Genomic DNA, 115,343 nt, shown 5'->3' on the forward strand with positions numbered 1-115,343 from the left:
GCCGAGCACACAGGTTGCGCCATCTTCTCGCGCAACGTTGACGTAGTGAAGTATCTTTTCGTATTGTGGCTGCGTGGTCACGGGGCCGACATGCGTGTCTGTTGACATCGGATTGCCGATTTTGGCTTCGCCAGCCACCTCTACGAGACGTTTGACGAACGCATCGTGGATCGAGCGCTGAACCAGAAGTCGCGAACCGGCAATGCAGGTCTGACCGGTTGCGGCAAAGATACCCGAAATCGCGCCCATCACGGCGGCGTCGAAATCGGCATCCTCGAAGACGATATTGGGGGATTTGCCGCCGAGTTCCAAAGTGACCGGCATGATCTTTTTGGCTGCCGCTTCGTAGATCTTTTGCCCTGCGAAGTCAGATCCAGTGAAGGCGACTTTGCCGACGTCCGGGTGCTCTACCAATGGCGCGCCAACGTCAAGGCCGAAGCCGGTTACGCAGTTCACAACACCATCGGGGAAACCAGCCTCCTTGATGAGTTCCATGAACTCAAGGGTCGAAGCAGAGGTAAACTCCGATGGTTTCACAACCGCTGTATTGCCAGCGGCCAATGCAGGGGCAAGTTTCCAGGCAAGCAGCATCAGCGGCGAGTTCCAGGGCGTTATCATAGCCACCACGCCCAAGGGTTCATACTTGGTGTAGCTAAACATGCCGGGCCGGTCCGAGGGCAGAACCGCGCCTTCGACCTTGTCGGCCAAGCCACCGTAATAGCGATACCATTCTGCCAGATAGCGGGTCTGGGTACCCATCTCTGCGATCAGCTTGCCATTGTCACGCACCTCAAGCTCACCAAGTCGCTCTGCCTCGCGCTCGACGATGTCGGCCAGTTTGACCAGCAGCTTGCCTCGCGCCGTTGGGCGCATTTCGGCCCATGGACCAGTTTCATAAGCCGCCTTGGCGGCAGCAACGGCGTGGGCGACGTCTTCGTGGTTGCCGTTGGCAATCTGTGCCCAGACTTCGCCCGTGTAGGGATTGTCAGTGTCAAAGTATTCGCAGCCCGCTGGTTCGACCCAAGCGCCGTTGATGTAATGCTGATAAGTTTTCATGGGCCTAGTCATCCTCTAGGTCGGGCTGAAACACGATGCGGCCAGTAACCCGGCCATGCTCCAAGTCCTCAACAGCTTGATTGATTTGCGAAAGCGGACGCCGTTCAATCGGTATCTGCTTGATCTTACCCGCACGGACCATGTCGATGAGCGCGCGCAGTTGCGGCGAATTACCGACATGGCTGCCTCGTACGGTCATTGCCTTTTGCGGCAACCAGACCTGAGGCATCTTAAAATCGCCGCCACATTGTCCGACGATAATGTAGCGCCCAGCCTTTGCCATTGCGCGCACGGCAAGCCTGCCGGTGGAAGCACCTCCAAACGTGTCGATCACCCCCATCAGCCGCCCGTCAGCGAGACGCTGCAATTCGGCCACCGCATCCTCACGCATGCTGTTCATCGCTCTCGCAGCGCCCATCTCACATGCCGCCTCCAGCTTTGCGTCGTCGATATCGACAGCGATGATTTTATCGAACCCCATGGCTTGAGCGATTGCAATCGCATTCATGCCGAGGCCGCCGCATCCCATGATCGCCAGCCACTCGCCATCCCGCAGCGCGCCCATCTTTTCCAGCGCGTTGTAGACAGTGATGCCTGAACAGGCATGCGGGACAACATCAGCGGCATCAAGCCCTTCAATATCGACTAGGAATTTCTCATGCTCGACAAGGCAGTGGGTGGCGAAGCCCCCCTTTTGCTTGAGCCCGATGATCCGCATCGCCGAGCAATCGCTTTCGCGATCCTCCTGGCACGCTTCACATTGCCCGCATCCGATCCATGGAAAAATCAGCACCTGCTGACCCGGCGAGACGCTCGTCACATCGGGGCCTACGGCCTCTACTATGCCGGCAATTTCGTGACCAAAGGTCATCGGCAACTGCGCGCCGCGTTCTGCGAAGGTCAGCCGTCCCTCTTCGCCTAGGTCCATATACCCTTTCTGCACATGCAGGTCCGAGTGGCAAAGACCTGACGCCGTAACCCGCACCAGAACCTCCAAACCGGTAGGCTTCGGCAACTCGTTCTTTCTTTTTTCAAATGGCTGCCCCCATTCGATCAGATCGTAACTGGTGTATTCGGTCATGAAGGGTTCTCACAGTAGGGATGGGATAAGCGTGACGATGCCGGGAACAAGGTAGAGCAGCGTGATCGCAATCGCGAAAATGACCACGACGCTCCAAGCACTGCTGTAGGTCTTGCCCATTGGAAGCGAAGGTGAGGCGGCCTTGAGCGCAAAAAGTGCGTAGCCAAACGGTGGCGTCACCGAGCCCAGAGTAACATTGATCAGATAGATCGCCCAGAACCAGATCGGGTCAAACCCGAATGCATCGGCAATCGGTGCATAAATCGGCACGCTCACCAGCATATACGCGATCACGTCGATGAACATGCAGGCCACAAGGGTGATCAGCATGATTGCGAGGAAAGCGGTCAGGCTCGTGAGCTCCTGAGCCAGAAAAAACTTCAAAAAGCCCTGCGAGGCCCCGGTGAATGACAAGATCTGGGCAAAGAGGCTTGAAGCCGCAAAGATCGCCATGATCGAACCGGTGAGCAGTGCCGCCTCCTTCAGACTGTCGAAAAGAAACCGGAGGCTGAGCCTGCGATAGAGCGCCGTCGTGATCAGGGCGCCAACAACGCCACTGGCCGCCGCTTCAGAGGGCGTTGCCACACCCAGTAGAATGAACCCAATGACCGAGAAAATGACCATCAGAAAGGGCACGCATTTCAGCAGAACGAGACCGATACCGTCCTCATACTGATCGGCGCCTGCCTCATCGACAGGGGCAAGGCTTGGATTTCTTTTAATCCGGACCCAAACGTACAAACCAGTCAGGGACGCAATAAGAACCCCCGGCAGAAGCCCTGCGACCAAGAGCCCCGCAATGGATACGTTGACCAACGAACCCAGTATGATCACAACAATTGATGGCGGGATGATCGGAGCAAGGCTTGCCCCAGACAGGATTGTTGTAATGGACAGACCTTCATCATAACCGCGGCGGTTCATCGAAGGCAAAACCGAACGTCCAAGCATCGCTGTCACCGCGACGATGGACCCCGACAAAGCGCCGAAGATCGTGGAGAGTGCGATCACGAGGAAGTACAGGCGACCGCGCAACCGGCCAAAAATTCTGTTGGCGGCGTCAAAGAGGATATCGGTCGATCCAGATCGAAACAGCAGATCGCCCATAAGTACGAACATGGCGACAGTGCTGAGCGACACATTTGAGGTGGCCGTCAGTATGGAATTCGCAACCATGCCGAACCCGTTCGAGCCGAAGAGCAAGACTACGGCGCCAATGCAGATCATGAAAAAGGCGATAAATATGGGTAACCCGGTCGCAAAAGACCCGAGCAACAGCCCCAGCAGAATGAGAAGGGTTTCAGCCCAACTCATGCCTCATCTCTCCCGGCAACCGCTGTTGTCAGGAAAATCAGCGAAACGACCCCGAAACTGAAAGCAATCGGAGACAAAAGGACCCATTTTGGCACCTGGATGACCGTATTCGTAAGAATGCCTGTCGAAAACTGTTTCAATGCAGATGCTGCAACGATCCAGGCGGCAAGGATTGCAACAACTGCGGAAACGAAAGCCAAAACGCGCCCCCAGCGTGCGGCTGCTTTGCTCCCCATCGACTCTACCAGGAAGGTGATAGCAATGTGCTGATTGCGGCGTGTCACTTCGGGAAGAGCCAAAAAATCATGGCGGGCATGATGAAACTAATGACATCGCTGCTCCACTTGGTTGGCATATTCATTGCGTAACGCATGACGATTTCCATCACGAATAGGGTGACGATCCCCGCCAGAAGCAACGCGGAGAGGACTAGCATCCCCTCCGCGACCGTTCTTTCAAATCGTTTTAGCGTGAGCATTTACTGAGAAAGGCCAGCAGCAACGGCTTTTTCGCGAATAGCTGATGCAACGTCTTGGTCGGTCTCCATGGCAAGCCCCCACATCGCCTCGGACATCCAGGCCGAGATGTTTTCGGCTTCGGTGGCATTCATGTTTGTGATCGACATGCCTTGTTCCTGAAGCTGCCCAAGTTCTGTGTCCGCAATTCGCGTCATCTCTTCCAACGCGTAGAGTTCCGTCTCGGCTGCGGCGCGGGTGATTGCCGCCTGTGTATCGGCGTCGAGCGCGTTCCATTTGTCGAGATTCATAAACATCCAGTTCGAGAGTGATCCGAAGTCAGGTTGCAGGACGTGGCTGGCAACCTCGTAAAGCTTGAAATCGACCAGGCCGGTAGCACTCCAGGGCGCGGCGTCTATCACCCCGTTTTGCAGCGACGAGTATATTTCACCGCCGCCGAGTGGAACCGGGCTGCCGCCCAGCTTTTCGATAATACCGATGTAAGAAGCGTTGGCTCGTACTTTCATGCCCTCGAAGGAATGGTCGCGGCCATCAACCGCCTGGTTGGTCACGAACCTGAAACCGCGCTGCCCTAGCGGCATGATCCCGATCACCTTGATGCCAAGGGTCTGGTAGTAGTCATCGAACGCATCAAAGATGCCGTTTTCCCGCCAAGCGGTGGGGTCTACGGCGATCCCATCTCCGGCCATGCCTATCTTTGTGGTACCGGCATGATAAGCCGGGTGGGTAAAGACCATATCAACAATGCCGGTCTGAAGTGGCTCGATCTGCTCAAGCGGGCTGATTGCGTCAGGCCCGACAACGCTGATTTCCGTGGCGCCACCGGTATATTCGCCAACTTTGCTGACGAATGTGTCAACGTTCACCCGGTACGTCGCTTGGTTAGAGGCCCACGAACTCAGTAGTTTCAGCGACTCCGCCATCGCGCCGCCCCCCGTGAGGCAAAGGGAAATCATCGAAACGGCCGCGTATTTTGATAGATTGGCAGTGATCATTTGTTCCTCCCAGAAATGCTGCGCCCTCTGCCTAGCGAAGGCACATTTTCGCAACCCAGTTTACAGGCGAGGCAATGTGACAGAATTATAACGCGGCTATGGTTGCTATAACAAATCTGTAATACCGGTCATGCCGCAAAGCGAAAGGTTTTCGCTAGGCCCGCCTGCAGTAATCGCCCCTCGGTGCGCTCACCCGGCAACCACGTGTCGAGCTGTCTTCGAACCTTCAGAAGGCGCTCGAAATCAATACCCGTGTTGAGCCCCATGCTCTCAAACATATAGGCACAGTCTTCGGTCGCGATGTTTCCTGTGGCGCCCGGTGCAAAGGGACAACCGCCAAGCCCGCCCAGCGCCGCGTCGAAGCGTCTGACGCCCGCCTCGACCGCGGCCATCACGTTGGCAAGGCCCATGCCGCGGGTGTCGTGGAAATGGGCCGCAAGCGGCAGTTGGCCAAGCTGACCCGCAATAGCGGAAAAGATCCTTTGGACCTGGACAGGGTTGGCATATCCGACCGTGTCGGCAATGTTCACCTCGTCAGCGCCCGCGACAGCCAATCGCGTAGCCAAGGCGAGAACTTGGTTCTCGGGAACTTCGCCCTGAATACTACAGCCAAAAGCGGTCGCAATCACAGCCGATAGGACAACTTTGCCCTTAAGCCCGCGCGTATCGCGCTCCCACACAAGCGCCCCAAACTCTGCCGCAGAAGCATCCGTCGTGCGCCGGACATTTGCCATGTTGTGGGCTTCGCTTGCCGAAAGAACGAATGTGATCTTATCTGCACCGAGTTCAAGCGCGCGGATGCCGCCCTTGAGGTTGGGCACGAGGACAGCAGCAGTGAACCCGCCCATGGCTTTGGCACCATCCAGAACCTCAGCCGCGTCTGAAAACTGAGGAATAGATGACGGCGGAACCAGCGACGTCACCTCAATCTCCGAAAACCCGCTCTCCGCCTGCTGGCGGCACCAGGCAAGCTTGGTCTGAGTCGGCAGGAATTGATCAACCATTTGGAGGCCATCGCGAAGGCCAACCTCCCGCAGGGTCACACTGTCAGACATCAGCATGTGGCTTATTTTCCTGTGAACTTCGGATGACGCTTTTCATTAAATGCGCGTACGCCTTCGCGCCGGTCTTCAGTGTTGATGGTGCGGTTGTAGGCTTCAATCTCAAAGGCAAGCCCATCGGCCAATGACATCTGCGCACCGCGATAGATGGCTTGCTTGGCCTGCCGGACAGCGATTGGTGCATTCCGGGCTATATCCTCAGCGGTATTAAGTGCTTCTTCCACGAGTTCTTCAATTGGGAAGACAGCGTTTGCGAGGCCCCAGTCGAGTGCCTCCGCCGCACTAAAGGGTTTGGCTGAGAGGATCACTTCCTTGGCTCGGCGCTCACCGATAGCCCTAGCAAGGGTCTGGGTGCCACCTGCACCGGGAATAATACCAATGCGCGTCTCAGTCTGGGCAAATCGGGCGTTGTCGGAGGCATAGATGAAATCTGCAGCCGCCGCAATTTCGCACCCGCCGGCATAGGCCGCACCGTTCACGGCAGCGATAACCGGCACCGGACAGCCCAAGATCGCGCGGATCATGCGTTCATAGACCAGATGTTGAAGACCCCAATCTGTATCGGACATCCCGTCGCGTTCTTTAAGATCTGCGCCAGCACAGAACGCCTTTTCTCCCGCGCCGGTCATCACGACACATCTGGTGTCTCCGGGATCAAGTGCTAGGTCTTCGTAGAATTGCACCAGATCGCGCGCCATCTGCGTGTTGAAAGCATTGGCTGAGGTTGGCCTGTTTAATGTGACCTGAAGCACGTTGCTACGCGGCGCACTTATTTCGAGGGTCGAGTATTCGGACGTTTTCATTGCTCGGATCCGTTCATCGTTTTGGCCAAGGTCATGGGCTTGAGGCAATCGAACAATTAAAATGTCAGCAGCGATGCCATAAAGAAATTCAATTGTACTGCGAACAGGATGGGCTCATGAGGTGCCTAGCAGATTGGCTGCCGCATCCGCCTTCCACACACCTTCATTGATCATGGCTGCGATTTCGCTGGCAAGAATCTTAATCACGGCATCCGTAGCCCGCGTATTGGAGCGGTCTGGCGGCATCGCCAAAACAAGCTGCCTGCGAATAGGTGGAGAAACGAAAGTCCGGGCCTCAAGAGTGCCCTGTTTCACCTCATCAGTCACAGCAGAAAGCGGTATGAAAGCATGGTAAGAGCCTTCCGCCACCAGTGATTTTAGCACCCAAAAGGCATCGCCGCGAAGCGCTATGTTTAATGAGACGCCGGCCTTGGCGGCAGCGCTGTCCACAACCATTCGAATACCATGTGGTCGACTGGGCAGAACAAGCGGCAAATGCGCCATGTCTTTTACTTGGATGGGGTCCCCGAGGTCCAGCAATGACCCTGGAGGACTGATCAGAGCGATGTCCTCATACAGCAAATCGGTGCAGCGAAGATGCAGATCGGCTGAAGGCCCATAAAGAAATGAAAGGTCCAGATCGCCCCTTTGCAGCCATTCGATTAAATGCCCCGAGTACCCTTCGACGATGCGCAGCGTGACTTTCGGCAGTTCCCGCCGCACCCGTTCCACCAAGCGAACCGCAAAGACGGTATTTACGCTCGGCATCAATCCTATTGCAACATTTCCCTTAACTTCATTTTGGCTGGACCGGATGTCATCAACGGACTGCTCCAATTGGCGGATTAGGCCAGAAACGCGCCCCAGGAGTTTTTCGCCGGGCTCGGTCAGCGTCATGCCCCGGACGTGTCTGGCAAATAGCTGAACACCGATCTCATGTTCCAGCAATTTAATGTGACGCGATAACGCGGGTTGAGCCAGTCTCAGTCGGTCGGACGCAGCGCTCAACGATCCTGTTTCCGCAACACAGATGAATGTCTTGAGCTGTTTTATGTCCATGGCGTACCGTTCGAATTCTTTTATCGTGACTATATTTACTTTCGCATATTTATATCTCCGTCAATGGATCAAACTGCTTCCACCTTCCTCTGACGTGCAGGAGCGACTTGCAATTGGACCAACCTGACGCCTCGAACGCTGGCCGTGTCAGCGCAGCCATGACGGCGTTTGCAACAAGCGTATCGGACGAGGAAATTTCTGGCACCGCATTGCGCATAGCCCGCATATCTTTGTTCGACTGGCTGACTGTTTCGGTCGCCGGGCATAACGAACCAGTCAGCCGAATCATCAGGGACTATGTTGCCGCCGAAGGCGGCATCAATGAGGCCACGGTATTCGGGTTGGAGCAAAAGTTACCGGCACGGGCGGCGGCACTGGCAAACGGAACAATCAGCCACGCCCTGGACTATGACGACACGCATTTTGCCTATCTTGGTCATCCCAGCGTCGCTGTGTTTCCTGCGGCTTTTGCAGTCGCTCAGAAAACTGGGGCGAGCGGAACAGCGTTTCTCACCGCTGCGCTCATCGGAATGGAAGTTGCGACGCGCATCGGCGCCTGGCTGGGACGCTATCATCATTATGTCGGTTTTCATTCGACCGCGACCGCTGGCACCTTTGGTGCGGCGATGGCTTGTGCCCGATTGCTTGGTTTGAATGAACAACAAGCGGGTCATGCCCTTGGGCTTGCGACAACCCGCGCCTCGGGACTGCGTGCGCAGTTCGGGACGATGGGCAAACCCTTTCATGCGGGCATGGCGGCCTCGAACGGAGTTGAAGCGGCACTGCTCGCCCAGAGGGGCTTCGTTTCACGGCCCGATGCGCTGGAAACGGATCAGGGATTTGCGGTCACGCACGCGGGCAATGAGGGTGATACAAGTGAGGCATTGTGCGGGCTGGGACGCTCCTGGATGTTCGAAGGTGTGCTGCACAAGTTTCACGCTTGCTGTCATGGTGTACATGCCTCATTGGAAGCGTTGACAGAGGCCCGCGACACTCTGGGCGTGAAGCCGTGCGAAATAGACAAGATTTCGCTGTTGGTTCCATCGCGCTATCTGAAAGTCTGCAATATCCTGGAGCCACAAACGGGACTTGAGGCCAAGTTTAGCTTTCGTCTCTGTTCGGCAATGATGCTTGCGGGGCACGACACAGCCGCTCTGACCACCTATTCAGACGCAACGTGCCAAGATCCTGAGCTTCTGGCGTTACGAGATTGCGTCGAGGTGACCGGCGTCGACGGGATGGCCGAAACCATAGCCACGGTCCGGATCGCAGCGAAAGATGGCCAAAGCGTTGAAATCACCCATGACATAGATCGTCCGGAGAGTTTCGAAAAACGAGAACAGAAGATCAGGGCGAAGGCCAAGGCTTTGCTGGGTGAACACAGGGTCGCGGATCTTTGGGATATTGTGCAAAGTGCGGCCCCCCCTGCCCTCGACGCATGGTTGCGTGTTCGGGGTGACATCAAACCTGGTGCGCGAGGCCCCTTCACATAAAAACTTGATATAGCAACTATCCATGCATTTTAGTTTTTGAAAGCCCTACCAGATGCAAATTTTGGCTCCAAGGCTTACCCTATCCAGATTTGCGCGAACCGGAGACTCTAATGACACACCCGACAGAGCAAGCGGGCCTGACCCGTCAGCTTGCAGAGTTTGTAGCTCACACCAACTATGATGACCTGCCGTCCGAGGTCGTTGAACAGGCGAAACTCTTTATCCTTGATACCCTTGGCTGTGCCCTTGGCGGGCGCGTTCAGGCCAGCGAAGAGGTCTCCTGGGTCACAGGGTTTGCTGCGGCTCAAAACGCGGGCGGCGAGTCGACCGTTTTCGGTGAGGCCGGGAAAACCAACGCCGTGACGGCGGCGCTGACCAACGGTGCCATGGCGCACACCATCGATTTCGACGATACACACATGCCTTCGATCTCGCATCTGGGGTCATCGCTCGTTGCCACCACATTCGCTTTGGGCGAAGAACTGCAATCTAGCGGCAAAGAGATCATCGAAGCCTTCGTGTTGGGCTTTGATGTGGCAGGGCGCATCGGGCGCTGCACGATGCCATCGCATTATAAGTTCTGGCATCCGACGGCGACCTTCGGAGGCATCGGCGCGGCAGCCGCCGCAGCGAAGCTGCTGAAACTGGATGCTGTCGGCGTCGAAATGACCATCGGCCTCGCCGCTGACGCTGCTGGAGGTCTTCGGTACGGCATCGAGAACGGGGATTTCTCCAAAAGCCTGCATCCGGCCATGGCCGCGATGAAAGCCGTGCTCTTCGCTCAACTGATCAAAGGTGGCGCGACAGGCCCTCTCGGCATTCTCGAATACCCTTCGGGCTTCTTCAACGCCTTCTCGGAAGAACCGAATCCTGCCCCCTTGCTCGACCGGCTGGGGGACTACTACGAGGTCAGCATCGGCGGCCTGAAATCATTGCCCACTATCCAGTGTAGCCATACGGCCGTCGCAAAAACGCTCGATCTGGTGTCCGAACACGGATTGCAGACTGCGGATATCGCCGAAATCAGCATCGTGCAGTCGGAAACCATGCCGGGACAGGGCATGAATTATGCACCGAAAAGTCCTCTGGCTGCGCGCCTCAGCACACCATTTGCTGTGTCCCTGGGCCTCAAAGATGGAGAGGTCACCTTGGATCGCTTCTCGGATGAAACTCTGGCCGACCCGGAAATCAACGACCTGATGCCACGTATCAAGATCGAAGCCAGCATGGAACTGGCCGAGAGATACCCCAACACAGTCGCATCCCTGGTCGACGTGAAAACCCGCGATGGCCGAGTTTTCTCGGGCGAACAGGTTTACGCCAAAGGCGACCCGAACAACCGGATGACGCCTGAAGAAATTGAGGCGAAGTTCCGCGCGCTTGCGGTTGGTGCTCTTGGTGTTGAGCGGGTTGGCCGGGTATCTGCCGACATTCTTTCGTTGGAGACAGCCACGGATCTCCGCGAGGTCACCAAATCCCTCGCTGACACCTGATCGGCAGTCCGGAGAAAGAACAACATGACGAACCCGTTTTCCGACCTGCTGGTTGTATCTGTTGAACAGGCACTGGCGGCACCGCTTTGCACCTCGCGCTTGGTCGACATGGGCGCTCGGGTCATCAAGATCGAACGTGCAGGGGGTGACTTTGCACGGGGCTACGATGCCGCTGTCCATGGCGACAGCTCCTATTTCATCTGGACCAACCACGGTAAGGAGTCGGTTGTACTCGACCTGAAATCGGAAAGAGACGCACAGTTGACGAATCGTTTGCTGGATAAAGCGGATGTGTTCGTTCAAAATCTGGCGCCGGGCGCTATGGCCCGCGCGGGTTTCGGTTCTGAAGAGCTGCGCAAGAAGAACTCAAGGCTCATCACGTGCGACATCTCCGGCTATGGCGAGGACGGACCGGCCAGTTCTCTCAAGGCCTATGACTTTCTGGTTCAGGCAGAAAGCGGGTTGGTGGATGTGTCCGGTGCACCCGATGACCTCGGGCGCATTGGTGTATCAATCTGCGATATCGGTGCGGGAATGACCGCGCATGCGGCGATTGTCGAAGCGCTTTTGTATCGCGAGCGAACTGGCGAGGGCTACGGTGTCAGCGTTTCGCTCTTTGGCGTCGCGTCGGAATGGATGAACGTGCCGCTGATGCAATACGAGTACGGAGGCAAAGCCCCAAAGAGGGTCGGTCTGATGCACCCAACGATCCAACCCTACGCGGCCTTCAAGGTCAACGACGGATCCCAGGTCATCATCGCCATTCAAAATGAGCGTGAGTGGGCGCAGTTTTGTGACAAGGTGTTGGGGCAATCTGAACTGGCCACTGATGCACGGTTCAATAACAACAATGCCCGTGTTGAAAACATGGATGCCTTGCACAAAATAATCGGTGGTGTCACGGAAGGTTTGTCGCGCGACGAGTTCATCCAAGCCCTGTCCGAGGCAGGCATCGCCTATGGTGCCGTCAACTCTGTGGCGGCCCTGGCAGAACACCCAGGTTTGAACCGCGTTCGCGTCGCAACCACAAAAGGCACAGAAGTCACAATGGCAGCACCTCCGATCCGTAGATCCATCAACGCAAGTGAAAGTCTGCCACCACCACCAACGCTGGGGCAGCATACCGAACGCGTCTTTGACGAATTTGGTGTTTGACAGTCTCTGGCTTGCGCGACGGATGTCCGATTTCCGAGGCTTGGCGATGGGTTCTCGCTTACAGCAAGCTTTCGCTTCCCGCCCTATGTTGACCGCGCGACTCCAATCCCACATTGGCCACAAACGCTCCGATGTGAAGTCTCCACGCGTGAGGCCAGTGCTACTGTCCTGGGTAGGACGGTAGGTGCCAAGAGCCTTTGAGAACCGGTGGAGAAGTCGTTTACACTAGGCATCGAACTGACGTACTTGTTTAAGCGCAAGGTCAAACACCTGTCGGCCCAAAGGCGAAAGATGGGTTTTTCTTTCGCCCTCAAACAGCTTTTTACCCAGATGATCTTCCAACTGCTTCAACGTCATCGACACGGCAGATTGCGTGCGACCCAGACGGTCAGCGGCTTCTGCCAAGTTGCCTGTCTGGGCAACCGTGCAAAAGCACCGCAACATTTCGATCTTGATGGACATGTTTCAGTTTTCCTGAAATTCGGTTAATTTATTTTAGTTTGACTGATGTCAACTGCAAAATCCATCCTACTGAAAATCGAGAAACTGCCACCGGGGTTTTATGTGACCAAATTGAATCTGATCGCCGGCGAATGGCTGGCGGGCGAAAGCGAGATCGAAAACCGCAACCCGTCAGACCTAAGCGATCTAGTCGGCACCTATGCGCAGGCCAGTGTAGATCAGCTTGCGGCGACGCTGGATCGGGCGCGCGCAGCACAGGTGGAATGGGCCGCCTACCTGCCTGAGCGCAAGCAAACCGTTCTGATGAACATCGGAAATGAGCTCATGGCCCGTGCCGACGAACTGGGCATGCTGTTGTCGCGCGAGGAAGGCAAACCGCTGGCCGAGGGCAAGGGAGAGGTATACCGCGCCGGCCAGTTCTTTACCTATTATGCCGCCGAATGCCTACGTCAGATCGGTGAGAATGCAGACAGTGTTCGCCCCGGCGTCGAGATCGATGTCCGCCGTGAAGCGGTTGGCGTCGTGGCCATAATCAGCCCTTGGAATTTCCCAACCGCGACGGCGTCTTGGAAAATCGCACCCGCTTTACCGAGCGAAAAGTGACTTACTCGACAGTTAGTTTATCCAGAACTTCAAAGGCGTCCGCTGGAGAGTTTTGCTTGTGCACCGCTGGTGCATAGGCCCGGGCCTTGGATGTTGAAAGCCCCGCCGCCACCAGAGCTTCGGCCATTCCAACTGCGCAGGAGATCCCGTCTATTATCGGCACACCGAACTCGTCGGAAAGCTGCGACATCAAGTCAGCCATTCCCGCACAGCCAAGCACTATGGCCTCGGCATTGTCCTGTTCGATGGCCGCCGCGACCTCGGACCGAACCTGATCAATCGAAACGGGATCATTCTCTTCCAGCTTTAGGACCGGGATATCTGACGCACGTACACTCGCGCATTTTGACTCCAATCCGTATCGTTTGAGATTGTCGGAGATCCCTGCCACGGACCGACTTAGCGTCGTCACGACAGAGAACCGGTGTGCCAACATCGCGGCTGCATGAAACCCAGCTTCACCAATACCGATCACAGGCACGTCAAAAGTGCACCGCATGGCGTCCAAACCTGTGTCGTCGAAGCACGCAATGACGATCGCATCGACCTCGCGGTGCCGTTGTGCCTCCTCAAGCAGTCCCGGCACGCAGATCGCGACATCGTAAAAGCCTTCGATGCTCGGGGGACCAGACTTGGAGTTCGTGGCAATCAGTTCTGTTTCGGGGCGTGCCACCTTGCGGGCCGCCATTTCGGCCTTTCGGGTCATCGACACGGTGGTGTTGGGATTGATAAGCAAAAGTTTCATGCCACGCTCCTACACATCGCCGCCAAGATAGGCGGCCTTGATGCGATCATCGTGAAGCAACTCCTTGGAGTTACCCTCGATGACAACACTGCCCGTACTCAATGCATAGGCACGGTTCGAGATCGACAACGCCATGCGGGAGTTCTGTTCGACAAGAAGAACCGACACACCTTCGTCCCGGTTGATGGCCACAATGGACCGGGCAATGTCCTGAACGAGTTTCGGCGCAATACCCAGTGATGGCTCGTCCAAAAGTAACAGCCGTGGCTTGGCCATCAGGGCGCGTCCGATGACCATCATCTGCTGCTCTCCACCGGACAATGTGCCTGCGGATTGCTTGAATCGTTCCTTAAGGCGCGGGAAGCGCTCCAAAACGCTCTCCAGCGTATCCTCAACACCAGATTTCTTGTCTCTGGTGAACGCACCCATCAAGAGGTTGTCTTTAACGCTCATATAGGGGAATACCCGGCGACCTTCGGGGACCATCGCGATTCCGCCGGCCACCACATCGGCGGGGTTCATGCCGTCGATCTGCTGACCTTCAAAACTCACGCTACCGGCCGCGATCTTAGCCAGCCCTGTAATGGCACGCAGGATTGAGCTTTTGCCGGCACCATTGGCCCCGATTAACGCTACGGTTTCCCCTTGTTCGAGGTCAATCGACACCCCTTTCAGTGCGTAGACATGATCGTAGTAGAGCTCGACATCCCTGAATTCCAACATCTTGCTCATGGTCTAAATCCCAATCTCATCGTCAGCACTGCCCAGATAGGCCTCGATCACCCGCTCATCGTTTTGAATCTCCGAAGGTGTGCCTTCGGCGATCTTTTCTCCGAAGTTGAGGACCACAATTCGATCCGAAATCTTCATCACGGCAGGCATGTCGTGTTCGACAAGCAGCACAGTGACCTCGCGTTCGTCACGAACCTTTCGCACCAGATCGACCATTCTCATGGTTTCGTCGTGGTTCATTCCCGCAAAGGGTTCGTCCAGAAGAAGAACCTTGGGATCTGTTGCCAGCCCGATTGCAATGCCAAGCGCGCGCAGATTGCCCTGTGGCAGATTCGATGCCTGTTCGTCTGCGATGTCGGTCATTCCAAGGAAGTCGATCAGATCATCTGCATAATTTCCAAAGCTTTCGACGTCCTCATGGGCCGCCGTGCTCCCCCAGAAGTATCCGGCAAGCGACGCCTTCGCACGCAAATGCTGGGCAACAATCACACTCTCGCGCACCGTCATGGACTTGAAGATCGTGGTTTCCTGAAATGTGCGCACGATTCCTTTCCGGGCAACGATATGCGGCTTGAGGTTCGAAATGCGCTCACCTTTATAGAGCACTTCACCACTGGTCGTTGGCAGAAAGGAGGCGATCATCTTGAACAGGGTCGACTTGCCAGCCCCATTGGGACCAATGACCGACAGGATGTCTTTTTCATGCACATCGAACGAGATGTTATTGTTGGCTGTAAGGCCACCGAATTTCTTGGTGACATGACGGACTTCAAGAAGCGTGCTCATTTGGCTTTCCCTCCCCGCTTCGGAAGACGCAGGCTCAGGAGGCCATTAGGCAGTACCAGCATCAGAATGATCAGCATGCTGGAATAGATCAGCAATTGGTACTTGCCGAACTCAAACAGCAGATCCCAACCAAAGTAGAGTACCAGCGTGCCAAGCATGGGGCCAAAGACATAGCCAAGCCCGCCGAGGAAACAGTTCAGCATGAAGTTCACGCTGTCGGCCACCTGAAAGCTGGAGGGGTAGACCGACTGCGCAATCGAGCCGAACATGGCGCCGCCGATACCGCCGAAGAAGGATGAAATCGCAAACACGATCACCCGGACATAAGAGATGTTTACCCCAATTGAGCTCGCGAGTTCTTCGTTCTGCTGCATCGAGCGGCACAGATGCCCCAAGCGGGAGTTTACCAGCCGATACATGGCCGCAAATGTCAGCACCATCAGAACCGCCGTTGCATAATAAAAAGCCAGCCGAGAGTTCTCGACGGTAGCGAAGTCAGGAATAAGGGTGAGACCCAAGACCGAGACTTCGCCCGGCAACGGGATTGAGGTGATACCCTGCGCCCCGTTGGTGATTGGCAGCGCCAGGGCCGTCAGTTCAAAAACCTGGGTCAGCACCAGCGTGATCATTGCGAAATAGACGCCACGCAACCGCAGGATCGGTAGACCGATGACAACCGCAAACGCCGATGCGACCAGACCTGCAATCGGCAGGGAAAGCCAAAATGACATTCCTGCTTTGGTGACCAGTATGGCAGAGACATAAGCCCCAAGCAGCGCGAATGCCCCCTGCCCTATGTTGATCCGTCCGATGTAGAACGTCAGCCATACGCCCGCGCTGGCGATGGCCAGCAGTCCAACGGATGTCAGCGTGAAGAGCAGATCGGTTCGACCAATTGTTGTGATTGTCATCGGCACGACGACGAACAAGGCCAAGAGGAATAAACCAAGACCGATCCACTGCGGTAGGGAAAGCTTCAGCATTACTTTAACCCCACGGCTTGCCCATCAGACCCTGAGGGCGGATGGCCAGGAAGATCATCAAAGACACGAAGATCAGCAGATAGGTGATGTCGCCATACTGAGACAGTACCGCGAGACCGATAGCTTCGAGGAAGCCGAGTATGATCCCACCTGCGATTGCACCGGAAATCACCCCTGCTCCACCGATCATGACCATGATGAAGGCCTTGATAGAGGTCGGCTCACCCATACCGAGGTTCACGCCTGTGATCGTAACAAGCAACCCACCAACAAGCCCCGCCAGCATCGCGCCGAGAGCAAAACCGATCATCGAGTAGCGATCGACATTCACGCCCATCAATTGCGCAGCCGTGCGATCCTGGGCCAGGGCACGCAGCGCGCGCCCGGTCTTGGAGTACTGCATGAACAGAATGAAGCCGACGATGGACAGGATTGCGAGAACGCAGATGAGAATCCGGTCATAGGGCATGATCAACCGGAAATCCCAGTTGAAGACCCCGTCGACGATTTTCGGCACACCGCGCTGTTTCTCACCGAAGACCAACAGGATGACGGCGTCCAGAAAGAACGCAAGGCCCGCCGCGAGAAGCATGGTGCTTTCCTCTCGGGAGGAGCGTTTGATCACTGGACCAAACAGGAACTTTTCGACCAGGGCTCCGAGGATGAACAGCGTGGCGCAGGCCAGAAACAAAGCGACCACAAAGGGAAGGCCGAGTTGTCCGTAGAAGGTGTAGGTGACAAACCCGCCGATAACGTACATCTGCCCATGGGCAAAGTTGAGCACGTTCATAAGGGCGAAGATAAGTGTCAGGCCAAGGGCGATCATCGCATATTGCGCGCCCAAATAGACCCCGTTGGCGATTACTTGTTCCATTGTGTTCCAGCTTTTTCTTATCGCTTCGGGCCAGAAGAACCGGCCCGAAGTGCAGTTAGCGATCAGGGAGAACTATAGTTCGTCAGGGAGGTGACTGTCAGTCAACCTCGGCCACGAACATGGTTTCGAAAGCGCCATCGCGGTAGACATTCACAACCAATGGAACGAAGAGCTGGCGCTTTTGACCGAAGGATGTCGTACCGACGTAACGCAGTTTGGCGTCGCCAACGACGAAGGGGTTGGGCGCTTCGAAACTATCCATTGTCTCTTGAAAAACTTCGATGTTGTCGATAGCCGCCGGATTCGCTTTCAGCGTCTCCAGGATGTACTCTAACGCGTAGACCTTGGTGTTGGACTCGTCATTATACTCTCCGAACATATCGGTATAGCGCTGAACGAACTCGCGCATGTCATCGGAGGCAAGCTCGGGCGTGGACGCCCCGCCAACCGACATAAAGCCATTGGCCAGATCACCTGCGCCTTCTCGCAATACCTGCGCATCCTGTGCCGTTTCGGTGGAAATCAGCCCCTCAAATCCCAGTTCACGGGCCGAACGGATAAGCTGAGGCGCGTTGGCTGGCGACACTCCAGACAAGACCAATAGGTCAGGCTGGGTACGCAGGACCGGGGTCAGGACGGGTGTGAAGTCCGTGGTGTCTACTTGGTAGGTGACGTTGTCAGAAACCACCTCAAGCCCCAGCTCTTTGGCCGCAGCCACACCTCCATCCCGCTGGCTGAGAGGGTCGGATTCGTTTGCGGCAACAAACGCAACGCTTTCGACGCCTTCATTCTGCATAAGGTGCTTATAGATAGCCGGGCCAGACTGATAGTTGGCGATCATCCCCAGCACTGCGTTCGAAGCCGGTGCGGAGTATAGCTCTTTCGGAAATGCATAGGGAAAGTACATGATCCCATTGGCCTCAGCCACAGGGCGTACCGCAGCGGCACCATCATCGACGTTTGGCCCAACAACGTAGTGGATACCCTCCTGCGCCATCTTTTCCATACCAGCGATGGCGCGCTTGGGGTCTTTCTGGTCGTCGAACGAGACGATCTCAATGTCGTAGGTTGTATCGCCGATTTTGTAGCCGCCGGTCTCGTTGATCCAGGCCGCACGTGTCTCCATCGAACGTTGGTTCGAGATGCCCCAAGCCGCCGCAGGACCGCTGGTAACACCGACAAAGCCAATCTTGAGCGTCGGATTATCTGCCCAAGCACCGTGGGCTGCAAATGTCGACAGCGCAAGGGTCACTGCGACGGATTTCACTATTGCTCTTCGTTTCATCATTTCTCCTCCGTTGGAAGTCATCCGACGCGTTACAGCCGAATTTCTCAAGCCATCTTGCGTGGCCAGTTGCACTCAGCAAATAATTGTTAACAATCTTTGTCAACATAAAGTTTACCCATCGTTAACATTAATCGCTGTTTTGGTTGACGAGATTTGGCGTTAGTGTGCTGGGTAGACGCGTTCAAAACCAAAGAATCCGGAGGCTAAGACCTTGGCAGTTCAGCAAATTCACGACGTAGACTCGTCGCTGGACGACGAGCGCAAAATCGTCGATCGGATCTACAATGCGGTGATGCAGCAAGATTTGACTCCGATGACAAAGCTGACCGAATCGACGATCTGTGAAAGTTTCGGTGTTGGTAGAATGAAGGCCCGCCGGGCGCTGCTTCTGCTGGCAAGTCAAGGAATTGTGGAGCTTCGTTCAAACCGTGGGGCTTTTGTCGCATGCCCAAACCAGAAAGATGCTGACGAAGTCTTTGAGGCGCGCATTCATATAGAACCCAGCCTGACCGCACAGGTGGCCGAGCGTATCGACGCAAAAGGGTTCATTGCATTAACTGATCACATCAAAGAAGAAAGAGCAGCCCGCAGATCTGATAACCGCCAAGAGATTATCAGACTGTCCGGAGAGTTTCACATTCTTATTGCCAGCGTGTCAGGAAATGGCTTCCTGACTCGAACCCTTCGTGAACTTGTAACGCGGACGTCACTGATCGTAGCCATGTTCGGGTCAGGCAATTCGTCCTGCTGTCGTGAAGACGAGCATGAAGGAATATTGGACGCAATCGAAACCCGAGATGCGGAGCGCGCCTCGGCCCTAGCGAGGGAGCATCTTGAGCATATTAGACTTGATCTCGATTTCTCCAAATCTCATGAGACAGTCCCGGACTTGGTCGGTCTTTTGAGGGCGAAATAGGAGGCCTCCCCTATCGACAATCCAAAGCGCAGACTTCAACGACTAGGCCATTCTCAACCGCCCAGCTTTGCTTCGTTCGATGAGAAACACTCGATCATCAGACAAAAAGAGTGCAGAAATTTTAGCTGTTGTGGGCAGCGACTTTTCCACTTTCGAGACTTTGTGTTGTAGCCGAAGTCAAGTGTGGTGAAAACTTTATTTGATATAGCGTGCTGCGGAGTTGCGTCGGGCACATTCCAGGCATTCGCCAAGATGCTCACCGCTGTGCTTCAGCTTCACCAGAACGGACTTTTGCGCATTGTCGAAATCATATCCAGATCAAAGTACATTCCGTGGACGCAATGAACTTGCATTTTCTATCAACCATGGTCCGCTGTGGGCGGTCGATTCGCTAAGAACTGGTATTGGCTGTTCCAATTGTGCGCCTATGGGCGGTAGCAAATCTTGCGGTTCCAACCGTTATGCCATCACGGTGTCGAACACAGGTTGCGTTGTTTTGGCCAAGTAGTTTTGAGGTATTACAAAATTTACAAGATTCTATGCTTTCGTAAGCTTCTTACACATTTGCTTAACGTGTGGTGAGGAGCCAAATTGTGACAAGCTGCCTACGAAGACTCCAAGCGGCCCAGGTTGATCTGGTTGGAGGTTGCAACGTCTTGCAACGTTTAAAGCCAAAGTGCTGGAATTTCAAAGCCGTAAGGCTGAGAAGTCCTTACCTTGATAAATTCCCGTACAGGTGTATCGTTTTGAAATCGAACAATATGCGTGGGACCTCAATCCCAGCGCTTGAAGACCACGCACCGCTGCGGTGCAAGGGAGGAACAATGCAAAAGTCAATTCTCGGCGCCCTCGCCGCAACCACGCTGCTGTCGCCAGTTGCGGCCATGTCACAAACAGAAGTGCAATTCTGGCACGCCTTCACAGGCCGCTTGGGTGAGCTGGTTGCGGCACAGGTTGAAGAGTTCAACGCAAGTCAAGACGACTATGTTGTCGTGCAAAGCCACAAAGGCAACTACTCGGAAACGCTTAACGCCGGGATCGCGGCATTCCGCGCTGGTGAGCAGCCGCATATCCTTATGGTGTTTGAAGTCGGAACGGCTACTATGATGTCAGCAAAAGGGGCGACTAAGCCTGTTTTTGAGGTGATGGCGCAGAGCGGTGCCACGTTTGATCCAAACGCCTATATCGGCTCGGTCAAAGGTTATTACACGACGACAGATGGTGAAATGCTGTCGCTGCCATTTAACTCTTCGACACCGGTTTTGTGGGTGAACCGGGACGCCTTTGAAGCGGCAGGTGTTGATCCGGACACAGATCTTTCAACCTGGCAGAAAGTGGGCGAAACGCTTGACGCCCTCAAAGCGGGTGGATCTCAGTGCCCATTGGTAACAGCGTGGCAAAGTTGGATCCACCTTGAGAACTTCTCGGCCTATCATGATGTACCATTCGCCAGCCAGGACAACGGGTTTGCCGGGCTTGATACAGAATTGATGCTTAACGGCGAGGCGCAGGTCGCGCATCTGACGGCGATGGGTGAATGGGCGAAAGACGGCAAGTTCATCTATACCGGGCGCCGCAATGAAGGTGGTGCAAACTTCCGGTCTGGCGAATGTGCGTTGTTCACCGAAAGCTCGGCTGGCTATGCAGGGATCAAGGCAGAAGCCGAGTTTGATTTCGACGTACGGCCACTGCCCTATTGGGAAGGTGTCGGAAACAGCCCACAAAACACTATCATCGGTGGTGCATCCCTTTGGGTCATGGAGGGCCATGATGACGCCGAGTATGCTGGCGTAGGAGAATTCCTCAGCTTCCTGTCATCCAGCGACGTGCAGGCGCAATGGCACCAGAACACCGGCTATCTGCCGATCACGGCAGAAGCGGGCGAAGCAACCCGCATTGCCGGGTTCTACGAGGACAACCCCGGCACCGATGTGGCTGTGATCCAGATGACCGCGAAAGAACCGACTGCGAACTCCAAAGGTCTGCGCCTCGGGTCCTTCGACCAAATCCGCGGGATCATCGACGAAGAGCTTGAGGCCATCTGGGCAGGTGACAAAACCGCTCAGGAAGCGATGGACAGTGCAAAAGAACGCGGTGACGCGCTGTTGCGCCGGTTCGAATCGGCCAATAACTAAGGTAATGCGAAAGGTGGGCCAAACGGCCCGCCTTTTCTGCCAAGGTGTCTAATGGACAAACGGGTCAAGTTTCGCGGTTGGATGTTGCCGCTGCTGCTGATTGCGCCACAAGTCGTAGTCTCGGCGGTATTCTTTTTCTATCCGGCAGGACAAGCGATCTGGCAGTCGTTGTTCATCCCTGATCCTTTTGGTTTGTCGATGCAATATGTCGGCCTGGGAAATTTCGAATTCCTGCTGTCAGATCCTTTTTATCGTGCGTCGTTTGTAACTACCGCGATCTTTTCGGTCCTTGTGACGTTGTGTTCCATGATCCCCGCGCTGTTCTTGGCCGTAGTCGCCGATCGGTTGATCAAAGGGTCAGGCGTTTATCGCACTTTGTTGATCTGGCCTTATGCCGTAGCCCCTGCGGTTGCGGGCGTGCTGTGGCTGTTCATGTTCAACACCCGCGTCGGAGTGGTCTCCTGGTACCTCGGGCAAATGGGATACGACTGGAACCACGTGCTGAACGGGACCGAAGCCATGGGCCTTGTTGTGGTTGCATCGGCCTGGGGGCGGATCAGCTATAACTTTCTGTTTTTCTTCGCGGCCCTGCAAGCGGTTCCCAAATCGGTCATTGAGGCTGCTGCCATTGACGGTGCGCATTTCTGGCGGCGGTTCTGGACAATTGTGCTGCCGCTCTTGTCGCCGACAACCTTCTTTCTGCTTGTGGTCAATATCGTCTATTCCTTCTTCGAAACATTTGGAGTGATCCACACGATCACCGGAGGGGGGCCGCAACAGGCAACAACAATCCTTGTCTACAAAGTCTACTCCGACGGCTTCGTCAGTCAGGATCTCGGGTCTTCTTCGGCACAGTCAGTGATCCTGTTGATCGTGGTCGGGCTGCTGACGGTCCTGCAATTCAAGTTCATTGAAAAACGGGTGCATTACTGATGGCACGCGAAATGCAAGGTATGGTCGAAAAACGGGGCACGAGTTTGTGGCTGACCCACGTGTTCATGATCCTGGGCGTTCTGGTAATCTTCTTTCCGATCTGGCTGGCTTTTGTCGCCTCAACCGTGACCCAGTCGGACATCATCCGCCCGCCCATGCCGGTCTGGCCGGGCGATCAGTTTTGGGTCAACTATAAGAATGCGCTGTTTTCAGGCATCAACGTGCCGGTTGGAACGATGCTGTTCAACAGTCTGGTCATGGCGATCGGGATCGCAGTGGGGAAAATCATTATCTCCCTGCTTTCGGCATTTGCGATTGTCTATTTCAAGTTTCCTGGCCGCAACCTCTTCTTCTGGCTGATCTTCCTGACGCTGATGCTACCTGTCGAGGTGCGCATTGTCCCCACTTATGAGGTGGTGGCCGGTTTTGGCATGTTAAATTCATACTCGGGTCTGATTTTTCCGTTGATCGCATCCGCCACGGCGACGTTTTTGTTCCGGCAGTTCTTTTTGACGATCCCGGATGAACTGGCCGAGGCGGCCCGCGTAGATGGTGCCAGCCCAATGCGGTTCTTTTGGGATATCGTGGTCCCGATGAGCCGGACAAACATCGCCGCTCTTTTTGTGATCCTGTTTATCTATGGCTGGAATCAATACCTCTGGCCGCTTTTGATCACGACCGACCCGGAAATGAACACAATCGTCATGGGCATCAAACAGATGTTCCCAAGCGGCGATGACTTTGCGCACTGGCCAACGATCATGGCAACCTCGATCCTTGCGATGATCCCACCAGTCATCGTGGTCGTGGGCATGCAACGGCTGTTTATTCGCGGCCTTGTCGATAGTGAGAAGTAACAGATGGCGACGGTTTCCCTTCAGGATATCAAGAAAAGCTTTGGCGACACCGAGGTCATCCACAGTGTCTCGACCGACATCGCAGACGGTGAATTCATCGTCATTGTCGGGCCATCCGGGTGCGGAAAATCCACATTGCTGCGTATGGTCGCCGGGTTGGAGACCGTTACATCCGGTGACGTTCTGATCGGGGGCGAGCGCGCCAACGATAAGGAACCGATGGACCGCGATATCGCAATGGTGTTTCAGAACTACGCGCTCTACCCGCATATGTCAGTCCGCCAGAACATGGGCTACGGTCTCAAGATCGCCAGGCTGCCAAAGAATGAGATTGACGCGAAGGTGGTTGAAGCCGCCAGATTGCTGCAACTTGAACCGCTATTGGACCGCAAACCCCGAGAGCTCTCGGGCGGGCAGCGTCAGCGCGTTGCGATGGGACGTGCCATTGTGCGCGAACCGGCGGTTTTTCTGTTTGATGAACCGCTGTCGAACCTCGATGCCAAACTGCGCGTTCAGATGCGTCTTGAAATCAAAGAGCTTCAGTCCAAGCTCGGTATTACGGCGCTTTACGTAACCCATGATCAGGTTGAGGCAATGACCATGGCGGATCGGATGATTGTGATGAACGGCGGTGTCGCTGAACAGATCGGCACGCCGCTGGAAGTCTACGAAACCCCGCGGACCCTGTTTGCCGCGCAGTTCATCGGCAGCCCGGCGATGAACATCCTGGACGCCGAAATCAAAAACGGCTGGATTATGTCGGGCGATCAACGCATTGTCGAGGCCACTGGGCCTGACGGTCCCGTCAAACTTGGAATCCGCCCAGAACACCTGAACGCCGACAAGGCCGGAGCGATCCGCGTTCGCGCCAAACTGGCTGAACCGCTAGGCGCAAATACTCTCCTGCATTGCGAACTGGTCGACACAAACGAAAGCTTCACAGCCAGCCTGCCGGGTGTTCATGTCCTGAGTGGTGACAACTCAATCATGCAATTTGCGATCCAGCCTGCCAAATCGCATCTTTTCGACAGCGACACTGGTTTGCGTCGAACGAGCGAGCAATCTTGAATTTCGCTGCGGTTTTCATCGGTCTGCACTTGCTGCAATTACAGCTCTAGCCCAGTTGCGGTCGTTGACAAATTGTGCAGCATCCGGAGCTTTCGATCTTCGCATAGTCTGCACACTGAGATGCACGCTTTGATGGCCCGTTTGGCGCTCCAATTAGCCTAGATCCGTGCGCTATGGAGGATCGTCTTTGGCAAATGAGATGTTTTTCGTAAGCTATAGACTTGTTCGATCTTTTAGATTATTCAATTGCTTAAAGTGCGCGTTTAGTCGGTCTGAGATTTCCTTCTGATAACCAAGCGGCTCGCGGGTCGTTATCGCTGGGCCGCGTGAGATTCTTTCAGGGATCTGCAGACCATCTTGAAGGGCCTTTCTGATCCCTTGGCCCGCGAGCGGGTCGAAAGTACAAGCCGCATCACCAATTGCAATCCAACGTTCGCCGCAAACCTTCGTCGGGCCTGTTGCGTAAGCAGCGCAGGTAATCAATTTCGGCGGTTTTTGAATGTTCACTTGCTGAGAGATCAACTCAGTCTCTCGAAAACGGGCAAGCCATCCATATCCATTGCTCCGCACTCTCTGCGATCGTTCTGATTGCGGGCCCAATTCAGCAATAACATGGCGGTTATCAATGAGAGGTAGGGCATACCACCAACTGGATCCGGACATCTCAATCTTAAGGCGTGTGTCACGACCCATCCCATCTGTCCCTAAATAGGCGAGGGATGCCAATTGACGCCCCTGCATCCTTCGACCTATTCTAAGTTTTCGCGTCAGCCAGGCCATTCGCCCCGAGGCATCGACGATGTAACGGCAACGAATGCTGTGGGTCCTTTTGAATTTAACGATGTCAATCTGCCAATCCGGGGGGCCAGCACTCAGCGAGAGTCTAACGCCAGTTAGAATTCTGGTTCCCGCTGCTTTAGCAAGGTGGGCGAGTTCTCTGTCAAAAAGTGGCCGGGTCAGGTTTATCCCCAAGCCATGGCCAGAATACAAATAGTCGCGTCCGACATGCTCTGCTTCGGCCCAAAGCCCGACCACGCCGTCGCTGTCCAAATGGTGCCCGCTTAGATTCGATAGCGGGTATCCCAGGTTGTGCAGTAACGGTCTTGCCTCAGGTGGAACGTGCTCTCCAATCCGAAGCTCGTCAAAGTTGCCACGTTCCAAAACGACAGTATCCGTTCCCTGCTTCGATAGCGAAATTGCTGCTGCAAGACCAGCAGGGCCAGCACCGATGACCGCGACGTCGCAGTCAATCTTCTTCAATTCAGAAGATCCAAATCGGGATCGCGCTCTGTTTCGATGAAGCGTCTGGTTCCATCCTCAGGTACTATGAAACCTAGCTTGTGCCAGTTCTCTACCATCTGCCGATAGCTGCTGAGCCACGGAGGAACCCAATCGATCCGGTTCGGATTTCCCTCCCGGAAAATGCCGTTGGGCCGTGCTGCAGGCCACCAAGTATGAGATGCATCTTGGTCGCATGCTAAGAAGTCAGCTTGCCAAGGCACCGCCAGCGCTGCGGTCAGATCGCCCGGCTCTAACTCAGGGGCAATTCGAAACGGTTTGACGTAGGTGTCTGCACGCGCCAAGAGATAACCCGCTTCAATTCCGGGAAAGAAGGAAAGACCGATGCTGTCATCTAGGGCTGCCTTGTCCAGCGCTGCAGGCTTGTCTGAATTTCTTATGTTGTCGTAGGTCGGCGGACTTGGGATTTCGTCCCCATGGAGATCGGATTCAAAATCTCCTTTCGCCCAACGGAGTAAGATCCCGTACTGATGGTCGGTGACCGCACTGCTTAGTTGGCGAGGGCCGAAGGGGTTTTCCGGGTCGATGCCCGTGTTCAAAGCAGGCATGTTTCCAAAGTTGTTTGGGTCATTTGGTGTGTAAACCCTGTCGAAAACGCCTTGTCTTGTGGGGCGATCGGACTCGCTGTTACTCTTCAACTTCTTCAAAAGACTGGTATCCAGGAAGTTTCCACCGGGCCTAGCTGCGCTGTGGCCATCCGCAGCGTATCCGTCTACCCACTGCATAAGAACTGGCCGCATCAAAATGGGTAGGATGTGATCTTTAAAAGACAGCTTCTTTGAGACCAGTTGTGGATCCTTTTCGATGGCGACTTGAAATGCTTGATCATACCAAGTGACGACATTTGTGATACCCGGCGCATAGCTCGGTGGTGAGACGACAAGCCAAGCGGATTCAGCTTCATGCATTCCGCGATGAATGCCGCGTTCGACCTCGATCGTAGCTGTCACTGGCCCGTCAGAGACATCATCGTACCAATTGTCATTGTTCGCATAGTGGTTCAACGTGGATCCAACCGGTACTGAACCTGAAGTGCCGCGCCCGCCTAACGCAATTAATCGCCCGTCATCGTCCGTCAAAATATGGCCTAGAGTGACAGGGGTATTCATGAACGCGCCTTCTAGCGTTTTCTGTGGCATGCCTTTTGATATTGCTGTCGTTCCAGAATCTATCACCAAACGACGGCGTTCAGATTGAATATGGGCGTTCCGGAGGCGCACTGGTTGTTCGGGGCGAAAGACCGCTGATGCAGCTTTTTTGTTAATCAGATGCACGGACCACTTGATTTTGACATTATCGGCGTCAGCCGTAACTTCCCGTATGCCTGCGAGCCCGTCCTCGTCATATGTGTAACGAAAGATCCGAAATCGCACAGCTTGCCGTTTGATTTTACCATCGGATTTGAAGGGGCCTTCCGGCGCAACTCCTGGTGCCTCAGGACCAAAGTAGTAGTCAGTTGGGTGGTTGCCTACTCGCGCGATCCCGATAGCGGGATGAATGCGATACTGATATGTTTTCATGCTGTCCCAATCCATCTTTAGTGGCCGACTTGTTGCTTGTGTCTTTAGTGTTCGCCACGCCCATCAAGTGCGGTGTTTGCAGAGTGAACTAGGCGTAACCGACAATAGAGACACGCCCATCAACTTCCATAACGCGCTTCTCGTCGATATCGATGGATGGGCAGGAACGGTTCGGAATCGGAACGATCGATAGTATCAAATCCTGGCCCTCTGCCGCCTCCGCGGCTCTCTTGAGACCGTTTGTTATGTTCACGTGGATTTCGATCGGCCGAGACGACAGGGGCGGTGTCGTATCGTATGCCAACCGCTGCTGTGCCGGGCCGCAATGTCCGGGCGCACCATAGCAGTCACCATGGCCCAAGATATGGAACCTACCGGCAAATCCATTTTCTTCCGTAGGCTCCGTCTCTTCGTTGGCGGAGTTTTGTCCAACAAACACACGCGCTTCGTAGGAAGGACCGATATGGCGAACCCCGCGGACAATCAATTCGAAGCGCTGTTTGCTATGTTCGAATGAACTTGGCTGAAACTGAAATGGTTCTGAGATATAAACTGGCATGACACTAAACTCCTGGAACGATTTCGAGCTCGAACGTCGCGTACTCATATCCGAGAGCGTTGATGTCGAGCATGTCACGCGACGTCGTGTCGAGCCCAGGCAAAGGTTCGTCGAGTCGCGGCGGGTTTGAACCGGGGTTTTCCAATTGCCACAGCCACCAATGCCGGTCGTTTGCACAGTGAATAATCCAGAAACTAGGATCATAGGCTGTGAAGGCCGTGGTCGTTGCATCGCCTCCGATCCAGCCATGGAGTGCGTTATGGACAGAAGGATAATAATTGCGCCAGAAGCTGATATAGTTCTTTTCTTCAAACGCGGCTTTAACGTCTTCGTGCGTAGGAAGGCTGGACGGCGAGCCCACACTTCGTACGCTTTCCCGCCCACCGTCGACCCCAATCGGCTGTCGCGCCAACTCGTCAAAACCCCCTTCAGACGCGGGCAAGAAGGATCTTGGCAAGCCGTTTACAATAGACTCGTCAGAAGCGAAGTCGAACCAGGGCAATGCAACGGTCGGGTCAACCTTCATTAGAGCTCGTTCGAGTTTTAGCAGGTAAGCGCGGTGCCAAGGAAAAAACCAAATCCCGTGGTCGCAAAAGTGTGGTGCCGGCTCACCATGGATTCCGGCAATGTGCTGAAAACTGCTCTCGTCACCCGCGGGCTTTTCACACATTTCCTTCCAAGCATCCAAGAAGCGGTTTAGCTTTCCCTCATCCTTTTCTAACTCCCTCACGCTGGGTCGATACCTTAGCCCCGCAAGTGCTCTCTCCTGTTCCAAAATGTCGCTCATCCCATGCCCCTCCTGCAAATGAAAGAAAAAGTAACGAATGAATATAATCCAACCACGGTAAGATATGGCTGTGTGTGGAGTCAAATTTACCACTTAAAAGCGAGGCTCAGGCTCGGCATTTGCGTTCCTGCAAAGCTCAGAACGAAGGCACCTTGAGGACTATGAGGGGGGCAGTCTTATTAAGTGCCGCCCACTTGCATGGCGCTCGGCAACTCCTAAATGTAAATGGCGTTTACATGGAGGTGATACAATGCGGTTCACTAGAATTTGGGGGCTGTCTTTCCCTTTCATCCTTGCTTTCGCCTCAACACAATTGCTTGCCCAATCCGGCATCCAAGCCACTGGGCGCATCGTCGAGATCGAAGTTCCAGCCCCCGCGCTAGAGGGCAATCTTCTTGAAACACCCAGCATCCAGGCCGCTGCCATCTATCTTCCGCCCAGTTATGACCAACAGCCAGATAGTCATTTCCCGGTGGTCTATCTGCTTCACGGTATCTTTGACGACTACGGTGTCTGGATAGAAAATTTCGACGTACCAGCGATCTTGGATCGTCTCTTTGCAACCGGGCAAGTACCGGAGTTGATCGTGGTCATGCCCAATGGCGGTAATAAATATGGTGGAGGGTTCTACCGTAATTCTCCTGTAAGCGGGAACTGGGCTGACTATATTGCGGGCGATTTGGTCGGGTCCATTGATGCGCAGTTCCGAACCATCCCGGATAGCGCCGGCCGTGCCGTTGTCGGTCATTCCATGGGTGGCTATGGTGCGCTTCATCTCGCCATGACGCGCCCAGGCGTGTTTTCCGTGGTGTGGGCACTTAGCCCTTGTTGCCTTGCCGCCAATGATGACCTGAGCTTTGGCAATGACGCGTGGCAGCGCGCCGCATCGGTCACTCAGCCAGAGGAGATTCAAGACCTTGTCGAGAGCCGCGATTTCTATCCCATCGCGATACTCGGGATTGTAACGGCATTCAGCCCCGATGTAGAGGCAGCACCCATCTATGGGAGCTTTCCATTTAAGGTCGTGCGTGGAGAAGTGATCCTGAACGACACGGTGTTTGACCGATACCTGGATGAAATGCCTGTTCGGCAAGCCCGCGCAGCCCGTGACAGGCTTCGCCAACTCAAAGGCTTGGCACTGGATGTCGGTTTAAATGATCAGTTCTTACACATCCCAACGGGAACCCTTGAGTTATCGCAACAATTTGGCAAAGAACGTATCCCACATCTTTTGGATGTCTATAAAGGAGACCATCGCAAACAGGTCAGCGGCCGGTTAGAGCACATCATTTTTCCCTGGGTTGCTGAGCGACTAGAGATCACGAAATAGACAAGAAGATGCACTTGCAAAAAATGCGAAATCCCAGCTGATTCCGTTGAAAAAGTTGCCCGTCCTTAGCCGTTTTGGCGAGCTGTCGCTTTGATTTCTTTTGGGCGTTGAAGGCTGGTTCGCCGGTTTATCCGATGGCGGGCACCAGCGGCTTGAGTTTGGCCAGTTTCCGGAGGTTTTGGGCGGTAGCTGCGAGGGTAAATTCGTCTTGAACGCCGCATGGCCCCCGTAATCGGAGCCGCCCCAAACTGAGAATGCGTTTGAGGTGGGCGAAGAGCATCTCGACTTTCTTACGGCGCGCCTGAGCCTTTGGATTGAACTCAGAGGCCGTGCATTGGCGTGCAAATTCCCGGACCTCCTCGAACCGCTCGCGGGTGACGGAACGTGCATCGACCTTCGGGCAGCACTTCTCCTTCGCGGGGCAGATACTGCAAACCATCTTGCTGGCGCGGTATTTGCGACGCCCTGTTCGCGGCTGTTTATTGCGGGGGTCCTTGTGGTATTGCCGGGTGCGCTTCAGCTCTTTGCCTTCGGGACAAAGATACCTGTCATTGTCAGGATCCCAGATGAAGTCAGAGCGCGACCACGTTCCATCCTGACGTTTCGATTTGTCGAAGACAGGGATGAACGGCAGGATTTGTCGATCCAGCGCAAGCCAGGCGAGGTTCTCTGCGGAGCCGTAGGCGGTGTCGGCAGCGACCCAGCCCGGCTTCAGCCCGAACCGTTCGCTGGTCCGGTCTATCATGCGGCGTGATGCGCCCACTTCCGCTGTTTTGACGGACCGGGTGGCCTCAACATCGACAATGATCCCATGATCTGTGTCGATCAGGTAATTGTCCGAATAGGCAAAGAACGCAGGACCTTTCCGGGCTGCCGTCCATTGGCTGGAAGGGTCCGCGTGAGCAGTGAACTTGGGCTTCACTTCGCTGGCGGCTCCAAAGGCTTCGTCATCCAATACATCAAGATACTCGCGCACCGCGCGTGGCGCATCAGAAAGAGCGATCTCTCGCGTCGCCCAGTCCTCGGGGTTGCTGGAGTTCTGCTTCTGGACATCCGCGACGATCAGACTGGCATCGACCGCAAAGCCCTGACCACCAACCAACCCTTCCGCCATGCAACGTGCGACAGTCGTCTCGAACACATGCCGCAACAGGTCACTCTCGCGGAAACGTCCGTGGCGGTTCTTGGAAAAGGTTGAGTGATCCGGGATGCCGTCCGTCAGATCGAGGCGGCAGAACCACCTGTAAGCCAAGTTGAGGTGCACTTCCTCGCAAAGTCGACGTTCCGACCTGATGCCGAAGCAATATCCCACCAGCAGCATCCGGATCAGAAGTTCAGGATCAACTGACGGACGACCCGTGTGGCTGTAGAAATCCGCAAGGTGCGCGCGGATGCTGTTTAGGTCGACGAACCGATCAATCGAACGCAGCAGGTGATCCTGCGGAACATGCTCCTCCAACGAGAACTCGTAGAACAAGGCAGCTTGCGCCTCTTGCCTCGGCCCCATCATCGCAAACCCTCCCGCTCGTTGAGAGGATTGAATCAGGCGCTGACGACCCAATCAAGGAAGAGTTTTTCAACGGAATCAGCCCATAACGATCACTCGACAAGGGATCGATTTTCTGCGTTTGCAGCCCGCACTCCGGCCATTCGCCGCTGCTGATCAGTTGATCTGATAGAAGAATGATAGCTTTCGGCTTATGCCGCCCGGCGGGCGCGGGAAGGGTGCCGCGCTCTGAACCTGTGCCTTAGCAGCGCGGTTGACATTCTGGGAACCCGAACTGTTAACGACGTCGACCCAAGCCAGCGTTCCATCCGGATTGATCTCGAAGAAAACCTGTGCGTACCCCCTGTCCTTGACATAGACGACCCGGGATCGATTGAGATGGACCAGTACCTCACCGGCATAGTTTGTTGTGTCAGCGTTGCCCGGTCCGCGCCCACCTGACCGGCTTCCGCTGTTTCTCTGGCGGAAGGCATCGATACCATCGCGCTGATAAGTGCGAAGCGGCGACTCGACCAACTGCGTGGGATTGCGCAGGTTACTGAAATCGTTCAATCCGTCGGGCAAACCTTTCAGCGTGGATGTTGGCCGCTCTTCGCGTAAACGCGGTCGCGGAGAAGTGGCCAAGGCCAGATCAGTCGCACCCGTTTCTTCATCGCTTGCTGCGGCATCGGGTTCGTCAGGCACCGGCTCTGCCGTTTCAAGTGGGATTTCCGGAACGATGGCCGCCTGTTCCAACGGGACAACGGGAACTGCTGCGGCCTCGGACGCCGGAGCGATCTTAGCGGCAGATGCATTGGATGGCGCGACCGCGGTCTCGGCCTGAACGGGTGCTGCGCTGCCGTCAGCCGTGCCAACCGGAGTTTCTGTAACCGTGTCGGGTTCCACCGGCGGTGTTGCAGCCGTTTCCGCACTATCTTCGGGCGGGTCTTCACCCTCTGGCGCGTCGGGTTGAGGCGGTTCCGTTGCCGTCGGTTGCAGGATTTCGGCAGTGCCGGTGTCGGGCGATGGAACTTGTTGCGGGTCGTCCGAGGCCACACGCGCATCGCTGGCCGGTACTTCCGCCGGTTCAGGTTCCGGCGCTGTCTCGAGCGGGGGATCGGGTACTTCTGCGGGTTCGGGTTCCACCGGATCGGCGGGGGTATCCGCCAGATCTTCGAAAGCGCTGCCCAAGGCGACCGTGTCCGCTGTGCTGTCCGTCGCAGGCCGTGCTGCCGGATCAGGCACAACAACGCTCAGGCCAAAAACGTGAACCAGCAGCGACACCAGCAGCGCAATCGTCGCAACAGCCAGCGACCGGCGGATCATTCTAGGGCCTGCTCGGTCACGAGAAACACCGAGGATGCGCCAAGGCGGCGGAGCGTGCCGGTGACCTCAATCAAGCGGACGCCAGAGACATTGCGGTCGGGTACGATCCTGACAGGTTCGGGGCCGTGACCCGTCATGTAAGCCTCCGGATCGGTCGCTGCGCCGCGAAAGCTCAGGCTTCCGTCCTGGTGCAGCACCAACGCGTCGGGCGGTTCCCGCCCCTCAAACTCGGCCGTGTTCACAAGCTCCAGATCGGGGTCGAGCGGTACGGCCAACGTGCCGGTAATCAGGAAGAAGATCAGCATCAGAAAGACGACGTTGATCAGCGGGATGGTCGAGTCGCGTTTGCGGCGGGGGCGGGCGTGGCGGATCATCGACTCACTCCAATACCGTTACGCTCAACTCGTCGCGCCCGCGTAGACGAACCAGAAAATCCACCAACCGCTGCGCAGAGGTGTCGGCATCAAGGCTGACCAGAACCTGCCCGGTCTCGACCTGCCCGGCCAGTTCATCGAGCGAGGCCGGCGCGCCATTCAACGTCAGCCGTTCTGCACCAAGCTGAACAAAGACCCGTTCCGTCGGTTCGCTGGCTGCTGCGCCCCCGGCGGTTGCGCTGCTCAGCTCGATCTCGCTGAAACGCGAGAAAGTCGATGACAGCATGAAGAACAGCAAAAGCAGGAAGATTACGTCGATGAGCGGTGTCATCGACATGGGCCGTCTGACAAAGGGCGCTGCCCTACGCATGCTCGGACGCGACCGAGGAGACCTCGGTTCCCGCCGCCGCGATGGGCTGACCCGGCACCAGCACGGTGCGTAGGGCCTTGTCCGCGAAGACCCGCTCACGCGCGGTGCGGCTTTCGAACCAGGAGAGCAGCATCGAAGTGGGCATGGCCACGGCAAGGCCAACCGCCGTGGTCATCAAGGCGACCCAGATGCCGCCGGCCAACAGAGAGGGATCGACAGAGGAGCCCGCCGTCTGCAAGCTCTGAAACGCTTCGATCATGCCCAGCACCGTGCCAAAGAGCCCTAGCAGCGGGGCGAGCTGCGCAATGGTGTCCAACAAACGAAAGCCTCTCTCAAGCCCGGCAAGCGCCAGACCCGCTTCGGCGTCCAAACGATCATCGAGGCCGGGCGTCTCGGGCGTATCCATTGCGGCGCCGACAATCGGGGCGAGGTAGCTGCGGCTGTCGTCAAGACGCGCACGTGCCATCTGCCGGTCTCCCTTGTCCCAAGCTGCAAGCGCCTCGGACAGAACCCAGTGCCGACCGACCCCACAAGCCGCATATTGCCAGATCTTGTAGATCGTTACCGCCAAGGTCAGCACAGACATTACGATCAGGATCGCGACCACGGGGCCGCCCAGGGCCAGGATCTCGCGCAGGGCTTCAAGCGGGTTCATCCGAGAAGCTCCACTTCAACACGGCTGCTTGGAGACAGCGCCTCATGGCAGACCTTGCTCTCGGCCCCCGCGACAACGCAAGAATTCGCCCCGTTGATCAATGCCTGTCCCACCATGTCGCAGGCCATTCCGGGCAGATCGAACTGGCGCACGCGCGGTCGTCCCGCCGGTAAATCGCGGAAATCGAAGAGTGACAGGCGCACGACGCCACCGGTTGCATCGAATATCACGGTCTCGAACACGGCTTTGTCGATCTCTTCTTCTGTCATGTTTTGCGCAAAGAAGGTCAGGCGGCAGGCGCCGTCAACATCCTTAAGCGCGTTCAGTTCAATAAGAAGGTCCGACGGCTGCTCTGTGGTGACCTGTGCGAGCAACGTCGTCTGAAACGAAGATGCAACGACCAAAAGACCAGCAAGAGCAAGGCGACGAAATAGCATGGTTTGTCTCCCGACCGCAGATTTCTTGAATGTCATAGAACCGCGACGCACCGCGTCTGTCATACCAAAACTATGTCAACTCGTCCCTGCTTTAAAGGGTCATTCGGAACAGCCTTGGCAGCGGCCAAGGTCGGCTTTTGGCCCTGTCCGGACCTTCACCCAAAAGTCTCCATGCTGCGGCGCGGCCCGTCGAACCTGCCGTTCGCTGCGAGCGCAAAATCAACGGCTGCCTGAACTCGCGAAATGTGGACAAACCGGCCATCCGTGTTTTTGCTCCAGACGGCCGCATAGCTCGAAGCGTACGTTCAGAACCAGACTTCGCTTCTCCCGCGTGTTACTGCTCTATCGAGTACGCGATATCTAAAGTTCGCAGCGCTCCTTCTATGATTTCGGTATCAGATAGCTCAGCCAAATCCCGTGCAGTTTGTGCGCCATTGAACGCCATGATCACCGGTTCGCCCGTATACTGATATGGGGATCACGGCTCCAGTTTGTCGGGATATAGCTGCTCGGCGCTCGTTCGCCCTGCGCCGCGCTGGGCATTGGCGCGAAACCGGTGGCCAGAGCGCCCAATGCTGTGTTCACGAAAGAGCGTTGATTCATTTGGCAATCTCAGTTTTTGTTTTCTTGTTTGTTGACCAACTGGGTGCACGAAAGAGAATAGCAATCGCCTCACTTATACTTTCGGACCGGCGAACATCCCGCAAAAGATCGGGCCATTCGGAGAACCAGACTTTGATCGGGTTCTGGCTGTTGAAGTCACGTTTCAGGCCATAGCGTGGGGTTTCTTCCTCGATCTGAAACGTCCCCCAAATCCGATCCCAAATGATAAGGATGCCCCCATAATTCTTGTCGAGATACTTTTCATCGCAACCGTGATGGACCCTGTGATGTGAAGGTGTGTTCAATACGCTTTCGAGTGGTCCCAACTTCCCGATCAGCTCGGTGTGTAGCCACGTCTGGTAAGCCAGAACGGAGATCACCCCAAAGATGATGGCCTCTGGAGGAAAGCCCATAATCGCCAGGGGAATATGCGCGAGGAGCGACCAAACACCTTCCAGCGGTCCAAACCGCACACCTGTGACGATGTTCATATCGCGCGAAGAGTGATGAACTGCGTGTTGCGTCCAAAGCAGCCGCACCTCATGAGCAATCCGGTGTTCCCAGTAGTAGGTAATGTCCGCCAGCAGGACTATCAGCAGCAGGCTCCACCATGTCACAGGGATGCTCCACGGCAGCCCTTCAGAGATGATCCAATAAACGCCATAAGCACCGGTTAGAATGAACGTCTCAACCAATAGGTACGGGATCTGTGTCGATGCGCTTGTCAACATTTCGCCAAGTGTCTTTGCCTTGAACTCGCCCTTAAAGACCATCTCGGCAATCTCAATCAGCAGGATAGCGGCGCCGATGAGGAAGAAAGCACTATCAATCTGAACTGTCAGATTTTCCAGGTTCATTGTGTGCTTCCTTTCAATCCTTGTGACAGAGTGCGCCAGGCCAGTTCTGCAGCTTGTTTCGGCGTTGCTTCACCTGAACGAACAAGGGACCAGGCCGCATAGGTCAGGTTTTCGTATGCTTCGACGATCCATTCTGTCGGCACATTCGGATCGAACGCGCCTTCCTTCTTTGCTTCCTCGACATCACGCCGAAGTTCTTCCAGACTCGCGTCGTAAGCGGCGGCAATCTCGGGGTCCGCTTCCAGCCCTTCGTTGGCTAGGAACCATTGGCGGTTCGCCAGTGGCACAATCGCGAACAGTGAAAGGCGAAATCCCTCTGAATAGCTCGCTGCGTTGGCTGTCGCGTGTTCGACGGCCTCATCCAGTTCGGTCATCGCTATTTTGGCTAATGCCCGCATCAACTCGGGTCGTCCGGGAAAGTGTCGATGCAGTGTGGCGCGGCCAACACCTGCGCGTTGCGCTACATCGCCAAGCGAAGCCGCTTGGCTCTCTGAGAAGACCTCAAAGGCAGCATCGATGATTGCGTCTCGGGTCGCTGGTCGAATCTGGCTCATGAGACATAGATGTCTCATATGGGACATAAATTCAAGATCTCGTGCGGATTTGTCTTCTCCAGAGAATGAGAACGCAAGGAGAGAGATCAAAGAGACGGATTGTTTGGTTTGCATATGTAGTTTTCTGGATGCAGCCAATGGCAGCAATGCAGTAATGCAAGCGCGGCATCGAAGATTCGGCCTCAATGTCGGCTTAGGGCCAGCTCGACGGCCTGGCAATAAATGCTGCCGTTGGTTGAACATGTTTGACAGATACCCTGTGGTCTGAGACGATCCCAACATTCGCAAAGGAGATTCTGACAATGGACCAGCATACTTTCTGATCCCGCCGCGCACTGACCCGAAATGGCAGAATGCGCACCGAAACACTCCTGCGGAGGACTCTGGCAATGGACACACGACGATAGCCCCTTGTGGGCGTTCGTAGTCGTGCATCTGCGCGACTTAAGCTTCTTTTTGTCATGAGGTGCAATATGCCCTTCAAGCCACCAAAAATTACCCGTGAGGGAACCCTTCCTGCTGTGGAGGACACACTGAAATCTACGAAGCCTGTGGAGACCAAAGCCAAACTACCGCGTGACCTGCGCAAGAAAATGCCACGGCGAGCGGCCAAACGGATGAACATGCCCGGGAAAGCGGGCGGTCGTTAGAAACTGGTGCGGGGCGCGTTTTTCGCCCCGCACATTTAACCTGAATGGTCAGCGGCGAAGCACGCGCCCGAGAGCGCATTGCAAACCAGTGTTTGCATAACAGGTCGATGCAGAACGGTTCGCGCGAAACTCTGGTGCCAGTGCTCAATTTATGCAGGTCTACGCTGGCGTTTGCGGCCAAGACAGCCTGTCTGACTTTACACAAGGCGACATCGCCAACTTAAATAACTTCGATACAATCTCTTCCGGCTTTGGTCGCGTGTCCGTCGTTCTTGGTCCTCCGTTTCTTCAACACAGCTGAGGACCAATTCACTTAGGGAGATTCAGAGCAGCTCTACTGTGCCAGATGAGATTGGTTCGAACTTTTCTGACAGCACCGCTGCCAGTCACCTAAGTCTTGTCCTCGACGAGAACCAATCTGCTTCCTATCATCGCGTGCGGGGTAACAGTCGCCGACTTAGTGACTTCGTTTTCCGAGCGGGTTAGGTGAGTGTTGCAGCACTCTCAATAACGTGAGTTGCACTCTCTCTTGCGGTTCATATAGAAACTTGGAATTTAGTCTCGCGAGGCTTGTTTTGTTGTATTGCAGTGTTTTTCATGTCGGTTCGTGGCGCATCGACGTTGCCGCCAGAAGCGCAACCAATGGATTGGTTGAAAGCAAGTTATCCCCACGCGCAGTTCGTGTTCTGGGTGCTCTGGCGCAGGCTCAGGGCGACGTGGTGTCACGTGACGAGCTTTTGACCCATGGGTGGCCGAACGTCACAGTAAGCGACGAAAGTTTAACCCAGGTCATTACCGAGCTTCGAAGAACGTTCCGCCGCGACGGTAGCGGGCAAGCGGTCATTCAAACTGTGGCTAAAGCGGGGTACCGGGTTGCAGCACCGGTGCTTATGGAAGCAGATCCCGACCAGTTTCCATCGACACAGAGCAGCGGCTTCGATTTTGAGGCTTATCGACTGTGCCTGGATGCTCGCATGGTACTTTCGCGTAGTGGACCGGGTTCGACAGAGCGCGCCGAGATGCTTGCGCGTGAGGCCGCCGAACGTGCGCCGGACTTTGCGCTGGCACAGGCCGAGCATGCAATCATGCTTGTGCAGCGGCATCTCTATCGACAAGGCGGATTCGACGGCTTGCTTGAAGCGTTAAATCGCGCGCAAACGGCTGTGCGTCTGCGTTCGGACCTGTCGACTGCGCATTCCGCGCTTGGATATACGTTCGGTGCGTTGAACCGATGGGCTGAGGCGAAACAGTCTTTTGAACACGCGTTGGGTTGCGATCAGAATGACGCCGACGCGCATTACTTGGCGGCGAGAACCCTATTTGCAAGCAGGGACTACGCTGGGGCCACAACGATGGCCGAGCGAGCGGCCGCTTTGGATGTTGAAAACTATCGACCGGTGTATCTCGCGGCCCGCGCAGCTGCGGCCGTTGATCCCATGCGTGCACGACGATTGGGGGAACTCACGCTGAAACGCGTGCGCACGCGGCTAGAAATCGACCCTTTGGAACCGCGCGCGGTCAACACGCTTGGCCCCCTGATGGCACACTTGGGCGAACACGATGTGGCGGCATCTACATTGGAGGCGGAAAGCAGTATTGGCTCGCCAATGGAGTTTTACGATGTAGTGGCACGCGCGCTCATTGGAGACGTGCCTGGGGCAATTCGAACCCTTGAAGCGGTTGTGGATCGTGGATGGTGTCACCCTGCCTGGCTCGCCGCCGAACCCGCGCTCGCCTCGCTAAACTCCGAAAGAGCCTATCGCAGGATCGCATCGCGACTCGGCGCCGCTTAGCCCCTCTCTGAAGCCCCTGACTTGTCCTGCAGCTTTCCGGCGTGCGGGATGTTATAGGCGTGAAGTTAGATTTCAGGTTTCTTTCAGGTTTCTTTCAGGTTCGGTCCGGCGCTTGCGCGTAGTTCTAGCAAATCGTTTCTGATGGGCCTGAGACCAATGCCTTCAGACCGAGTGACGGAACCCAAAGAAAGGGATTGCAATGCCTCTTGCTATTAACAGCGAAGCCCCGAATTTTGTCGCAAATTCGACCGAGGGTATGGTTCATTTTCACAACTGGATTGGCAACAGTTGGTGCGTGCTTTTTTCGCACCCAAAGGACTTTACGCCTGTTTGCACGACAGAACTTGGCGTCGTGGCCAAAATGAAACCCGAGTTTGAGCGCCGCGGGGTGAAGTTGATTGGACTATCCATCGACAAGATCGAAGATCACACTCGTTGGGCAAACGACATCAAGACAGCGACCGGATACGGTCCAAACTACCCTCTGGTCAGTGACCCTGAACTGCAAGTCGCAAAACTCTATAACATGTTGCCCAATGACACTGAGGGGGAAGCCGAGACACGAACGGCGATGGACAATGCAACTGCGCGGACCTTGTTCGTTATCGGACCAGACAAAAGGATTAAGCTAACGATCTCGTACCCAATGACCACAGGACGCGACTTTAACGAGGTCCTGCGTGCAATCGATAGCTTGCAACTGACTGCCCGTCAGCAACTGGCAACTCCCGCCAACTGGAAACAGGGCGAGGACGTTGTGATCGTGCCATCCGTTACCGATGAAGTCGCGCAGGAACGGTTTCCTGACGGGTGGAAGGCCCCGGTTCCATATCTGCGTTTGGTACCGGCTCCCGCTTGATCTGCGCACAAAAGGAGAATTGAAATGACGATCAAATTTTCGCGTCGCGGTTTTGCCAAGGCGTCAATCGGCACGGCTGTGACGCTCACACTCGTGCCGACCTTCGCACAGGCCAATAGTTACGCGCATCCTGAGCTTCTTGTTGATCCCGTTGATTTAATGCGTGGCGGGACGGCGAGCGAGGACGGTTCGACCGAGGCGCCGCTTCTCATCGATATTCGTACAAAAGACGAGTACGACGCGGGCCACATTCCCGACGCGGTATGGCTCGACCCCAATGCTGTCGTCGCAGACCACAGTCCGGTAAGTGGCGCTTTGGGTACCCCAACTGGTATCGCCCAAATTCTGGGGGCATTGGGGATATCTCCACAGCGCCGAGTGGTCTTCTATGATGATCGCGGCGGATTTCATGCAGCGCGCATGTTCTGGTTGTTGGAATACCTGGGACATCGCAATGTTGCGCTAATGAACGGCGGCTTGACGAACTGGACATCAGCAGGTGGCACGCTATCGACGGCACCTGCATTTCAACAGGCTCGTAAGTTCCATCCAGCGATTAGTCCACGCCGCCACGCTTCGGCGGATGACGTGCTGCGACAAAAGGGGGCGAAAGACGCGGTTCTAATCGATGTGCGACCGCCGAATATGTATGCCGAAGGCCATGTCCCGTGGGCGGTGAACATCCCTTGGGCAGAAAACCTCGATGCAAATGGGCATTTCAATTCAGCGGGCGTTCTCATGAACCAATTTGCCAGTCATGGCGTGACGCCCGACACAGACGTCATCATGCATTGCCAAAACGGACTGGCCTCTTCACACAGCTACGTGGCGCTGCGACTGTTGGCGTTCCCGCGCGTGCGAGTTTACCATCGCTCCTGGGCAGAATGGGGAAATGATCCGTCTTTGCCCAAGGCAACATCTTGAATGTGCCGGCACGCTGGGAAACTGACGTGCCGCTTTCCTTTCAATCACAGCGGTACAGTTCAACTTCATCCGCCTGGTAGGCTGTCAACAGCGGTTGCTGCGTCGCTTGATTGGGCGCTGTTTGCCCGATGCAACTACCCGTGTTGCAGTCACAAACTCCATAAGTTCTGCGAGGTGCGCAAACGACTTCCTTGGAGAAAAGAAATGCTGCTTCGGCGAAATTTATCAAGATTCGGTTTGTCCCACGTAGCGCAAGTTCAACCAGCCTCTGATTTTGCGCTCGCAGCAAACTGCAGGTTCGACGGACCGTATCGAAGCATCGGATGGCAAAGCTCAATGACCGGTTGGGCCATCAAATCATCTAATCGTCACGGCAAAACAACTCTGTCCTTTAAAACCTCTCTTGGACTTACGCCAAGCGTTTGCCGGAACATGTAGCTAAACGCGCTCGTCGACTCGTATCCCATGTCGAACGCTACCGAGGTGACGCTTGCACCCGACGCAAGCAACGAGACGGCATGCAAGACCCGTACGTGCCGCAACCATTTCGACGGTGGCATGCCCGTTTCTGCAATGAAAAGTCGTTCGATGGTCTTTCGACTTGCAGGCACATCTGACAACCAAGCCACCACAGAGCGAACGCTGCCTGGGTCATCGAGAGCAGCTTGAGCAGCCCTCTGAAGGCGTGCGTCTTTCGGTAAAACCAGAATGAGCGGAACGTCCTTTGCTGCGAGCATCTCGTGTCTGAGAAGGTTTTGCAGCGCTGCGTTGTGATTGGTCGTGCGCGTATTTGTGGCCTCTGGCATCGCGGCAACAAACAATGCATCCAGAAGCGGTGTCATTGCTACGACCCGGCAGTCTGGGCCAAGCCGCTCCGCCTCGTCGCGATTGACATCGACATAATGCATGACGTTGTTTGACCCGTACCTCATCCAGTGCTTAAGATCCGGGGGAACCCATATCGCCATGGCCGGACTGAGAAGCAGGACGCGGTCTGGAGTTCCCACATACATCGAGCCTGACGCCGCCGAGATGATTTGACCAAAATCGTGACAGTGCCAGTCGTAGCTTTCGCCTGACGCCGGCCTGATCGTCTCACCGAGATATCGGGGCCGATCCTGTTGGATACTTTGGCTGTCCGTCATTGACGAATCCTCGATGAAAATAGCCTCTCTTTCGACAGACAGACATATCACCATTAGCTAGATATCGCCAATCCATCGGGCATTGGGTCCGATGTGTCGCTCTGAACGGAAAAGCTACCATGACCAACCGAACCTTGATGGCCTGGTTCGCCGTGGGCCACTTCGCGAACGACTGGCCAATTGCGTCCCTTTGGCTGATCGTGCCCGCTGCTGGCCTTGCAATGAAGCTTTCGCCCGCTGAGGTCGGTTTGCTCTTCACGCTGTTCAGCGTTGGCGGTGCCTTGGCCTACGTTCCTGCAGGCCTGTTGGCGGATCATATTACTAACCGCGGCCGCCTTCTTTTCGGGACGTTTGTCTGGGTCGGGGTTGGCTACGCCCTTGCGGCGGTGTCTCAGGGCTTTTGGAGCCTGGCAATTCTTCTAGCACTCGCAGGGATGGGGAATGCGGCCTGGCATCCCATAGCAACCGGTGTACTGGCGAGAACAAACGAGAGCACTCGTGCCCATGCCTTGGGTATACATGCGGTTGGCGGCTCCTTCGCAGAAGTCTTGGCTCCATTGACGGTAGGGTTGCTTCTGTCGACCGTCGATTGGCGTGGCGCTCTGGCCGTTTCGGTGCTGCCGGCTGTTTTCGTCGGTCTTTGCTTCCTATGGGTGGTTCAGGCAATCCCTGCTATTGAAAATCCACGTGCACACCGACAGGATCTTACAGAGCTGGTGCGGGCTTGGCGAAGCCGAAACGGGTTGCGCATTGTCGCGACAGTTTCTCTCTACAACATGGCACTGATCGGATTACTGAGCATGATCCCGCTGTACCTGGCGACGGCTCGCGGCTTTGCACCAGGAGCTATCGGGATCGCTTTCGCGGCCATTCTCGTAACGGGCGCGCTGGCCCAGCCGTGGGTTGGATCGGTTTCCGACAGGCTCGGCCGCTTTCCGGTACTCGCAACCGGAAATGGGCTTGCAGCCTTGGCAATTGGAACCTTGATGTTCGAACCTCCGTTCTGGTTCATGATTGCCATGATGGCGCTCGGAGTCGCGGCGCTGGACGCAGTGAGAGCGGCAACGCTGGCAGCTGCTGTTGATCACTCTGATCGCAATGAAAGCACTACTTTGGGTTTCGCGTTTGCTCTTTTGGATGGTGTAGGTGCGTTTGGAGCGGTGCTGGCCGGAGTGGCTGCAGGTATATCCTGGGGCGCCATGTTTGGCCTATCTGCGGCACTCGCATGCAGTGCAGCGGTTCTGAGTGCCAATGGGCTGCGCGGTTCAGCACGATCCAGTAATCTGACCTCAATCGTCCCCATCAAGGGAGAACGCATGACAATCGACGAGGCCAAAGCCGAACATGCGCGGCGATTTTGGTTCCTTTAGGCAAATTACCGGGAACCACAAAGAACGATGCGTCAAGCGACGGACAGGACCAAATCACAGGGAAACCCAGTAATGATTGCATACATTTCAATTGGTGCCGACGACATGACGTTCGCGAAACGTTTTTACTCCACGTTCCTGCCGGATCCTGTATGTTAGCTAGGCGCGTTGAAAGAAGAGGAGGTGAGCCACGCATAAAGTTCTTGCCTTTACGGGCCGTGCGGATCGAGTTGGAAGGTAACCTGTCGCGCCCCACGGCTTGCCAATGCCAAAAATGCGGCAAGCATTGCGGTCACTACGAAGCTTCCTTAGATATTCCCCGGGCGACGCTTAACGTAGAAGGGGAGAACGCAGTTTGATGGTACCGTTCGCCTGAGAAGATCCTGCAGTATTCTGCGGCACCTGTGGGTCGATACTGTTCTGGGACCCGACCCGTTTACAAAGGGGAATCCGCCCCGGTCCTTAGTTTGGTTTATTTGGAAATGGTTCCGTAGGCGTTTCTGGATGTTGAACCAATACCTTTTCCATCGCAATGAGGCGTACGATGTAGCCGTTTGAAAGCCGTCTTTCAACCGGATGAAGAGTTCGATAGCCAAGACAATCATAGAGTAACTGACCGGGCAGTGTAGCAGTCAGTGCGAGGTGGTGGATGCCGTTTGCGCTGGCATCTGTTTCGATCAGCGCCATGATGCGGCTGCCAAGTCCTTTGCGAGCCACGCAAGGATCGACATACACGGCCCGGACAAGCGCTTCGCCAGGCATCAGAGAGCCGGCGGCCACGACGTTAAAGCCGCTCGCTCGATCAGACCAGCCACCGCCAGCGAGGATCGAGCCTGCGCGATCGGCCAGTACATGGTAGTGACCGTCTTCAATCAGATCGCGGGTCAGGATTGGTACTTCCTTCAACGCAAGTCGCATCGCATCCAGATCGTAGTGACCGCAGCTGAGGCCAAGCGTCGCCCGGTCTCGGAGAGCCATCAACGCCTCTAGATCGCCAGGCGCGGCGAGGCGGTGGATCAAAGCTTGTATCATCGGGTGCCTCCTTCACCGCAGAATTTGCCGAAAACGCGCGCCATTTGACAAACGAATTTACTTTCTTGCAAAAATTAGAAACTCTAATGGGGATGGACATCGATGCGTTAAAAAGTATTTCTGGCGGTGACAGAAACCGGAAGTTTCACTGCTGCCGGCCGACAGATCGGGCGCACACAAAGCGCTGTGAGTCAGCAGATCAAGAAGCTCGAGGTAGAGATCGGGCGGGTGGTCTTTGAGCGGGGTGGTGGTTCAGTTCAACTGACCCAGGAAGGGCGGCGGCTTCTCGGTCCGGCGCGTGAGGTGTTGAATGCACATGACAGGGCGCTTGAGGTCTTCGCACTGCACACTGGCGCGGGTCGGGTGGCGCTGGGAATGGCTGAGGTTTTCTTGGCGCCGATCCTTGATCGGCTTTTGCCCGAAATACGGAAGGCAGCACCGGAAGTCGAATTGTCTCTTTGGGCCGAATCTACACCTCAGCTGATCACTGGACTTCGCGACAGCGGGCTTGATCTCGCCCTTCTTGCTGGAAATGCGCCCGGGATGCCGAAAGCCGTACCTTTGTTTGTGCGGGATGCTGTATGGATCGGACCTGAGGTCGTTGATCTGCACAAAGTCGACCCATTGCCGATCATCGCTTGGGGGGAAGGCAGCGACTACACACGAACGATTCAAGGTGCTTTGGAAGGGGCTGGGCGCAGCTATCGTGTTGCGATGAGCACAAAGAGCTTTGGGGGAATGATGGCGGCGGCAAGGGCTGGGATCGGCATAGCGGCAGGATTGGCCGAGAATGCCGAAACTGGCCTGAGGGTACTTGGAAAGACAGATGGGATGCCCCTGCTTCCCGGACTGAATGTATCACTGGCACGCCGAACTGAAGCTCGATCGAGGGCCGTCCGAGAGGTGGAGCGCTTGATTTTCAAGCTTTTTGCCGATGGAACTGGCTGATTTTCACCCAATGCGGACAAGTTGTGTTGACACTAAAACCTGAGCTTGTCCGCGGACTCTTCAAGGACACCAAATCGATACCCGAAATGTGCCTGTTAAGCGGTAGAGCGGCTTTACGGCGCAATTCGGAGTTTGATCGAAATTCCCCTTTCTCCGCTCAGATCTTCTGCTTGATCAAAGCAGAATACCTGCTCTAGCGTTAAGATGTCATGGCAAATGGTCTTCTCCTGGACATTTCAGGTGTTCTATACAACGGCACTCAAGCGATTGCGGGGGCCAAAGAAGCAGTCGCCCGATGTAGAACCAATGAGATCCCAATCCGATTTCTCACAAACACCACTCGCAAACCCAAGCGGCTAATTGTCGAGAGGCTTAATCAGTTCGGCTTCGCAGTCGAAGCAAACGAAGTCATGACGCCTTCTCAGGCTGCATGCGACTGGTTGAATCAAAACGGATATTCTCCCCATCTTTTGGTGCACCCAGATCTTACGGAAGATTTCGACAGAGTTATTAAGGGGAAACCCGTCGCCGTTGTCTTAGGTGATGCAGGGCCGTCCTTCAACTTCGAAAACCTAAATGCAGCGTTTCGTGAACTTGACAAAGGCGCCCCGTTCCTAGCGCTGGCAGCGAACCGCGTTTTTCGTGATGTTGACGGAGCACTTAGTCTTGACGCAGGAGCTTTCGTCCATGGACTTGAATTTGCGTCCCAAGTTGAGGCTCAGGTCTTAGGAAAACCATCGGCGACGTTTTTCCGCGCTGCTTCACACAGCATGGGATTGCCAGTCGCAAAAGTTATCATGATCGGCGATGACGCTGAAAACGACGTGTCTGGTGCGTTAAAAGCCGGTGTTGGCAAAGCCATACTGGTACGCACCGGAAAGTATCGCCCTGGCGAGGAGAAGCAATACGTTCCACCACCTTCCTTCGTGGCAGATGACATTTCAGAGGCAGTTGATTGGGCCATGCCGTTGATTGCAGAGTAGTGGGTGGGAGTTAATGCCCGCTGGGTTGCATGTTGCCGAACCCAATTGGAGTGTCAGGTCTAGGTGCGTATGCAGAAAATTCTCTGCCGCGAGCGCTCGCAGCGAAGATTCTCAAGATACAAGTTGGGCTCATTCCTCACCTCGGATGCAGCGCAGCATGCTGTGATAAAATTTTCTGGTCAACGTCGGGTTGTCGTTGTGGGCGGGCATGGCGGATCGGAGGATCAACCATGGAAACCCCAAACTTACCTGCCATTCGTGCTCTTCGCCCTGCGTGGAACAAGGGTCACATCGTCGGCCAGAAGCGACCACTGAAACCAAAACATGTCTGGGCAATCCGAGTTCGCCTCGAGCTTGCTGAGAACCATCGCGATCTTGCGCTCTTCAATATGGCAATCGACAGTAAGCTCCGCGGCTGCGATTTGGTGAAGATGAAGGTCGCCGATGTCATGTCATCGGGTCAGATCAAGGAACGGGCGTCGGCACTTCAAAGCAAGACGCAGAAACCCGTGCGCTTTGAGATATCCGAAGGCACACGAGCCTCTGTCGAGAAGTGGATGGAAGACGAGCTAATGGTCGGTTCGGAGTACCTTTGGCCCGGCCGATTTCATGAACGCCTGCACATCTCGACACGCCAATATGCACGGATTGTCCGCGATTGGGTCACGTCAATCGGCCTCGAAGCAAGCGCTTACGGAACCCATTCCATGAGGAGAACCAAGGTCACTCAGATCTACAAGAAGACCGGAAACCTTCGCGCTGTTCAGCTTCTTCTTGGCCATACCAAGATGGACAGTACAGTCCGGTATCTCGGCGTCGAACTCGAGGATGCCTTGGCCATCGCCGAAGCCATTGAGATTTAACGCTCACGGGTCGCTCTAGCGGGCGGCCCATAGGAGACATTCCGCAACCCTACTGAATGCCGCGTTCGCAGCCCGCTTTCCAGACATTCGCTGTTAGAGCGAGTTCTAAGGCCGGTCTGGCTGAGCATCATCAAAGAAACGAGCCCTCCAAACGCGCCCTCAAACGAACGCTTTCAGAACAGTTGTTTTGAGGTCGTTGTATTTGCACTTGGCCAGAGCTACGCTTCTTCAAAGACCACCGGAGATCAAACGATGTCAGAGCTTAGCGAACGGCCAAACGTCATCTTGATCCTCGCTGATGACCTGGGATTTGCGGACCTTGGCGTTACGGGTTCTGAAATCAAGACACCCAACATTGATGCACTTGCGCGCGATGGCACAATGCTGTCGGCCATGTACAATTGCGCCAGATGTTGCCCGACCCGCGCGTCGTTGCTGACCGGCTTATATCCTCACAATGCAGGCGTCGGTCACATGGGGGCCAATCTGGGCACACCTGCCTATCAGGGGTTCTTGCGCAATGACAGTGCGACGATTGCAGAACACTTACGCGCCAATGGTTACCGAACGCTGATGTCAGGCAAGTGGCACGTGGCCGGGGACTTCATGGCCCGCGAGGTCGACAGCTGGCGCGTCGGCGATGTGGAGCATCCAACGCCACGCCAACGCGGGTTTGACCGCTTCTATGGCATTGTCGATGGCGTCACACATTTCTTCTCACCCCATTACATGCTCGAAGACGATAGCCGGGTAGAGACCTTTCCCGACGACTTCTACTTCACCGATGCAATCACCGACAAAGCGATCGGCATGATTGAGGAGACGCCAGACGATCAGCCGTTCTTTCTATATCTGGCGCACACCGCGCCGCATTGGCCACTTCACGCCCATGAAGAAGACATCGCTCGCTACGATGGTGTTTATAACTCCGGGTGGGATGCCACGCGCACCGCGCGGCACGAGACAATGAATGCTATGGGACTGTTCCAGACCACTTGGGACATTTCTCCGCGTGATGATCAAGTTCACCCGTGGACCGCGGAGAAGAATACTGACTGGGAAGTTCGAAAAATGGCGACCTATGCGGCGATGGTGGACCGGATGGATCAGTCCATTGGCCGGCTGATTACCGAGCTGAAACGAATGGACAAGTTCGACAACACGTTGATCTTGTTTCTGTCCGACAACGGTGGTTGCGCCGAGTTTATGGCCGAAGATGGGTGGGCCAAGTTCTTCCCGGATACTACCTCTGACGGGCGCAAGATTGAGATGGGCAATCGCCCGGACGTCATGCCCGGAAATGCTCTGACCTATCAAAGCTATGACAAGCCTTGGGCAAACGTGTCGAATGCGCCTTTTCGCCTGTTCAAGCACTACGTGCATGAAGGTGGCATATCGACGCCACTAGTTGCACATTGGCCCAAAGGGTTCACATCCCGCAATACGGTCCATGCTGCCTGTCACGTCGTGGATATCTTGCCCACCATCCTTGAAGCTACTGGATGTACGTATCAGAACGAAGTTGGGGGGCACGAAATTCAACCAATGCAGGGTGAATCCCTTCTTCAAGTGCTTTGTGGAAAAGAATGGGAACGGGAACAACCTATCTTCTTCGAGCATGAAGGAAACGCAGCAGTTCGTCTTGGACATTTCAAACTGGTGCGTCAGTATTCCCAAGACTGGGAGTTATACGATATGGCGGCTGATCGCACGGAACTGAACAATCTGGCCGGTATATCTCCAAAACTTGAGGAGGATTTGAAGGGTCAGTACCAATCATGGGCCGAACGGACCGGAGTATTGGATTGGGGGATTGCGCTCCCGAAACTACTGGACGCCTGGAAGATTGAGACTGCAGAGGGCTAGTCCCAGGCTTATTCTTTTTCCGGCCGATTGTGTTGAAAAACTCAAAAATGCAAGAGGTTCGAGTTTTCTGCGAACCGGCGATCCGTCGATAAAGTCCAAAGCCAATATCGATGACAGTTGTTGAGATGCCCTCTGACGGCCAGAGTCAGATTTTGGCCGAACCCTAAGCTGAATAATCCTACCGGGCTTCTACGAGAAATTTTGGACTCGAATCTGCGCAAAATCGGAGTTTTTCAACAGTATCGGCCCACAGCTGCCGTTCGTCGTGTCTTGGCCCCCTAAAACTGTGCCACAGTTGGCTTAGTTTTGGAGACGGGATTGATGGCGCGGAAACGGTATTCGGACGAAGATATTCTGCGGCTTTTGCGCGAGATTGAGCTGGGCCTGGCATCTGGTTCGGATGTCGCGACGGCGTGCAGAACGGCTGGTGTCAGTGATGCGACCTATTACACATGGCGCAAGCGGTTTGGTGGGATGGGACGATCTGAGATGGCCAATCTGAAGGCGCTGCAGAAAGAGAATGATCGGCTCAAGAAAATCGTGGCTGAGCTTGAACTGGACAAACTCATTCTCAAGGAGAGCCTTGATTATCTAAAGCCAAAGGCCTGACGGCAGACCAGCTTCGTCAGGCCGTGGTCCACACCCGACAAAAGCTGGCAACCTCTGAACGGCGCACCTGTCGCGTGATTGGATTGGCGCGGAGCACGCTGCAATACCGCGCAGCGCCAAAGGATGATGAGGCGTTACGTCTGGCGATGATCCGATTGGCCAAACGGTATGGGCGCTACGGCTACCGCAAGGTCGCCGAGCTGCTGCGTGTCGAAGGCTGGGCAGTCAATCATAAAAAGATCGAACGACTATGGCGCGAAGAAGGCTTGCAGCTCCCACAACGGCACAAGAAACGCAAACGGCTGTACCACAAGGACAGCTCGATCATCCGGCTCCGACCGCAACATCCCAATCACATCTGGAGCATTGACTTTGTCCACGACAAGCTGAGCAACGGACAGAGCTACAAGATGCTGACGGTGCTGGATGAGTATACCCGTGAGGCGCTCTGCGTAGCGGTCAAGCCGAAGATGAACAGCGCAGACGTGCTGGATGCGCTCTACCCACTCTTATTGCGGCACGGGAAGCCCGAACACATCCGTTCCGACAACGGCGCGGAGTTCATCGCAACGGCCCTGCAGACCTGGTTAAGAAAGGTGGGCATTAAGCCGATCCAAATCTACCCGGGATCACCTTGGGAGAATGGATACAACGAGCGCTTCAATGGCACTCTGCGCCGGGAAGTCCTCAACGCAGAATGGTTCCACACCACCAAACAGGCTCAGATCGTCATCAATACCTGGCTTAGACAGTACAATCGTGTCAGACCCCATCAGGCTCTAAACATGCGACCGCCCGTTCCAGAAACCTTGCTCAAAACTGGCCCATAGAATTGGGGCTGGACAGCAGCCCGTATTCTGTTGAAAAACTCTGTCTTGATCGAAGGCCATCTGGCTGATTCAATTCTCTTATTGAATGGGAGTTTGGATGATGATGGGACCAAAACAGGAAACTCAGGCTGAGCTGTTCTATGAGTTCTCCCTGGAGGAACATGTCCCGGACAATCATCTGCTGCGGTCGATTGATCGATTTGTTGACCTGAGTAGTATCCGCAATCATTTGGCGGATTTTTACAGTCATACTGGTCGCCCTTCCGTCGATCCCGAGTTGCTGATCCGCATGCTGCTGGTGGGCTATTGCTTTGGCATCCGGTCGGAACGGCGGTTGTGCGAAGAAGTGCACCTGAACCTTGCGTATCGCTGGTTCTGTCGCCTCGATCTGACTGATCGAGTGCCGGATCACTCTACCTTTTCCAAGAACCGCCATGGTCGGTTCCGCGAGAGTGAACTCTTGCGGCACGTGTTCGAAACGACAGTGGCGCGGTGCATCGCAGAAGGTTTGGTCAGCGGCCAGCGTATGGCGATTGATGCCAGCTTGATTGAGGCAGAAGCGACCAAGCAGTATTCAGCGTCACAAGAAGAATGGGATGCTGCACAGATCGATGCCAAGACCGCACCGCGCGCTGTTCGGGAATATCTGGAAACCCTGGATGAGGCCGCGTTTGGTGCTGCCTCGCCAGTCAAGCCTAAGTTCATTTCATATTCGGACCCTGCCAGCCAATGGACAGCGGCGCACAAGGCACCAGCCTTCTTTGCTTACTCTGATAACTACCTCGTTGATACAGATCACAGCGTGATTGTGGATGTGGAAGCGACCAGATCCATCCGGCAAGCCGAAGTGGGGTCGACAAAGACGATGCTGGACCGGGTGAAGGACAAGTTCGACCTCGTCCCCGACTGGATGATCGCCGATACCGCCTACGGCTCAGGCCCGATGCTCGGCTGGCTCGTGGATCGCAAGATCGATCCTTACATCCCGGTCATCGACAAGGCCGGACGCCCCGACGGCACCTGGACACGCACAGACTTCGAATGGGACGCTGAGCATGATCAATATATCTGCCCAGAGGGTCACGCGCTTAAACAGTTCCGCCGGAATTACTCTGATCCAAACCGGGGGCCGTCGGGCAAGGGCACAGCCCGCTATCGCGCCTTGAAAGAAGTCTGCCAGGTATGTCCGTCCAAACAAAGATGCTGCCCCAACGCTGATGCACGCAAAATCACCCGCGAAGAGCACGAAGATGCGCGCCAGGTCGCCAGAGATCTGGCCAAAACTGAAGAGTACCAGATTGCGATGAAGCTCAGAAAGAAAGTTGAGATGCTCTTCGCCCACCTCAAGCGCATCCTAGGCCTTGGACGGCTCCGATTACGTGGACCGTGCGGCGCAAATGACGAATTCCTCCTCGCCGCCACCGCCCAGAACCTCCGCAAATTGGCGAAAATCTTTCCCGCACCGCAGCAAACGCGAAACGCCTGACCAGAAAGGCGCTCGTGCCGTGCTCAGGTCACCCCATTCTGCGACTGCAACACGTTGTTTTTCAACAGAATCCCCGCTTAGCCGTCATTCGCTGCAATTGCAAAGCCTTAATGCTGTCAGACTTAGCGGCTACAGGGGGGGCCAACAGCGCTCATATCAATTTATAAACGTCTGGCTATGCAAGAGCCGTCCACAGCGGCCGTTCGACCGGAGTCTGTAGCCCGCAGTGCAACACCTAGATTTTCGCCTCTATTGGTAAGGTACAGCGGGTAGTCTAGATACTCAAAGTGAGCCCAGTTTTTCATCAGCGATAATACTATTTGCTGCTCAGGAGGTCGCATTGTCGCGTCGATACGAGGAAGTATATCCGTCGTTGCCGTTGCTCAACAGCGACGAGCGAGATTACACATCTGCCGCCGGGTTGATGTCGGTTCGGTACTTTCAGGCAGAACCAGACAGAATGCCCGAGGACGTGTTTACAGAGCACCACGTTTTGTTGAATCTCCAGTCCAAGCCGCACCGTGTTCAGAATATGCGTGATGGCAAGCTTCATGATTTTGTTTTTCACAAAGATCAGGTGATTGTTACACCCGCCGGAATGCGATCAGGATGGCGATGGTTCGATACCTCGGATGTGATTGTCATAACGATTGATCCAGCAATGGTGGAACGTTATGCGCAGACCGAGTTGTCGATGCTGTTAGACCCACAGCAGTTCCATGACACACCGCTCTTCGAGGACACAGACCTCTGTGCTGCAGGGGTTATTCTGCGCGACGCGCTGGATGGTGACGACATCACTTCAGGCGTAATGTTCGAAGCCATGAGCCGGGTGCTGCTGGTGAAGCTTCTGCAACGCTATGGCAAGCGTCGAGCCGAAGACGCCGCACTGAGCGCCCGTTTCACCTCGACCCACTATGCCCGTGTGCTTGGTTTCATCCGGTCGCGGCTGGACCAGTCGATCTCGGTTGAAGAACTGGCGCGTGAAGCCGGCATGTCGCCCTCTCACTTCAGCCGTGTCTTCAAAGAGACACTGGGCTCCACCCCGATGCAGTACGTTCTGGCCTATAGAATCGAACAGGCCATCAAGATGATGCAGTATGCAAGCCGCCCCTTGGGCGGTATCGCGCTGGATTGCGGATTTGCCGACCAAGCACATTTCTCACGCAGCTTCAAACAGGTCACCGGGCAAACCCCGCGAGCTTACCGCGCGGCCAATTTTAGTTGAGCAGGAAACCGCAAAAGCAGTATCTTTCAAAAGATAGGCAGGTCGCTTCAAGTAAGCTTTGATCCACCGACGTATCTCCAATGTCATCGGGCACAACGCCCAAAACATGACACACAGGAGAGTCCATCATGAAGATGTTCGCACCCGCTATCGCCGTCGCTTTGATGGCTTCCACCGCCGCCATTGCTCAGGTTGAAACCCGTAGTTTGACCTTTATCAACGAAGGCACAACGCTCTCAGGCACGCTGTATCTGCCGGAAGGACACGATGGCTCGGCCCTGCCGGCCGTCGTCGTCACCGGCGCCTGGACGTCTGTCGAAGAACAGATGCCAAGCGTCTATGCCGAAAAGATGGTCGAGCGCGGTTTTGCCGCCTTTACCTTTGATTTCCGCGGTTGGGGCAAGTCGGGTGATCTGCCGCAGAACGTACGCTTTGTCGAAAGCCCCGCGGCCAAGACCTCTGATATCCGAGCGGCTTTTGACTTTGTTGCCACCCTGCCCGAGGTTGATCCATCTCGCATCAATGGTCTCGGCATCTGTGCATCGGCCGGATACATGGTTGATGCCGTCTCGGGCAACGCGCAAGTCCGGCGGATTGGTCTGGTTGCCCCCTGGTTGCAGAATGAAGAGATTGTGCAGGCCGTTTATGGCGGTGCGGAAGGCGTTGCGGGGCTGATCGAAGTCAGCCAGACCGCAGAAGCGGCGGGCGGTGAAATCATTCCAGCCGCAGGTCCTGAAGGGGCCGAAGGCGTTCTGATGCCTATTGGCGGCTACTACTACGAAAAGGATCGCGGCGCGATCCCGGCCTATGACAACAAGTGGAACAATGCAGGCTGGGAAGGGTGGCTGACCTACCATCCCGCCGACAATGCGGCAGGCCTGACGCAACCGCTGGCCATCGTGCATTCCGAGGCGGCAGCAATCCCACAGGGTGTTCGAGCCTTCCTCAAAGACTATGTCGGACAAGCTACGCTTGAGATGCTCGATGAAGTTACTCAGTTCGACTTCTACGACAACCCTGAGGACGTCGCCCGAGCGGCTGACACTATGGCTGCACACTTCAGCGCTGCTGAAGGTGACGAAAGTTGACCCTATGACCGGCCCGAGGGACAACCTCGGGCCCGAACCTTCGCTCCACACTTCGAAAGGACCGGTTTCATGACACGTTTTCTTGCCACCACTGCCCTCACGACCGCACTGCCCGTACTCGCCGCTCAGGCAGATCAGAGTTTACCTCCCGCAGGCGAGCCGCAAAGCGCCCAGATCAGGACACTGGTCTCCTCCATTCCTCTCGCGGTGGACCGGGCGGCTTATGACCTCGCAGAAGCCGCATTCGCCCCTGAGATCGTTATCGATTACACCAGTCTCTGGGGCGGCGAACCGGCGACTATGACCCCATTGGAGCTGATGACGGCATGGCGAGGGATTGTTCCGGGATTTGATGTCACATGGCACGAGCTTGGCCCGGTTAGCGTCGAAATCGACGGTTCATCGGCCGTTGCAACAGCCGCAGTCGATGGACGGCACTGGATCGGAGAAGCGTTGTGGCGTCCGATTGGCACCTATCACTGGGATGTGGCCCAGATCGATGGTGAATGGCGTGTCACGCGCATGGTCTTTGACATGACCCAAGAGATTGGTGATCGCGCATTGGCAGCTGAAGCGATGGAACGTGCCGCCGCCGCGAATTAGAGCAGAGCAAAGTGGGCAAGCGGGCTAAGTATGGACAGGTAAATGATCAAAGATACCGCAGATACCTACGCTCGAGAATCCCACGCACGTTTGACGCGGGCCGAACAAACCGGCCTGCGTCTTGCACTTGCCTGTCGCTCAGCGATTACGGGCGCAGCCTTTGTCTGGTATGTGCTTGCGGCCTTGCTCTTTCCGGAAATCAGCCCACGATTTGTCACAATCGCAGTGTTGCTTGGTTTTACCGCGCTGGGTGTTACGCATCTGGCCATCATCGGCACTGACTATGACCGGCCTTGGATCAAGTATCTGATCTACGCGCTGGACACCCTAGCAATCTGTGCGACCTTTGCACTTGTTCCGATCAGCCGCGCGGCCGATATCCCTCAGATAATAGCGTTTCGGGCATACGGAATTTATTTTCTCTTCCCGCTGCTCGCGATGGCCTGTCTGAGCCTTTCTTGGCGATTGGTTCTCTGGACGGGTGCGATGATCGTACTTGGGTGGTGGACTGCTTTTGCTTGGGCCGTTTCGGGGATGGATAGCTATTTGTCATGGTCCGACATGCCTTCTGCCGCGTCTCGCACAGACTACGAGGATACGTTTCTGGCCATCGACTTCATTGGCCGTGGAAACCGCATAGAAGAAACGGGTATGATCTTCTTTGCCACACTTGCACTCGCCCTTGCGGTCTATCGGGCGCGGGCTGTATTCTTTGCCCAAGTTGCCGCGGATGCCGAGCGGAAGCGTGAAAAGTCAATGCGCGAGCGGGTGTCGGACCTCTTGGGCAAACATGTGCCGGAAGCCATCGCGACAAAGCTCATCGCAGACGATGCACCCTTGAAACCACAACGCAACCGCGGCACGGTGCTTGTGATGGACATAGCCGGGTTCACTGCTTTCTCGGCCCGTCACGATCCTCAAACGGTGATCAAGTCCTTGGATCATTTTTTGGCAGACACAAGCCAAGTGATTTCTAAAAATGGCGGTATTGTACTGACCTACCTAGGTGACGGGTTTCTGGCGACCTTCAACGCGCCCGTTTCGAACGATCATCCTGAACTTGCGGCCATCAACTCCTCGAAAACGCTGCGGGCCGTCGCCAAGAAGCACGGTTTCGACATCCGCATTGGAATAGCAACCGGCGACCTTGTCACTGGCATTGTCGGCGGCGAAAGCCGCCAGTCATTTACTGTCTATGGCGACCCCGTGAACCTAGCATCACGGTTGGAGGCGGCTTGCAAAAAGTTACAAACGCCTATCGCGTTAGACAGCACTACGGCTGAAACCGTGCAGGCTTCACAAGACTTGCGCTTTCTGGGAAAGTCCAAACTCCCAGGGATTGGTGTGCCAGTTGACGTATATGCACCTGTGCGGCTTGAACCCGTTTGATTGCGAGAACGGCCCAGAGCTGCCATTCATCTAACGGTCAAGATGCCGCGGTCGCAGCCCGCTTTGCGGTCATTCGTTGCAAGCGCAAACTTCGGGTTCCATCTAACTCACATATTCTGTTGAAAAACTCTGTCTTGATCGAAGGCCATCTCGCTGATTCAATTCTCTTATTGAATGGGGGGTTGGATGATGATGGGGCCCAGACAGGAAGCTCAGGCTGCGCTGTTCTATGAGTTTTCCCTGGAGGAACATGTCCCGCACGATCACCTGCTGCGGTCGATTGATCGATTTGTTGACCTGAGCAGTATCCGCAATCATTTGGCGGATTTTTACAGCCATACTGGTCGCCCTTCCGTCGATCCCGAGTTGCTGATCCGCATGCTGCTGGTGGGCTATTGCTTTGGCATCCGGTCGGAACGGCGGTTGTGTGAGGAAGTGCACCTGAACCTTGCGTATCGCTGGTTCTGTCGCCTAGATCTGACGGATCGAGTACCGGATCACTCGACCTTTTCCAAGAACCGTCATGGTCGGTTCCGCGAGAGTGAACTCTTGCGGCACGTGTTCGAAACGACAGTGGCGCGGTGCATCGCAGAAGGTTTGGTCAGCGGCCAGCGTATGGCGATTGATGCCAGCTTGATTGAGGCAGAAGCAACCAAGCAGTATTCAGCATCACAAGAGGAATGGGATGCTGCACAGATCGATGCCAAGACCGCACCGCGCGCTGTTCGGGAATATCTGGAAACCCTGGATGAGGCCGCGTTTGGTGCTGCCTCGCCAGTCAAACCTAAGTTCACATCCTATTCTGACCCTGCCAGCCAATGGACAGCGGCGCACAAGGCACCAGCCTTCTTTGCGTACTCTGATAACTACCTCGTTGATACAGATCACAGCGTGATTGTGGATGTGGAAGCGACCAGGTCCATCCGGCAAGCCGAAGTGGGATCGACAAAGACCATGCTGGACCGGGTTAAAAGGCGGTTCGATCTTCACCCTGAGAGGCTGATCGCAGACACGGCCTACGGATCTGCCCCGATGTTGGGCTGGCTTGTTGACCGGGGTATCGACCCGCATATTCCGGTCATCGACAAGACTGGGCGCCCTGATGGCACATGGTCCCGCGCCGACTTTGAGTGGGATGCTGATAACGATCAATACATCTGCCCTGAGGGACATGCGCTGAAACAGTTTCGCCGCAACTACTCGGATCCCAACCGAGGCCCATCCGGAAAAGGGACAGCCCGTTATCGCGCTCTCAAACTGACCTGTCAGGCCTGCCCATCGAAACCAAAGTGCTGCCCGAACGCGGATGTACGAAAGATCACCCGCGAGGAGCACGAAGACGCCCGGCAGCTTGCGCGCGATATTGCCAAGACCAGGCAATACAAAATCTCAATGAAGCTGCGGAAGAAGGTTGAAATGCTGTTTGCCCATCTCAAACGTATCCTTGGGCTTGGCAGGCTTCGATTACGTGGTCCATGTGGCGCGAACGACGAATTTCTCCTCGCAGCCACCGCCCAGAACCTCCGCAAATTGGCCAAGATCTTTCCCGCACCGCAGCAAACGCAAGAAGCCTGATTAGAAAGGCGCTCACGCTATATCCTGAACATCAGTTTCTGCAGTAGCAACACGTTGTTTTTCAACACCATCTCACACATAGCGGGATTTCGCTGCGGCTGCGCCAATAGCCGCTGTCTATTGCTAATGCTAGGAAGCCCTGCGTGCGCGGCGATATAGGTTTCGTTCAATATCTTCGACAAATCGCTGATACTTGAAGCCATGTTTGGTCAAGGGTGTGACGGAAGGCGGATTGAGCTATAAACTTAAAGACCCGAGAGAGGCCGAAATCACATCTGCGCTTTCAATGACAAACGAAGCACATTCGATTACAGCAGCATTGATGCGCGTTGATCGCTTGTTGCCTTACTCCCTATTCAAGCGATCTGAATGGGTCGCGTTAGTGAATCAGCATCTCTCAAGGATCATAGAGAAAGGTGTCGCAAAGACAGTTCAGCTCTCTATCCATTGAGTGGTTCTGTTGAGGCGTCGTTTTCTGAATAAGTAGATCGGATCGTCTTCTCGGTGTCCCGTACACTCTTATGCGTGACCATCGCTGGAAGACTGGCACAATATAAGCTCTTAGGGGTGATTGCGGGACGAGGCGAAATGACACTCTAAGCACTTTCGGTTGCCTGCCTTCTCCGCCTATAGCCAGTATACAGGGGTACCAATTGGCAAACGATTGGAGGTTTGACCCACCAGTTAGATTGGAGGTAGATCCTCGTATGGATAACTACCCAATCTTTTGGACGTTTCGTCGCTGTCCCTACGCTATAAGAGCCCGGCTCGCATTGGCGAGTTCACAAGTTACAGTCGAGTTGCGCGAAATTCTCTTAAGGGACAAACCGCAAGCCTTCTTACAGACATCCCCATCCGGCACTGTGCCTGCGCTTCGACTTCCAGACAAAGTCATAGATGAAAGCCCGAAAATCATGGTTTGGGCGCTCCAACAAATGATCCGCAGCGGCTTGGCATCGAAGGGCTGGGTTTACAGCGGCAGGATGTAATCACGGTTAGTCGAAACCCAGGCATCGGAGTTCGCGACATCTGGACTAAGTTAGGACGGCCCATATCCGACATTTGGGATGGTCTCGGGATGCTGCGGTCGCAGCCCGCATAGCGGACATTGGCGCTTGCTCGCGCTATCAAGAACCTTTTGATGACCGAACCGCGGACTTTCCCGACTTTTGCGTTGAATAAGTGAATGGCTGCTTTCGATCGCAGTTCGGAATAAGCCGCTTGCCGCCCAAGGCAATCATAAGCTCAAATTCGTCCGGAGCTTTTGTTAACGTGGTTATCGATCCGGTTATCAATTCCGAGCCCCCGGTCCCAATGATCTCAAACCAGACTACCCCAGTTCGAGCCTAGCCCCCCTACTCTCGGAACGCCCGGGTGAAGTAGTCGGTCATGGGTTTGACGAGGTAGGACAGTGGTGTGCGTTCGTCGGTTTTGATCATCGCCTCGACCGGCATGCCGGGCAGCAGGGCCTGACCGTTCAGGCGCTCGATCTGTCCCTCATCCGGCACCAGTTCCGCGCGGTAGAAGCTGAACCCCGATTGTTCATCGGTAAAGACATCGGCGGAGACGGTCACAACATGGCCATCGATCTCGGGTGTTTCGCGCTGATTGAACGCCGGAAAACGCAGGGCAACCGGTTGGGTGACATGAAGCTGATCGACATGGTGTCTTGGCCCCCTAAAACTGTGCCACAGTTGGCTTAGTTTTGGAGACGGGATTGATGGCGCGGAAACGGTATTCGGACGAAGATATTCTGCGGCTTTTGCGCGAGATTGAGCTGGGCCTGGCATCTGGTTCGGATGTCGCGACGGCGTGCAGAACGGCTGGTGTCAGTGATGCGACCTATTACACATGGCGCAAGCGGTTTGGTGGGATGGGACGATCTGAGATGGCCAATCTGAAGGCACTGCAGAAAGAGAATGATCGGCTCAAGAAGATCGTGGCCGAGCTTGAACTGGACAAGCTCATTCTCAAGGAGAGCCTTGATTATCTAAAGCCGAAGGCCTGACGGCAGACCAGCTTCGTCAGGCCGTGATGCATACCCGACAAAAGCTGGCAACCTCTGAACGGCGCACCTGTCGCGTGATTGGATTGGCGCGGAGCACGCTGCAATACCGCGCAGCGCCAAAGGATGATGAGGCGTTACGTCTGGCGATGATCCGATTGGCCAAACGGTATGGGCGCTACGGCTACCGCAAGGTCGCCGAGCTGCTGCGTGTCGAAGGCTGGGCAGTCAATCATAAAAAGATCGAACGACTATGGCGCGAAGAAGGCTTGCAGCTCCCACAACGGCACAAGAAACGCAAACGGCTGTACCACAAGGACAGCTCGATCATCCGGCTCCGACCGCAACATCCCAATCACATCTGGAGCATTGACTTTGTCCACGACAAGCTGAGCAACGGACAGAGCTACAAGATGCTGACGGTGCTGGATGAGTATACCCGTGAGGCGCTCTGCGTAGCGGTCAAGCCGAAGATGAACAGCGCAGACGTGCTGGATGCGCTCTACCCACTCTTATTGCGGCACGGGAAGCCCGAACACATCCGTTCCGACAACGGCGCGGAGTTCATCGCAACGGCCCTGCAGACCTGGTTAAGAAAGGTGGGCATTAAGCCGATCCAAATCTACCCGGGATCACCTTGGGAGAATGGATACAACGAGCGCTTCAATGGCACTCTGCGCCGGGAAGTCCTCAACGCAGAATGGTTCCACACCACCAAACAGGCTCAGATCGTCATCAATACCTGGCTTAGACAGTACAATCGTGTCAGACCCCATCAGGCTCTAAACATGCGACCGCCCGTTCCAGAAACCTTGCTCAAAACTGGCCCATAGAATTGGGGCTGGACACAAGGTCACCTCCGGAAAGCCCTGCCAGAGTGTTTTCTGCAACGAACGGAATGTCGCCATTGAGTGTTAGTAACTTTGCGACAACATCATCCAGGTTGTACGTGTCCTCGAGCAGCATCTTGGACAGATGACCGGTTTCGAAGTCTGACGCGTGTCGACCGTAGACAATTTCAATCGTTTTTCGAACCAGATCTTCAACATATGTCCGGTTGAGGGTGCGTTCGAATTCCGCAGGGTTGAGCACGACATCGAAATTGTTGGTCTCTCTGTGTGTGTTACCAACGACAAGATGTTCAACCGAGTCGGCCAGATCCAACGCCAGCGTCGTACGCGTTAGAGTTCCATCCGCAAGATCCCGGAGTTGCGCATTTAACTCCGCCATTCCCGGAGCCCGCCCGAACGTGTTCAAATGGATCTGGGTAATGAATTCGGCGTCCGGCATCGTACTATAACGAGCGACAAACTCATCGGAGTTTATCAGGTCATCCACTAGCCGCGCTTTGTCTAGTCGAGTACCATTCAGATATTCAATGAGCGCTTCCAGTTCAAAAAAATCGGCGTCACGATCCAAAACTGTATCGTAAATCAGTGCAGCATCACTTTGAATTTTTGAGATCGCGTCCTGATCAAGTTGCACGGCATAATGTGTAGAATGGTTCTTGTAAGTGACTTTTCGGATAATATCACCGGTTGGCTCATGGAATTTCTCGGTCACATGCCTTGTTTGCCAAGAATACGTTCGCGTCCAGGTTTCGACACCCAAGGGATCTACCTCATGCGTTACGACGAGACGTTTTTTTCCAACACCTGCAGTGATCCCGTTGTTCCACGTGTAACTCCCGTTATCTAGAACTGAACGATTGAGCGTGTATTCATTGCCATTCTGCGAGATTGTCGTGGTAAGCCCATCCGAACTTGTTGTGGTCACCGATTGGTTTGTCTCAATACCAGCTTCGTCAAAAACGGTTTCGGTCAGAACAGAATGACCATCTGCGCGAAGGACAAGCTCGGAGGTTTTGTCGGCTACTCCGTTCCCGTCGTAGTCATGTGTTTCCGTGGTTACGCGCTGATCTCTTGACACCACTACAGAGCTGGAGGACCGCAGGTCCCCATTCGCATAGCGAGTTTCCGATACGTACTCGCTGCTTCCGTCGGAGTTTAATATGGTCGTGTTTTGCGTAATGCCATCTATGGCTCCGTCACCGTCGGCATCGATTGTTGTCGTGGAAGACAAACCATTCGCAGCCGCCGTGGTCACTTCTTGATAGACAACGTTACCCGAACCCGCTTCTTCGGAAAAGACGGTTACCTTGTTACTTGAGGAGTCGTAGGCCGTTTCGGAAGATCTCGTCAGATCGGAATTTCCATCATTGTCAAAATCGAAGTTGATACCGGATTGATGACCATTTGCGGACACGCTGCTTGCGATTGTTTTTGTAGCTGTTCCGTCTGCATCGAAATCTTCGAATCTTGTGGTTGAATTGCGACTATCGTCGCTGACGGTGACAGCCTCGACGTCAACGTTTCCGTCACCATCAATGTCCGACCTGGTCGTTTCAGTCCAACCATCTTCACTGACAATTCGCGTCTGCGATTCTAGCAGTTGGCCATTCGCAGCAAACCAGTTGATGACTTCGTTCAATCCTCCGGCAGACCCAATCGCTGTTGTCGCGCTGCGGTTGACATTGCCGTCGCCCGTGAAATCAAATTCGACGCTGCGGTTGAGGCCATTCCCACTGACACTGCTAACGATCTCAGCTTCAATATTGGAGTGTTTGTCTACGGTTGTCTGACGACGAAGCGTCTCACCATTGTATCCAAATGATGTTATGTCGTCGGTCGTGTAGTCAAAGCTGCCATTTCCGTCGATGTCCAACTGGGAAACAATATGAAGCCCGTCATGACTTGTGTGCTTCACCAACTGAGCGATTCGTGAGTTCTGGCCGTTAAAGTATTCAACTGACGTGCTGGATGATCCATCAGAGAGCAATTGGGTGTTCTCGCTGGTTGTCCGATCGATTTGGCCATCTCCGTCGAGGTCGAGCTCTTGGTCTATACTCAAGCCATTTGCGCTTTGGTGCTCTGTGGCGGACCAGATTAGTGTCCCGGTCTCACTAAAGATCGAGTCGGAAACCATTGTCGACCCATCATCGGCGACTGATACGGTGGTCACCTGATCATCAGACCCATCGCCGTCAAAGTCACGGTTTGTCTTCCAATTACGTTTGTCAGCGCTGACGACCATCTCATCAGTGCTGAGTGTCGATCCGTCTGCGGCGGTTCTTGTGATGGTTGTTGTTTCCGCGCCCGATGCATTCAGATCATAGACCTGCGTAGTGCTCAGATCATCGTCACCGTCATTGTCCCAGTCTTCGCGTGTGGTCGTGGTCCAGCCATCGCGAGAGGTATCCGTGACCGTGCGGCGGTAGACGGTACCGTCCTCTGTTTTTTCCTCCACCGTTTGGGTAGTTGAGCCGTCCGCGTCGAGCACGGTCGTGCTCTCCATGCTGCGCTCACAGGCGCCATCGCCGTCCGCATCGTATGTCGTTGTGCTCTCCAGCCCTGTATCGCTGGTTTCGGTCACCATCTGGCTTTGGAGCGAGCCATCGCTGTTCAAGTTGGTCTCGGTGACAGTGACGGTGCCATCATCGCCGATGACGCGGTGAACGCGCGTGTCGACCTGCCCGTCCCCATTGATATCCGATGTCTCAAGGATGTCGCGGGCAGTGTCACTGGTCGTGGTAACAGTTTGAGACCGCAAAACTTCGTTGGCCGCTGTGATGTCTTTGACATCCACGGTGACAGTGGTGCTGCCATCCGTGTTGAGGGTCGTGTGCCTTGTGGTCAGAATGTCCGCGCTCTGATCGCCGTCAGCGTCCGAGCGGGTCTCAACCGTCAGCCCGTCATCGCTGACAATTGTCTCACGACGCGACAGCAGCGATCCATCGCTGGAACGTGTGTCTTCTGTTGTCGTTGTCGACCCATCAGCGTTCAGCACAGTTGTCGAGGTCGCATTGCGCTCGAATGTGCCATCCCCGTCCGCATCCTCCGTGGTGGTTGTGACCAACCCGTCATCACTGACCGTGGTGACACCTTGCGAACGCAGGCTGCTATCTCCGTTGCGTATCGTGCTGGTGGTTGTTCGACCGCCATCCGCAGTCAGGACGGTGGCATGAACAGAATTGATGTCCGTATCGCCGTCACCATCCATATCGACCAAAGTACTGACCGTAAGCCCATCAGTGCTGATACTCGTTTGTTGGGAAGAGAGGCTGGTGCCGTCTGCACTGGACCGTTCCATCAGCTCGGTCATGCTGCCGTCTGCATTCTTAATGGAGGCCTGGATCAAATCCTCTGCCCCATCACCATTGGCATCGCTGGTGGTAATCGTAATGCGCCGATTCACATTTTGCGAGATAGATGTCTCGCCTAGCACTGTGGTTTGATCACCCGCATAGCTGGTTGTTGTCTGTAACGTGCTGCCATCGGCATTGGAGACCTGAGACACGACGCTCTTGCCATCCGCAAAACCGTCCCCATCGACGTCAGAGACCGTCGTCACCGTCAATCCATCTGCGCTGGTGGTCACCACTTGACCACTGATGAGGGACCCATCCTGCGCGGTTTCCGTGACAGTTCGTGTTGAGCTGCCATCCGCATTCTCGACCGTGACATCCGAGACCGAACGGTCGGTATCCCCATCCCCATCCGCATCAATATCCGTCGTAACGATCAGACCATCTTCGCTGGAGATCGAAACAGACTGCGCGCTGAACGATCCGTCCGCGTTGCGGGTCCAGCTTGTTGTGGTGCGGTCTCCGGTCGTTCCGTCCACCGTGATACTGCGGCTGAGATCCGTGGCCTGGTATGTGCCGTCCTGATTGTGATCGATCCAGGTCTCGGAACTCACCTGATCACTACCAAGTGTCACTTTTGTCTTGCTGCGGACAGACCCATCTGTGTTGGTCTGCGTCGTCTCTGTCTCGCGGCTGCCATCCGCGTTGATCATCGTGGCCTCAACCGTGGTCAGATCGACGTCACCATCCCCATCCTGATCCACCGCCGAAGACTTGGTCAGCGCATCCTCGGATTGGCTATGGTCGGTTGTACTTCGCAGGCCGCCATCGCCATTCTTCACCGTCAGCGTCGAGTCTGTGGTGCCATCCGCATTGACCACGATGTCCAACTCCTCCTGAACATCCGTATCCCCATCGCCATCCAGATCGCGGGCGATGGTCTTGGTCTGACCATCAGCAGAGACGTTCTCAATCACCGCGCTGCGCAGTGAGCCATCCTGATTGAAGTGCTCAATTGTTTCCGACCGGCTGCCATCCCCGTTGATCACGATGGTATGCGTGATGGTCAGATCCACCGCACCGTCGCCATCCTCGTCGATGGCATCCGTACGTGTCAGCCCGTCAGCCGAGACCGTTTCGGTCGAGCTACGGATGATCCCTCCGTTGGGGTCGCGATCCGTGGTCACGATGGTCATGCTGTCATCGGAATGGGTGGTGCGGATCTCGGTCTGGTCGTACCAGCCGCCGCCAGTAGAATCCCGCTCGATCGTTACCGTATTGCCGTCCGCACTGGTGGTGGTCCTAGTCTCGCTGATCAGAATGCCGGTGGCCAGATCCGCGCCGAGCCTATTGGTGACTGTCTCGCTTTTGCTGCCATCCGGGTTGGCCACCGTCACGATGGTCTGCTGCTGGTCCACAACCCCGTCGCCATTTGTGTCGTAGCTGTTGGTGATCGACGCGCCATCCGCCGCGGTCACCGACGTGATCACGAAGGCAATTGTCCCGTCCGCCGCATAACCCGTCTGCACATGGGTGCGTGTGCCGTCGGCGTCAACGCTCTCGGTCTCTTCGAGACGGTTGCTGGCCGTCTCACTCACCAGCGTTGTATCTGCCACGGTACCGGTGCTGCCATCGGACCACGTAAACGTTGCCTTGCCGGTAATCACCGAGCCATCGGGCAGTTCGATATTGGTCGCATCCGCCGTCAGGCCGATCGAGGTGATCCCCAGCTCCGCCAGCGTCTTGGCCTCCAGCGAGCCGTCCGCTTTGGTCACCAGAACCTTGAAGTCAGCCCAGGCGTCATCATTGGCGTCAAAGACCCCATCGCCATTGCTGTCAAACACCGCCCGCAGCGCCTCGATATCGCTTGTCGCCGTCGGATCCCATTCCGTGAACACATACTCCCGCTTCTCGGAGATCGTCCCATCCCCATCCGCGTCATAAAACAACACGCCGTTTCCGGCTGACGCCCAAGCCGTCCGGTTCAGCAGTCCGTCGCCAGAGGAATCCACAAAAACCGTCGAGTTGTTCAGTTCAGTGAGCTCGACCCCAGTGCCGTCCAGATCCAAGATAAGCGGGCGGTCTTCGCCGCTCAGACCTGTGCCAGAGTTGTGACCACTGCGGCCAGTGTTGCCACCGCCGGATGAAGAGCCACTGCCGCTTCCGCCACCCTTTCCATCCCCGTTACTTTGGTTGGTTTTGGCGTACGCATCTTCTCCGTACAGGGCCCTCGTTCTCTCATCAAATGTCAAATCACCCCAAGCTTTGCCAGTATAAGGGTCGCGCCAGCCATCTTGTCCGGTCGTAACCAAATCTCTGAAAGACTTGGCCCAGTTTCCAACGGCTTGGCCAAAATGCTGACCAATACCGACAAGACCACCATGGCTCAGGCTACCAGGGTCTATTCCTTGGGAGTAGCCTTGAGTTAGTGCAATCACTGGAGATACAGGCGGTACGTATGGCGCAGGTCTAAGAGCAACAGGCGGGCCGTAGCTCAGCGGTGACTCCAGCGTGGAAAACCTGGAATAGTGATCAAACGGCAGCGCAGGTTGCGGCATCGGCGCATCAATCAAAGCTGCTTCTGGGCCCTCTAACGCATGGACATCTCGCGATGCAATTCCTGTTGGTGAGGGAATGGAAAAGCCCGGTTTTGTCCCGTGCGGCTCATTTACCAAACCGCTCGGAGTCGTCGGGTCGGGCCGGTAAGAGCCCGGGCGACCAGGCGCGTCCGAGAATGGTCCTTTTCCATCGTCGGAGAAGTAATCATGTTCCTTGGTTCGATCAAAGTCTCTTCCAATTGTATGTCCCGATGAATCAACCTCAAAATCAAAAAAATCTTCCAGCCCGCTATTATACAAGTTGGATGGATGAGACGGATTCGACGCTTTCGGCAAGACTTCGGCCACAGGGAATGAGAAAACCGGTTCTGCAGGTTGGGGATTGAGGTCCCAATAGTCAGGCAGCGAGCCGCCTCGAGCCAGTTGCGCTTTAAGCAGATCATGGTGCAAACTTGGATGAGCCGTCGGATCATGCAAAGAAAGGTCTACCCAAGGGGTTGTCCCGAAGACTGGAACAAGATCCAACGAATCAGCTAAATATCTCCCGAGAATGTAATTGTCCAAAATCGCATCAATTTGTTGAGCCGGAACACTCTCGTATACCGCATTTAGCTCAAAAGAGTATTCTCTGTCGCTCAATCCGGTGATCGAATAGCCCGTGAACTTGTTGACCATCTCACCATATAGCGCTGATTGACCTTGGATCGCAGCACCGGGAGGGAGAGCCCCCAGATCGATTTTGGCCTTGGGGATTGCCATACCGCCTGTAAAGTTGGGCCGGTTGCCCGCGGATGAAGTTGGTCTTTTACCCATTGTTACTCCCCGTTAAATTGAATGCAATTTTTGAATTTCGGCGTTGTAATAAGTCTTCGCAAAGGCATCGAAAATGCGTCCGTCCTTAACAGACAAAGCAAAACAATATCAGACCTCTCATCTAAAACACTTTGCTCGATATCACTTATGATTTCATCAAGCTCAAAATATCTGTCGATACGCTCGCAATCGAATTGATTTTCCTGACAAATTTCCTTTACGAACAGTGATTTCAAGTCACTTAGTACGGAAGAATAGAACGAAGCGCGGACTTGATCCCCAGAGAGAATAAGATCCGAATACATCTGCCTATCCGCGACATCCATCAACACAAAGGAAGCTGAGTAATCCCCCCTAATTATTGCCTCTTGTGCGTTAGCCAAGAGAAAGAGGGTTGATCCTTTGTTCGCTGTCTCCGAGTACGCTGTCAGAAATTCCAGTATTCCCAAGCTTCCGCTACTTAAAATAAATTTCTGCGTAGCGGTGCACTCAGAGTCTTCAGGGTTTCCCTCAAGCCCTAAAAAGACCTGATAATCAGCGCAAATTGGGCGCCCTTCAAAAACATTACCTTCATTTGTTACATCGCCAAGCCCAGTTGTTGCTATTAAAGTGAGGGCTATACACAGTAATAGTTTTGGAAACGGCATTCTCGAATTCGATAAGTTCATAGCTATCTCGCTGCGCCTCTAAGTCGTTTGCGGTCAAACCGCGCCCAATAAAGTTTGAACGGCCAAATCCTGACCGCCTTCTTTCGATCGGTTAGATCTGGTGGACATCTCGGGTGAGCACACTTCAGTAAACTCTTCGCTCAATACTTTGAGCAACAGTAGGTGATGTCCGATGATACTGGTAGGAGAACGCTTGCATCTTGTTCGGCCCCTGCCGGAGATGTCATTCGGTATCAAAAACTCAAATCCTGATAAGTATCGGCACGTTAAAAGAGCATTGCAGTAGCCTTCTTCTCGGATAACGAGCACACCTCAAACGCAAAATCAAGGCCGGAACTTCGAGCTTTTTGCGACATTCCGACGCGTGAGGATAGCCCAAGCGCGAGGGTGAGACAGCATAATACCGGATCGGTCTTTGCTCATCGGCAAGCTCCCTTCGGCTTCTTGCCACTATCGAAATTGCTACACCCAAAATTGCGCTGACGCGCCTTGCAGACAAACCGTTCAAAAGTAACGCATCTATTGGCGGCGCACACTTTCTTAGACAACAATCAGGCTGCGCAGCCCTTCTTGAGACAACAAGAACGTGCGTACCGCTAGAAGTTTTTCTTTCAGAAAGACAGCGAGTTCGTTCGCCTCCAGCTCCGGACCTATAAATATAGTCAATTTGATAAAATTAGTGCCAGAGACACTGAACTCAGTCAATCGACAATTTTGTCGTTAGTAGAAATAGAAGCTGAAATCACGCAACCGAAGCGAATGTCTGGACTGCGGAGATTCTGTTGAAAAACAACGTGTTGCAGTCGCAGAATGGGGTGACCTGAGCACGGCACGAGCGCCTTTCTGGTCAGGCGTTTCGCGTTTGCTGCGGTGCGGGAAAGATTTTCGCCAATTTGCGGAGGTTCTGGGCGGTGGCGGCGAGGAGGAATTCGTCATTTGCGCCGCACGGTCCACGTAATCGGAGCCGTCCAAGGCCTAGGATGCGCTTGAGGTGGGCGAAGAGCATCTCAACTTTCTTTCTGAGCTTCATCGCAATCTGGTACTCTTCAGTTTTGGCCAGATCTCTGGCGACCTGGCGCGCATCTTCGTGCTCTTCGCGGGTGATTTTGCGTGCATCAGCGTTGGGGCAGCATCTTTGTTTGGACGGACATACCTGGCAGACTTCTTTCAAGGCGCGATAGCGGGCTGTGCCCTTGCCCGACGGCCCCCGGTTTGGATCAGAGTAATTCCGGCGGAACTGTTTAAGCGCGTGACCCTCTGGGCAGATATATTGATCATGCTCAGCGTCCCATTCGAAGTCTGTGCGTGTCCAGGTGCCGTCGGGGCGTCCGGCCTTGTCGATGACCGGGATGTAAGGATCGATCTTGCGATCCACGAGCCAGCCGAGCATCGGGCCTGAGCCGTAGGCGGTATCGGCGATCATCCAGTCGGGGACGAGGTCGAACTTGTCCTTCACCCGGTCCAGCATCGTCTTTGTCGACCCCACTTCGGCTTGCCGGATGGATCTGGTCGCTTCCACATCCACAATCACGCTGTGATCTGTATCAACGAGGTAGTTATCAGAGTAAGCAAAGAAGGCTGGTGCCTTGTGCGCCGCTGTCCATTGGCTGGCAGGGTCCGAATATGAAATGAACTTAGGCTTGACTGGCGAGGCAGCACCAAACGCGGCCTCATCCAGGGTTTCCAGATATTCCCGAACAGCGCGCGGTGCGGTCTTGGCATCGATCTGTGCAGCATCCCATTCTTCTTGTGACGCTGAATACTGCTTGGTCGCTTCTGCCTCAATCAAGCTGGCATCAATCGCCATACGCTGGCCGCTGACCAAACCTTCTGCGATGCACCGCGCCACTGTCGTTTCGAACACGTGCCGCAAGAGTTCACTCGCGGAACCGACCATGGCGGTTCTTGGAAAAGGTAGAGTGATCCGGCACTCGATCAGTCAGATCGAGGCGACAGAACCAGCGATACGCAAGGTTCAGGTGCACTTCTTCGCACAACCGCCGTTCCGACCGGATGCCAAAGCAATAGCCCACCAGCAGCATGCGGATCAGCAACTCGGGATCGACGGAAGGGCGACCAGTATGACTGTAAAAATCCGCCAAATGATTGCGGATACTACTCAGGTCAACAAATCGATCAATCGACCGCAGCAGATGATTGTCCGGGACATGTTCCTCCAGGGAGAACTCATAGAACAGCTCAGCCTGAGTTTCCTGTTTTGGTCCCATCATCATCCAAACTCCCATTCAATAAGAGAATTGAATCAGCCAGATGGCCTTCGATCAAGACAGAGTTTTTCAACAGAATACGGACTTTGCTGCCGTTCAAATCTCTAGGTGCCGTCACCGTACTTTGCGTTCATTCGTGGGAGATCATGTTCCAGCAACCAAGTTCGATATGTCGTGAAAAGAATTTTCAGGGGCGCATCTTTGGTAGCGACTACGTCCATCCCTCGATCATCGTAAACATGCAAGATCAACCCGTTGGATAAGTCCACAACATATGCGCTCATCAAGCCGCGAAAGCTCGGTTCAATGGCCATTTCGGAAGCAATTCCTAGCCACAGAATTTCCGATATGGATTGTCCATCTTTAAGTTTAACAACATCCCAGTGCCGAAAAAGATCGCTTCCAAACTCAGCAATATGATCATCATCTTGTAATGGGGTTTTGCTCAAGTATTTGAATTCAAATTGCTTTATTCCGCAAAACTGGAGTGGTGCTAGGCGCTTCCTATCTGGTTGCTCCATTCCGTAGCTGGACAGCAGAACAAAAACTTCGGGTGAATTCTCAAAGAATGTCTGCGAAACCGCCTTTGACCTTTCGATAGCTTGAATGAAGCGACGCATTGGGCGATCAGTACCAAACTCCTCCCCGCCCAGCTCAAATCGTAGAGATCGGTCGAAAGAGTGAAACAGGCCATGCGGCAGTTCTTGAACGCCGAACTTTTCCTGAATTTTGACCATGAAGTCTTTCATATGAGTTGGCTAACATTCTGTAACACCAAAAACAACGAAACTGACGTCGAAACTGTTTAAGTTTAGGCTCGTCGCGGCGATTCTCTGCATCCTGAACGAATGGCAGTTTTTGGGGTCCGGAATGTCCGGTCTCGTGAGACGATCCGGCTGCTTTGCGGACAAAGCAGCCCCTTACGGCGAAACATCGGGCGGTCGCTTTGTTGCCGCGCACCACCGTCTTGATACGCGGCTTGTAGTGTCACTCGTTTAGAACAATGCCCGAGTAAGCACCATTTAGGTTGAGTGTGACTGTAACTGGCTCATCGTCCCTATTGCGCCAGAACCAACCGTGATCACCAGCGAAGGGCGTTTCAAAGCCGCCTTCGCCTTCAGTTTGTCCTCGCCCCTTCTCGTAGGTCACGTTTTGGTCGCCCGCGTGCGCGTGGAGATCGAAGTTGATACGACCACCTTCAGCCACCCACGCGTAGAACAGGGTCGCGCCCTCCTCCATAGTAGCCTTGATCTCGGTGAACTCTCCCGGTTCAAGCGTGAACGTGATTGTATCCTGCCACGCCTCCTGAGCGTGTGCTGTGCCAACGAACAGGCTGAAGATGTCATCAATTAAGTTCGATGACTGATCCGCACCGTGAAGCTGTTGGTCCTGTTCAGCTTCGTCCGCCAGTTCCTGCTTGATTTCACCCATCTCAGTCAGGCCAAGCACGCGGCCTGCACCCGTTGGGTCGATCCCGTATTCCGCAGGCAGCACAACAGCGACCAGTATTGCCACGGCGCTGACAGCCGCGATGATGGTGGACCGAAGGAGTTGGGCTGAGCTTGGTAACTCTTCGAGGCTCGGTTTCTTTGCGTTAAACATCTGTGCTGTTCCTTATGCGGCCACGAAGTAGCCGGTGAGTTGGTATCCCATCAGCACAAAGCCGATGGTCATCATGACGACATTGACGGAGTAGGCTTGTTCGAAAAACTTGGCGCTCTTGCGCCAGTACCCCATGACGATCAGGATGGCTGCAAGCGCCAGAAGTTGACCGATCTCCACGCCAACATTGAACGCCAGAAGGTTGGGCAGCAGTCCGTCCGGTGCGATCTGGTAGTCCAGTATCTTCGTGGCCAAGCCAGTGCCGTGAAACAGGCCGAAGATGAAAGTCGCCGCCTTGGTGTTGGGCTGGAAACCGAACCACCGCTGGTAGGCCCCAAGGTTGTCGAGCGCCTTGTAGACAACGGACAAACCGATGATGGCATCGACAATGTATGAACTGATGCCCCAGCCAAACCAGACGCCCGCGAGCATCGTGATCGAGTGCCCCAATGCAAAGAGGCTCACGTATACTGCAACGTCTTTTGACCGATAGAGGAAGAAGACGACGCCTAGTAGGAACAGGATATGGTCGTAGCCCGTGACCATGTGTTTGGCCCCGAGATACATGAAGGGGATGATGTGCACACCCCATATTTCTTGGATGTAGCCAGCATCGCCGGGCGTCACATCATGCGCCATGGCTGCACTGGTCGATAGTAGCAACATGGATATTATGAAAAAGGCGAGACGCTTAGAACTGCGCCTGACGCCCTCATTGAGGGTTCTCATGGATTAACTCCGCTTAGTAGTTGGATTGATCAGTAGTGCGCGAGAGCCGCGCAGTGCCGATCAAGCGCGCGGAGGTCGGTCTATGCGGAACTGACGGGTTGGGCCATTGACTGAAGGCAGCCGTACCCGCGCCTCACCTGTGTGCAATTCAGGAGCGGTGCCGGGACCACTGGAGAGAAAAGCTTGGTTGTGATCGTGATCAGCTACATCGTGACTGTGGCCGTGCACCGCCCAAAAGAGGTCTTCTTCGAACCCGTGCGAATGGCCATGATCCTCGACCATTTCCAGATGATCTTGGATCGTCTCAAAAACCGCTGGTGCGTGCGAGAATGATGGCGTTACGGACCAAACCACCAACGATAGACAGAGGGCAGCTAGGCCAACTCTCTGAATGTGCTCGTAAGCCTGTTTCATTACATCTATCTGCCCGGTGAGTGCAGCCTTTATGCGGCTGCCATGATTTTGTTCACTTCTACCGTAGTGTGCGCCACGTGGTCAATTCCACCTATCAGGCTCTTGTATTCGTCTGGTGATCTTGGAACTGTTGAAGCGACCGAAACGATGACTGAATAATATCCCGGGCCAACCTGCCAGATGTGCAGGTCAGTGATCTCGTCAGTATCGCTTTCGATTGCATCACGCACGTCCGACTCAAGATGCCCATCGTCGGGGGTCCGATCCAGTAGGACGCCACCCGTATCGCGGATTAGCCCCCACGACCAACGCGAGATCACAATCGCACCAACAATACCCATCAACGGGTCAGCCCAGAACCACCCGTAGGCACGTCCCAACAGAAGGGCGACAATCGCAAGAACAGAGGTTAGGGCATCCGCCAAAACGTGCAGATAGGCTGCGCGCAAGTTGTTGTCTTGTCCGTGGCCACGACCGTGGTGGTGGTCATGATCGTGGTGATGGTGTCCATGCCCACGATGGTGGTGATGATGGTGGTCATCGCGCAGAAGCCATGCGCTTGCTAAGTTGACGATCAATCCAACGACCGCGACCATAATGGCCTGATTGAAGCTGATTGGTACTGGCTCCACGAGCCGCAGCACACTTTCCCAACCAATCAAGAGAGCGATCAGCACCAGCACTACAGCGCTCGCAAAGCCAGCCAGATCACCAACCTTACCTGTACCGAAGCTAAAACTACGGTTGTTGGCGTTCTTCCTTGCATAGCGATAGGCCAGGACCGCGATCAGCATCGCCCCGGCGTGCGTGGACATGTGCCACCCGTCAGCGATGAGCGCCATTGAACTGAACCAATGCCCTGCTGTGATCTCAACGACCATCATCGTGGCAGTCAGTGCAATCACAAGCCAAACCTTGCGCTCGTTGCGTTGTTGATTTGCGCCAAGAAAGACATGCTCATGGGTGAGCGCCGATACATCTTGATTGCTCATGGCAGGTCCTTTCGGTGTAACCGCGCTTGCTACTTCAAATACGACTTCAAAATATGGATCATCTCTTCCGCGCCCTTTTCACGAGCAGCGCCATCGGCAGCGTCAACAACATGATTGCGAAGATGTTCTTCGAAGACTTCGTTGGTCAGACCCGTCATTGCCCCGCGAATGGATGCGATCTGCCGGAGCACTTCAGCGCAATCGGCCTCTGCTTCCAGTGCGCGCTCAATGCCTTCGACTTGACCTTTAATCCGGCGGAGGCGGGCAATGAGCTTTGAGTTGTCACGGCTGAGGTGGCCCATGAAGATATTCCAAATATAGTATAGAGGATTATATTATAGTAAACTGCGGAAACAAGCGTACTTACTAAGGTACAAAAGCTACCGGATTATGTAATGCAGCCACTTGGCGATGGCGCAGTATCAGTGGACAAGGGGCTCAAACCGGACATGCGGCAGTACGGCAGGCGAAAACACGACCTTGCCCGACGCAAATGACCGCTAAGCGGGACTTAGCTACAATTTGTGTATGGCGCAGCATTGGTCGAACTGGGCTCACCGCGGACCTCGGATGCAGCGCAACATGCTGTGATAAAATTTTCTGGTCAACGTCGGGTTGTCGTTGTGGGCGGGCATGGCGGATCGGAGGATCAACCATGGAAACCCCAAACTTACCTGCCATTCGTGCTCTTCGCCCTGCGTTGAACAAGGGTCACATCGTCGGCCAGAAGCGACCACTGAAACCAAAACATGTCTGGGCAATCCGAGTTCGCCTCAAAGCCTGATAATGTCTTCAGCCCAGCGCCATCTCATTCGTCTGTCCTTGTCAGACTTGCCAACGACCCCGGAAGAAATCCGAGGCCGTATTCTCCTATCACCAGCCAAAATGACCTATTGAAACGTTTAGGTGACGTCGCATGAAACGCCACATCCACATGTAGCGCTCCATTTGACATTACCTACCAACACACGAAAAACCTTTTTGCATCAACACACTCTTATCACATCGGCGCGGTATACTGACCAAAAATTTCAGAGTGAATTACCTTCATTTAGTGAAGCGATCGAAGGCCTCGACGCCCCTCCTTGAAAAGCAAATCGTCACTCGGTTGCTCTAGGTTTTGCTAGAGTCCGAACCAACAATCTGAATAGAAGCGGCGTATCAACGATCAACCGTCCGATACGACAAGCGACGTTACAAACGCCGTAACCGCATTGAGATCATGTTTGGAAGGCTGAAGGATTGGAGACGCGTGGCAATACGATACGACAGGTGCTCGAAGGTCTTCATGTCGGCAATCGCGTTGACTGCACTCGTCATTTACTGGCTATGAGATGCTGTAACGGGGCCTGCGTCACGCACGACCGTTGCCACTTGTCAGACCAGCACGGCGCTGTCGCCATTCCCGTATTGACCCTAGATGGAGGATGACGGGATGAAGCTATTTATCGGATTGGATGTGTCGTTGGCGAAGACCGCAGTGTGCGTGGTAAGCGAGCATGGCCGGATCGTCAAAGAGGCGGAGACTGAAAGTGACCCGGAAGCTCTGGCGCACTGGTTGGACGAACTTGACGGCAGTATCGCAGCGATTGGCCTTGAGGCTGGGCCACTGTCGCAATGGCTGCACAGAGGGCTGACCGAAGCTGGCCTGGAGGCGGTGCTCATGGAAACACGGCAGGTGAAAGGAGCGCTGAAGGCGATGCCGATCAAGACGGATCGGCGCGATGCAGAAGGGATTGCACGCCTTCTTCATCTCGGCTGGTTCCGCCCGGTCCACTGTAAATCCGTCTCTGCTCAGGAAACCCGGGCGGTTCTCGGCGCTCGAAAGGCTATCCAGCAGAACATGATCGCTCTGGAAATGTCGTTGCGCGGACTGCTGCGGAACTTCGGCCTCAAGGTTGGTGCGATCTCCCGCGGCAGGTTCGAGACACGCATTCGGGAATTGGCAGATGGCAATCCGATGCTGGAAACCGCAACAGCGCCAATGCTACGCGCCAGAGCAACGTTGCGACAAGAACTGGCAGCCCTTGAGAAACAGGTACGCCAGCTCGCCCAGGACGATCCAGTGTGCCATCGTTTGATGACAATGCCGGGGATCGGTGCAGTCGTCGCACTGACCTTCCGCGCAGCTGTCGATGATCCAACCCGCTTTCGATCTTCAAAGCGGGTCGGACCGTGGGTTGGCTTGACGCCTTCACGCAACCAGTCCGGAGAACGGGACCTGTCAGGCGGTATCACCAAAGCTGGTGACGTCAATCTGAGGAGGGCGTTGTGCCAGGCCGCAACCGTCATGATGAACCGCGGCCGATCGACATGGCTGAGAACCTGGGGAGCCCAACTCGCGCAGCGGCGCGGACGCAAAATCGCAATGGTCGCCCTCGCACGCCGTATCGCTGTCATACTTCATCGGATTTGGGTCGATGGCACAACCTTCCAATCAGATGCGGCGCCAAACCCTGCCTAACAGGATGACACCCCACCCGTTGCCTGCCTGATCGCAGGCCTTTGAGGTCCCGCAGGGACGTGGTTCCGATGATGCCGTGGTCAGGACAGTCGCCGACTTCAATCAAGCACGCCTATGAGATGGGCACATCGGAATTACATCGAACCAGCATCATGTTGGCAGCCGCCGCGCTGACCACGAACCGAAGCATGTACCCAAAGGATCTCAGCCGTAGGCCGCGACAGAAGCCAGGACCGGCACCAAGAATATCAAAGAACCTCTACGGCGGGTCAATTGTTGTGCGCAAAACCGCTTGACTGGGGTGCCTCCGTTACCGAAGTCCTGACCCTAGACGCACCTATCCTGCGATCTCGGCAAATAGCCTAAAACCAGACGTCGTAGTGCTGGCGAATGGTTCTGTTGCGAAGTTTAGCGAAGTTCAGGGAAATACATCTGACCTGCTTTGTTATGCGAGCAGTTCTCTGAACTGTTGAAAGGAACAGAGCCCGGGCGTGAACCGGCCTTTACGGATCATGTGCGCGACCTCGATGCCCGGGAGAGTCGCTGAAGCCGAAGCAAAAGATTTGAAGCCGAGCATCGGGCGGGTTCGTCTTTTGATGAAACGGTGGTCCTGTTCGACGATGTTATTGAGGTATTTCCGCCTCATCATCTCGATCGGGATCGGACAACCAAAGCCCTTGACCAACTCATTTATCGCCTTGATGCCAGCAGTATTAGCACCGCTTTTGTCAATGACGATCTTCCTCGGAAGCCCGTTGACCTCCAGCATCCTGGCGAAGATCTTTGTCGCAGCCGGTTTGTTTCGTCGCTGCGAAAACATGAAATCAAGCGTTTTGCCGTGCTTGTCGATGGCTCGATAGCGATAGACCCAGTTGCCTTTCACCTTGATGTAAGTCTCGCCCATTCTCCAGGAGCGGTCGCTCGGACCCTTTCGACGGCGAGCGACCTCAGCAATCGCGCTAGAGTATCTTTTCACCCAGCGGTTCAATGTCGTGTGGTCCACCGAAACACCGCGCTCACCCATGATTCTTTCCTGGTCACGGTAGGAAACACCTTATCGGACATAGAAGAATACTGCGAAGAGGATCACATCTTTCGGATACTGCGCGCCTTTGAAAGAGATTATAAGAACAGACTTTCGACTTCAATGCTTGGATATCCATTCACTCGAAGCAATTATGAGCGCCAATAGTCAAAGGTTTGCAGAAAATCCCAGGCAACAAACGTCGGAATCTGCAGGCTCGTCAATCCAGACCCAAAGTTTGCGACACATCCCGCCCGCTGATGTCAGACACCCACTTGGTTAGGGCCATTTTCCTTGCGCTGGCGCATACGAAGGGCGTTCAACTGATCTGCCGCACTGATCGGGCGTGCGTATAAGAACCCTTGATGCGTGGCACAGCCCAGTTCCAACAACAGACGGCGATGTTCTTCGGTTTCGACACCTTCTGCTATGATTTTGATACCTAGGCTCCTGCCTATATCGAGAACGCACGAGAGCAACCTCGAGTTTCTGTCCTCCAACGGTGCTCCAAGCACAAGTTCCTTAGCGATTTTGAGGCGCGATGGGTGCATGTTCATCAGGCTGAAAATTGATGTTTTACCGGTACCGAAATCGTCAATCTCGAGCTCGAAACCAAGCTCTCGGATGTTGTCTATGGTCCAGATCAGTTCAGATGAAGGGGTATCAAGAGCGGTTGTCTCAAGTAGCTCAACGGCGACCGGCACGTCAATACCGTCACGCAGCATGCGTAGGCGATCGATCAAGCCGTCATCCCTTAGATGATCTGCGGACAGATTCAGCGACATGTGGGGGACGGCAATATCCTGCGCCTGCGCATCTTTTAGAAAGGTCGCGCATTTTTCGAATATGATACCGTCAATGATACGCACAAGATCGTTTTCTTCTGCTGTCGGCATGAAGTCCTGCGGGCAAACAATTTCGCCATCTGGTTTGCACCATCGCGCGAGTGCCTCCATGCCGACAATTTCCCCGGTATGGGCATCGACTTGAGACTGAAAAAAAGGCTCGAATTGCCGGAGGTCAATGGCTTCAACAATATCGCTGATGATCTTACGCCGGTTTCGGACACGCTCCTGGATCTTCTCACTTGAAAGCACGGTGCGATTTTTGCCTTTGTGCTTGGCTTCGTAAAGTGCTTCGTCGGCTGCTCCGGTCAGTGTTTCCAACGTTGTTGAGGAGGTGCATTCTTCCCATGCCACCCCAATACTTGCAGTCACCACATCGCTCACGCTGGAACGCTCATGGGGAATTGCCAGCTCTTTCAGCGCCTGGTGAATGCGGTCCGCGAACGCGTTACTATCCCGAAGCGACACATCCCTGAGCAAACAGATGAACTCCTCACCACCATAGCGGGCGACGAGCGTGAAATCGTCATCGACCAGATCGCTCAACATCGTCCCAATCGAAATCAGGCAGCTGTCCCCAGCCTGGTGACCATAATGGTCATTGTAAGGTTTGAACTGGTCGAGATCGATCATAATCAGGGTGATCGACCCCGCGCACTCCTTAGCTTCGGTCAGGTTGCGGACCGCCAACCGGTCGAACGCCCCGCGATTGGTCAGGCCGGTCAGGGGATCGCGATCAGCCTGGCGTTTAAGCGCCAGATTGGCAGCATGTAGTTCTTCGGTGCGTTTTTCAACCGCCTCTGACAGCTCAGACGAGCGCTGGCTTAACTCAGAATTGTCCTTCCTGACTTCAAGGCTTTCACTCTCGAGATCACGGATGGCCAACTCAGCCATGCCTGACATCTTGACAATCTGGGCACCCAAAGCGTCAAGCTCAGTGTTGCACAAGAATTTTGGGGGCCTTGGCACCATGACCTCACCGGACCCGGGCCGCCACTGAGAAGCTGCATTCGCAAGTTGCAGGATGTGGCGGGTCAAAGCGGTATAGGCCAGCGCCACCAGCGCTAAGCCGAACAAAAGGTTCTTGATTGTCGACAGCAGGAAGAATGAGATCATTCGGCGCACAATTGCGGGTGGCACGATCGAGCGGTCAACAACGATGGTCAATTCACCAATGATTTCGGTGCTCCCAACATCAGGGCTCCGCAACACGCGGGTCAACGTAATTTCGTCACTTTTCCCGATCAGCCCGATGTTCGGCAAGGTGGGGGCCAAGATGCGACTCCGCTCTACCATCACGTCGTCGCCGTTCAAAATGGTGGCCGACCGGATTGCACGTTGGGTGAACAGGCCAACCACTGCTTGTTCCGCTGCTTCGTCGTAGAAGTTATAGACTGCGGAGGCAGCGGACGGGGTTATACTGTCAAGAAAGGCTTCAGCCGATTCTTCGACGGCGTTCTTTTGCTGCTGAAGGTCCAGGGACAGCTGGATCAGCGCTGCAAGCAATCCCAATGCCAACGCCAAAAAAAGCGTGATTCTCAGCAAAACCTCGCTGAGCGCTCGCTGCCGTCCCAAGGACCGCATTTGCTGACGTTTGGTGTAAAACATGTAAGCTCAGTTGAACAGCTGCAGCACTGCATTCTGAAGAGCTTCGGCAACCGCTTCGGCGCCCGGCTTGTTGCGCGAAACAAGTATAAAGCCACCGCTAATCACAAGTGCTGTGTCCAGCACTCTCAGTTGCGCTTGTTCACTTTCCGAGAATATCTCACCGATCATATGCCAACCCGCCGGTTCGGTCATCGGAAGAATATCGATGCGGCCGGCAAGCAATTTGCGCAGATTGGCCTCGTCCGTTGCTGCTTCTGACAAAGTCAGCTGCCCGCCGGCCCCCATCTCCCAAAGCTCTGGTGTATAGGTATAGCCCGGCACGACCCCGATGCGCAGCCCGGCCAGATCCTCTAAGTCGGTCCAATCCACGATATCTGAGTCCACACGCGTAAAGAATACTTCTCGCTGTTCCATAACCGGTCCGACATGAATGAAGTACTCTTCGCGCTCTGTGCTGTAATGCCAATAGGACGTCGCATCATACTTGCCGCGCCGTGTCGCTTCGAGCGTGCGTTTCCAGGGCATGTAGTGGAATTCTACATCAAAACCGGCATGTGCGGCAATTTCACGAAGGCTTTGGTTCACTGTCCCGCCATTTGGTAAATCCTTACCGGTGAACGGTGCGAAGCTGCCGGTAGCGATCAATAGAGTTTTTGATTCAGAATGTGCAGCAGCCGCGATTGTCAAACTGGCACCCAGAACCAAAGACAAAATGCGCATTCTCAATGCTCCGCTTCTTGTTGATCTGAATCGACCATAGACGAAGGGATTTGAGATTTGGTTGCAATCGAAAGGTAAATAAAAACCGCTATACTTTTAGCCAGAAAGGGTGTGTCGTAAATTCTGGCGCCCGATTGACTGGCGAGTAGAATTTGACGTTTGTTCCTGTCGAATAGTTTCCGAGCAGGTTTCAGAATGGTCTCAACGAAAAGCTGCCGCTTTCCCAAGGAAGCGGTTTTGTATGCCGTGTATTACAGACCTTCGGCGTTGGCGGGGCCGATGACCGCTAGCCGCCTCTCTTATCAAAGCCTGATAATTTCTTCAGCCCCGCGCCGTCTCATTCGTCTTTCCTTGGTAGACTTGCGAACGGCTCCGGAAGAAATCCGAGGCCGTTTTCTCATATCACCAGCCCAAATAACCTATTGAAACGTTTAGGTCATGTCGCATGAAACGCCACAATCTGTAAAATGACCCATAGTTTGCCCATTCGATAAATACTTTTTCACGCAAATCATAGCCTTAACCAAGACCCATCTTTGAATGTTACTCTTTGGCGTCCATAAAATACACATAGCATGTACATTAAGTCTAAGTACTATTTCTCATGAGATTTGAGCCCTCAGTTTGCGCTGATGGTTGTTTTGATGCCTTACGGCCCACGAAGTCGCCCTCTCGCATCACTGAAAATCAAAGACCAACTGCTGTGAGTTATTCAGCAGCCTGATTTTTCGCCCCATTGATGCTTCTGCTTTCAAAGTAACTTCGGCAGCAGCACGTGCATCTTCTCCGGCATCATGGTGTTTTAATTGAAGCCCTAACACCTTTTTGAGATTGGCCAGACCATGCCCACCATTGTCCCGTAACTCCGGCCAGGCTCGGCGAGCGATGGCAACGCTGTCTGACCATACCGACTTCAACACTTGAAGCCCTGCAAGTCGGCACGCTGCATCAAAGGCTTTCTCATCGTAACGGCTATGTTGAATAAGCGGATACGCTTCAAGAACCGGACGCAGGTCTGGCAATACTTCTGCAAACTTGGGGGCGTTTTTGACAGTTGCACCATCAATGCCATGCAATCGGGTATTGCCCGCAGCGAATGGCGTGCAGGGATCGATGTATGCATTACAAGTTACAATTGAGCTGTCAAACCCAACAAACGCGAGGCCGATTTGACGGATGCTCGCGATATCGTACCCGGCAGTCTCGACGTCCACAGCTATGAACCTAAGATTGTCGCTTAGAGGTTCGGCCTGATTGAAAAAGGTTGATAAAGACAAAGATGCAGCATCGGCCATGATAACGACTTTCACACGCTTGCTGACCAAAAGCCATGGGTTTTTGCCCGGATTCGCCTGGATCAGAACGGGAAGTTGAACGCAGCGTTGTACCGGCCAACAATGCAATTCGTGGTGGGTGACGTTCTGCTGTTGCTACGTGATCCAAAGCAACAGAACCTGCTGGTGCAGTGCGAAGGCATACGGCGTGCACCCAAGGTCATCTACCGCATGGATGAATGGATGGATACGCTGGGCTTTGCCGGAGTGCTGGTCCACCCCGAGGCCACGATCCTTGGACAGCCTGCACAGACTGCGCTTGACGCTCTACCGGGTCAGATAGCCGTGGTCGGAATCATGCGCCATGGTAAGACCATCCCGGAGGCCGGGTCTTGCACACTGAGGCCCGGAGATCGGTTACTGGTGGCTGCAAGATGGGGCAAGCTGGACGATCTGTTCAGACATCACGACCCACTGGTTCTGGCCCGCCATCGCGATCGTTCTGGGAATGGTTCTGCTGAGTGTGTTCGAGGTAGTCCCTGTGACTGTTGCGGTCGTATTTGCGGCGCTGGCCTCAGTTCTGCTGCGCTTGCTGCCTGCCGAAGACGCGTACCGGGCCGTCAAGTTACCCAGACCGCCGTGCCCGGCACCTCGGGTATATTTCGTTGAAAAACTCTTGGTTGATTGAGTGGTAAGTCGCTGATTCAATTCGTCCTGTAGGGAGGAATTGGCGATGATGGGACCGAGGCAGGAAGCGCAGGCGGCGTTGTTCTACGAGTTCTCGCTGGAAGATCATGTCCCGCAAGATCACCTGCTGCGCTCGATTGATCGGTTCGTCGATCTTGGCAGCATCCGGTCGCATCTGGCGGAGTTCTACAGCCATACTGGACGCCCCTCGGTTGACCCCGAGTTGCTTATCCGAATGCTACTCGTGGGCTACTGCTTCGGGATCCGGTCCGAGCGGCGGCTTTGTGAAGAGGTTCATCTGAACCTAGCCTATCGGTGGTTCTGTCGGCTCGATCTGAACGACCGTGTGCCGGATCATTCCACATTCTCGAAGAACCGGCATGGGCGGTTCCGCGAAAGCGAACTGCTGCGCTACCTGTTCGAGATGACCGTGGCACACAGCATTGAGGAAGGCCTCGTCAGCGGTCAGCGTATGGCCATCGATGCAAGCTTGATCGAAGCCGATGCCAACAAGCAGAACTCAACGCCGAAGGAAGAGTGGGACGCCTCAACCGTTGATCCGACCGACGCGCCCCGCGCCGTCCGCGAGTATCTCGACACGCTGGACGAGGCTGCGTTCGGCGCTGCCAGCGAGGTTCAGCCCAAGTTCACATCGCATTCCGATCCGGCGAGCCAATGGACCGCAGCCCGCAAAGGCCCTGCATTCTTTAGCTATTCCGACAACTACCTGATCGATACAGATCACGGAGTTATCATCGACGTCGAAGCCACCAGATCAATCCGTCAGGCTGAGGTCGGATCGACCAAGACCATGTTGAACCGAGTAAAGGAACGGTTCGATCTGCATCCGGAGAGACTAATCGCGGACACCGCCTATGGCACCGGCCCACTTCTGGGCTGGCTGGTTGATCGCAAGATTGCGCCGCATATCCCGGTGTTCGACAAGTCCGGTCGCAATGACGGCACCTGGACCCGCGCCGACTTCGAATGGGATGCTGAGAATGACCAATACATCTGTCCCGAAGGTCACGCCCTCAAGCAGTTCCGCCGCAACTACTCAGACCCCAACCGCGGTCCGACGGGCAAGGGCACCGCTCGCTATCGCGCTCTGAAAGAGGTCTGTCAGGTCTGCCCATCGAAAACCAAGTGCTGCCCCAACGCGGATGCCCGCAAGATCAGCCGCGAAGAAACAGAAGACGCCCGCCAGGTGGCTCGAGACATTGCCAAGACCCGCCAGTACGACATCTCAATGAAGCTCAGAAAGAAGGTGGAAATGCTCTTCGCCCACCTCAAACGCATTCTCGGCCTGGGTCGGCTCCGATTACGTGGCCCATGCGGCGCAAACGACGAATTCCTCCTCGCCGCCACCGCCCAGAACCTCCGCAAACTGGCCAAGATCTTTCCCGCACCGCAGCAAACACGTAAAGCCTGATCAGAAAGGCACTCGCGCTCGGTTCAGCACACCACTTTCTGCGTCCGCAACACGTTGTTTTTCCACAGAATCGGTAGAAATCGGTCATTCGCTGCAATCGCAAAAATTCGCTTTGATTGTGACAGGTCTCGGGCTCCGAGCAGAAATAGAAACGAACTACAGGGCTATGGGAAGCTGAAGCGTAACGCTTGCTCCTTTTTCGACTTGGTTGATCGCGACCACTCCTCCGTGACGCTTCGCGACAGCTGAGACAATCGACAACCCTAAACCGCTACCTTCGGAATATTCCAGCTGCGAAAATCGACTGAAAACGGCTTCGCTTTGGTCGGGTGAAAGGCCGGTTCCGTCATCAGATACGGTTAGTTTGACGTTCCCCGCGTCACAACGCAGTACAACTGATATTTGACTCAGTTTAGCGCCGCCGTGCTTAAGCGCATTGTCCAGCAGGTTTTTGATAGCCTCTGCCAAAAAGATCCGATCTCCCGAGACCAAGATTGTTGGTTCTGGCAATGTGACTTCAAAATCGATCCCTTTTGTGAGGATATGAACGCCCATGTCAGCGCAGGCCTCTTCCACAACCGCACGGAAATCAATCTTGTCCATCTGATCCTGATGCGTAGGTTGCCGCAGTCGTTCCAGTGACAATAGTTGTTCCGCCACTGTAGCCGAATTCTTTGCCGCTGCCACCAGCTCGATTATCCGTTTGTCTTTGTCCTCATCTGTTTTTGCATCGCGCAATGCCTCAGCCATGGACTGGACCGCAGCCGCCGGATTTCGCAATTGATGCGCGGCTTCTGAGATAAACACCTGATGGGCGTTGATGCTGTGCTCGACCTGTCCAAACAGCCGGTTCAAGGTCTGAACAATTCCATGAACCTCGACCGGGACCGGGCGTCTGATTTCGCTCAGGTCGTCAGGTGAGCGTAGGTCGATCGCATCCTGCAAATCCAGCAAGGGCCGCAGCCCTCGCGCGACGCCGAACCAAACAACAAACGCAAGCGTGGCCAGCAGGATACCCATCAGGATCGCAGCACGGATCGACAATTCATTCGCAAAGGCGTTGCGGTCCGCGATGCGTTGCCAGGCTGTAACCGTCGCATCGCCCACCAGATTGTCCAATGTGACCCGCTCGGTCATTTTCAGCACGCGCACCGGTTCATCCCGATACAAAGCCTCGAAAAACTGTGGCTGGTACGCGTCTTGTTCAGAGGGTTTTGCAGCGGCCGGAGGATATGCATACCCTGTGACGTAGATGCCACCGGGTCCGGTCACGTGATAAAAAATCTCTCCACCCGATGCATCGCGGATCAAGCTGCGCGTGGTGGGCGACAAGGCATCGCCTTCCGACACCGCAACATCGCGCGAAATGGCCAGACCAGCGGATAACAAGCTGTCGTCAAAAAGCTCCTGCGCCGTTTGCTGGGCGACCGTGTAGCGCCAGTATCCAAGCAGGATTGCCAGCAGCACCAGAGGCGTCAGGATCAGAATAAACAGCCTGAGTCTGAGCGAACCGTACCGGATCACTTCTGCACCTCAAGCAGATATCCAAGGCCACGGGCGGTCTTGATCCGAATGCCAAGGTTTTGAAGGCGCTTGCGCAGTCTTGACACATGCGGCTCGACGGCTGAATCATCGACATCAGCGCCCACGCCGTAGACGTAGTCGGTCAACTGACTCTTGGGAACGATCCTGCCGCGTCGTTCCAGCAAGCACTCAAGCACGGCCATTTCCCGACGCGGCACATCGAGCACTTGGCCCTTTGCGCTGACCTGCCGCGCGGTGCGGTCGAATTCCAGGTCTCCGATGGTCTCTTGCGTGCCGTAGTCCAGTTGTTTGCGGCGGGATAGGGCGCGGATGCGGGCCTCAAGTTCGTCCATCTCGAACGGTTTCACCAAGTAATCGTCAGCGCCCATATCAAGGCCCGAAACGCGGTCGCTGGTCTCGGTGCGCGCGGTCAGCAGGATGACGGGCGCGCTGTCACCCCGGTTGCGAAGGGACCGCAAAATCTCAAGCCCTGACCGACCCGGCAGGTTGATGTCCAGAACGATCAGATCTGCGCCTTCTTGTTCCAGATATAGATCGGCGGCATCGCCATCTGTCAGCACGTCAGCAGCATGGCCCCGATCCCGCAGGCGATAGGCAATGGCGTTGGCGAGGGTCTCATTATCCTCGACGATGACGATCCGCATTCGGGCTCCTGCAAGTTTCGCGCAAGGTTGGCGCTCCATGATTGCCAGATGGGAGGGGGAATCAACCCCACAGTTCTATTTGCAATCACGGTGGTGCGGAGGGCGCTGACGTGGTTGTCTGGTCAACAGGGAGGAACCAATGGCCATTTCAAACTTCACCCGTCGCGCCGTCGTGGGGCTGATCGCCGCCGCCGGACTCGCGGCACCTGCCGCTGCCGAGGTCGATTTCTCGGGCAAGACCATCGAATGGGTCATTCCGTTCTCGGAAACGGGCGGGTCGGCCAAATGGGCCAACTTCTTTGCGCCACTTCTGTCCGAGGCTTTGCCGGGAGAGCCGACCGTGGTGGTCAAGTTCATGCCGGGTGCCGGTTCGACCAAAGGCGCGAACTGGTTTCAGGAGCAGGGCCATGACGACGGTACGCTGCTGTTCGGCACCTCTGGTTCGACACAGTTCCCCTATCTGCTGAGTGACCCGCGCGTGCGCTATGAATACAACGACTGGATTCCGGTAATGGCGTCGGGAACAGGTGGTGTTGCCTATCTAAACGCCGAAGATGGGGCAAAGTTTGATGGCTCTGCCAATGCGTTGAAAGACACCAACTTCATCTACGGTTCGCAGGGCGCGACACGGCTGGATCTGGTGCCGCTGCTGGCCTGGCAGATGCTGGGCATGAATGTGGAACCGGTATTTGGTATCAAAGGCCGTGGTGATGGTCGCCTGATGTTCGAACGTGGGGAGGCCAACATCGACTATCAGACCTCGTCCGGTTATCTGGGCGGGTCGGCCCCGCTGGTCGAGGCTGGTCAGGCCGTTCCGATGATGACATGGGGCGCGCTGGATGCGGATGGCAATATCGTGCGCGATCCGACCTTCCCGGACATTCCAACCTTCAAAGAGGTTTGCGAGGCCACCGATGGGTGCGAAACCAGTGGTGAGGCTTGGGATGCATGGAAGGCCTTCTTCGTGGCAGGCTTCCCGGTTCAGAAGCTGGCCTTCCTGCCCGGTGACACGCCGCAAGAGGTCGTCGACGCCTATACCGCAGCGTTCCAGGCTGTAACCGAGCGGGGCGATTTTGCTGATATTTCGTCCAAACGCGTGGGCAAGTATCCGGTGTTCGTCGGCGACGGCTCAAAAGCCGCGCTGCAAACGGCGACTAATGTGGACGACAACGCCAAGCAATACGTCCTGAACTGGCTGAAAGAGGCCTATGGTGTCGAGCTGAACTAAGCTGACACGTCGTCGCGCGCCCAACGCAGGGCGCGCGCTTTTCTACATCCAAGACAATTTATGAAAGGCGGCCGCTATGGAGGTTTTCGCCACCGCTCTTCCTGCGCTTGGTGACGCGTGGGGTCTGATCCTGCAACCCATCGTTTTGGGGTATCTCATTCTCGGCGTCGTCATGGGGCTGGCTGTGGGCGTCTTTCCGGGGCTGGGCGGCATCGCTGGTCTGTCGCTGCTGCTGCCTTTCATGTTCGGCATGGACCCAATCCTGGGTCTGGCTTTGATGATTGGGATGGTCGCGGTAGTGCCGACTTCGGACACGTTCGCGTCCGTCCTGATGGGCATTCCCGGCAGCTCGGCCTCGCAGGCGACCGTGCTGGACGGCTTCCCCATGGCGAAAAAGGGCGAGGCCGCGCGGGCCCTTTCGGCGGCCTTTTCCTCGTCCCTGTTCGGCGGGCTTGTCGGCGCGACCTTCCTGACCATGTTCATCCTGATCGCGCGGCCCATCGTTCTGGCCTTCGGCCTGCCCGAGATGTTGATGATCACGATTCTCGGCCTGTCGATGGTCGCCATTCTGGCAGGGCGTATCCCGCTAAAGGGCGTAGCTGCCGCCGGTTTGGGCCTGATGGTCGGCACGATTGGCGAGGCCGACGCGGGCGGCTCGCTGCGCATGGCGACCTATGACATTCCCTATCTGACGGACGGTCTGAAACTGGTCATTGTCGGCCTGGGCATCTTTGCGGTCCCCGAGATCGTCTCGCTGCTGCGGCAGGATCGGTCGATTGCCAAAGGGGCCTCTCTGGGCGCTGGTTGGCTGGACGGCGTCAAAGACTGGTTCGCCAATATCTGGCTGTCGGTTCGGTGCTCGATCATTGGCGTGGTTGTTGGCGTCATCCCCGGGCTTGGTGGCTCGGTCGTCGACTGGATCGCCTATGGCCATTCGGTTCAATCCACCAAGGACAAGAGCAATTTCGGCAAAGGCGAAGTGCGTGGCGTCATCGGCCCGGAAAGCTCGAACAACGCCAAAGAGGGTGGGGGACTGGTACCGACCTTGCTGTTTGGCATTCCCGGTTCCGGCTCGATGGCGATTTTCATTGGCGCGGTGGCGCTGCTGGGGTCTGGCGATATCGAGGTCGGTCCGAGCATGCTCAAAGACAATCTCGACATCACCTATTCGATCGTTTGGCTGCTGGCGCTCGCCAACGTGGTGGGCACGATCCTGTGCATCGCGGCCTCGGGCGGCATCGCCAAGCTGACCACGATCCGCTTTACCTATCTGGCCCCGTTCTTGTTCATGCTGATCAGCTTTGCGGCCTTCCAGTCCGGGCAAAACTTCGAAGACTTGCTCGCCCTGTTCGTCATCGGACTGATCGGCATCTTCCTGCGACGATTCGACTGGTCTCGCCCGGCCTTTCTGATCGGTTTCGTTCTGTCGAACCCGGTAGAGAAATTCACCAATCAGGCGTTCCAGATCGCCTCATTCCGGTTCCGCAAGAGCTTTGGCGAGGGGATGGAATATGTCTTCAGCCCTATCGTCATCGTGCTGATCTTGGTCACGGTTGTTTCGGTCATTCTGGGCATCCGGCAGGCCAAGATGATCATGGCCGAAGGTGACGTGCAGGCCGGGCACAAACGCGCGCCGCTGGTGTTCCTGCTGGTGATCATGGCCTATCTCATCGTCGCTTTGGTCAATGCCAACATGATCCCCAACTACAACATGACCGACAAGATCATCCCGCTGGTGATCGGCAGCGTATCGCTGTTCTGTTGCGTGATCCTTCTGATCCAGATGATGCGACGGCCCGAGGGTGACGCGATCTTCGCCGACAAGGAAATCGCCGGTGAGGACGCCAGTGCGCCCCACGGTCTGTGGTCCACTCTGGCATGGTTCGTCAGTTTGATCGCGGCCACGTGGGTGGTGGGCTTCATCCTCGCCCTGATAGGGTTCCTGATCGCCTTTCTCCGTATCCGCGCCGGGTCCAGCTGGCAGATGACTCTGATCCTGACCGCCTGCGGCATCGGGTTCATGTGCCTGATGGCGGGCGCTCTGAACCGCGATTTCCCGCCAGGTCTGTTGCAGGACATGTTCAGCCTGCCCTGGCCGTTGAAGTGAGGGGTTCAAAATGACTCAAACCGCAATCCCTTATATCTTGATGCGTGGCGGCACGTCGAAAGGCCCGTATTTCCGCCGCTCGGACTTGCCTGAGGGTCTGGACGCGCTGGCCGAGGTGCTGATCGCTGCTCTTGGGTCCGGGCAGTCGCTGAACATCGACGGCATCGGCGGCGGCGCGGCGGTGACCACAAAGGTCGCGATGCTGTCGGTCTGCGAGGATGACTGGGCCGATATCGACTATTTCTTTGCGCAGGTCTCGGTCGAGGACAAGCTGGTCGATTTCAAACCGACTTGCGGCAACATCCTGTCCGGGGTTGCCCCTGCGGCTATCGAGATGGGCCTGTTCAAACCGCAGGGCGATGAAACCGAAATTCGCATTCGGGCCGTCAACACTGGGGCTCGGGTCGTGGCCAAGGTGAATACACCCGGGGGCGAATTGACCTATGAGGGTGATGCGGAGATCGCCGGCGTTCCCGGTCATTCAGCGCCTGTGCAGTTGAGTTTCATGGGCGTGGTGGGCTCGGCCACCGGAGCGTTCCTGCCTACGGGCAACCTGCGCGATGCAGTTCAGGGCGTCGAACTGACCTGCATGGATGTCGCTATGCCGATGGCTATCGCCCGCGCCACAGACTTCGGATTGACGGGCTATGAGAGCGCCAAGGAGCTGGACGCAAACCGCGCGTTCTTTGACCGGATGGAGGCCGTTAGGATCGAAGCAGGGCAGCGGATGGGTATGGGGGATGTGTCCAAATCGGTCACCCCTAAGTTCGGCCTTGTTGCTCCGGCCAGAGAGGGTGGAACGCTCGCAGTGCGGTATTTCATGCCGTGGAAAACCCACCCGACCATGGCGGTCACCGGCGCGCAATGCATGGCGTCTTGCGCTTTGACTCCCGGAACCGTCGCCGACGGTTTGCTGGATCGCCCCACGAACAGCCCGGCTGAAGTCGTTCTGGAACACGCCTCGGGCAATATCGACGTGTTGGTGGATTTTTCCACCACCGACGGGTTCACAGTGAACGCGGCGGGTTTGGTGCGGACCGCGCGCAAGTTGGCGGACGGGCATGTTTATGTGCCTGAGTCTGTTTGGAACGGGAGTTGATCAAGTGCAACCCAAATAGTATACTATTGTATATATAATGGGAGGACACGATGGACAACTACTCGGAATGCCTCGATATCGCGCGTCAGGAACTCATGTTGGCGCAGTCGGCCCTACGGCGGGACATCGCGGACTATCCGACACCGATTGCTGGCTGCGATGAGCAGTTCAACCATCTGCTGGATCAAAGCGAACGGGTCCGCAATGCACTTGCCGCTCTCGACACATGTCATTTTGTGCCGACGCCAAGAAAACTGAACACCGAGCAGGGTATAGAAAGCCGATGAAGGTCCACATTCTTGATGACTGGTTTGATACACTGCAGGGCTTGCCCTGTTTTGGAAAGTTATCCGGCCATGACGTGAAGGTCTGGACGGATCATGTCGAAGATACCGACCAATTGGCCGCGCGTTTGCAGGAGGCTGAAGCGCTTGTGCTGTTTCGCGAACGCACCAAGATCACCCGTGACTTGATTGAAAAACTTCCAAACCTGAAATTGATCAGTCAGCGCAGCGTATACCCGCATGTCGATGTGCAGGCATGCTCGGATAACGGAGTGCTGTTGTGTTCGAACATGCATGGCGGCACGCCGTCTTATGCTGCAGCTGAACTTACTTGGGCGTTAATCATGGCCGGGATGCGTGACTTGCCGGCGCAAATGGCCTCGGCCAAGGCAGGGCACTGGCAGGCTGGTGTAGGCAAGACACTGCGTGGCCGACAGTTGGGGCTCTATGGATTTGGCCGCATTGCCCGCGCTGTTGCGGGCTTTGCCGAGGCATTCGGCATGGATGTGGTCTGGTGGTCGTCCGAGGAAGGCCGAGCACGTGCGCAGGCGGACGGCGCGCAGGTCGCGCCCAGCCGTGAAGCGTTCTTCGCCGACAGTGACGTTGTTTCGGTCCATGTGCGCTTGAAGCCTGACACGCGCGGGATCATCACCGCATCGGATTTAGCGCAAATGCAGCCGGAGGCGCTGTTTGTGAACACCTCGCGGGCCGGGTTGATCGCTCCAGGGGCTTTGCTTGAGGCGCTCGATGCCGGTCGCCCCGGCAAAGCGGCAATAGATGTGTTCGATACCGAGCCTCTGACCGACCCAACCGATCCGCTATTGTCGCATCCCAACCTGATCGCGACCCCGCACATTGGCTTCGTCACCGAGGACGAGTTTGATCTGCAATTTGCAGATATTTTTGATCAAGTGAACGCCTATGCTGGGGGCGCTCCGATCCACATGATCAACCCCGAGGTTTGGACCAACGCAGAATAAGATTTGCGGCGATTGGCGCACCAATGATTACCAACACGATCCTTGTCAGATGGTGGGTGATTACAAAGCCCAAATCCGCACCCGAGACGATGGCCAGCACTGTCATCTCTGCCTGCCCGCCGGGGGCAAAAGCCAAAAATGCCTCGACAGGTTGGCCCAGTCCCAAGGTGGTGACAACGGCGGTGAAAGCGGCTGCCAGGACGGCGAGGACAATGACATAGGCGAAACCCGCTGCCACTACGCGGCGTAGTTCGACCCATGTGACACCTACGAATTTCACACCAATTCCGCAGCCAATGAAAAACTGCGCTGCAAGGATGGCCTCGCGAGGCGGTCGGGTATGAATGAAGTCGCCCAATGACAAGGCCGCCGTAACGATCATTGGCCCCAGGATTGACGCCCCGAACAGGCCGATCCGCTCCCCGCCTTTCCAGCCGACAATGGCGGCCAGAACCATCAGCGCCAATTCATGTATTGGCAGGTTGTGCGCGGGCTCGCCAATCGGATTGGTGAGTTGGGCATCATAGAACACGGTGAGGAACAAGGGGGCCAGCGTCACGATGATCAGCACGCGCGTACCGTGGATCAAGGACAGGGTACGCGGATTGGCCCCCGCCTCAGTGCCAAAGATGATCATGTCTTGCAAACCGCCCGGCATGGCTGCGTAGAAAGCCGTTGTGGAGTCAAAGCCCCAGAATTTACGAAAGAATGGCACACCTACCAGCGCGATCAGCAGGATGAAGAACGGGATCAGCGCAATTGACGCGGCCATTTTCGGGAATTCAGCAAACAGAGCCGGCGTAATCGATGCCCCTACCGCCACGCCCAGTATAGTGCGGGCGGCAACCGAGACCTGTCCAAAGCCTTCCATCGGTGCGTGCGCAAGAGCTGCAATTAAACATGCGCTCATTGGCCCGAACAGAAAAGGTAGCGGCAGGTTTAGCGCCCAAAATACCCCAGTGCCCAACACCGCCAGGCCGAGCGTGACGGCCCGTTTCGTCAGAAGAGAGGGGGTATCGGTTTGGCTGTGCAAGGTAAGCGTTCCAGCTTCGTTGACTTATAGTGTATCCATATGTATACAACTGGACGCAAGATAACAAGAGAGCCTGCGATGACCCTTCAGGACGACCCGTTACAGCCTGGCCCACAAGGCAACTCTGCGTATCAGCGCCTGCTGGACGAGATTCGCGACGGCACTCTTCTGCCCGGCGACCGGCTACGAGAGATTGAGCTGTCGGAACGGTTGGGCGTCAGCCGTACCCCGGTGCGCGAGGCGATAAGGCAGTTGGAGGCCGATGGGCTGGTCACACATGTGCCACGGCAAGGTGCCACCGTGCGCAGTCTGGATTACGCCGAGGTCATGGAACTCTACGAGATGCGCGCGGTGCTTGAAGGGACAGCGGCCCGTCTGGCAGCCCGCGCGGCCTCGGATGTCGAATTGGATGAACTGGACCTTTTGAACGACCGGCTGGCCGAGGCGGGTACTGGTCCCGAAGCGTCCCAAATCAACAAGATCTTTCACGCGACCCTGCTGGATGCGGCCAAGAACCGGTTTCTGGCAAAATCCATGTTGTCCTTGCAAAAGGCGCTGTTGATCCTGGGTCCCTCGCAATTGCTGGATAGCGACCGCGCCGAGGCCGCAGTGGCCGAGCATCGGCGCATCATGGCGGCCTTGAAGGCCCGCGATGGCGCAGCGGCCGAGACAGAGATGCGCGCGCATATTCAAGCTGCGCAGCGGATGCGCATCCGCGCGTTGCAGGACCGCGACCGCTCAATCGACGAAAGCCAGTAGGTAGACAGGATATGGCCACCCCAAAGGAAGCTTACGATATCGCTGTGATCGGTGGCGGCAATGCGGCTCTCTGCGCTGCGATGACCGCAGCCGACGCAGGCGCCCGTGTTTTGATCCTTGAAACGGCGCCAAAACCTTATCGTGGGGGCAACTCGCGCCATACGCGCAACTTTCGCTGCATGCATTCGGGCCCGTTGGGCCCGCTCGTCGAGGCGTATAGCGAAGACGAATACCTCTCGGATCTGCTGAAAGTCACCGGTGGAAAAACCGATGAACATCTTGCCCGGTTGGCGATCCGCACGTCGGAAGAATGCCTTCCCTGGATGCAAGAACACGGGGTCCGGTTTCAGCCGTCGCTTTCCGGCACATTGTCATTGGCACGGACCAATGCGTTTTTCATGGGGGGCGGCAAATCTCTGGTGAATGCCTATTACCGGACGGCGGCAGGTTTGGGTGTAGATGTGCTGTACGATGCCGCCATCACGCATTTGGAACTGAATGGTGATCGGATCGAGTGGGTCGACTATAGCTATGAAGGTCAGTCTCATCGCATCGCGCCCAAGGCGGTCATCGTTGCCTCCGGCGGCTTTCAGGCAGACACCGATTGGCTTACCCGCGCCTGGGGTGAGCCTGCGAAGAACTTCCTGATCCGGGGAACGCCGTACAACCGAGGCGTGGTCCTGTCTGATCTGCTGGACCAAGGAGTAGAAAACGTCGGCGACCCGACCCAATGCCATGCCGTGGCTATTGACGGGCGCGCGCCGAAATTCGACAGCGGCATCGTAACGCGTCTGGACTGCGTGCCGTTCTCGGTCGTTGTCAACAAGAACGCTGAACGTTTCTACGACGAAGGAGAGGATGTCTGGCCCAAACGATATGCGATCTGGGGGCGTCTGGTGGCGGCCCAGCCGGATCAGGTGGGATATGCTATCATCGACGCCAAGTCGCTGAACCTGTTCATGCCGTCCGTGTTCCCTCCGCTAAAGGCGGACACGTTGGACGAATTGGCCGGGAAGATGGACCTGCCTGCGGAGAAATTGAAAGCAACCGTCAGCGCATTCAACGCCGCCTGCGGTGACATCAGTGGGTTTCATCCGACCGAACTGGACGGGGTGGCGACCTCAGGCCTGATCCCACCCAAGACCAATTGGGCGCGCCCCATTACCGAACCGCCATTCTATGGCTATTCGCTGCGCACCGGCGTGACCTTCACCTATCTGGGGCTGAAGGTTGACGAAGCGGCCCAGTGCTCGACCCCAAACGGAAAGATCAAAAACCTGTGGGCCGCAGGCGAGACCATGGCCGGGTCGATCCTTGGGCAAGGCTATCTGGCGGGCTTCGGCATGACCATCGGAACTGTCTTTGGACGCATCGCAGGACGAGAGGCCGCCGCTTATGCAAACTGATCTTATTCAGGAAGCCCGCCGCCAGGCCGAGATCTGCAACGCCTGCCGCTATTGCGAGGGCTATTGCTCGGTCTTCCCGTCGCTGCACGCAGAGCGCGCGTTCTCGGATGGGGACATCACGCAATTGGCCAACCTGTGCCACAACTGCCGGGGCTGTTACTACGCCTGTCAGTACACCGCCCCGCACGCCTTCGATCTGAACTTGCCCAAGGCGCTGGCCGAAGTGCGGCGCGACAGTTGGGAAAGCTTCGCCTGGCCGCAGCCGCTAGCGCGGCGGTTCCACACCCATGGCGGGGCCATCGCCCTAGCGCTTGTGATCGGATTTGCCCTGTTGTTCTGGGCGATCCGCGCGATTGGATCGAGCGGAGGGGAGGGATTTTATGCCGTCCTGTCGCATAACGCGATGGTCGCGATCTTTGCGCCTGCATTCCTGCTGCCTCTGTTCAGTATCGCCTTCAGCCTGAGGCGCTACTGGACCAAGGTTGGCGGCAAACCGATCCAGATGTCTGATCTGATGGCTGCGCTCAAACGTGCGGGCAAGATGCAGGATCTGGCCGCAGGCCATGGCGAAGGCTGCAACTTCGAGGACGAAGACCGGTTCAGTCAGGGCCGACGCCACATCCACCACGCTATCATGTATGGCTTTCTGCTGTGCTTTGCGTCGACCTCGGTGGCGACCGTCATGCACTATGTATTCGGAATGCACGCGCCTTACGGGTTCTGGTCGTTGCCGAAACTATTCGGGATTTCCGGGGGCTGCTGCTGACGGTAGGATGTGGTGCGATGGCGCTGCTCAAGCTAAAGTCAGACTGTGAACTTGGCGATCCGTCGGCTTGGGGCGCGGATATCGGATTTATCCTGTTGCTCGGGTTTGTGGGCCTCAGCGGTTTGGGTCTTTATGCCCTCGGTTCAACGCCTCTGATGCCTGCGCTGCTCGCCTTGCATCTTGGATCGGTTCTGACCTTCTTCCTGCTGACGCCCTACACAAAGATGGCACACGGCTTCTATCGGCTTGCTGCTCTTGTTAGAGATGCGCAACGGAAAAGAGATGTGTCCGTGGTCCGTTAACAGCCGGTCGCGTCTGAGTGAGCAGAAAGAACATGCAATAGGATCAAATATGATTGTGAAGAACTCTGCGTTGCAGCACTTCGCGTGGCGGTCAACGTCCGGAATGGGGCCGCCCCTTGCACGACCGACGGCAGCGACGCACGCTTCGCACGTATCTGGGCCAACCGCAGCATTTGGCACTCTGGGCTCGTTGCAGACCTCTGAGCCATTGCAGCATTGGCACGTTCGCCGAGAAAGATCTTCAGGCAACGGCCCGAACCGGTCATTGAATGGCGCTGTCCGACGCTGCGGCGCGGCTCGTCAAACGAGACTTTCGCTGCGGCGGCGAAATCGGTCAGACGGCGAACTGTAAGTCTGCGAAACAAAGGTGCAATCTGATAGTTGTGGCTCAACTCCCGCTTCCAGGAGCGCCAACTATAGATCTGCGTGGCGAACTCCGGAAAAGTACGCCCAGAAGCTTAGAATGACGGCGGCTGAAGAAATGATCGTCATGGCAGTCCCGGGCACAAAGTGCACAAAGCCACCGAGGTCCATGAAGACGAAATAGCCAATGTCAGTGACCCAGCCGACCACGGCCGTCATAAAAACGAACACAACTGAATGACGCCAGATCATCACACCACCTACGACTGTAAATGCACCAATCCAAAGCAAGTTGAAGCCGTGCTGGTTCAAGACCGCGTCGATCGCAGGGTGGTACTCGCCCGCAAGTAGGGATGGGTCGACCGCATCTGCGATTCCTGCCACAGCCCCTCCCGCATCTTGCGAAATTGTCATGATGCCTGCGAACATGTGGACCAGGCCCCAGATGATCCAAAGCACTGCAGAAATCTTGAGTAGAAGCGTTGTCCGACTATTCATGCGAGCACCCTTTCGTCTGCAACCGATTGGGGTTAGATAAGTTGATGTTGTCCACTTTCGACTTTTTGTGGACTTTGTCAACTAACGTGTTTCTATGCAAGATGCAGAGCTGGCCCTCTTGATTGATCGCTTCATGCGACGCATCCACTTCGGCCTTCAATCCAAGGCACATGCCTTCGACACCGAGAAAGTCGGACCGGGTGGCGGAATTGTTCTTTTGACTCTGTCCGATATGGGCTGTCCGAGCCTGCATGAACTGACCAAACAAGTTGCGCGCGACAAATCCCAGATGACACGCACCATAAGATCGCTCGAGACGAAGGGGCTAGTAGCACGAAAACGATCGCCTGACGACGCACGGGTTTCTTTCGTGTCGTTGACGCAGGATGGCGAACAGGTCGTCGATACGCTTAAGCAAGTCGTCTCCGAGACGATCAGTGAAATCCTTAACCCGATCTCCGAAGCCGAAGAAAACGTGCTGCGCAGTCTGCTGGAGAGAGCTCTTTGTGAAGCGCTACCGAAATAGCCGACGTGCAACGGTCGGACAACATTGACCAATATGTGCCCAAAGCCCATCATGGAGGCGGCGCAGCATCTGGCCATTTGCGGGTCATCCAGACCGGCGGACGCTCCAAAGCGGTCGTTAATCGAATAGGTCAACGCTGCGCTACGCCTCCCAAAAGCAGGCCTTGGACAGTCTAGCGAGATTAAACCAATCCGGATAACTGCAACGCGCAATAGACCAGCCGTTCGCCGCATTATACCGGTTCTTGAGACGGTCAAATCCAGACTATTCTTGCAACTAAGACACTGAAAAGAGCGCACAGCCAGACAAACCTTACAAAGCCACTGCGGGGTGCCAAGTTCCTATCTATGCACACTATCTGCCTCTAAGAATTCGGAGACCTTTTTCTGCAAGAAATGGATTCCAAACATCGCAACTTAAAGTAAATTCGTTGCCATGACGCGTCAGTTTCGAATCGATGAAATAGAGAAGGTTTGGGAACAAATCGCGGGTAACCTTGATGTTGTATCCTTTGATGTGTTGCAGAGTTTAGTTTCGGCTTTCGACGAGCACCCGGCTTTTGAACAATTGAAACCTCTGCTTGACGCGTTTGCGTCCTTTAGTGAAGTGACCCGTGAGCAGTTTCTGGCAGCGATTGTCTTGGCCCCCTAAAACTGTGCCACAGTTGGCTTAGTTTTGGAGACGGGATTGATGGCGCGGAAACGGTATTCGGACGAAGATATTCTGCGGCTTTTGCGCGAGATTGAGCTGGGCCTGGCATCTGGTTCGGATGTCGCGACGGCGTGCAGAACGGCTGGTGTCAGTGATGCGACCTATTACACATGGCGCAAGCGGTTTGGTGGGATGGGACGATCTGAGATGGCCAATCTGAAGGCGCTGCAGAAAGAGAATGATCGGCTCAAGAAAATCGTGGCTGAGCTTGAACTGGACAAACTCATTCTCAAGGAGAGCCTTGATTATCTAAAGCCAAAGGCCTGACGGCAGACCAGCTTCGTCAGGCCGTGGTCCACACCCGACAAAAGCTGGCAACCTCTGAACGGCGCACCTGTCGCGTGATTGGATTGGCGCGGAGCACGCTGCAATACCGCGCAGCGCCAAAGGATGATGAGGCGTTACGTCTGGCGATGATCCGATTGGCCAAACGGTATGGGCGCTACGGCTACCGCAAGGTCGCCGAGCTGCTGCGTGTCGAAGGCTGGGCAGTCAATCATAAAAAGATCGAACGACTATGGCGCGAAGAAGGCTTGCAGCTCCCACAACGGCACAAGAAACGCAAACGGCTGTACCACAAGGACAGCTCGATCATCCGGCTCCGACCGCAACATCCCAATCACATCTGGAGCATTGACTTTGTCCACGACAAGCTGAGCAACGGACAGAGCTACAAGATGCTGACGGTGCTGGATGAGTATACCCGTGAGGCGCTCTGCGTAGCGGTCAAGCCGAAGATGAACAGCGCAGACGTGCTGGATGCGCTCTACCCACTCTTATTGCGGCACGGGAAGCCCGAACACATCCGTTCCGACAACGGCGCGGAGTTCATCGCAACGGCCCTGCAGACCTGGTTAAGAAAGGTGGGCATTAAGCCGATCCAAATCTACCCGGGATCACCTTGGGAGAATGGATACAACGAGCGCTTCAATGGCACTCTGCGCCGGGAAGTCCTCAACGCAGAATGGTTCCACACCACCAAACAGGCTCAGATCGTCATCAATACCTGGCTTAGACAGTACAATCGTGTCAGACCCCATCAGGCTCTAAACATGCGACCGCCCGTTCCAGAAACCTTGCTCAAAACTGGCCCATAGAATTGGGGCTGGACACGCGAACTGCGCAGTGGCAGTCCGGGCGTTGCAGATACGGGCACCGACGCCGCGCTAAGCGCGACGGCAATTGAACCGATCGACAACGCGGCCGTGAAAGCGTGGCGGGATAAGAAGTGAGGGGAGCGCATGAATGAGCGTGATCTCGAACGCAGCGAAGCCCGTGTCGAACAAGAGCGGCAACGATCTGCCAGAGCCGCGCAGGCTGCGGTTACGCGGCTTGGCAATGCGGAATGCGCCGTATGTGGAGAGCTCATATCCCAGGCCCGTCGCCAAGTCGCCCCGTTCGCCGAACGCTGCATCAACTGCCAAAGGGCGCATGAACGGAAGGCTCGTCAACATGCCTAAGAGCTTGCTGACAAAAATCTTGCGCTTCCTGTTTTTCGACGAGGTGCGGCTTTTAGAGGTCTTTTCTGCCCTCAACCTTCTGGCGTGGTTTGAGGTCCTTTTGACCGCGCCTGAGCTTCTGCATTATGGTGCCTATCGTGGCTTCAGCAATGTTGAGGCTGTTGTCTGGGCCTATTGTTTCGGCGCGATCGCTCTGGGCCAAATCATCGCCATGATGGTCTGGCGTTGGCATCCGCTGGAATTTCGTTTCGCTGCGATGGCCTTTGCAGCCGGGGCCTGGACCGTGATCGCCTGGAACTTCTGGGAAGCCGGCATCTCGACCACCGCACATCTCAATTACACGTTGCTCGCCGGGGCATGCGCGATTTCAGGGGCCTTTTTGGCATGGAAAAGTACCTCCTACCAATCCTAGAAGACGGTGGGCCGATTGGTGCGCTCGTTGTTATTCTCGTCCTCGTGACGGGATTTATTCTGCGTCAGAAGGGCTGGCTCACGCAGGACAAATCCAAGGTTGTGTCCAATTCACAGCTTTCCGCGCTCAGCTCGACGGTCGCCGCGATCGACAAACGCCTCGCCACGGTCGAGCGTGATGTCGAAGCCTTACCAACCCGCGAGGAAATCCACGGTTTGCAGCTCGCCCATGAGCGGTTGGCGGGGAGGCTTCTGGTTCTGGAAAACACCACGCAAGCGACAAAGGCAGGCGTCCTGCGCGTTGAGGATTTCCTGATCAACTTGTCGAAGGGACATACGAAATGAGCAATCTCTTTGATGGCTATGAAGACCATTTCAACGCCGATGTGCGGCTGATCATTCTGCGGGCCTTGTCCGAGGAAGAGGACGGGCGGCTGAATTCCACCATGATCACAAAGGTTCTGGAAAGTTTCGCCGTGAACCGCACCCGTGATTATGTCCACACGCAATTGCGCTGGCTTGAAAAGCAGGCTCAAGCCGTGATCGTAACACAGGTCGGATCGGTTCTAGTTGCAGAGCTGACCCAGCAAGGTGAGGATCACCTGAGCCGCAAGACGGTGATCGAAGGTATCAACCAGCCGTCGCGCCGGAAGGCTTAAGAAGATGGCGGTGCGCAAAGGACGAGGGCGGCTTTCCTCGATCGATCTTCTGCCACCCGAGGCCGATCATATCGTGGCCTGGGCGTTTCAGGAGCTGAAAGAGCGCGACCGCACCCAGTTGGAAATCTGGTTCGATTTTAACGACAAGCTGGCCGGGCTTGACCTGGGCCCGATCTCCAAATCCGCCTTCAACCGCCATTCGATCCGACTTGCCTCGATGGCGCGTCGGCATGAAGAGGTGCGCGCCATCACGGCAGCGCTGACAGAACGGCTTGAGCCTGGGCAGACCGACGATCTGACCATCATGGCGGCCGAAACGATCAAGACGCTGATCTTCGAGATGATGGAAGAGGGCAAGGCCAGCTCACCCAAGGCCGCGATGGAACTGGCCCGTGCGCTGCAATCGGCGGTCAATTCCCAGAAGCTGTCCGTCGATCGCAAACGCGCCCTTCAGGCGCAGTTCGAGACCCAAGTAGAAGATGCGATTGAGAAGGTCAGCTCCGAGAAAGGCCTCAGCGCCGAACAGGCCGATTTCTTCCGGCGTGAAGTGCTTGGGGTGAAGTCATGAACGGGCCGAGCGTATCTGAAACCACGAAAGCAGGGCCACCTGTTATCGGGCGTGATCCAGAGGCGCTGCCTGACACTTTCACCCGCGGCGCGGAGATCCCCGGCGATCTCGATCCGCTGGCCGATGGCATCCTGATGCGCCATCAGCAAGAGTGGCTGGCCGACAAGAGCGACCTGAAGCTGGCTGAGAAAGGCCGCAGGACGGGCATCACATTTGCCGAGGCGCTCGACGACACGATCACTGCGGCGTCGGCCCGATCAGCAGGTGGTGACAACGTATTCTATATCGGGGACACCAAGGACAAGGGCCGCGAGTTCATCGGCTATGTTGCCCATTTCGCAAAGATCGTGGCGAAGGAACTGGCCGAGATCGAAGAGTTCCTCTTCGAGGACGAACAGGCAGACGGCACCACGAAACATATCTCTGCCTTCAGAATCAAATTCGCCAGCGGATATCGGATCGAAGCCCTGTCCTCGAACCCGGCCAACATTCGCGGCCTTCAGGGGATTGTGGTCATCGATGAGGCGGCATTCCACAAGGATGTGCGCGAGGTGATCGATGCGGTGAACGCGCTTCTGATCTGGGGCGGCAAGGTGCGCGTGATCTCAACCCACAATGGCGTGCTCAATCCGTTCAACGAGCTGATCCGCGAAGCCAATGCCGGCAAGACCCCGTTCACGGTCCATCACATCCCGTTCGGCAAGGCCGTCGAGAACGGGCTCTATCGCCGTGTCTGCCTGATCAAGGGCAAGGGCTGGACGCAAGAAGCCCAAGACGATTGGGAAGCGCTCATTCGCGGCTCATATGGTCCACGGGTTGCGGCGATGCGCCAGGAACTCGACGCGATACCGGCCGAAGCAGAAGGCGCGGCGCTGACCCGTGTCCAGATCGAGGCCTGCATGGAAGACGGTATTCCGTTCGAACGCTGGACCTGTGCGGATGATTTCCGCAATGCGCCAGCGGCGTTTCGCACGGCTGAGGCTTTGGACTGGTGTCGAAAGCATCTTGAGCCGGTGTTGAAAGCCCTTGATGGCGACAAACGGCATTACCTGGGCGAGGACTTTGCCCGTTCCGGTGATGCCACCGACATCGTGATCAAGGAAATGGGTCATGATCTGGTGAGGCGCGGAAAGCTCACGGTCGAACTGCGCAACGTTCCCTTCGATCAGCAACGCGAGGTGTTCTTCTACATTGCCGATCGGCTTCCCAACTTTGCCAAGGGCGCGGTCGATCGAACCGGCAACGGGGCCTATCTGGCTGAGGTTGCCGCGCAGCGCTACGGCGAGAAGATCATCGAAGTCTCGTTCACGCAGGAATGGTATCGGATCGAGATGCCGCCGTTCATCCAGTCATTCAGCGACGGCACCAATGTGATCCCGCGGCATGACGACATCCTTCAGGACCTTCAGTCGCTGCAATATGTCGATGGCGTTATCCGGGTTCCGCAGAACTTCCGCTTCAAAGGATCTGACGGTTTCAACCGCCACGGCGATAGCGCAGTAGCCGAGGCGCTTGCCTGGTTTGCCAGCCGCCAGGCGGTCAGCACCTATGAATACACATCCGCCCATGCGCCCGATGAAGAGGATGGCTGGGGCGATCGGCGCAGCGATGACGGCGAGAGTTTCAGACGGTCTGGGGGGCTTTGGTAATGGCAACATCCGCAGAAGTCGCCAACGACATGGCCGCCCACGCCGCCTACTGGCAAGGCCGCGATCGAAAAGTCGAAAGGCTTTGCCGCGACGCAAACAGCCTGATCCGTTCGATGCTCGATGGGGAGCAAATAGACGGGCGGCGATATCACGGGGTTTGGCGCAGGCTTCTGGACAGTGAGCGGAAAGACCGCACCAACACGGTTCAAGGGTGGCCGGATTTCGGTAGGGCGCGCTCCTGTATTGAAGCGATCAAACGGGAAGGGTTCACGAAATGAGAGTCGTTTGGCAACCCATGGACACTTACCCCGGCGGCAAGGCCCTTTTCTGGATCGAAGACTGCGCGGGCGAATACGCGGTGTTCGGCGAACTGGATCGTCGCGAAATGTGCGCAGCCGATGGTGGGCTTCTACGCGTCTGGGACGACAATGACTTTGGGTATGCCGAAGCACAATATGTGACCCATTGGGCGGAATGCGCTCCGCCGGTCTCGCCCCATCTGCACTGAGGAAAGAACATGGCTAAGGCTCCAACTCGGAAATCATCGGTGCTTGGCCCTGACGGCAAGCCGTTTCAGGTTGCGGTACTCACCGAAGAACAGGCCCCGCCCACTAGCACGGGCGTGCGCTCGGTCTGGGCCGATAGCGTTGCCGGTGGCCTTGACCCCAGAAAACTTGCCTCGCTCTTGAGGGCGGCGAACGAAGGGGACAATCACGACTTCCTTGTCCTGGCCGAGGAAATGGAAGAGCGCGACGGCCATTACGCTTCGGTGCTGGGCCAGCGCAAGCGCGCCGTGTCTGGTATTGAGCCGATCGTCACACCGGCCAGTGACGACGCCACCGACAAGGAAATCGCAACGGCTGTCGAAGATCTGATCCAGGCGCCGGAATTTGCTGATATGGTGGACGATGCGCTCGACGGGATCGCGAAGGGCTATTCCGCCATTGAGGTCATTTGGGAAACCGGGGCCGATCGCTGGACGCCGGCAGAATACATCCACCGCGACCCGCGTCACTTCCAATTCGACAAGCGTACTGGGCGCGAGCTGCGCATCCGTGATGATGGCAATCAGGATGGGCTTGAGCTCAACCCCTATGGCTGGATCGTGCATCGTCCGAAGCTCAAATCCGGGCTGACCGTGCGCGGCGGCATCGCGCGGATCGCCGCGTGGTGCTTCATGCTGAAATCCTACACGCTTCAGGATTGGGCGGCGTTTTTGGAAGTCTTTGGCATGCCGCTGCGCTTGGGTCGTTATGACGACACCGCCAGCGCCGAAGAGAAGCGCATCCTTTTGCGTGCCGTGCGTGATCTCGGATCAGACGCGGCAGCAATAATCCCGAAGGGCATGGAGATTAGCTTTATTGAGGCCAAGGGTGGTCAGGGCAATGCCGTCTTCGGGGCGATGACCGAATATCTCGACAAGCAAATGTCGAAGGCGATCATCGGCCAGACCATGACCACCGACGAGGGATCAAGCCGCGCCCAGTCGGAAACCCATGACGAGGTGCGCGGTGACATCAAGAAAGCCGACGCCCGCCAGATGGGGACAACGATCAAGCGTGATCTGATCGCGCCCTTCGTGGGCCTAAACTGGGGTTGGGATCGGCTACCGCCGAACTGCAGCTTCCCGGTCGAAGATCCTGAAGACCTCGAAGCCCTGACCAGCTCGCTTGGTACATTGGTGCCGCTGGGGCTGCGCGTGGCTTCAGCCGATGTGAACAAGCGCATGGGGTTCCGGGTGCCGGACGAAGGCGAACCCGTCTTGCAGATGGGCACAGCGGCACTGTCCAACGTGGTGCCTGGGCCGGGATCAGAGCGCGCCTTTCAGTCCCATCGCGCTGCGGCCGCTCGCGAAGAGGATCAACTTGTCGCGGAAGCGCTCGATCAATGGGAGGCGGATGTCGGGCCTGTTGTCGCTCAAATCCTTGCCGCCGCCAAGTCGGCCGAAAGCTATGAGACGTTTCTAGCCAGCCTGGACAACGTGTCGCCTGATGTCGAAGTGCTGGCCGCACGGCTGGCCACGCAGATGATGAAAGCTCGCGGCGACGGCGACATCGATGGCTGATCCCGTCTTCAGCGAAGCACCTGAAGAGGTCACACGGTACTTCGACGCTAAGGGTAATCAGCCGAGCTTTGACTGGCGCGACTTCGCTCCCCACGAACATGCCGTTTCGTTCACCGTCGCGAAATCTGCAGGTTTTGACATCCTGGACGACATTCGCGCCGCGACCCGCGATGCGATCGGCAAGTTTGGCTCTTATGGCGAATTCGTCGATCAACTTGAGCCAACCCTGCGCCAGAAAGGCTGGTGGGGCCGTCAGGTCGTGGATGGACCGAATGGCAAGCAGCTTGTCCAGCTCGGAAGCCTGCGCCGTCTGCGCACGATCTACTGGGCAAACACCACGACAGCACGGGCTGCGGGCGAATGGGAGCGCATCCAGCGCACAAAGCGCGGGCTGCCCTTCCTGATCTATGAGTTGTCCACTGCGGAGAACAAGCGTCTTCATCATCAGGCATGGGTCGGGATCATTCTTCCCGTCGATCACCCATTCTGGACGACGCACTACCCACCCAACGGCTGGCTTTGCCAATGCCGGGTCCGCCAGATTTCCCGGCGCGAGGCTGAGGCGCTTGGCTATGATCCCGAAACACCGGGGCCGCAGGTGGTCACGCGCCCTTGGACGAATAAGGTCACGGGCGAGCGTTTCGACGTGCCAGAAGGGATCGATCCGGGCTGGCAGACCAATCCCGGAGCCACCCGCGCAAACAATCTGCGCCGCTTTCTTGCCGATCGGCTCGACGCTCTGCCCCAGAATGCCCGCCGCGTTGCCGTCCAGGACCTGGTGGGCGCGAAGCACTTTCAGGCTTTGGCGCGGGGTGAACTGCCCTATCGCGGTGCATCTGATCGCAGCCCCGGCAATATCGAGCACGGTCGTATGGCCTTGCCCGTGGCAATCCTGCCCGATCGTGTCCAGGAGTTGATCGGCACCAAGACGCGCACGGTGCTTTTCTCGAACGCCGATGCCCATAAGCAGATCGCCAAACGCGCGCAGATTTCATCCGACGATTATGCCCTCGTGCAACAGATCGTCGAAGAGGGTCAGCTCTTTGAGGACGCGACGTCGGACAAAGAATTCATCCTTCAGCTTCTGGTCGAGGGAAAGCCCTGGGCGGCGATCCTGCACATCACCAAGGACAGGCGGGAGATCTACCTCAAGAGCTTCCGGCGCATCCGTCCGGAGCAATATGGGCCTACCGACCGCCAAATCCCGATGGATTGAATTCCGGCTGCCTCTGTGGTACACATTTCGTGAGGTCGAGCCATACAGAGCCGGGTATATCTCGCGAAGGATGTTGTGACCTTCCGGCCTCGAATTTCCCCCAGAACACCAGATCGCTTCAGAGGCCCCGTGAGCGGCCTTCCTTTCGAATTGGCCCCACCCATACCTGAAAACCCCGGACGAGCCTTCAAACGCTTTCAAAAGGCTTTCAAAAACGCTTGCCGCGTCCTATGACTTGGCCAAGTTCCGACTTCCCCTAGATTCTGGCTGATTGCCTCGGTTTGGTAGCACGCGCTACCCATGCGGGGTCTGGAAGCATGGTTCATGGCATGATCCATGAATACGCATCCGACAGCCCCGCTTTTTGTCTCCCATCTGGCCTCCCGTGATGAGGGTGAAACGCATTTCCTCGAACGCGCCCTAGCCTTCGATACATCCAGCGATGCAGGCAAGGACGGAGCGCCGGACTGGGTACAGATTTTTCCGGCCGGTCCTGAGCTGGCCACCGTCGATGGTCGCGTCTTCAAGATGGGCGATCCTCAGGCTTTCGTGGACGCGCAGCGCGCCTCGAACGCCAAGCCGATCCTTGTCGATTACGATCACCTCTCATCCTTCATGCCGGAAGAGAACGGCGATCAGACCGCCGCGGGCTGGATCGAAGAGCTGGAAGTGCGCGACGGCGAGATTTGGGCGCGTGTCGCCTGGACCGTCCGTGCCGCCAAGCAGATCGCCGATCGGGAATGGCGCTTCCTCAGCCCGGAATTCCGCGTGAACAAGAAAACCGGCGAGATCGCGATGCTGGATGCCGTCGCCCTCGTCAATCGTCCTGCCTTTCAGATGAAGGCCCTCGCGCGTGCACGCGCCACCAAACCCGGAGACACCCCCATGTTGAAAGAAATCGCCAAGGCGCTTGGCCTGTCTGACGACGCCACCGAAGAGCAAATCCTGACCGCCATCCGGCACAAGGATCAGGAACTGGAAACGGCCAAGGCTTCCCAGTCCACGCCGTCCACGAAGGATTTCATGCCGCGTGCCGACTATGATCGTGTGCTGGCCCGTGCCGAAGAAGCCGAAGGAAAACTGACCGAGGCGCAGGAATCGGCTCGCAAGGACGAGGTAGAAACAATGATCGCGTCGGCTGTGAGCGCGGGCAAGATCGCGCCGGCGTCGAAGGATCACTATGTCGCCCTGGCGATGGCCAGCGACGACGGGTTCGAAGAGGTCAAGAAGCTGACCGAAACCCTGCCCAAGATCACCGACCCGTCGAACCTCGATGACAAATCCACCAGCGCCCACGGGCTGAGCGATGAAGATCGCGAGATGTGCGCCACGCTTGGCGTCTCCGAAGAGGACTTCGCCAAACAGCTTGCAGCGCAGAAATCCTGATCGCCGCACCGCCCAGAGCCCGCTCACAAAAGGACCTGATCCATGTCAACCACAACTGAACGCAACACCGAAATGCGCGAAGGCGATGTTTTCGCCTACGAGCTTGCGGCTGCTGTCAAGATCAACAAGGGCACGCTGGTTGTCCTTGACGCAGGCTATGCCAAGCCCGGCTTTGAAAGCGCCGCAGCCATCTGCGTTGGTGTTGCCACCGACACCGCCGATGAGACCGCAGGCGACAGCCATGTCAACGCGCGCTCCGGCACGTTCCTGTTTCGCGGTGCCGCTGGCGCTGACGAGATCACCCGCACCGAAATCGGCAAAGACTGCTTTGTCATCGATGACGAAACCGTTGCCAAAACCGATGGCGGCGGCGCGCGCGCGAAAGCGGGCCGTGTCCGCGCGATTGAAGGGGCGAATGTCTGGATCACGATCTGATCCTTTCCGCCTGACCACCCTTAGCTGAAGAGGACACCCTCATGCCCGTTGCAAAGCGCGTCACACGCGAAATCCTGAACCGGATGACCACCGGCTTCAAAGCCATCTTCCAGGGCGCGTTTGACGCGGCCGAGCCGAAATGGTCGATGATTGCCGAGAAGGTCAATTCCACCACATCCATCGAGACCTATGCCTGGCTGGCGCAAATCCCCGGCATGAAAAAGTGGATCGATGAGCGTCGCATTAAGCGGCTGAACGTCGAAGCCTACACGCTGAAGAACGAGAAATTCGAAGACACCTTCGCCGTCAAGCGCGAAGCCATCGAGGACGATCAGCTCGGCACCTACTCCATGGCTGCAAAGGGTCTGGGCACTGCCGTAGCCGAACATCCCGACGAACTCTGTTTCGAGGCTTTGAAAAAGGGCTTTGAAGTTGCCTGCTACGATGGTCAGAACTTCTTTGACACTGATCACCCTGTGATGGTGGACGGTGAAGAGACTTCAGTTTCTAACATGCAGGATGGCGCAGGTCCAACCTGGTATCTGCTTTGCACCATTAAAGCGGTGAAACCGATCATCTACCAAGAGCGCATCAAGGCCGAGCTGGATGCGCTGGATGATGCCGGAACATCCGATCACGTCTTCATGAAGGATGAATACATCTACGGTGCACGTTCTCGCGGCGCGGCTGGGTATTCCTTCTGGCAACTGGCCTTTGCTTCCAAAGCCCCACTGACGGCTGAGAACTTCAGCGCTGCGCGTACTGCAATGGCCAACCTCAAAGGCGATGAGGGACGTACTTTGAACATTGTGCCCAATCTGCTGGTGATCCCGCCGGACCTTGAAGACAAGGCCGAAGAAATCCTGAAGGTCAAGCGCACCACCGGCGGCAAAGACAACACCAATTACGGCAAAGCCGAAATCCTTATGACCCCCTGGATCAGCTAACGCTGGCCGGTTGTCAGAGCGGGTCGGTTGCGCATTCCCGGCCCGCTTCATTCAGCCGACCACCTCAAGGAGCGAAACACCATGGCCCTCAAAGCCCAGACCAAATCCAAGGACAAATCCGATACCGACGAGAGCGAAGGCCCTTTCGTGCTGATCTCGACCACCCACGGCAAGCCGCGCCGCCGCGCCGGTCTGCGCTTCACGCCCGAAGGCACCCGCGTCGATGTCTCAAAGATCGACGAGAAACAGAAAAAGGCGATCCAGAACGACCCGGTTCTGAAGGTCAAAGAGATCACCGACTAATTCCTGAGCGAAAGGAACGATCGCGAGCCAGAGGGAAACACCGGGAACAAGCGAAAGCCCGCCCCACGGTGCAGTTCTGAGTAGGCGCGGCCCACGCGAGTTGGAGCCTGCAACGTCTGAGGAATGGACGTGACAGCCCGGAGAGACGGGCACCTTTCGGAGAGAATGCGATGTACGCCACCCGCGACGATATCAGATTAATCTACGGAGCCGAGTTCCTCGCGGACATCACGCCCGTGGATGGAGATGATCCTGATTTCGATCCCGATGGGGCAGTCGATCAGGCCCTGGTCGATGCATCAGCCGAGATCGATGGTTATCTCTCCACACGCTACACGCTTCCCCTGGGCACGCAGCCAAAGACGCTGCGGCGCCCTTGCATCGACATCGCCGTTTATGTGCTGGCCAATTCCCACACACGCCTGACCAACACGATCGAAACGCGCTACGAACAGGCCATCGCTTTGCTTACCAAGATCAGCAAAGGCTATGCCGGATTGGGCAAGGATGAACCGAGCGCCGCTGTTCCTGGTTCCGAGAACGGGACCTCTTCCGGCGCTGACTTCACATCTCGGCCGCGGCTCTTTGGACGGGGGCGTAGCTGATGAGTGATCTTGCCGTCGAAATGCAGCTCACCGGGCTAGACCGCGCCACCCAAGCGATCGAGCGTGTGACCGGTTGGGACCGGCTTGAGTTGATGGATGTGATTGGCCGCTTGTGCCAGCTTCAAACCCGGCGGCGCATTCAGTCTGAGAAGATCGGTCCCAATGGTGAGCTGTGGCCCCACAATCGCCGAGGTTCCGCTCCGCTCTATGCGTCGGGTGCTTTGCATGACAGCATCGACTATCAGGCTGGACTTGGACAGGTCACGGTCGGATCGCCGCTGATCTATGCAGCCATTCATCATTTCGGTGGGATCATCAAGGCTAAGAGTGCCAAGACACTCGCCTTCATGAGCGGCAATAGAAAGGTTTTCGCCAAAAGTGTCACCATGCCGGCACGTCCCTATCTGGGGATCAGCCCGCAGAACGCGCAGGAAATCGAAGAGGTAGTTGCCGACTTCATCGCGGAGGTTCTCAAATGAAAATCTCCGATCTTCTGGATGCCATCAAAGCCAATCTGACAGACGCTGAAGCCTTCAAGGATGTGCGCGACATCGATGTGAGCCCCGGCCGCTTCAATGCTGATGAGATCACCCGGCGCAGCTTCAAAGCCCCCGCGCTGCGCGTTGCCTTTCTTGGGGCCCCGCGTACGCAGCCCAAACCTGATGACACGCGCCGTTATGAAGGGGCCTTTGCCGTCTTTGTGATGACAGATGGCAGGAACCGCGCCACCGAAGGCGTTGATCTCGCCCAAGCCGTTGCCGAAGAGATCGAGGTGAACCGCTTCTCAAACGGGCTTGGTGTTGGTCTGCCTGCGAACCTGCGCCTCGATGCGCTCTATTCTGGCGACATCGACGATCACGGGATTTCGCTGCATTCGGTGTCCTGGACGCAAGCACTCACGCTGGGCAAATCCAAAGGGCTCGCTGCTGACGATCCGGGTGCGGTCATCCCTCAAGAGGTCGAAACCGCCGAGGAAATCGACATCACCATTCTGCCGGAGGGGACCTGATGGCAGATGTCGCTCGCATCATTGCCCGCATGCAAGGCCAGATTGCCGAGGATCGCCGCCGTCAGGCCAATATGATCCGATCGGGCCGGGTTGTGGATGTGGACCCGGCCAACCAGCGGGTGAAGGTCGATATCGGTGACGACGACAACGCCTTGCCGACGCCCTGGATCAGATGGACCGAACGCGCCGGCGCGCGGAAGACCTGGAACCCGCCAAGCAAGGGCGAACTGATGACCGTGCTTTCGCCCGCAGGCGAGATCGATGAGAAATCGCTCGCTGTGCATGGTGGCTTCACCGATGAGAATGCCGCGCCCTCAGGCAATGGCGATGCAGCCGTGTTCACGCTGGGCTCGGTCACAGTGACCGTGGTCGCAGGCGGCGCAACAATTCAGGTGGACGGTGTGTCGGTCGAGATCACCGGGAGCGGCGTAACAATGCAGGTGGGCGGTGTGTCAGTCGAGATCACCGAAGGCGGCATGGCCATCACCGGCGGTACCGTAACCCACAACGGCATCAACATCGGTAGCACTCACAAGCATGGCGGGATCAACCCTGGTCCCGCTCAAACCGGAACCCCACTCTGAGGAGAAAACCATGGCTGACCCTGCAACCAAACCCGACCCCAAGCTGGTCAAGCACACCTATGTGCTTCAGTGCCCTTCATGGATTGGGCCGCACCTGAAGAAAAAGAATGAAGAGGTCGAGATGACCGAGGAAGAGGCGAAATACTATGTGCCTCACATCCTGAAGAAGAAGAAATCGGACACGCGCAGCGCGAACAACCTCGCTGATCCTGCGCCTGTCACGAAGCCTGCCAAGGAAAAGAGCTAAGGCGTTATGGCGGGGATGTGTCGGCATACCGGGCGTCGCCTTGAGGAATGGGATCACATTGCCCAATCCCTCGGGGTGATCTTCACAACGCGGCTTGGCACGCGTGTGGAAAGGCGGAGCTTTGGCTCTGAAGGCAAGAACCTCTTGGACAAGCCCGGCAACCGCGAGACCATCCTTGATCACTATGTAGCCATCGCCGAAGCAATCGACGCCTTCGAGCCGCGCGTCGAGTTGAATGGCTTTCGCCTGGTTCACATTGATGAGAATGGTGACGGTCAGCTCGTGGTCGATGTGACCGAGACCGCCACCGGCATCGCGCGCGAATTCGAGGTGCCCGCATGAGCCGTTTCACCCCGATCAACATGGCCGCCCTGCCCACGCTCGATGTCATCAAGAGCTTGAGCTTTGAGGATGAGCTCGCGGAGCTGAAGGAGCGTTTGCTCCGCCGGGCCGAGACCTATGGGCTCGATCTCTCTGACGTCATCCACCTCGAAAGCGATCCGCTGCATGTGATCTATGAGGCCTTTGCCGAGCGTATTGTTCAACTCTATGCTGAAGCCAACGATCAGATCAGGGCCTTGATCCTTGCCGATGCACAAGGCCCGGAACTCGACCACATCGCCGCCACCTATTACGGCATCGTTCGCTTGATCGTCACACCGGCGGATCCCGACGCAGTGCCGCCCGTCGCTGAGGTACTGGAAGGCGACGAGGATTTCCGGGCTCGGATTGCGCTAGCTCCCGAAGCATTTTCCACGGCCGGTCCTGAAGGCGGCTATATCTTTCATGTCTTGGAACTGGACGGGGTGGCGGATATCGCCGATGTCGCGGTCTATTCCGAGGACGACAATGCCACCTATACTGAAGGGCTCCATGCCGATGCCTATACGGTAGGTCTGCGCGCAGCGCCCTTTGACAACCGCGCCACTGGTGATCCCGTTCTGGCTCCGGAAGTTCTGATCGTGACGTTGCCCAAGGCTGCCTATGGCGCCAGCGATCAGGCCTTGCTTGACCGCGCCTGGCACGCAGCCTGTCGCAAGGACGTACGCCCGATCGGTGACAACGTGCGGATCGAGCCTGCACAAAGCAACGGCTATGAGATCGAGGCGAACTTGCTTTTCGATGCCGGCCCATCACCAGAAGCGGTGATCGCTGAAGCGCTTGCCTCCGTCCTGATCTATGTGGCCTCACGCCGGCGCATTGGTGCCCGCGTCCAGCGGATCGGCATCGCCGCAGCAATGAAGGTGCCCGGAGTGCAAGAGATCGATCTCACCAAACCCGCCGCCGACATTCTACCCGGTTCCAAAGGTTACGCAGAACTTCTCGGCGATCCTGTCATCACTGCCGAGGTAGTCGCGGAAGGATGGCGACCTTGATTGAACAACTTGTGCGCCAAGTCCTGCCAAAGAACGCGACCCCTCTGGAGCGTGCAGCGGTGGAAACGCTTTTTGAGCGCATTGAGAACATATCGTTGATGGTTAGTTCCATCTGGAACCCTTGGGATTGTCCCGAAACACTATTGCCTTGGCTTGCTTGGGCGACGTCCGTTGATGTTTGGAACGACGAATGGTCAGTGGCTGAAAAACGCGCTGCAATCGCCGCGTCTCCCACCGTGCATCGGAAAAAGGGCGTCCTTTCTGCGCTGGAAGACGCGCTCGAACCCCACGGATTTCAAGTGGAAATCGAAGAATGGTGGCAAAAGGTTCCCGTGGGCAAACGCGGTAGTTTTGATGTCACGTTGTTTATATCTGACCAAGCGGGGTTGGATCACTCCAAGCTATCGGAAATGCGCGAGATCATTCTGAAGACAAAACCCAAGTCGCGCAGTTTCAACTTGGGCATTGGCGCGCAAATCAATGCCCCCGCTCATGTCGGGGCATTTCAACACACAGCCATCAGGGCCGAGGCGGCGGCGGACGTGCCGCCCCCGCCGGTTCTGACGGCGCAATCTAAATATGCGGTGGTGGCGCACACCCGCCTGCGCGTGGAAATCGGAGGCTGACGACATGGCATCTTACGCAATGCTCACCAACGTGGGGCGCAACAAGGAAGCGGCAGCGCTGGCCAGTGCATCGCCGCTGGCGATTACCGAGATCGCATGGGGCGATGGTGCCCGTATTCCGGCGGGCGGTGAGATTGCGCTTGAGAACGAACAGGGCCGCAAGCCTGTGGCGGCGCAAGGCGTGACGGCCGGCGCGCTGAATACGGCGTTCTTCGAGATCCTGCTGGCCGAGGATGAAGGGCCGTTTGTGATCCGAGAGGCCGGTCTCTTCGATGCGGATGGCGACATGATCGCCGTCGCCCATTATGACCCGCCGGTCAACAAGCCGGTCAATACAGTCTCGGCGCATCTGCGCATCAACGTGGTGTTCTCGGATTTGGAGAACTTGGTCATCCAGATCGACGCCAGCACCGCGTTCGTTTCGGCAGACACGTACACGGCGGAAGATGTTCTGGCGAAGCTACTCACGGTGCATGGTGCCGGGTCCGAATTGGACGCTGACAAGCTCGATGGCCTCAATGCGTCTGCTTTTGTACGGACATTCCGCAAAGTCATCGCCGGAGACGGCCTGACTGGCGGCGGCGGCTTGAGCGCGGACCGCACATTGGCTGTGGACTTCGACAAAGTGCGTGAAGCAGTAAAGCCCCCAACCGTCACAATCCTCACCTCCGGCGCAGACGCCATCTATGTCACACCGGAAGGATGCAAAGCCCTTCATGTCAGAGGCGTTGGTGGCGGCGCGGGAGGTGAATTCCCGGCAACCCATCCAAACTTCTCAATCCGCCTTGGCCTTCCCGGCGGCGGTGGTGCCGGGTTTGAGGCATGGTTAACACCAACCCCTTTTCAGGAGTTCACCTACACAATTGGCGCAGGCGGTTCGCCCGGCGGTTTAAGCGATTTTCAGAGTCCCGTCTTCGGCGGTTCCGGCGGCACCACCCGTTTTGGGGAGATGCACGCGATTGGGGGCAGAAACACCAGTGCTGGAACGACAGCAACTGCATCGGGAGGCCACATCAACTATCGCGGATCGCCGGGGCAGCGTGTCAACTACTCGGGCGGCGACGGCCGTGAATTTCTTCACGCTCCGGGCGGGTCCATCTTCGGGCCATCAGACTCGGTATCTGCGTGGGGCGCCGGGCAATCCGCCACGGTTCCCGGCACCGGCGGCGCTGGCGCCGCCTCTGTGGGGGGATCCGTTTTAGCACAAGGTGGCGCAGACGGCATAATCGTTATCACGGAGTTCTACTGATGAAGACTGTCGCTGAAATCACCGATGGCCATGTGACCAATATCGCGCGGATCAAAGCCGATGCGCCCGTCCCCGAAGGCTGGGTGGAATGCACCGATGCCGCTTGTATCGGCGATCTCTATGACGGTCAGACATTCACGGCCCCTGCTGCGCCTGCCGTTCCGGTGATCCCGTTTGAAGAGGCCAAAGCGCAGGCGATGGCTACGGTGTATGCCACGCATGCGAGCTACCTGCGCCAGGCGACCGACAACGCCACGCCGGAAGAGCGGGACACGTGGCCTGTAAAGACAGCCGCCGCAACAGCCTACTTGGCGAATAACGCCG

Annotated in this window: 107 protein-coding genes and 8 pseudogenes (2 of these 115 cut by a window edge); 68 read left to right on the forward strand and 47 right to left on the reverse strand. The window is 56.0% G+C overall.

The genetic code is table 11. The annotated features are described in order from the left end of the window. From ACR3ES_RS20375 to ACR3ES_RS20415, 9 genes are all read right to left on the reverse strand, one after another. A protein-coding gene (locus ACR3ES_RS20375) for an aldehyde dehydrogenase (protein ID WP_170429212.1) crosses the window boundary here: on the reverse strand, positions 1–1,056 show its 5' portion. It extends 423 nt beyond the left edge of the window; 1,056 of the gene's 1,479 nt are visible here — the first part of the coding sequence; it begins with the start codon at positions 1,054–1,056; its stop codon lies beyond the left edge, outside the window. 4 nt (positions 1,057–1,060) lie between these two features. Beyond that, positions 1,061–2,137 carry an alcohol dehydrogenase gene (locus tag ACR3ES_RS20380; RefSeq protein ID WP_170429210.1) on the reverse strand — a complete coding sequence of 359 codons (1,077 nt, stop codon included), beginning with the start codon at positions 2,135–2,137 and terminating at the stop codon, positions 1,061–1,063. Positions 2,138–2,146: 9 nt separating this feature from the next. Continuing rightward, entirely contained in the window at positions 2,147–3,451 is a 1,305-nt protein-coding gene (locus tag ACR3ES_RS20385; RefSeq protein WP_170429207.1) for a TRAP transporter large permease, read from the reverse strand. Next, entirely contained in the window at positions 3,448–3,750 is a 303-nt protein-coding gene (locus tag ACR3ES_RS20390) for a TRAP transporter small permease subunit (RefSeq protein WP_480634745.1), read from the reverse strand. Before ACR3ES_RS20390 ends, ACR3ES_RS20385 begins: the two co-directional genes overlap by 4 nt. Beyond that, positions 3,732–3,929 carry a hypothetical protein gene (locus ACR3ES_RS20395; protein ID WP_480634746.1) on the reverse strand — a complete coding sequence of 66 codons (198 nt, stop codon included), beginning with the start codon at positions 3,927–3,929 and terminating at the stop codon, positions 3,732–3,734. Before ACR3ES_RS20395 ends, ACR3ES_RS20390 begins: the two co-directional genes overlap by 19 nt. Then, complete coding sequence (locus ACR3ES_RS20400) at positions 3,930–4,922, reverse strand: TRAP transporter substrate-binding protein DctP (protein ID WP_170429201.1); 993 nt, start codon at positions 4,920–4,922, stop codon at positions 3,930–3,932. A gap of 128 nt (positions 4,923–5,050) precedes the next feature. Next, positions 5,051–5,983 carry a hydroxymethylglutaryl-CoA lyase gene (locus ACR3ES_RS20405; protein ID WP_480424334.1) on the reverse strand — a complete coding sequence of 311 codons (933 nt, stop codon included), beginning with the start codon at positions 5,981–5,983 and terminating at the stop codon, positions 5,051–5,053. 5 nt (positions 5,984–5,988) lie between these two features. Further along, complete coding sequence (locus ACR3ES_RS20410) at positions 5,989–6,786, reverse strand: enoyl-CoA hydratase-related protein (RefSeq protein ID WP_170429198.1); 798 nt, start codon at positions 6,784–6,786, stop codon at positions 5,989–5,991. A 114-nt stretch (positions 6,787–6,900) separates the two neighbouring features. Continuing rightward, positions 6,901–7,845: a LysR family transcriptional regulator gene (locus ACR3ES_RS20415; protein ID WP_170429196.1), complete on the reverse strand. Its 945-nt coding sequence runs from the start codon at positions 7,843–7,845 to the stop codon at positions 6,901–6,903. Between the two features lie 113 nt (positions 7,846–7,958). Here ACR3ES_RS20415 and ACR3ES_RS20420 point away from each other — a divergent pair, with 113 nt between their 5' ends. From ACR3ES_RS20420 to ACR3ES_RS20430, 3 genes are all read left to right on the forward strand, one after another. After that, entirely contained in the window at positions 7,959–9,338 is a 1,380-nt protein-coding gene (locus ACR3ES_RS20420; protein WP_480424336.1) for an MmgE/PrpD family protein, read from the forward strand. Positions 9,339–9,448: 110 nt separating this feature from the next. After that, complete coding sequence (locus ACR3ES_RS20425) at positions 9,449–10,831, forward strand: MmgE/PrpD family protein (RefSeq protein ID WP_170429193.1); 1,383 nt, start codon at positions 9,449–9,451, stop codon at positions 10,829–10,831. Positions 10,832–10,855: 24 nt separating this feature from the next. Beyond that, entirely contained in the window at positions 10,856–11,986 is a 1,131-nt protein-coding gene (locus tag ACR3ES_RS20430) for a CaiB/BaiF CoA transferase family protein (RefSeq protein ID WP_170429190.1), read from the forward strand. 225 nt (positions 11,987–12,211) lie between these two features. Here ACR3ES_RS20430 and ACR3ES_RS20435 read toward each other — a convergent pair whose 3' ends face one another. Next, the gene (locus tag ACR3ES_RS20435) at positions 12,212–12,448 is read right to left on the reverse strand and encodes a LysR family transcriptional regulator (protein WP_480424337.1); all 237 of its coding nucleotides are present in this window, start codon (positions 12,446–12,448) and stop codon (positions 12,212–12,214) included. A 45-nt stretch (positions 12,449–12,493) separates the two neighbouring features. On the opposite strand from ACR3ES_RS20435, the pseudogene ACR3ES_RS20440 reads away from it, so the two are divergent. Continuing rightward, positions 12,494–13,036: pseudogene (locus tag ACR3ES_RS20440) on the forward strand (aldehyde dehydrogenase family protein); the annotation flags it as partial. 16 nt (positions 13,037–13,052) lie between these two features. Here the strand turns inward: ACR3ES_RS20440 and ACR3ES_RS20445 are convergent. The 6 genes from ACR3ES_RS20445 to ACR3ES_RS20470 all read right to left on the reverse strand — a co-directional run bounded on the left by ACR3ES_RS20445 (position 13,053) and on the right by ACR3ES_RS20470 (position 18,456). Then, positions 13,053–13,796 carry an aspartate/glutamate racemase family protein gene (locus tag ACR3ES_RS20445; RefSeq protein WP_170437948.1) on the reverse strand — a complete coding sequence of 248 codons (744 nt, stop codon included), beginning with the start codon at positions 13,794–13,796 and terminating at the stop codon, positions 13,053–13,055. Between the two features lie 9 nt (positions 13,797–13,805). Next, complete coding sequence (locus tag ACR3ES_RS20450) at positions 13,806–14,528, reverse strand: ABC transporter ATP-binding protein (RefSeq protein WP_170437946.1); 723 nt, start codon at positions 14,526–14,528, stop codon at positions 13,806–13,808. Positions 14,529–14,531: 3 nt separating this feature from the next. Next, positions 14,532–15,314: an ABC transporter ATP-binding protein gene (locus ACR3ES_RS20455; protein WP_170437944.1), complete on the reverse strand. Its 783-nt coding sequence runs from the start codon at positions 15,312–15,314 to the stop codon at positions 14,532–14,534. After that, positions 15,311–16,297: a branched-chain amino acid ABC transporter permease gene (locus ACR3ES_RS20460; RefSeq protein WP_170437942.1), complete on the reverse strand. Its 987-nt coding sequence runs from the start codon at positions 16,295–16,297 to the stop codon at positions 15,311–15,313. Before ACR3ES_RS20460 ends, ACR3ES_RS20455 begins: the two co-directional genes overlap by 4 nt. A 4-nt stretch (positions 16,298–16,301) precedes the next feature. Continuing rightward, complete coding sequence (locus ACR3ES_RS20465) at positions 16,302–17,171, reverse strand: branched-chain amino acid ABC transporter permease (RefSeq protein ID WP_170437940.1); 870 nt, start codon at positions 17,169–17,171, stop codon at positions 16,302–16,304. Positions 17,172–17,268: 97 nt separating this feature from the next. Further along, positions 17,269–18,456, reverse strand: coding sequence for an ABC transporter substrate-binding protein (locus tag ACR3ES_RS20470; RefSeq protein ID WP_170437939.1), 1,188 nt, complete (start codon positions 18,454–18,456; stop codon positions 17,269–17,271). A gap of 214 nt (positions 18,457–18,670) precedes the next feature. Between ACR3ES_RS20470 and ACR3ES_RS20475 the strand changes: the two genes are divergently transcribed. The 5 genes from ACR3ES_RS20475 (at position 18,671) to ACR3ES_RS20495 (ending at position 24,368) form a co-directional block, all read left to right on the forward strand. Beyond that, the gene (locus ACR3ES_RS20475; protein ID WP_480424341.1) at positions 18,671–19,375 is read left to right on the forward strand and encodes a GntR family transcriptional regulator; all 705 of its coding nucleotides are present in this window, start codon (positions 18,671–18,673) and stop codon (positions 19,373–19,375) included. A gap of 824 nt (positions 19,376–20,199) precedes the next feature. Beyond that, the gene (ugpB, locus tag ACR3ES_RS20480) at positions 20,200–21,510 is read left to right on the forward strand and encodes a sn-glycerol-3-phosphate ABC transporter substrate-binding protein UgpB (RefSeq protein WP_480424343.1); all 1,311 of its coding nucleotides are present in this window, start codon (positions 20,200–20,202) and stop codon (positions 21,508–21,510) included. Positions 21,511–21,561: 51 nt separating this feature from the next. After that, positions 21,562–22,443 (forward strand): sn-glycerol-3-phosphate ABC transporter permease UgpA, encoded by an 882-nt coding sequence (gene ugpA / locus ACR3ES_RS20485; protein ID WP_170437935.1) that lies wholly within the window; start codon positions 21,562–21,564, stop codon positions 22,441–22,443. Positions 22,444–22,463: 20 nt separating this feature from the next. Further along, a complete protein-coding gene (gene ugpE / locus ACR3ES_RS20490) occupies positions 22,464–23,300 on the forward strand; it encodes a sn-glycerol-3-phosphate ABC transporter permease UgpE (RefSeq protein ID WP_170437950.1) in 837 nt (278 codons plus the stop codon). Positions 23,301–23,303: 3 nt separating this feature from the next. Further along, positions 23,304–24,368 carry a sn-glycerol-3-phosphate ABC transporter ATP-binding protein UgpC gene (locus ACR3ES_RS20495; RefSeq protein WP_170437933.1) on the forward strand — a complete coding sequence of 355 codons (1,065 nt, stop codon included), beginning with the start codon at positions 23,304–23,306 and terminating at the stop codon, positions 24,366–24,368. Between the two features lie 213 nt (positions 24,369–24,581). On the opposite strand, the gene ACR3ES_RS20500 is transcribed toward ACR3ES_RS20495, so the two are convergent. From ACR3ES_RS20500 to ACR3ES_RS20515, 4 genes are all read right to left on the reverse strand, one after another. Then, positions 24,582–25,628 carry an FAD-dependent oxidoreductase gene (locus ACR3ES_RS20500; RefSeq protein WP_170437931.1) on the reverse strand — a complete coding sequence of 349 codons (1,047 nt, stop codon included), beginning with the start codon at positions 25,626–25,628 and terminating at the stop codon, positions 24,582–24,584. After that, entirely contained in the window at positions 25,625–27,187 is a 1,563-nt protein-coding gene (locus ACR3ES_RS20505; protein ID WP_170437929.1) for a LodA/GoxA family CTQ-dependent oxidase, read from the reverse strand. The genes ACR3ES_RS20500 and ACR3ES_RS20505 overlap by 4 nt, the downstream gene beginning before the upstream one ends. A gap of 88 nt (positions 27,188–27,275) precedes the next feature. Continuing rightward, positions 27,276–27,746 (reverse strand): hypothetical protein, encoded by a 471-nt coding sequence (locus ACR3ES_RS20510; protein ID WP_170437927.1) that lies wholly within the window; start codon positions 27,744–27,746, stop codon positions 27,276–27,278. 4 nt (positions 27,747–27,750) lie between these two features. Then, positions 27,751–28,533 (reverse strand): tyrosinase family protein, encoded by a 783-nt coding sequence (locus tag ACR3ES_RS20515; protein WP_170437925.1) that lies wholly within the window; start codon positions 28,531–28,533, stop codon positions 27,751–27,753. A gap of 250 nt (positions 28,534–28,783) precedes the next feature. On the opposite strand from ACR3ES_RS20515, the gene ACR3ES_RS20520 reads away from it, so the two are divergent. Then, entirely contained in the window at positions 28,784–29,863 is a 1,080-nt protein-coding gene (locus ACR3ES_RS20520; RefSeq protein ID WP_170437923.1) for an alpha/beta fold hydrolase, read from the forward strand. A gap of 127 nt (positions 29,864–29,990) precedes the next feature. On the opposite strand, the gene ACR3ES_RS20525 is transcribed toward ACR3ES_RS20520, so the two are convergent. From ACR3ES_RS20525 to ACR3ES_RS20560, 8 genes are all read right to left on the reverse strand, one after another. Beyond that, positions 29,991–31,373, reverse strand: coding sequence for an IS1182 family transposase (locus ACR3ES_RS20525; protein WP_170687746.1), 1,383 nt, complete (start codon positions 31,371–31,373; stop codon positions 29,991–29,993). A gap of 153 nt (positions 31,374–31,526) precedes the next feature. Continuing rightward, positions 31,527–32,675, reverse strand: a complete 1,149-nt coding sequence (locus ACR3ES_RS20530; RefSeq protein ID WP_170438317.1) for a TonB family protein — start codon at positions 32,673–32,675, stop codon at positions 31,527–31,529. Continuing rightward, positions 32,672–33,049 (reverse strand): ExbD/TolR family protein, encoded by a 378-nt coding sequence (locus ACR3ES_RS20535; protein WP_170438315.1) that lies wholly within the window; start codon positions 33,047–33,049, stop codon positions 32,672–32,674. The genes ACR3ES_RS20530 and ACR3ES_RS20535 overlap by 4 nt, the downstream gene beginning before the upstream one ends. A gap of 4 nt (positions 33,050–33,053) precedes the next feature. Further along, complete coding sequence (locus ACR3ES_RS20540; protein WP_170438319.1) at positions 33,054–33,380, reverse strand: biopolymer transporter ExbD; 327 nt, start codon at positions 33,378–33,380, stop codon at positions 33,054–33,056. Positions 33,381–33,411: 31 nt separating this feature from the next. Further along, entirely contained in the window at positions 33,412–34,074 is a 663-nt protein-coding gene (locus ACR3ES_RS20545; RefSeq protein ID WP_170438313.1) for a MotA/TolQ/ExbB proton channel family protein, read from the reverse strand. Further along, complete coding sequence (locus tag ACR3ES_RS20550; RefSeq protein WP_480424349.1) at positions 34,071–34,511, reverse strand: hypothetical protein; 441 nt, start codon at positions 34,509–34,511, stop codon at positions 34,071–34,073. The genes ACR3ES_RS20545 and ACR3ES_RS20550 overlap by 4 nt, the downstream gene beginning before the upstream one ends. 599 nt (positions 34,512–35,110) lie before the next feature. Further along, the gene (locus ACR3ES_RS20555) at positions 35,111–35,971 is read right to left on the reverse strand and encodes a sterol desaturase family protein (RefSeq protein WP_170438020.1); all 861 of its coding nucleotides are present in this window, start codon (positions 35,969–35,971) and stop codon (positions 35,111–35,113) included. Further along, positions 35,968–36,525 (reverse strand): TetR/AcrR family transcriptional regulator, encoded by a 558-nt coding sequence (locus ACR3ES_RS20560; RefSeq protein WP_170438018.1) that lies wholly within the window; start codon positions 36,523–36,525, stop codon positions 35,968–35,970. Before ACR3ES_RS20560 ends, ACR3ES_RS20555 begins: the two co-directional genes overlap by 4 nt. Positions 36,526–37,822: 1,297 nt before the next feature. On the opposite strand from ACR3ES_RS20560, the gene ACR3ES_RS20565 reads away from it, so the two are divergent. From ACR3ES_RS20565 to ACR3ES_RS20575, 3 genes are all read left to right on the forward strand, one after another. Continuing rightward, the gene (locus tag ACR3ES_RS20565) at positions 37,823–38,968 is read left to right on the forward strand and encodes a winged helix-turn-helix domain-containing protein (RefSeq protein WP_480493562.1); all 1,146 of its coding nucleotides are present in this window, start codon (positions 37,823–37,825) and stop codon (positions 38,966–38,968) included. Positions 38,969–39,167: 199 nt separating this feature from the next. Continuing rightward, positions 39,168–39,827, forward strand: a complete 660-nt coding sequence (locus ACR3ES_RS20570) for a peroxiredoxin (RefSeq protein WP_170438014.1) — start codon at positions 39,168–39,170, stop codon at positions 39,825–39,827. Positions 39,828–39,851: 24 nt separating this feature from the next. Beyond that, positions 39,852–40,751 carry a sulfurtransferase gene (locus ACR3ES_RS20575; RefSeq protein WP_170438012.1) on the forward strand — a complete coding sequence of 300 codons (900 nt, stop codon included), beginning with the start codon at positions 39,852–39,854 and terminating at the stop codon, positions 40,749–40,751. A 368-nt stretch (positions 40,752–41,119) separates the two neighbouring features. Here the strand turns inward: ACR3ES_RS20575 and ACR3ES_RS20580 are convergent, their stop codons facing one another. After that, positions 41,120–41,896 carry an AraC family transcriptional regulator gene (locus ACR3ES_RS20580; RefSeq protein WP_170438010.1) on the reverse strand — a complete coding sequence of 259 codons (777 nt, stop codon included), beginning with the start codon at positions 41,894–41,896 and terminating at the stop codon, positions 41,120–41,122. Between the two features lie 119 nt (positions 41,897–42,015). Here ACR3ES_RS20580 and ACR3ES_RS20585 point away from each other — a divergent pair, with 119 nt between their 5' ends. Further along, the gene (locus tag ACR3ES_RS20585) at positions 42,016–43,266 is read left to right on the forward strand and encodes an MFS transporter (RefSeq protein WP_170438008.1); all 1,251 of its coding nucleotides are present in this window, start codon (positions 42,016–42,018) and stop codon (positions 43,264–43,266) included. Positions 43,267–43,728: 462 nt separating this feature from the next. Here the strand turns inward: ACR3ES_RS20585 and ACR3ES_RS20590 are convergent, their stop codons facing one another. Further along, positions 43,729–44,298 (reverse strand): GNAT family N-acetyltransferase, encoded by a 570-nt coding sequence (locus tag ACR3ES_RS20590; protein WP_170438006.1) that lies wholly within the window; start codon positions 44,296–44,298, stop codon positions 43,729–43,731. 120 nt (positions 44,299–44,418) lie between these two features. Between ACR3ES_RS20590 and ACR3ES_RS20595 the strand changes: the two genes are divergently transcribed. From ACR3ES_RS20595 to ACR3ES_RS20650, 12 genes and pseudogenes are all read left to right on the forward strand, one after another. Further along, on the forward strand, positions 44,419–45,246 hold the full coding sequence (locus tag ACR3ES_RS20595) for a LysR family transcriptional regulator (protein ID WP_480425524.1): 828 nt from the start codon (positions 44,419–44,421) through the stop codon (positions 45,244–45,246). Between the two features lie 209 nt (positions 45,247–45,455). Further along, positions 45,456–46,229, forward strand: a complete 774-nt coding sequence (locus tag ACR3ES_RS20600) for a TIGR01458 family HAD-type hydrolase (protein WP_170438003.1) — start codon at positions 45,456–45,458, stop codon at positions 46,227–46,229. A gap of 230 nt (positions 46,230–46,459) precedes the next feature. Next, positions 46,460–47,092, forward strand: a complete 633-nt coding sequence (locus ACR3ES_RS20605; protein ID WP_170438001.1) for a tyrosine-type recombinase/integrase — start codon at positions 46,460–46,462, stop codon at positions 47,090–47,092. A 252-nt stretch (positions 47,093–47,344) separates the two neighbouring features. Beyond that, positions 47,345–48,958: an arylsulfatase gene (locus ACR3ES_RS20610; protein WP_170437999.1), complete on the forward strand. Its 1,614-nt coding sequence runs from the start codon at positions 47,345–47,347 to the stop codon at positions 48,956–48,958. A gap of 321 nt (positions 48,959–49,279) precedes the next feature. Then, positions 49,280–50,397 (forward strand): annotated as a pseudogene (locus ACR3ES_RS20615) (IS3 family transposase). A 100-nt stretch (positions 50,398–50,497) separates the two neighbouring features. After that, positions 50,498–51,883 (forward strand): IS1182 family transposase, encoded by a 1,386-nt coding sequence (locus ACR3ES_RS20620; protein ID WP_480424160.1) that lies wholly within the window; start codon positions 50,498–50,500, stop codon positions 51,881–51,883. Between the two features lie 340 nt (positions 51,884–52,223). After that, on the forward strand, positions 52,224–53,111 hold the full coding sequence (locus ACR3ES_RS20625; RefSeq protein ID WP_480424353.1) for a helix-turn-helix domain-containing protein: 888 nt from the start codon (positions 52,224–52,226) through the stop codon (positions 53,109–53,111). 128 nt (positions 53,112–53,239) lie between these two features. Beyond that, positions 53,240–54,199 carry an alpha/beta hydrolase gene (locus ACR3ES_RS20630; RefSeq protein WP_480424355.1) on the forward strand — a complete coding sequence of 320 codons (960 nt, stop codon included), beginning with the start codon at positions 53,240–53,242 and terminating at the stop codon, positions 54,197–54,199. Positions 54,200–54,268: 69 nt separating this feature from the next. Then, positions 54,269–54,802 carry a nuclear transport factor 2 family protein gene (locus ACR3ES_RS20635; protein WP_480424357.1) on the forward strand — a complete coding sequence of 178 codons (534 nt, stop codon included), beginning with the start codon at positions 54,269–54,271 and terminating at the stop codon, positions 54,800–54,802. Positions 54,803–54,844: 42 nt separating this feature from the next. Next, the gene (locus ACR3ES_RS20640) at positions 54,845–56,191 is read left to right on the forward strand and encodes an adenylate/guanylate cyclase domain-containing protein (protein WP_480424359.1); all 1,347 of its coding nucleotides are present in this window, start codon (positions 54,845–54,847) and stop codon (positions 56,189–56,191) included. A gap of 189 nt (positions 56,192–56,380) precedes the next feature. After that, the gene (locus ACR3ES_RS20645) at positions 56,381–57,766 is read left to right on the forward strand and encodes an IS1182 family transposase (protein WP_480424360.1); all 1,386 of its coding nucleotides are present in this window, start codon (positions 56,381–56,383) and stop codon (positions 57,764–57,766) included. A gap of 707 nt (positions 57,767–58,473) precedes the next feature. Beyond that, complete coding sequence (locus ACR3ES_RS20650; protein WP_480424362.1) at positions 58,474–58,755, forward strand: glutathione S-transferase N-terminal domain-containing protein; 282 nt, start codon at positions 58,474–58,476, stop codon at positions 58,753–58,755. Positions 58,756–59,121: 366 nt separating this feature from the next. On the opposite strand, the pseudogene ACR3ES_RS20655 reads toward ACR3ES_RS20650, so the two are convergent. Further along, positions 59,122–59,430 (reverse strand): annotated as a pseudogene (locus ACR3ES_RS20655) (beta-barrel domain-containing protein); the annotation flags it as partial. Between the two features lie 56 nt (positions 59,431–59,486). Between ACR3ES_RS20655 and ACR3ES_RS20660 the strand changes: the two are divergent. Continuing rightward, positions 59,487–60,604: pseudogene (locus ACR3ES_RS20660) on the forward strand (IS3 family transposase). Here ACR3ES_RS20660 and ACR3ES_RS20665 read toward each other — a convergent pair. The 6 genes and pseudogenes from ACR3ES_RS20665 to ACR3ES_RS20690 all read right to left on the reverse strand — a co-directional run bounded on the left by ACR3ES_RS20665 (position 60,588) and on the right by ACR3ES_RS20690 (position 72,513). Beyond that, the gene (locus ACR3ES_RS20665; RefSeq protein WP_480493560.1) at positions 60,588–66,167 is read right to left on the reverse strand and encodes a DUF4214 domain-containing protein; all 5,580 of its coding nucleotides are present in this window, start codon (positions 66,165–66,167) and stop codon (positions 60,588–60,590) included. The pseudogene ACR3ES_RS20660 and the gene ACR3ES_RS20665 sit on opposite strands and share 17 nt — an antisense overlap. A 1,121-nt stretch (positions 66,168–67,288) precedes the next feature. Continuing rightward, a complete protein-coding gene (locus ACR3ES_RS20670) occupies positions 67,289–67,954 on the reverse strand; it encodes a hypothetical protein (protein ID WP_480424366.1) in 666 nt (221 codons plus the stop codon). A gap of 847 nt (positions 67,955–68,801) precedes the next feature. After that, a pseudogene (locus ACR3ES_RS20675) lies at positions 68,802–70,185 on the reverse strand (IS1182 family transposase). A 101-nt stretch (positions 70,186–70,286) separates the two neighbouring features. Next, positions 70,287–70,931 (reverse strand): DUF3885 domain-containing protein, encoded by a 645-nt coding sequence (locus ACR3ES_RS20680; protein WP_480493558.1) that lies wholly within the window; start codon positions 70,929–70,931, stop codon positions 70,287–70,289. A 238-nt stretch (positions 70,932–71,169) separates the two neighbouring features. Then, positions 71,170–71,784 (reverse strand): transmembrane anchor protein, encoded by a 615-nt coding sequence (locus tag ACR3ES_RS20685; RefSeq protein WP_480424369.1) that lies wholly within the window; start codon positions 71,782–71,784, stop codon positions 71,170–71,172. Between the two features lie 12 nt (positions 71,785–71,796). Continuing rightward, positions 71,797–72,513, reverse strand: a complete 717-nt coding sequence (locus ACR3ES_RS20690; protein WP_480424370.1) for a HupE/UreJ family protein — start codon at positions 72,511–72,513, stop codon at positions 71,797–71,799. 141 nt (positions 72,514–72,654) lie between these two features. On the opposite strand from ACR3ES_RS20690, the gene ACR3ES_RS20695 reads away from it, so the two are divergent. Beyond that, on the forward strand, positions 72,655–72,846 hold the full coding sequence (locus tag ACR3ES_RS20695) for a hypothetical protein (protein ID WP_480493557.1): 192 nt from the start codon (positions 72,655–72,657) through the stop codon (positions 72,844–72,846). Between the two features lie 110 nt (positions 72,847–72,956). Here the strand turns inward: ACR3ES_RS20695 and dmeF are convergent, their stop codons facing one another. Beyond that, positions 72,957–73,919: a CDF family Co(II)/Ni(II) efflux transporter DmeF gene (gene dmeF, locus ACR3ES_RS20700; RefSeq protein WP_480424373.1), complete on the reverse strand. Its 963-nt coding sequence runs from the start codon at positions 73,917–73,919 to the stop codon at positions 72,957–72,959. A gap of 29 nt (positions 73,920–73,948) precedes the next feature. Beyond that, positions 73,949–74,221, reverse strand: coding sequence for a metal/formaldehyde-sensitive transcriptional repressor (locus ACR3ES_RS20705; protein WP_480424375.1), 273 nt, complete (start codon positions 74,219–74,221; stop codon positions 73,949–73,951). Between the two features lie 872 nt (positions 74,222–75,093). Here ACR3ES_RS20705 and ACR3ES_RS20710 point away from each other — a divergent pair. Both ACR3ES_RS20710 and ACR3ES_RS20715 read left to right on the forward strand, forming a co-directional pair. Further along, positions 75,094–75,252, forward strand: a pseudogene (locus ACR3ES_RS20710) (transposase); the annotation flags it as partial. Positions 75,253–75,354: 102 nt separating this feature from the next. Further along, on the forward strand, positions 75,355–76,383 hold the full coding sequence (locus ACR3ES_RS20715; RefSeq protein ID WP_171567903.1) for an IS110 family RNA-guided transposase: 1,029 nt from the start codon (positions 75,355–75,357) through the stop codon (positions 76,381–76,383). A 445-nt stretch (positions 76,384–76,828) separates the two neighbouring features. Here the strand turns inward: ACR3ES_RS20715 and ACR3ES_RS20720 are convergent. The 4 genes and pseudogenes from ACR3ES_RS20720 to ACR3ES_RS20735 all read right to left on the reverse strand — a co-directional run bounded on the left by ACR3ES_RS20720 (position 76,829) and on the right by ACR3ES_RS20735 (position 81,875). After that, a pseudogene (locus ACR3ES_RS20720) lies at positions 76,829–77,509 on the reverse strand (IS6 family transposase). A 161-nt stretch (positions 77,510–77,670) separates the two neighbouring features. Then, positions 77,671–79,146 carry a putative bifunctional diguanylate cyclase/phosphodiesterase gene (locus ACR3ES_RS20725; RefSeq protein ID WP_480424378.1) on the reverse strand — a complete coding sequence of 492 codons (1,476 nt, stop codon included), beginning with the start codon at positions 79,144–79,146 and terminating at the stop codon, positions 77,671–77,673. A gap of 720 nt (positions 79,147–79,866) precedes the next feature. Then, positions 79,867–80,580 carry a substrate-binding periplasmic protein gene (locus ACR3ES_RS20730; RefSeq protein WP_480426408.1) on the reverse strand — a complete coding sequence of 238 codons (714 nt, stop codon included), beginning with the start codon at positions 80,578–80,580 and terminating at the stop codon, positions 79,867–79,869. Positions 80,581–81,257: 677 nt separating this feature from the next. Next, positions 81,258–81,875 carry an exonuclease domain-containing protein gene (locus ACR3ES_RS20735; protein WP_480424380.1) on the reverse strand — a complete coding sequence of 206 codons (618 nt, stop codon included), beginning with the start codon at positions 81,873–81,875 and terminating at the stop codon, positions 81,258–81,260. A gap of 102 nt (positions 81,876–81,977) precedes the next feature. Between ACR3ES_RS20735 and ACR3ES_RS20740 the strand changes: the two genes are divergently transcribed. Both ACR3ES_RS20740 and ACR3ES_RS20745 read left to right on the forward strand, forming a co-directional pair. Then, positions 81,978–82,523, forward strand: coding sequence for a TrkA C-terminal domain-containing protein (locus ACR3ES_RS20740; RefSeq protein ID WP_480493555.1), 546 nt, complete (start codon positions 81,978–81,980; stop codon positions 82,521–82,523). A 64-nt stretch (positions 82,524–82,587) separates the two neighbouring features. Next, positions 82,588–83,973, forward strand: a complete 1,386-nt coding sequence (locus ACR3ES_RS20745; protein WP_170437437.1) for an IS1182 family transposase — start codon at positions 82,588–82,590, stop codon at positions 83,971–83,973. A gap of 156 nt (positions 83,974–84,129) precedes the next feature. On the opposite strand, the gene ACR3ES_RS20750 is transcribed toward ACR3ES_RS20745, so the two are convergent. Beyond that, a complete protein-coding gene (locus tag ACR3ES_RS20750) occupies positions 84,130–85,497 on the reverse strand; it encodes a sensor histidine kinase (protein ID WP_480424383.1) in 1,368 nt (455 codons plus the stop codon). Continuing rightward, on the reverse strand, positions 85,494–86,162 hold the full coding sequence (locus tag ACR3ES_RS20755) for a response regulator transcription factor (protein ID WP_170436490.1): 669 nt from the start codon (positions 86,160–86,162) through the stop codon (positions 85,494–85,496). Before ACR3ES_RS20755 ends, ACR3ES_RS20750 begins: the two co-directional genes overlap by 4 nt. 139 nt (positions 86,163–86,301) lie before the next feature. Here ACR3ES_RS20755 and ACR3ES_RS20760 point away from each other — a divergent pair, with 139 nt between their 5' ends. The 5 genes from ACR3ES_RS20760 (at position 86,302) to ACR3ES_RS20780 (ending at position 91,860) form a co-directional block, all read left to right on the forward strand. Next, positions 86,302–87,390 carry a tricarboxylate transporter gene (locus ACR3ES_RS20760; protein ID WP_480424386.1) on the forward strand — a complete coding sequence of 363 codons (1,089 nt, stop codon included), beginning with the start codon at positions 86,302–86,304 and terminating at the stop codon, positions 87,388–87,390. Between the two features lie 76 nt (positions 87,391–87,466). Beyond that, a complete protein-coding gene (locus tag ACR3ES_RS20765; protein ID WP_170436498.1) occupies positions 87,467–89,497 on the forward strand; it encodes a tripartite tricarboxylate transporter permease in 2,031 nt (676 codons plus the stop codon). Positions 89,498–89,507: 10 nt separating this feature from the next. Next, a complete protein-coding gene (locus ACR3ES_RS20770; protein ID WP_170436500.1) occupies positions 89,508–90,596 on the forward strand; it encodes a 4-oxalomesaconate tautomerase in 1,089 nt (362 codons plus the stop codon). 50 nt (positions 90,597–90,646) lie between these two features. Then, a complete protein-coding gene (locus tag ACR3ES_RS20775) occupies positions 90,647–90,883 on the forward strand; it encodes a hypothetical protein (protein ID WP_170436487.1) in 237 nt (78 codons plus the stop codon). Beyond that, the gene (locus tag ACR3ES_RS20780) at positions 90,880–91,860 is read left to right on the forward strand and encodes a D-2-hydroxyacid dehydrogenase family protein (RefSeq protein ID WP_170436503.1); all 981 of its coding nucleotides are present in this window, start codon (positions 90,880–90,882) and stop codon (positions 91,858–91,860) included. Before ACR3ES_RS20775 ends, ACR3ES_RS20780 begins: the two co-directional genes overlap by 4 nt. Here the strand turns inward: ACR3ES_RS20780 and ACR3ES_RS20785 are convergent. Continuing rightward, entirely contained in the window at positions 91,829–92,893 is a 1,065-nt protein-coding gene (locus ACR3ES_RS20785) for an AbrB family transcriptional regulator (RefSeq protein WP_170436507.1), read from the reverse strand. The genes ACR3ES_RS20780 and ACR3ES_RS20785 overlap by 32 nt on opposite strands. 78 nt (positions 92,894–92,971) lie before the next feature. Between ACR3ES_RS20785 and ACR3ES_RS20790 the strand changes: the two genes are divergently transcribed. Genes ACR3ES_RS20790 through ACR3ES_RS20805 form a run of 4 tightly spaced genes read left to right on the forward strand, consistent with a single transcriptional unit; the run spans position 92,972 to position 96,126 of the window. Further along, on the forward strand, positions 92,972–93,652 hold the full coding sequence (locus ACR3ES_RS20790; RefSeq protein ID WP_170436511.1) for a GntR family transcriptional regulator: 681 nt from the start codon (positions 92,972–92,974) through the stop codon (positions 93,650–93,652). A gap of 11 nt (positions 93,653–93,663) precedes the next feature. Continuing rightward, on the forward strand, positions 93,664–95,058 hold the full coding sequence (tcuA, locus tag ACR3ES_RS20795) for an FAD-dependent tricarballylate dehydrogenase TcuA (RefSeq protein WP_170436513.1): 1,395 nt from the start codon (positions 93,664–93,666) through the stop codon (positions 95,056–95,058). Then, complete coding sequence (tcuB, locus tag ACR3ES_RS20800) at positions 95,048–95,824, forward strand: tricarballylate utilization 4Fe-4S protein TcuB (RefSeq protein WP_480634747.1); 777 nt, start codon at positions 95,048–95,050, stop codon at positions 95,822–95,824. The genes tcuA and tcuB overlap by 11 nt, the downstream gene beginning before the upstream one ends. A 17-nt stretch (positions 95,825–95,841) precedes the next feature. Next, positions 95,842–96,126, forward strand: coding sequence for a hypothetical protein (locus ACR3ES_RS20805; RefSeq protein WP_480634748.1), 285 nt, complete (start codon positions 95,842–95,844; stop codon positions 96,124–96,126). A 414-nt stretch (positions 96,127–96,540) separates the two neighbouring features. On the opposite strand, the gene ACR3ES_RS20810 is transcribed toward ACR3ES_RS20805, so the two are convergent. After that, positions 96,541–96,987: a hypothetical protein gene (locus ACR3ES_RS20810; protein WP_170436520.1), complete on the reverse strand. Its 447-nt coding sequence runs from the start codon at positions 96,985–96,987 to the stop codon at positions 96,541–96,543. Between the two features lie 94 nt (positions 96,988–97,081). Between ACR3ES_RS20810 and ACR3ES_RS20815 the strand changes: the two genes are divergently transcribed. The 27 genes and pseudogenes from ACR3ES_RS20815 to ACR3ES_RS20945 form a co-directional block, all read left to right on the forward strand. Further along, a complete protein-coding gene (locus ACR3ES_RS20815) occupies positions 97,082–97,513 on the forward strand; it encodes a MarR family transcriptional regulator (RefSeq protein ID WP_170436523.1) in 432 nt (143 codons plus the stop codon). A 435-nt stretch (positions 97,514–97,948) separates the two neighbouring features. Beyond that, positions 97,949–98,164: a hypothetical protein gene (locus ACR3ES_RS20820; protein WP_480424387.1), complete on the forward strand. Its 216-nt coding sequence runs from the start codon at positions 97,949–97,951 to the stop codon at positions 98,162–98,164. Positions 98,165–98,203: 39 nt separating this feature from the next. Beyond that, a pseudogene (locus ACR3ES_RS20825) lies at positions 98,204–99,321 on the forward strand (IS3 family transposase). A gap of 144 nt (positions 99,322–99,465) precedes the next feature. Next, complete coding sequence (locus ACR3ES_RS20830) at positions 99,466–99,684, forward strand: TraR/DksA C4-type zinc finger protein (protein ID WP_480424388.1); 219 nt, start codon at positions 99,466–99,468, stop codon at positions 99,682–99,684. After that, positions 99,677–100,096 carry a hypothetical protein gene (locus ACR3ES_RS20835; RefSeq protein ID WP_480424389.1) on the forward strand — a complete coding sequence of 140 codons (420 nt, stop codon included), beginning with the start codon at positions 99,677–99,679 and terminating at the stop codon, positions 100,094–100,096. The genes ACR3ES_RS20830 and ACR3ES_RS20835 overlap by 8 nt, the downstream gene beginning before the upstream one ends. Further along, the gene (locus tag ACR3ES_RS20840; protein ID WP_480424390.1) at positions 100,069–100,440 is read left to right on the forward strand and encodes a DUF2730 family protein; all 372 of its coding nucleotides are present in this window, start codon (positions 100,069–100,071) and stop codon (positions 100,438–100,440) included. The genes ACR3ES_RS20835 and ACR3ES_RS20840 overlap by 28 nt, the downstream gene beginning before the upstream one ends. Further along, a complete protein-coding gene (locus ACR3ES_RS20845) occupies positions 100,437–100,754 on the forward strand; it encodes a VpaChn25_0724 family phage protein (RefSeq protein ID WP_480424391.1) in 318 nt (105 codons plus the stop codon). Before ACR3ES_RS20840 ends, ACR3ES_RS20845 begins: the two co-directional genes overlap by 4 nt. 10 nt (positions 100,755–100,764) lie before the next feature. Next, a complete protein-coding gene (locus tag ACR3ES_RS20850) occupies positions 100,765–101,322 on the forward strand; it encodes a DUF3486 family protein (RefSeq protein ID WP_480424392.1) in 558 nt (185 codons plus the stop codon). Next, positions 101,319–102,971 (forward strand): hypothetical protein, encoded by a 1,653-nt coding sequence (locus ACR3ES_RS20855; RefSeq protein ID WP_480424394.1) that lies wholly within the window; start codon positions 101,319–101,321, stop codon positions 102,969–102,971. Before ACR3ES_RS20850 ends, ACR3ES_RS20855 begins: the two co-directional genes overlap by 4 nt. Further along, on the forward strand, positions 102,971–103,249 hold the full coding sequence (locus ACR3ES_RS20860; protein ID WP_480424395.1) for a hypothetical protein: 279 nt from the start codon (positions 102,971–102,973) through the stop codon (positions 103,247–103,249). The genes ACR3ES_RS20855 and ACR3ES_RS20860 overlap by 1 nt, the downstream gene beginning before the upstream one ends. Positions 103,250–103,266: 17 nt before the next feature. After that, on the forward strand, positions 103,267–103,479 hold the full coding sequence (locus ACR3ES_RS20865; RefSeq protein WP_480581941.1) for a hypothetical protein: 213 nt from the start codon (positions 103,267–103,269) through the stop codon (positions 103,477–103,479). A 9-nt stretch (positions 103,480–103,488) separates the two neighbouring features. After that, entirely contained in the window at positions 103,489–105,036 is a 1,548-nt protein-coding gene (locus ACR3ES_RS20870) for a DUF935 domain-containing protein (RefSeq protein ID WP_480424397.1), read from the forward strand. After that, positions 105,029–106,252 (forward strand): phage head morphogenesis protein, encoded by a 1,224-nt coding sequence (locus ACR3ES_RS20875; RefSeq protein ID WP_480424398.1) that lies wholly within the window; start codon positions 105,029–105,031, stop codon positions 106,250–106,252. The genes ACR3ES_RS20870 and ACR3ES_RS20875 overlap by 8 nt, the downstream gene beginning before the upstream one ends. A 336-nt stretch (positions 106,253–106,588) precedes the next feature. Further along, a complete protein-coding gene (locus ACR3ES_RS20880) occupies positions 106,589–107,638 on the forward strand; it encodes a phage protease (protein WP_480424400.1) in 1,050 nt (349 codons plus the stop codon). Between the two features lie 42 nt (positions 107,639–107,680). Beyond that, complete coding sequence (locus ACR3ES_RS20885; RefSeq protein WP_480424402.1) at positions 107,681–108,073, forward strand: hypothetical protein; 393 nt, start codon at positions 107,681–107,683, stop codon at positions 108,071–108,073. Between the two features lie 41 nt (positions 108,074–108,114). Next, positions 108,115–109,020, forward strand: a complete 906-nt coding sequence (locus ACR3ES_RS20890) for a Mu-like prophage major head subunit gpT family protein (protein ID WP_480424404.1) — start codon at positions 108,115–108,117, stop codon at positions 109,018–109,020. Positions 109,021–109,101: 81 nt separating this feature from the next. Beyond that, positions 109,102–109,323 carry a hypothetical protein gene (locus ACR3ES_RS20895; protein WP_480424406.1) on the forward strand — a complete coding sequence of 74 codons (222 nt, stop codon included), beginning with the start codon at positions 109,102–109,104 and terminating at the stop codon, positions 109,321–109,323. Positions 109,324–109,493: 170 nt separating this feature from the next. Next, entirely contained in the window at positions 109,494–109,928 is a 435-nt protein-coding gene (locus tag ACR3ES_RS20900) for a gp436 family protein (protein ID WP_480424408.1), read from the forward strand. Continuing rightward, positions 109,928–110,407, forward strand: a complete 480-nt coding sequence (locus tag ACR3ES_RS20905) for a phage virion morphogenesis protein (protein ID WP_480424410.1) — start codon at positions 109,928–109,930, stop codon at positions 110,405–110,407. Before ACR3ES_RS20900 ends, ACR3ES_RS20905 begins: the two co-directional genes overlap by 1 nt. After that, positions 110,404–110,937, forward strand: coding sequence for a hypothetical protein (locus ACR3ES_RS20910; protein ID WP_480424411.1), 534 nt, complete (start codon positions 110,404–110,406; stop codon positions 110,935–110,937). The genes ACR3ES_RS20905 and ACR3ES_RS20910 overlap by 4 nt, the downstream gene beginning before the upstream one ends. After that, positions 110,937–111,521: a phage baseplate assembly protein V gene (locus ACR3ES_RS20915; RefSeq protein ID WP_480424413.1), complete on the forward strand. Its 585-nt coding sequence runs from the start codon at positions 110,937–110,939 to the stop codon at positions 111,519–111,521. Before ACR3ES_RS20910 ends, ACR3ES_RS20915 begins: the two co-directional genes overlap by 1 nt. A gap of 10 nt (positions 111,522–111,531) precedes the next feature. Beyond that, positions 111,532–111,768: a hypothetical protein gene (locus tag ACR3ES_RS20920; RefSeq protein ID WP_480424414.1), complete on the forward strand. Its 237-nt coding sequence runs from the start codon at positions 111,532–111,534 to the stop codon at positions 111,766–111,768. A 15-nt stretch (positions 111,769–111,783) separates the two neighbouring features. Then, on the forward strand, positions 111,784–112,110 hold the full coding sequence (locus ACR3ES_RS20925) for a GPW/gp25 family protein (RefSeq protein ID WP_480493552.1): 327 nt from the start codon (positions 111,784–111,786) through the stop codon (positions 112,108–112,110). Next, complete coding sequence (locus ACR3ES_RS20930; protein WP_480424418.1) at positions 112,107–113,144, forward strand: baseplate assembly protein; 1,038 nt, start codon at positions 112,107–112,109, stop codon at positions 113,142–113,144. Before ACR3ES_RS20925 ends, ACR3ES_RS20930 begins: the two co-directional genes overlap by 4 nt. Beyond that, positions 113,141–113,770 (forward strand): phage tail protein I, encoded by a 630-nt coding sequence (locus ACR3ES_RS20935; RefSeq protein WP_480424419.1) that lies wholly within the window; start codon positions 113,141–113,143, stop codon positions 113,768–113,770. Before ACR3ES_RS20930 ends, ACR3ES_RS20935 begins: the two co-directional genes overlap by 4 nt. A gap of 4 nt (positions 113,771–113,774) precedes the next feature. After that, the gene (locus ACR3ES_RS20940) at positions 113,775–115,019 is read left to right on the forward strand and encodes a phage tail-collar fiber domain-containing protein (protein WP_480424420.1); all 1,245 of its coding nucleotides are present in this window, start codon (positions 113,775–113,777) and stop codon (positions 115,017–115,019) included. Further along, on the forward strand, positions 115,019–115,343 hold the 5' portion of the coding sequence (locus ACR3ES_RS20945) for a hypothetical protein (RefSeq protein ID WP_480424422.1). It continues 245 nt past the right edge of the window; only the first 325 of its 570 coding nucleotides appear in the window; its start codon is at positions 115,019–115,021; its stop codon lies off the right edge, out of view. Before ACR3ES_RS20940 ends, ACR3ES_RS20945 begins: the two co-directional genes overlap by 1 nt.

Source organism: Ruegeria sp. B1 (assembly GCF_056535885.1).

Coding starts and splice junctions, on each gene's coding strand:
- ACR3ES_RS20380 (WP_170429210.1), bottom strand. CDS start 2,137: ATGACCGAATACACCAGTTACGATCTGATCGAATGGGGGCAGCCATTT.
- ACR3ES_RS20385 (WP_170429207.1), bottom strand. CDS start 3,451: ATGAGTTGGGCTGAAACCCTTCTCATTCTGCTGGGGCTGTTGCTCGGG.
- ACR3ES_RS20395 (WP_480634746.1), bottom strand. CDS start 3,929: ATGCTCACGCTAAAACGATTTGAAAGAACGGTCGCGGAGGGGATGCTA.
- ACR3ES_RS20400 (WP_170429201.1), bottom strand. CDS start 4,922: ATGATCACTGCCAATCTATCAAAATACGCGGCCGTTTCGATGATTTCC.
- ACR3ES_RS20405 (WP_480424334.1), bottom strand. CDS start 5,983: ATGCTGATGTCTGACAGTGTGACCCTGCGGGAGGTTGGCCTTCGCGAT.
- ACR3ES_RS20410 (WP_170429198.1), bottom strand. CDS start 6,786: ATGAAAACGTCCGAATACTCGACCCTCGAAATAAGTGCGCCGCGTAGC.
- ACR3ES_RS20415 (WP_170429196.1), bottom strand. CDS start 7,845: ATGGACATAAAACAGCTCAAGACATTCATCTGTGTTGCGGAAACAGGA.
- ACR3ES_RS20425 (WP_170429193.1), top strand. CDS start 9,449: ATGACACACCCGACAGAGCAAGCGGGCCTGACCCGTCAGCTTGCAGAG.
- ACR3ES_RS20430 (WP_170429190.1), top strand. CDS start 10,856: ATGACGAACCCGTTTTCCGACCTGCTGGTTGTATCTGTTGAACAGGCA.
- ACR3ES_RS20435 (WP_480424337.1), bottom strand. CDS start 12,448: ATGTCCATCAAGATCGAAATGTTGCGGTGCTTTTGCACGGTTGCCCAG.
- ACR3ES_RS20445 (WP_170437948.1), bottom strand. CDS start 13,796: ATGAAACTTTTGCTTATCAATCCCAACACCACCGTGTCGATGACCCGA.
- ACR3ES_RS20450 (WP_170437946.1), bottom strand. CDS start 14,528: ATGAGCAAGATGTTGGAATTCAGGGATGTCGAGCTCTACTACGATCAT.
- ACR3ES_RS20455 (WP_170437944.1), bottom strand. CDS start 15,314: ATGAGCACGCTTCTTGAAGTCCGTCATGTCACCAAGAAATTCGGTGGC.
- ACR3ES_RS20460 (WP_170437942.1), bottom strand. CDS start 16,297: ATGCTGAAGCTTTCCCTACCGCAGTGGATCGGTCTTGGTTTATTCCTC.
- ACR3ES_RS20465 (WP_170437940.1), bottom strand. CDS start 17,171: ATGGAACAAGTAATCGCCAACGGGGTCTATTTGGGCGCGCAATATGCG.
- ACR3ES_RS20470 (WP_170437939.1), bottom strand. CDS start 18,456: ATGAAACGAAGAGCAATAGTGAAATCCGTCGCAGTGACCCTTGCGCTG.
- ugpB (WP_480424343.1), top strand. CDS start 20,200: ATGCAAAAGTCAATTCTCGGCGCCCTCGCCGCAACCACGCTGCTGTCG.
- ugpA (WP_170437935.1), top strand. CDS start 21,562: ATGGACAAACGGGTCAAGTTTCGCGGTTGGATGTTGCCGCTGCTGCTG.
- ugpE (WP_170437950.1), top strand. CDS start 22,464: ATGGTCGAAAAACGGGGCACGAGTTTGTGGCTGACCCACGTGTTCATG.
- ACR3ES_RS20495 (WP_170437933.1), top strand. CDS start 23,304: ATGGCGACGGTTTCCCTTCAGGATATCAAGAAAAGCTTTGGCGACACC.
- ACR3ES_RS20505 (WP_170437929.1), bottom strand. CDS start 27,187: ATGAAAACATATCAGTATCGCATTCATCCCGCTATCGGGATCGCGCGA.
- ACR3ES_RS20510 (WP_170437927.1), bottom strand. CDS start 27,746: ATGCCAGTTTATATCTCAGAACCATTTCAGTTTCAGCCAAGTTCATTC.
- ACR3ES_RS20515 (WP_170437925.1), bottom strand. CDS start 28,533: ATGAGCGACATTTTGGAACAGGAGAGAGCACTTGCGGGGCTAAGGTAT.
- ACR3ES_RS20520 (WP_170437923.1), top strand. CDS start 28,784: ATGCGGTTCACTAGAATTTGGGGGCTGTCTTTCCCTTTCATCCTTGCT.
- ACR3ES_RS20525 (WP_170687746.1), bottom strand. CDS start 31,373: ATGATGGGGCCGAGGCAAGAGGCGCAAGCTGCCTTGTTCTACGAGTTC.
- ACR3ES_RS20530 (WP_170438317.1), bottom strand. CDS start 32,675: ATGATCCGCCGGTCGCTGGCTGTTGCGACGATTGCGCTGCTGGTGTCG.
- ACR3ES_RS20535 (WP_170438315.1), bottom strand. CDS start 33,049: ATGATCCGCCACGCCCGCCCCCGCCGCAAACGCGACTCGACCATCCCG.
- ACR3ES_RS20540 (WP_170438319.1), bottom strand. CDS start 33,380: ATGACACCGCTCATCGACGTAATCTTCCTGCTTTTGCTGTTCTTCATG.
- ACR3ES_RS20545 (WP_170438313.1), bottom strand. CDS start 34,074: ATGAACCCGCTTGAAGCCCTGCGCGAGATCCTGGCCCTGGGCGGCCCC.
- ACR3ES_RS20550 (WP_480424349.1), bottom strand. CDS start 34,511: ATGCTATTTCGTCGCCTTGCTCTTGCTGGTCTTTTGGTCGTTGCATCT.
- ACR3ES_RS20555 (WP_170438020.1), bottom strand. CDS start 35,971: ATGAACCTGGAAAATCTGACAGTTCAGATTGATAGTGCTTTCTTCCTC.
- ACR3ES_RS20560 (WP_170438018.1), bottom strand. CDS start 36,525: ATGAGCCAGATTCGACCAGCGACCCGAGACGCAATCATCGATGCTGCC.
- ACR3ES_RS20570 (WP_170438014.1), top strand. CDS start 39,168: ATGCCTCTTGCTATTAACAGCGAAGCCCCGAATTTTGTCGCAAATTCG.
- ACR3ES_RS20575 (WP_170438012.1), top strand. CDS start 39,852: ATGACGATCAAATTTTCGCGTCGCGGTTTTGCCAAGGCGTCAATCGGC.
- ACR3ES_RS20580 (WP_170438010.1), bottom strand. CDS start 41,896: ATGACGGACAGCCAAAGTATCCAACAGGATCGGCCCCGATATCTCGGT.
- ACR3ES_RS20585 (WP_170438008.1), top strand. CDS start 42,016: ATGACCAACCGAACCTTGATGGCCTGGTTCGCCGTGGGCCACTTCGCG.
- ACR3ES_RS20590 (WP_170438006.1), bottom strand. CDS start 44,298: ATGATACAAGCTTTGATCCACCGCCTCGCCGCGCCTGGCGATCTAGAG.
- ACR3ES_RS20600 (WP_170438003.1), top strand. CDS start 45,456: ATGGCAAATGGTCTTCTCCTGGACATTTCAGGTGTTCTATACAACGGC.
- ACR3ES_RS20605 (WP_170438001.1), top strand. CDS start 46,460: ATGGAAACCCCAAACTTACCTGCCATTCGTGCTCTTCGCCCTGCGTGG.
- ACR3ES_RS20610 (WP_170437999.1), top strand. CDS start 47,345: ATGTCAGAGCTTAGCGAACGGCCAAACGTCATCTTGATCCTCGCTGAT.
- ACR3ES_RS20620 (WP_480424160.1), top strand. CDS start 50,498: ATGATGGGACCAAAACAGGAAACTCAGGCTGAGCTGTTCTATGAGTTC.
- ACR3ES_RS20630 (WP_480424355.1), top strand. CDS start 53,240: ATGAAGATGTTCGCACCCGCTATCGCCGTCGCTTTGATGGCTTCCACC.
- ACR3ES_RS20635 (WP_480424357.1), top strand. CDS start 54,269: ATGACACGTTTTCTTGCCACCACTGCCCTCACGACCGCACTGCCCGTA.
- ACR3ES_RS20640 (WP_480424359.1), top strand. CDS start 54,845: ATGATCAAAGATACCGCAGATACCTACGCTCGAGAATCCCACGCACGT.
- ACR3ES_RS20645 (WP_480424360.1), top strand. CDS start 56,381: ATGATGGGGCCCAGACAGGAAGCTCAGGCTGCGCTGTTCTATGAGTTT.
- ACR3ES_RS20650 (WP_480424362.1), top strand. CDS start 58,474: ATGGATAACTACCCAATCTTTTGGACGTTTCGTCGCTGTCCCTACGCT.
- ACR3ES_RS20670 (WP_480424366.1), bottom strand. CDS start 67,954: ATGAACTTATCGAATTCGAGAATGCCGTTTCCAAAACTATTACTGTGT.
- ACR3ES_RS20680 (WP_480493558.1), bottom strand. CDS start 70,931: ATGAAAGACTTCATGGTCAAAATTCAGGAAAAGTTCGGCGTTCAAGAA.
- ACR3ES_RS20685 (WP_480424369.1), bottom strand. CDS start 71,784: ATGTTTAACGCAAAGAAACCGAGCCTCGAAGAGTTACCAAGCTCAGCC.
- ACR3ES_RS20690 (WP_480424370.1), bottom strand. CDS start 72,513: ATGAGAACCCTCAATGAGGGCGTCAGGCGCAGTTCTAAGCGTCTCGCC.
- dmeF (WP_480424373.1), bottom strand. CDS start 73,919: ATGAGCAATCAAGATGTATCGGCGCTCACCCATGAGCATGTCTTTCTT.
- ACR3ES_RS20705 (WP_480424375.1), bottom strand. CDS start 74,221: ATGGGCCACCTCAGCCGTGACAACTCAAAGCTCATTGCCCGCCTCCGC.
- ACR3ES_RS20715 (WP_171567903.1), top strand. CDS start 75,355: ATGAAGCTATTTATCGGATTGGATGTGTCGTTGGCGAAGACCGCAGTG.
- ACR3ES_RS20725 (WP_480424378.1), bottom strand. CDS start 79,146: ATGGCTGAGTTGGCCATCCGTGATCTCGAGAGTGAAAGCCTTGAAGTC.
- ACR3ES_RS20730 (WP_480426408.1), bottom strand. CDS start 80,580: ATGCGCATTTTGTCTTTGGTTCTGGGTGCCAGTTTGACAATCGCGGCT.
- ACR3ES_RS20735 (WP_480424380.1), bottom strand. CDS start 81,875: ATGGCCGATGCTGCATCTTTGTCTTTATCAACCTTTTTCAATCAGGCC.
- ACR3ES_RS20740 (WP_480493555.1), top strand. CDS start 81,978: ATGCAATTCGTGGTGGGTGACGTTCTGCTGTTGCTACGTGATCCAAAG.
- ACR3ES_RS20745 (WP_170437437.1), top strand. CDS start 82,588: ATGATGGGACCGAGGCAGGAAGCGCAGGCGGCGTTGTTCTACGAGTTC.
- ACR3ES_RS20755 (WP_170436490.1), bottom strand. CDS start 86,162: ATGCGGATCGTCATCGTCGAGGATAATGAGACCCTCGCCAACGCCATT.
- ACR3ES_RS20760 (WP_480424386.1), top strand. CDS start 86,302: ATGGCCATTTCAAACTTCACCCGTCGCGCCGTCGTGGGGCTGATCGCC.
- ACR3ES_RS20765 (WP_170436498.1), top strand. CDS start 87,467: ATGGAGGTTTTCGCCACCGCTCTTCCTGCGCTTGGTGACGCGTGGGGT.
- ACR3ES_RS20770 (WP_170436500.1), top strand. CDS start 89,508: ATGACTCAAACCGCAATCCCTTATATCTTGATGCGTGGCGGCACGTCG.
- ACR3ES_RS20775 (WP_170436487.1), top strand. CDS start 90,647: ATGGACAACTACTCGGAATGCCTCGATATCGCGCGTCAGGAACTCATG.
- ACR3ES_RS20780 (WP_170436503.1), top strand. CDS start 90,880: ATGAAGGTCCACATTCTTGATGACTGGTTTGATACACTGCAGGGCTTG.
- ACR3ES_RS20790 (WP_170436511.1), top strand. CDS start 92,972: ATGACCCTTCAGGACGACCCGTTACAGCCTGGCCCACAAGGCAACTCT.
- tcuA (WP_170436513.1), top strand. CDS start 93,664: ATGGCCACCCCAAAGGAAGCTTACGATATCGCTGTGATCGGTGGCGGC.
- tcuB (WP_480634747.1), top strand. CDS start 95,048: ATGCAAACTGATCTTATTCAGGAAGCCCGCCGCCAGGCCGAGATCTGC.
- ACR3ES_RS20805 (WP_480634748.1), top strand. CDS start 95,842: ATGGCGCTGCTCAAGCTAAAGTCAGACTGTGAACTTGGCGATCCGTCG.
- ACR3ES_RS20810 (WP_170436520.1), bottom strand. CDS start 96,987: ATGAATAGTCGGACAACGCTTCTACTCAAGATTTCTGCAGTGCTTTGG.
- ACR3ES_RS20815 (WP_170436523.1), top strand. CDS start 97,082: ATGCAAGATGCAGAGCTGGCCCTCTTGATTGATCGCTTCATGCGACGC.
- ACR3ES_RS20820 (WP_480424387.1), top strand. CDS start 97,949: ATGACGCGTCAGTTTCGAATCGATGAAATAGAGAAGGTTTGGGAACAA.
- ACR3ES_RS20830 (WP_480424388.1), top strand. CDS start 99,466: ATGAATGAGCGTGATCTCGAACGCAGCGAAGCCCGTGTCGAACAAGAG.
- ACR3ES_RS20835 (WP_480424389.1), top strand. CDS start 99,677: ATGCCTAAGAGCTTGCTGACAAAAATCTTGCGCTTCCTGTTTTTCGAC.
- ACR3ES_RS20840 (WP_480424390.1), top strand. CDS start 100,069: ATGGAAAAGTACCTCCTACCAATCCTAGAAGACGGTGGGCCGATTGGT.
- ACR3ES_RS20845 (WP_480424391.1), top strand. CDS start 100,437: ATGAGCAATCTCTTTGATGGCTATGAAGACCATTTCAACGCCGATGTG.
- ACR3ES_RS20855 (WP_480424394.1), top strand. CDS start 101,319: ATGAACGGGCCGAGCGTATCTGAAACCACGAAAGCAGGGCCACCTGTT.
- ACR3ES_RS20860 (WP_480424395.1), top strand. CDS start 102,971: ATGGCAACATCCGCAGAAGTCGCCAACGACATGGCCGCCCACGCCGCC.
- ACR3ES_RS20865 (WP_480581941.1), top strand. CDS start 103,267: ATGGACACTTACCCCGGCGGCAAGGCCCTTTTCTGGATCGAAGACTGC.
- ACR3ES_RS20870 (WP_480424397.1), top strand. CDS start 103,489: ATGGCTAAGGCTCCAACTCGGAAATCATCGGTGCTTGGCCCTGACGGC.
- ACR3ES_RS20875 (WP_480424398.1), top strand. CDS start 105,029: ATGGCTGATCCCGTCTTCAGCGAAGCACCTGAAGAGGTCACACGGTAC.
- ACR3ES_RS20880 (WP_480424400.1), top strand. CDS start 106,589: ATGAATACGCATCCGACAGCCCCGCTTTTTGTCTCCCATCTGGCCTCC.
- ACR3ES_RS20885 (WP_480424402.1), top strand. CDS start 107,681: ATGTCAACCACAACTGAACGCAACACCGAAATGCGCGAAGGCGATGTT.
- ACR3ES_RS20890 (WP_480424404.1), top strand. CDS start 108,115: ATGCCCGTTGCAAAGCGCGTCACACGCGAAATCCTGAACCGGATGACC.
- ACR3ES_RS20895 (WP_480424406.1), top strand. CDS start 109,102: ATGGCCCTCAAAGCCCAGACCAAATCCAAGGACAAATCCGATACCGAC.
- ACR3ES_RS20900 (WP_480424408.1), top strand. CDS start 109,494: ATGTACGCCACCCGCGACGATATCAGATTAATCTACGGAGCCGAGTTC.
- ACR3ES_RS20905 (WP_480424410.1), top strand. CDS start 109,928: ATGAGTGATCTTGCCGTCGAAATGCAGCTCACCGGGCTAGACCGCGCC.
- ACR3ES_RS20910 (WP_480424411.1), top strand. CDS start 110,404: ATGAAAATCTCCGATCTTCTGGATGCCATCAAAGCCAATCTGACAGAC.
- ACR3ES_RS20915 (WP_480424413.1), top strand. CDS start 110,937: ATGGCAGATGTCGCTCGCATCATTGCCCGCATGCAAGGCCAGATTGCC.
- ACR3ES_RS20920 (WP_480424414.1), top strand. CDS start 111,532: ATGGCTGACCCTGCAACCAAACCCGACCCCAAGCTGGTCAAGCACACC.
- ACR3ES_RS20925 (WP_480493552.1), top strand. CDS start 111,784: ATGTGTCGGCATACCGGGCGTCGCCTTGAGGAATGGGATCACATTGCC.
- ACR3ES_RS20930 (WP_480424418.1), top strand. CDS start 112,107: ATGAGCCGTTTCACCCCGATCAACATGGCCGCCCTGCCCACGCTCGAT.
- ACR3ES_RS20940 (WP_480424420.1), top strand. CDS start 113,775: ATGGCATCTTACGCAATGCTCACCAACGTGGGGCGCAACAAGGAAGCG.